This is a genomic window from Arthrobacter sp. 179 (genome assembly GCF_052379645.1).
GTDB lineage: Bacteria > Actinomycetota > Actinomycetes > Actinomycetales > Micrococcaceae > Arthrobacter_H.
Window position 1 is genome coordinate 1 of the sequence record NZ_JBQSYU010000014.1, and the last position, 89,613, is coordinate 89,613.

Genomic DNA, 89,613 nt, shown 5'->3' on the forward strand with positions numbered 1-89,613 from the left:
TCGGGGCAGTACCCGGGACGGGCCTCCTAGCGCTGGTACCGCTGGACGAAGTTGCGCAGGATCAGGCCCGGCCAGGGGACGTCGGCCGCATGGGCGAGTTCGGTCAACGGGCCGGCCTCCGCGGGATCGAAATAGCCTGCGTCACGGTAGATCCCAATACGCGTGGCCAGCCCGTCTCCGTCGAGCTCCGGATGGAACTGGGTGGCATAGAGATTCGTGCCGATCCGGAACATCTGCACCGGGCAGGGCCCGGAGGTCGCCAACAGGACGGCGTGCCGAGGCAGCGTGGAGACCGCCTCCTTATGTCCGACGAAGGCGTCGAAGGCCGGGGGCATCCCGGCGGTGATCGGATCGCGGGCCCCGGCCCTGGTCAGCTCGATCCGGGAGAGGCCGACGGGTTCGGCATGGGTCCGGTCCACGGTGCCGCCCTGGTGGGTCCCCAGGGTCCCGATGCCGTAGCAGGCGCCAAGGAACGGGAAGTCATGGGCCAGGAGCTGGTCCAGCAATCCCGAGATCTCGGCTTCGACCCGCCGCTGGGTCGGGGATTTGCCGGCCGGGTCATCGGAGGAGTTGAAGGGTCCGCCGCCGAGCAGGATGCCCGAATACGCCCCCAGGTCCAGTGGGGCCGGCAGCGGGGAGGCGCCCAGGGCCACGACCTCCAACAGCGCGGCCGGAAGGTCCGCGGCGGCCAGGAACCCACGGACCTCGTCCGCGGCGGCCACGGGGTCCTCCCGGGTGGAAAGCAGCAGGAAGGGGCGGGGGCCGGATACGGGGCTCATGAGCGAATCCTACGACGTCCGCAGGGGTGGAGTGTCCGCGCGACAGACGCTACAGTTGGATTTGAGTTAACAACCATTAACCGGGCGGGTCGATCCGCCCTTTCGGGAGGAACCATGGACATCGCCGGGGCCTCGGCCCTCATCACCGGTGGCGCATCCGGCCTGGGTGCCGCCACCGCCAAGAAGCTCTACGACGCCGGGGCCCATGTGGTCCTGCTCGACCTGCCCGGATCGGCCGGCGAGGACGCCGCCATCGGACTGGGCGAACGGGCCCGGTTCGTCGCCGCGGACGTGACCAACGAACAGGAGGTCCGGCGCGCCGTCGAAGTGGCCAGCGACATGGCGCCGCTGCGTGTGCTGGTCAACTGTGCCGGGGTAGCCACCCCGGGCAAGGTCCTCGGCCGGGACGGAGTCCTTCCGCTGGCCTCCTTCGAGAAGGTCGTGGCCGTGAACCTGATCGGCACCTTCAATGTCGTCCGGCTGGCCGCCGAAGCCATGGCCGGGACCGAACCGATCCTCGACGACGAGACCGGGACCGAGGAACGCGGTGTCATCGTGAACACGGCCTCCGTCGCGGCCTTCGACGGGCAGATCGGCCAGCCGGCCTATGCCGCCTCCAAGGGAGGGGTCGCGGCGATGACCCTCCCGCTGGCCCGCGAATTGGCCCGTCAGCACATCCGGGTCATGTCCATCGCCCCGGGGATCTTCGAAACGCCGATGCTCGCCGGTCTGCCGCAGGAGGCCCAGGACTCCCTCGGCGCCCAGGTGCCCCACCCCTCACGGTTGGGAAAGCCCGCCGAATACGCCGCGCTGGTGGAGCACATCCTGGCCAACCAGATGCTCAACGGTGAGACCATCCGACTCGACGGAGCCATCCGCATGGCCCCGAAATAAGGAGCGGGATGACCGTGAAGAACGAGGGCGGCCCTCCTGCCCGCACCACCCGGGAACTAGCCGGGGCCGATTTCCTGGACATCGAGTCGCAACTCGACGAGAGGGAGCGGGCCAAGCTGGCCGAAGTGCGCGCCTTCGTGGCCGAATACGTCACCGAACATGCCGGGGCGTGGTGGACCGCCGAGGAGTTCCCCTTCGATCTGCTGCCGAGGCTCGGGGCGTTGGGGGTGAGCACGCCGACCCGGCACGGCTATTCGACGTTGTTCCACGGACTGCTCATCGCCGAGCTGGCCCGGGCCGATGCGTCGTTGGCGACGTTCTTCATGATCCACCACGACCTCTTCGTCGAGTCCCTGCATGACTTCGGCACCGAGGGCCAGCGTGAACGCTATCTGGCCGATGCGGCGGCCCTGCGCACCACCGGGGCCTTCGCGTTGACCGAACCGGAGCACGGTTCCGACGTCGCCAAGGGCATGGAAACCCGGGCCCGCCGGGAGGGCGATGCCTGGATCATCAACGGGGCCAAACGCTGGATCGGCAACGGGACGTTCTGTGAGCACCTGCTGCTGTGGGCCCTGGACGAGGACACCGGTGCGGTGCGCGGATTCGTCCTGGACACCTCCCTGCCCGGGGTGACCACCTCCAAGATCGAGAACAAGATCTCGCTGCGCACCGTGCAGAACGCCGATATCGTGTTGCGGGACGTCCGCGTGATGGAGGAGGACCGGTTCCCCGGAATCGATTCCTTCGCCGATATCAACCAGTTGCTGCGGTCCAGCCGCATCATGGTCGGCTGGCTCGCCGTCGGACAACAACTGGCGGCCTTCGACGTGCTGCGGGCCTATGTGTTGGAGCGTGAACAATTCGGCCGGCCGCTGGCCTCCTTCCAGCTCATCCAGCAGAAACTGGCCACCATGCTGGGAAATGCCACGGCGTCGATGGCGTTGATGACCCAGATCGCCCGGGCGCAGTCCCAGGGGACCGAGAAGATGGAGCAGGCGGCGCTGGCCAAGGCGTTCGCGACCGAGAGGATGCGCGAATCGGTGGCCCTGGGCCGGGCCGCGATGGGCGGTAACGGGATCGTCACCGATCACCGGATGGCCAGGATCTTCGCCGATGCCGAAGCGATCTACACCTATGAGGGCACCCATGACATCAACCTGTTGATCGTCGGCCGGGCCGCCACCGGGATCTCCGCGATCGCCTGAGGCCTGGTTCGAAGGAGGGCATCGCCGGGCACTACGCTGGGGTGGTGCCCTCGTTTCGTGCCCAGCTGAACATCCTGTCCCTGCGTCCGGGCCACCGCCCCGAAGCGGTGATGGACGCGGCGGTTGCTTCCCTGGCCGAATCCCACCATGTGGAAGCAAACCAGCTCGACATCGTCGCCGGAGTCCCTCGGATCACTGTGCGCTTCACGGTCGAGGAGGAGGAGTACGACGCCGATCTGCGCGCCGCCCGCTCGGCCGCCGCGCGGATGCGTGCCGCCGTCGAGGGCGTGGCCGCCACCCAACGACTTCTCGTGCTGCGCCGGGTCCGGGGCCGGTGGACCGCGCTCTAGAACTCGGTGCGCTGTCCGCGGGCGGCACGGCGCTCGGCATGGCCGATCTGGTATCGGCGGTTCTCCGTGGCCAGGAGCACGATGAACGCGCACAACCCGCAGACGATCGCCACCGGGGCCGAGGACTGCAGGGTCAGCAGCCGGTCCAGCATGACCCAGAACAGCCCCCAGGCGAAGCCCAATGCCACCACGATGCGGCCCCGCTCGGACATGGAGAAGCTGGCGGCGGCCCACGTGCACCCGACGATGGTCAGGACGGCCCACAACGAGGCCGGCAGGAGCAAGGTGAATCCGGCGCGGGTCAGCGCGATGGACAGCGTCGCCGGCAGCAGGACCAGCATCCAGCCCAGGAACAAGGCGGCCGGACCGTCCACGAACACCCGCTCCACATTCGACCGGGCAGTGCGCTGGTTCATCCGGCGGACCGCATAGACCAGGACGGTGGTCAGCGCCAGGGCCACGACCACCGACAGGAACACCAGCGAGGACCGGGCACACAGCAGCCACAACGCCCCCAGCAGCCCGGCCCCGGCCGTGAGGTAGCCGATGTCGCGTTGGCGGTAGGAGGACCGCTGGCTCGGATGCCATTGGAAGATCGCATACAGGGCGATCCAGACGAACAGCACGCCCCAGATCATGAACGAATTGCTGTTGGGTGCCAGCAAGGCATTTTCGGGGCCGTAGGCCGAGTGGGCGGCCGAATGGGCCGTGGGGCCCCCGAACCAGCCCAGGCCCATGAACCCCAGGACCAGGGTGGCGGCGGCAACCACCGTCACGACGAGGCGACGGATCAGATCCGAGCGCTGCTCCGGCGGATCCGGGTCTCTGGAGGGCAGGTTGTAGGGCGGGACGTAGATGGGGCCCTCGTCGTCGACCCAGAAGGGGCTGGTGTTGCGCAGCTGTTCGGCGGTCCGGGGGACCTCCGCGGCGTCGACGATGGCCTCGCGGGCGTTTTCCACCAACGATTCGAGGTCGTTGGTGGAGGCCGCCGCCCGGGCCGCGGCCTCTTCGGCGGCCTGCTGGGCCGCTTCGGCCTCGGCGGCCAGTCGGGCTGCTTCCTCCGCCGCGCGTTTGCGCTCCGCGGAGGCTTCGGCTTCGGCGGCTTCGGCGGCTTCGCGTTCGGCCCGCTGGCGGGACTTCTCCTCGCGGGCCTTGGCCCGGGCGTCGGCCCGGCGGCGGGAGGCCGCGCGTTGGGCGGCGATGGTCCGTACGGTGCCGGTCTTCGTCCTGCGGGCCAGTTCCTGCCAGTCGGGGGAGTTGATTCCGTCGAGCCAGGTGTTCAACCGGGTCTTGGCGTTCTCGTCAGGCAGCCTCCCGCGCGTTCCTGCCGCGGCCATATGCCGTGAGGGTGCGTCGGATTCGTTCAGCACGCCCTCGGGGTCGCGCGTGGGTTTGGGCGGCAGCGAGGTGGAATGGTTCGTGGGGGAGGCGCCGTCGTGGTGCGGGGGCCGGGGGGAGGACGATTCGGGGCCCTCGGCACGGGGGGAGGCGGGGGGCTGATGGGCACGCAGACGCTCCAGCGCCTTGGAGGCCGCCGAAGTCTCCTGGCGTGTTTCTGTCATGACGTGGAATCCCCTTTACCCGCTGTTTTCATGGCAATGATTCCTCCCCATACCACCGCTCATAGCCTACCTAATACCGGGGGGCCGTTTGGGGACGTCGGCGCGGATTCGGGCCCAGCTGTGGCCGGATCGTGATCCCACTGGCCTCTTTAGCTCCGACGATTGGACGTAACAGCTCCGACATGGTCCTGCCGCTAGTGGACGGGACCGGGAAATTCGCCCAGGTTCCGTTGCGAGGTGTAGGTGACCGGAGCCCCGGAGAGCGGGTCGGTGAAGGAGATCGAATGCGCCAACAGCTGCAACGGCCGGGTGAAGTCATCAGGGGCCTTCTCCCACAGGTCCGGGTAGAACGCATCGTTGAGGATGCCCAGCCCCAGGGCCGCCATATGCACCCGCAATTGGTGCGTCTTGCCCGAATGCGGGCGCAGGCGGAAGAGTCCGACGGCGGTGCCCGCATGGGCTCCGGTGCCCAGGCCGGTGCGCAACAGGTCAATCCGGGTTTCCGCGTTCGGTTCCCCGGGCTGGGTCAGGGCCAGCAGATGGCCTTTTTCCTTGACCATCCGGTTGCGGTACTCCGCCGGGAAATCGGCGGCGGTCGCCCGGTGGTTTCCGCTGATCTGCCTCACGGGTTGGCCATGCCGGCCCGGGGCGGAATCCGGGTCCGGTTCCGCCATGGCTGCGGCGGCATCCCAGCCGGGGGGAAGGGCTGCGACGCAGCGGTATTCCTTCTGGATTCGGCGACGCTCGAAGAGGACCTGGTAGGCACCGCGGGTGGCCGGATTCGTGGAGAAGAGGATGATGCCCGCCGTGGCCCGGTCGAGCCGGTGCATCGGCACCAGATCCGGTAGGTCCAGCCGGTTGCGCAGACGGACCAGCGCCGATTCCTGGATGAACCGGCCGCCGGGGGTGCTGGGCAGAAAATGCGGTTTGTCCACGACCAGCAGGTCCTCGTCCTGGAACAGGATCGTTTCGGTGACCGGCAGCACCGGCTCATCGGGGAGGTTGCGGTAGTACCAGAGGAAATCGTGGTGGCCCAACGGGGTGCTGGTGCTCAACGGTTCGGCGCCCAGGCCCACGACTTCGCCCTCCCGGAAGCGGCGGACGATGCCTTCGGGGTCGACATGGCCGAAGCGTTCGAGCATGTAGTCCATGACCGTCGCCCAGGGCCCTTCCCGGGGGATGCGCAACCGGGTGGCGTTGACGCCGTTGCGGACGGGGAGGGGGGATTGCATGGCCATGGAATAAGTTTCCCACGTCGGGGCGACGGCAGGATTCAGGCGAAGGGATCCACCTGGCAGCTGGGGCAGAAATAGAGGTCGCGTTCGTTCAGGTCGATGCCGCGTTCGCACGGTTCGGCCCCGGGGGCCCGCTGGTGCTCGTCGGTCTTGACCTGTCCGGTGCCGTCGGCGGGCCGGGGTCCTCCGGCCTCGGGGCCCCGGCGTCCCGCCGGGACCCGGTCCGCCCCGCGCCGTGCCCCGGCGGGCGGGCGTGGCTGGCCGAGCTTGCGGTGTTCGACGGTGTCCCCGCAGCGCAGGCACGGCTTGCCGGCCCGCCCATAGACCCAGTACTGGTCGCGCATCGGCGGCGTCGTGGTGACCCGGCGCGAGCGGTCCTTATTGGCATGCATGAGCTGATGGGCCAGATCGACCAGATACACCGGATCGGGCAGCTGCCCCGTGGGGGTGCGGGGGTGCAGGCCCAGCAGGAAGAGCAGTTCCGAACGGTAGATGTTCCCCAGACCGGCGATGACCCGCTGGTCCAGCAGGGTCAGGGCGATGGGCCGCTCGGGCATCATGGCCAGACGGCGGTGCACCTCCTCGGCATCCCAGGAGGCCCCCAGCGGATCGGGTCCGAGGTGGCCGACGGCGTCGGGCTCGTCGACGGTGCGGATCACCCGCAGGAAACCCAGGTCGAAACCGACCGCCTGGAAGTCCGGGTTGCGCAGCACGCACCGTGCCTTGAAGGCCGGGGCCCGCCAGCGCTCGCCGGTGGCGTAGACATCCCAATGCCCGTCCATGGACAGGTGGGTGTGGATCGATAGATCGGCCACCCGGATCAGCAGGTGCTTGCCCCGGGAGATCACGGAGGAGACCGTTTGCGAGGCCAGGTTCAAGGTGGCGTAGGACGGGAGCCGGAAATCGCTGGACTGCAGGGACCTGTTGCTCAGTGCCGCATCGAGCCGACGGGCTGCCCGGTAGATGCTGTCACCCTCTGGCACTGCTGGTCACGTCCTTCGTTGCTGGCCTCATCGCTAGCCCACTAAGTGGAATGGATCACACTATACCGGTCTCCGCAAAACGACTCACGGGCGGAAGCGCAATCCGTTGGGGGAGGAATGGAATCCCGCGGCCAATAAGGCCCTGGCCAGCGGCGTATCGGGGACGGGGGCCCCATTGGCCTTGTCCAGGGCGATCCGCTCCACCCGGGCCGTGCGCAGGGCCGCCACGAGCGCCCGGGCGGCGGCCTCGAGTTCGGCCGGCTCCTCGGTGAAGACCAGCGCCGTCCGGCCGCCGCGTTCCAGGTACAGGCCCAACCGGCCATCGAGCAGGACGACGACGGCGCCGGCCTTGCGTCCCGGGCGTTGCCCGGTGGGGGAGGACCCGTCCTCTGACGAGCCCACGGTCGGCCAGGGCAGGGCCGCCCCGTAGGGGTTGGCCGGGTCGGTCGCCGCGAGGGCTACCGCTAACGGAACCCTCCCGGGGCCGGCGGCGGGGGAGACCGCGGACTCCAGATCGGTATCCCGGGTATGCCCGCGCAGCCGGTCCACCGTCGCCGGGACGGAGAACTGGGCGGCCCCGAGGTGTTCGATGAAATAGCCTCTGCGGGTCCTGCCCGCTTCCTCCAGCCGGGCCAGGACCCGGTAGAGCCGGCCGAACCCGCCGGGGACGTTCTCCACCATGACCGAACCGCGGGTCAGCACGCCGTAGCGGTCGAGCAGGAATTCGGCACCGGCATGGGCCCGGAGGGTGGGATCGGCTTCCGGGGCCGGCAGCAGGGACCAGCGTCCGGCGGCCTGTGGTTGGGCCGGGGCGATGGGCGCGGTGGCCCCGGCAGCGCCGGGACGCAGCCCGGAGGCATGCATCCCCGGTCCCCGCGGTGAGCGCATCCGACCCAGCCGGGGCGCCCGGGCCCGGGGTGGGGCCCCGCGGGGTTTATGGGCGGTTCGTCCACCGCCGAGCAGTCCGCGCACCGGGGCGAAGGTGTCGTTGCCGATCCGACCGGCCCACACCAGCTCCCAGAGGGCGCTCAGCACCGATTCGTCCTGGCCGGTGACCCCCAGGGCCTCGGTGATCTGGCGGAAGAAGTAGCCGCCGCCGCTGGCCAGGATCTCCAGGAGGCGCACCTGAACCCCGGAAGGCTCGAAATCGGCGTCGGGGTTCAGCGTCAGTGCCGCCTCCTGGGCGGGATGCAGGCTGATCCAGCCGTCGTTTCCCGCCAACGTCCCGGCACCGGACCACAACACCTCCCCGGTGGCCATCAGTTCGTCGAGCATCCCCGGCTGGTAATCCGCCACCCGGGCCGGGAGCACGAACGCCTCCCAGGCGCTCGCCGGAACCGGCACCCCGGCCAACTGGTCGATCACCGTGGCGACCCCGTCGAGCCCGCGCAGCTCCTGCCCCACGAACTGCCAGTCGGGAAGGAACCGCCCGAACGTGGCGTCGTCGACCGGTTCGACCTCGGCGCGCAGCGCGGCCAGCGAGCGTCGGCGGATCCGGCGCAGCACCTCGGCGTCGCACCACTCGCTCGCCGCCGGGGAGCCAGCCGCCGACTCACCGGTGGTGGGACGGAATTCTCCTTCGACCACCCTCGATTCGGTGCCCAGACGCTTGAGGACCGACAGGACGACGGCGCTGCCCAAGCCCAGCGCGGCGGCGGCCTCGGCCACGGTGAAGGGCCCATGGGTGCGCCCGTAGCGTCCCACGAGGTCACCCAACGGGTCCGCGACCGGCTCGATGAAGGCCAGCGGGATCCCCATCGGCAACGGGACGCCGAGCCCGTCACGCAACCGGGCGGCATCCTCGATCGCCGCCAGCACCGGCCGGCCCGCGAGATTGACCCGTAGGGCACGGTTGCTGCGCACCAGGGCCTCGGCATACCCGGAGGCCTCGTCCACGGTGGCTGCCGGGCGGGTTGGTCCGGCGTCGGATCCGGTGCCCGCGTCCGCAGCTGCCTCGCCGTCGTCCTGGGCAGGCTCGTCTGCGGATTCGTCGGCCGGGCGCAGCCGGGCCGCCAGCTCCTCGATCCCCAAGGGCCCGAGCAGACGCAGCAGATCGGCGGCCCCCTCCAGACCCTTGAGCCGGCGGTTGGGGGATAGCCGTTGGAGTTCGGCTTCGGTGGCCGCGATGACCTCGGGGTCCAGCAGTTCGCGCAATTCGGTGCGGCCCAGCAGGTCGCCCAAGAGTGACGGGTCGATCGACAGGGCGGCGGCCCGGCGTTCGGCCAGCGGGGAGTCGCCCTCGTAGAGGAATTGGGCGACATAGCCGAAGAGCAGGGTCTGGGCGAAGGGTGAGGGTTGGCGCGTGGTCGTTTCCACGATCCGCAGCCCCCGGCCCTGCAGTTCGGCGGCGATCGAGCGTAGCGAGGGCAGGTCGTAGACGTCCTGCAGGCATTCGCGGACCGTCTCGAGGATGATCGGGAAGGAGGGGTATTTCCTGGCCACGTCCAGCAGCTGGGCCGAGCGTTGGCGTTGTTGCCACAGCGGGCTGCGTTTGGCCGGGTTCTGCCGAGGCAGCAGCAAGGCCCGGGCCGCACATTCGCGGAAACGCGAAGCGAACAGGGCCGAGCCACCCACCTCGTTCGTCACGATGGCATCCAGCTCCTCGGGATCGAAGAGGAAGAGCTCGGCCCCGGGCGGCTCGTCGTCCATCATCGGCACACGCAGGACGATCCCGTCGTCGGCGGCCATCGCCGACCCGTCCATCCCGAAGCGTTCGTGCAGCCGGGCCCCCACGGCCAACGCCCAGGGGGCGTGCACCGGCATGCCAAACGGGGAGTGCAGGACCACCCGCCAGTCGCCGAGCTCGTCCTGGAAGCGTTCAACCACCAAGGTGGTGTCGCTGGGGATGATGCTGGTGGCTTCCTGCTGTTCGGCCAGGTAACCGGTGAGGTTGGCCGCGGCCCAGCCGTCCAGGCCGATCGCTGCCAGCCGGGCCCCGGCATCGTCGTCGCCGGCTCCGCCAATTTCGCGGCGGAACCTGCCCAACGCCCGGCCCAGCTCGGCGGGACGACCCAGCGAGTCGCCCTTCCAGAAGGGGAGTTTGCCGGGCTGGCCGAAGGCGGGGGAGACCAGGACCCGGTCGTGGGTGATGTCCTCGATCTTCCAGCTCGTCGCCCCCAAGGCAAAGACGTCGCCGACCCGGGATTCGTAGACCATCTCCTCGTCGAGTTCGCCCACCCGGCGCCCGCCGCCACTCTGGTCCTCGGTGCCGATCAAAAAGACCCCGAACATGCCCCGGTCCGGGATGGTGCCCCCGGAGGTCACGGCCAGGCGTTGGGCCCCGGGGCGACCGGACAGGGTGCCGGCATCGCGGTCCCAGATGATGCGTGGACGTAGTTCGGCGAACTCATCGGAGGGGTATTTGCCGGCCAAGAGGTCAAGGGTCGCGTCGAAGGCCGAACGGGGCAGCGCGGCAAAGGGCGCCGACCGGCGGACGACGTCGAACCATTCCTCCGCATCGACCTCACCCAACGCTGCGGCGGCGACGGTCTGCTGGGCCAGGATATCCAGCGGGTTCGCCGGAATGGATAACGCCTCGATGGCCCCGGAGCGCATGCGTTCGACGGTGATCGCCGTATTGACCAGATCCGAGCGCTGCTTGGGGAAGAAGACCCCGGTGGAGACTTCCCCGACCTGGTGTCCGGCCCGGCCCACGCGTTGCAGTCCGGAGGCCACCGAATGGGGGGATTCGACCTGGATGACCAGATCGACCAGGCCCATGTCGATGCCCAGTTCCAACGAGGAGGTGGCCACGACGCAGCGCAAGCGCCCGGACTTCAGGTCATCCTCGATGTCGGCGCGTTGGTCCTTGGAGACCGACCCGTGGTGGGCCCGGGCCAGCACGGCCTCGGCGCCTGAGCTGGCCCCGGCCTGCGCCATGACCTGCGCGGGCGGATGCTGCGGTTCGGGGGCGATGGTCGGTCCGGTGGCCGGTTCGCTGGCCGATGCGGCCCACGGATCTGAGCCGGTCAGTTCCTGCCGGGCCGCGTGGATCTCGTTCAGGTTCGCCGTCAGCCGTTCGGCCAGGCGCCGGGAGTTCGCGAAGACGATCGTGGAACGGTTGGCCTCGATGAGGTCCACGATCTTCTCCTCCACATGCGGCCAGATGCTTGCCTGCGGTTGGAAGCCGGCCAGTTCGTCGAGCTCGCTGGCTTCGGCGGCTGCGGGCAGGTTCGTCATGTCCTCCACGGGGACGGTGACCGTCAGGTCCCAGGTCTTCTGAGAGGGCGGAGCCACGATGTCCACCGGCCGGGACCCGCCCAGGAACCGGGCGACCTCGGCCCGGGGTTCGACGGTGGCCGAGAGCCCGATGCGCTGGGCCGGGGTTGTCAGCAGGGCATCGAGCCGTTCGAGCGAGACCGCCAGATGGGCCCCGCGTTTGGTGCCGGCGACGGCGTGAACCTCGTCGATGATGACCGTGTCGATGCCGGTCAGTGTCTCCCGGGCCTTGGAAGTCAGCATCAGGAACAGTGACTCGGGGGTGGTGATGAGGATATCCGGCGGACTCGTCAGCAGTTTGCGGCGGTCATTGGCCGGGGTGTCTCCCGAACGCACGCCAACACTGACCTCGGGGGCCGGCAGGCCGAGTCGTTGGGCCATCCGGGTGATCCCGATCAGCGGTGCGCGCAGGTTGCGTTCGACGTCGACGCCAAGCGCCTTCAGCGGAGAGATGTACAGGACCCGGGTCTTGCGTTTCGGGGCCTTCGCCTTCTTCCCGGGTGCAGCGACTGCATCGTCGGCATCGAGGGTGGGCAGTGCCGGTGGTTCGGTGCTGTTTCGGATGAACCCGTCCAGGGCCCAGAGGAAGGCGGAGAGGGTTTTGCCCGAACCGGTCGGGGCGACGACCAGGGCGTTGCTGCCCGCGGAAACGGCGTCCCAGGCGCCGAGCTGGGCGGCCGTCGGCGCGGCAAAGGCACCCGTGAACCACTCGCGGGTCGCGGGCGTGAACTTCTGGAGCACTGCGGCTGCTGCGGGCTTTTCTGCCATCGCTGAAAGCCTACGCCGAAGCACCGACGAGTTGGCGCGGGGGCGGTCGGGGCACCTCGGCACCATTATTGGTGGTGGTACGGCCGCCCTCCGGCGATTTCCTGGGCACGGTAGAGCTGTTCGGCCACCACGAGCCGGACCAGTTGGTGGGGGAAGACCAGCTTGGACAGGCTCCAGGTGAAGTCGGCCCGCTGGTGCACCGACCTGTCCACCCCGTAGGCGCCGCCGATGACCAGCACCACCGGGCGTGCGGTATCCAGCGGCTGTTGCAGGGCACGGGCCAGGGCCGGGGAATCGATGTTCTTCCCGCGTTCGTCCAGCAGGACCACATGGTCCCGTGGCTGGACCTTGGCCAGGATGCGGGCGGATTCCTCAGTGCGTGCGGCATCGCCTTCCCGGGACGAATGCGGCAGCAGGGCCCAGGACACGTCGAAGGGTTTCTTCATCCGCTTCGAATAGCGCTCGATGCCCTCGGCCACCCACGACTCGTGCTTCTTCCCGATGGCCAGTATGCGCAGCGTCATGGCATTAGTCTGACAGGCATGCCCACTTCCTGTTCACCCGAGCCTCCCCCACGGGGGCATCCGGTCGCCGACGCCGCGGCACGCAGGCTGCCCTCGCGACTCGGGGCCTATGGTGCCTTGTGGATCACGCTGGTCATCGGCGCCTCCTTCGTCACCCTAATGACCCTCTTTGCCGCCAATATCTACGAATCCCTGGCGGAGAAGGACAACCTGGCCGCAGTGGACCGGCCGTTACTGGCCTGGGTGATGACGTGGCGCAGCCCGCTGGCCGACACAGCGGTCACCTGGTTCACCAACACCGGCTCGGTCATCGGGATGTCGATTATTGCCCTGGCAGCGATCGCCGTGCTGACGCGGATCCGTCGGTCCTGGCGGCCGCTGCTGCTTATCGGTGCGGCGGGGGCCGGCTCCGTGGTGATGACCATTGCAGGCAAGGATCTGATCGGGCGGACCCGGCCACCGATGGCCGACGCCGTCCCGCCCTATGAAACCTCGCCGTCGTTCCCCTCCGGGCATACGCTCAACGCGACGGCGATCATCATGGTCATCGCCTATTTGTGGTTCCTGCAGCTCGAACGCCGCTGGACCCGGGCGCTGAAGGTCGCCGGCTGTGTGGCCTATGTGGTCCTCATCGGCGGCAGCCGCATCTATCTGGGCCACCATTGGTTCACGGATGTCGCCGTGGCCTGGGCACTCGGGCTGGGCTGGGCGGCGTTGGTGGTGTTGGCGCACCACGTCTTCCACACCGTCCGCCGCGTCAGGCGCGAGCAGGGATCAGCCCAGACGTAGGCCTTGCCGGGGGACAGATCATTGTCCCGACTGGTGCTTCAACCCGGACAGCACGTCATGGTTCAGCTGGGAGATCATGTCCAAGGGGATGCCCGCCGGGCAGACCGCGGTGCATTCACCGATCTGCGTGCAGCCGCCGAAGCCCTCGGCATCGTGCTGTTCGACCATCGCCAGGGCCCGCTCGTCCCGTTCGGGCTGGCCCTGGGGCAGCGAACCGAGGTGGGTGATCTTGGCGCCGAGGAACAACGACGCCGAACCGTTGGGGCAGGCGGCCACGCAGGCCCCGCAGCCGATGCATGCCGCGGCGTCGAAGGCCCGGTCGGCATCCTTCTTCGGCACGGTGACGGCGTTGGCGTCCGCCGCGGCGCCGGTGGGGGCGCTGACGTAACCGCCGGCTTCGATGATCCGGTCCAGGGCGCTGCGGTCCACCACCAGATCCCGGATCACCGGGAACGCCGTCGAACGCCAGGGTTCGACGTCGATGACCTGGCCGTCCTCGAAGTGGCGCATGTAGAGCTGGCAGGTGGTGGTCAACGCCTCGGGGCCGTGGGCCAGCCCGTTGATCACCAGGGAGCACATCCCGCAGATCCCCTCGCGGCAGTCGTGGTCGAAGGCCACCGGTTCCCCGCCGTTGAGCGTGAGGTCCTCGTTGAGCAGATCGAGGACCTCCAAAAACGACATGTCGGGGGAGATCTCGTCGACCTCGTAGGCCTCCATGGCCCCGGGCTGGTCCTGATGGTGTTGGCGCCAGATCCGCAATGTGATCTTCATTTGTAGCTCCTTTGCTGGACCTTGATGTTCTCGAATTCGAGGTGTTCACGGTGCAGTACCGGCTCGTCTCCATCGCCGCCGAATTCCCAGGCGGCCACGTAGCTGAAGTCCTCGTCCTGCCGCAGGGCCTCGCCGCCCTCGGTCTGGCTTTCGGAACGGAAATGCGCCCCGCAGGACTCCTCGCGGTGCAGTGCGTCGATGCACATCAGCTCCGCGAGCCCGAAGAAGTCGGCGACCCGGCCCGCCCGCTCCAGGGACTGGTTCAATTCCTCGTTGACCCCGGTGACCTTCACATCCGTCCAGAACTCGTCACGCAGCCGGCGGATCTCTTCGATGGCGTGGCTGAGTCCTTCGGCATTGCGTTCCATGCCGCAGTACTCCCAGACGATGGACCCGAGCTCTTTGTGGAAGGAATCCACCGAACGGCTCCCGTTGATGGACAGCAGCCGTTCGGTGCGTTCACGGACGCCCTCGGCGGCCTCGACGACGGCTGGATGGTTGGCGTCGACGTCGGCGGGCAACGGGTTGCGGGCCAGATAGTCGTTGATGGTCCCGGGCAGCACGAAGTAGCCGTCGGCCAACCCCTGCATCAGGGCGCTGGCGCCGAGCCGGTTGGCGCCGTGGTCGGAGAAGTTCGCCTCGCCGATGACGAAGAGACCGGGGATGGAGCTTTGCAGGTCGTAATCCACCCACAGCCCGCCCATCGTGTAGTGGATGGCCGGATAGATGCGCATGGGCGCCTGATAGGGGTCCTCGTCGGTGATCTTGGCGTACATGTCGAAGAGGTTGCCGTATTTCTCCTCGATGACGTGCCGGCCCAACCGCTTGATGGCGTGGGTGAGATCCAGATAGACCCCCAGGCCTCCCGGGCCCACGCCGCGGCCCTCGTCGCATTGCTTCTTCGCCGCCCGCGAGGCCACGTCCCGGGGGACCAGGTTGCCGAAGGCCGGGTAGACCCGTTCCAGGTAGTAGTCGCGTTCGTCCTCGGGGATGTCCGCCGGGGCCCGGTCGTCGCCGGCCTTGACCGGCACCCAGATCCGTCCGTCGTTGCGCAACGATTCGCTCATCAGGGTCAGCTTCGACTGGTGGTCCCCGCTGACCGGGATGCAGGTGGGGTGGATCTGCGTATAGCAGGGGTTGGCGAAATAGGCGCCCTTGCGGTGGGCCCGCCAGCTGGCGGTGACATTGCAGCCCATCGCATTGGTGGAGAGGTAGTAGACGTTGCCGTAGCCGCCGCTGGCCAGTACGACCGCGTCGGCCAGATGCGTCTCGAATTCGCCGGTGACCATGTCCCGGACCACCACCCCGCGGGCCTTGCCGTCGATGACGATCAGGTCCAGCATCTCGTGCCGGGTGTTCAACTCCACGGTCCCGGCCCCCACCTGGCGCTCCAGCGCCTGGTAGGCGCCCAGCAGCAGCTGCTGACCGGTCTGCCCGCGGGCGTAGAACGTCCGGGAGACCTGGACGCCACCGAAGGAACGGGTATCCAGCAGGCCGCCGTATTCGCGGGCGAAGGGGACCCCCTGGGCCACTGCCTGGTCGATGATCGCCGCACTGACCTGGGCCAGGCGGTAGACGTTGGATTCGCGTGAACGGTAGTCCCCGCCCTTGACCGTGTCGTAGAACAGCCGGTGGATGCTGTCCCCGTCGTTGCGGTAGTCCTTCGCCGCGTTGATCCCGCCCTGGGCGGCGATGCTGTGGGCCCGGCGGGCGCTGTCCTGATAGCAGAAGACCTTCACGTTGTAGCCGGCCTCACCCAGGGTCGCCGCCGCGGACCCACCGGCGAGCCCGGTGCCGATGACGATGATGGAGACCTTGCGCCGGTTGGCCGGACTGATCAGCTTGGCCTCGAAACGTCGTTTGTCCCAGCGGTCCTTCAGCGGCCCGCCGGGGTCCTGAGTGTCCTGCAGCGGGTCGCCTTCGGTGAAGTAATCGTTCATCATGCTCCTACCCATCCGATCAAGATGCTCAGTGGTGGTACGAGGAAGCCGACGATGATCACGAAGGTGACCACGTAGGCCAGCCCATTGAGCCGGCGTCGTACCGCGATGCTGGTGTTTGCGCCCAGGGAGGCGAAGGCGCTCCAGATGCCGTGGCGCAGGTGGAAGCCCAGGGCGATGAGCGCGATGACATAGGAGAGCACCACCCACCAGATGGAGAAGCCGTTGACCATCCGCTCATAGGCGCTGTCCGAGGCTCCGCCGGGGTGGATGACGTTCCCGGTCAGATGCAGCAGGTGGTAGACGACGAACAGGGCGATCGTCACCCCGCCCCAGCGCATCGTGAAGGAGGCATAGCTGCGTTGCACGCCGCGGCGGTTCTGCGTGGTCTGGTACCGCCAGCCGCCCCCGCCGGCGGTGGCCGCCCGGGACCGGTGCCAGAGCACGAAGGCCGCCCAGATGTGGGCGCCGACGCTGATCAGCAGGATCACGCGCAGGATCCACAGGGCCCCGGCATAGGGAAGCAGGGGCTCGAGGATCGTGCGCAGGTACGCCGAGTAGCCGTCGAAGGCCTCCTGGCCCGCGAAGACCTTCAGGTTCCCGTACATATGCGCGATCAGGAACAGCACCATGATTAGCCCGCCCACGGCCATGACCGCATGCAGGACGGCCGAGGAGCGCAGCACCGGGACCCGCCCGCGCTTGGTGTCGGTGGCACTCATGACGAAAGCAACTGACGCAGGACGTAGGGCAGGATGCCCCCGTGGACGAAATACCCTTCCTCGGCGGGGGTGTCGATCCTGACCTTCGCAGTGATCTCCCGGGTCTTCTCGCCGTCGTCGACGCGCACGGTGACTTCCTTCGGCAGCGGGGACGCACCTTCGATGCCGACGACGGAATAGGTCTCCTCCCCGGTCAACCCATGGGTATCGGCCCTTTCGCCGTCCAGGAACTGCAACGGCAGCACGCCCATGCCGATCAGGTTCGACCGGTGGATCCGCTCGTAGGAGACGGCCAGCACCGCCTTGACGCCCAGCAGCGTGGTGCCCTTGGCCGCCCAGTCGCGGGAAGACCCCGACCCGTAGTCCGAACCCGCCAGCACGACCAGCGGGACCTGGTCGCCGATGTAGCGGGTGGAGGCGTCGAAGATGCTCATGCGCTCGCCGTCGGGCAGATGCCTGGTGACGCCGCCTTCGACCCCGGGGACGAGCCGGTTGCGCAGCCTCACGTTGGCGAAGGTGCCGCGGATCATCACGTGGTGGTTCCCGCGCCGTGATCCGTAGGAGTTGAAGTCCTTCGGCTCGATTCCCAGGTCCTGCAGGTATTTGCCGGCGGGGGAATCGGCCTTGATGGCGCCAGCCGGGGAGATGTGGTCGGTGGTCACCGAATCCCCGAGGTAGGCCAGTACACGGGCGTCGTGGATGTCCGTGAGCGGCGGTGGGTCCAGCGTCATGCCGTCGAAGTAGGGTGGACGCTGGATGTAGCTGGAATCGGGCTGCCAGGCGAACTGGTCGCCTTTGGGGATCGTCATGCCGCGCCAGTTCTCGTCACCGTGGTAGACGTCGAGATAGCCTTCGGTGAACATCTTCGCTTCGAGGTTCGCGTCGACGACGTCCTTGATCTCGTCGGTGCTGGGCCAGATATCGCGCAGGTAGACCGGCTTGCCCTCGGGGTCGTGGCCGAGTGGATCCTTGAGCATGTCGGTGCGCATGGTCCCGGCCAGGGCGTAGGCGATGACCAACGGTGGTGAGGCCAGGAAGTTCATCTGGACCTCGGAATGGATCCGGCCCTCGAAGTTGCGGTTGCCCGACAGGACCGAGGCGACCGTGAGGTTCTTCTCCGAGGCCGCGGCGCTGACTTCGGGGATCAACGGCCCCGAGTTGCCGATGCAGGTGGTGCAGCCGTAGCCGACCAGGTTGAAACCCAGCTTCTCCAGATACGGTGTCAGCCCCGAACGGTCGTAGTAGTCGGTGACCACGCGTGAACCGGGGGCCAGGGTGGTCTTCACCCACGGCTGGCTGGACAGGCCGCGTTCCACGGCCTTCTTGGCCAGCAGGGCCGCCCCGATCATCACCGAGGGGTTGGAGGTGTTGGTGCAGGAGGTGATGGCGGCGATGACCACGGCACCGTTGTCGATGCTGGTCTTCCGGCCGCCCAGCAGCAGTTCGGAGGGGTCCGAGGGCCAGGCGTCCTGGACATTGCCGTCGTCGTCGTAGGTCCGCGGCGGGTCGTCGCGCTGGATGCGGGTGCTGATGGCGACCGGATCGCTGGCGGGGAAGGAGTCCTCGACGGCGGAGTCGAGCCCTCCGGCGATGGCGTCGGCGTGGGTCTGCCCGGCCAGCAGCCGGCGGATGACCTGCGGCGACTTCGCCAGCGGGATGCGGTCCTGGGGACGCTTCGGGCCAGCGATCGAGGGGGAGACCGTCGAAAGGTCCAGCTCGACGATCTGGCTGTATTCCGGGACGTGGTCGGGATCGTGCCACAGTCCTTGTTCCTTGGCATAGGCCTCGACCAGCCGGATCTGGTGCTCTTCGCGTCCGGTGAGGCGCAGGTAGTTCAGTGTTTCGTCGTCGATCGGGAAGATGGAGGCGGTCGAACCGTATTCGGGGCTCATGTTGCCCAACGTCGCCCGTGTGGCCAACGGGACGTTGCCGACACCGGGGCCGAAGAAATCGACGAACTTCCCCACCACCCTGACCTTGCGCAGCAGCTCGGCCACGGTGAGGACCAGGTCGGTGGCGGTGGTGCCCTCGGGCAGCTCCCCGGATAGCTTGAGTCCGACGACCTGCGGGATCAACATGCTCATCGGCTGGCCCAGCATGGATGCTTCGGCTTCGATCCCGCCGACACCCCAGCCCAGCACGCCGAGGCCGTTGACCATGGGGGTATGCGAATCCGTGCCGACCAGGGTGTCCGGATAGGCCTGGGGGCCGCGGGGTCCTTCCCGGGTGAAGACGACCCGGGCCAGGTATTCGAGGTTGACCTGGTGGCAGATGCCGGTGTCCGGGGGAACCACCAGGAAGTCGTCAAAGGACTGCTGGCCCCACCGCAATAGCTGGTAGCGCTCCTGGTTGCGGCCGAATTCCAGTTCGGCGTTCACCCCGAAGGCGTCGGGGCGGGCGAACACATCGGCAATCACCGAGTGGTCGATCACCAGTTCCGCGGGGATCAGTGGGTTGATCTTCCTCGGATCGCCACCGAGATCGGTCATGGCGTCGCGCATGGCGACCAGGTCCACCACGCAGGGGACCCCGGTGAAGTCCTGCATCAGGACCCGGGCCGGGGTGTATTGGATCTCCGAGTTGGTTTCGGAGTTGGCATCCCAGTTGGCCATCGCGTTGATTTGTTCGTCCGTGACCAGATGCCCGTCTTCGTTACGCAGCAGGTTCTCCAGCAGGACCTTGAGGCTGTAGGGCAGACGGTCGGAGCCCTTGATGCGATCCAGCCGGTAGATCTCGTATCTCGTGTCATCGACCTGCAGTTCAGAGCGGGTGTCGAAACTGTTCTGCATTTTGGGGGCACCTGGCTTTTCGTGTCGAAGCGAACTCCACCGGGCCGGTGGTCCCCAACGTACGCCGAGATGACGCAAGAGACCATGACATTAGTCGTCCAATCTAGGGGAGCCCCGGACGCCCATCCAATAAAAACGTGATCGGGGGCACATCAGCTGTGTTTGGCCGTAGGATGGAACCACAGTGCGCCGCAGGTGGAAAGGGCAGCCCGCGGCTTCGAGCCGCAGGAACGCGGATGCAGTGCCCTGTGGTGTTGCCGGGAGGCTGACGATGAAGAAGTTTTCCCTGACGGCGCTGGGACGCCGCCACCTGGAAACGGCCAGCTGCGCCGGTAGCGGGCGCAGCGCCAGCACGGTATACGGCGGACACGAGCACGTCCTGCGCCAAACCGTCATTGCACTGAAGGCCGGACAGGAACTGAACGAACACGTGAACCCGGGCGAGGCCACCGTCCTGGTCATGAGCGGGAAGGTGTCGCTGTCCTCGCGCGGTGAGAGCTGGGAAGGCAGCGCAGTGGACCTGTTGGTCGTGCCCCAGGGTTTCTACGCCGTGGAGGCCCTGGAGGATTCGGTGTTGGTCCTCACCGTGGCGAAAACCGACCGGGGGCCCATGGCCACCGATCAGTCCTGGCAGGACAAGGCGCGTGGCAAGGCGGGCAGGGGCCCGGCTTCGACGCCACGCACCGATCGGCATGCCGACCCCGTCGGGGCCGAGGCGCTGGCCCACGAATAGAACTGGTGCTTCAGTGTCCGGCGGCGGCAGCCAATCGCCGCCGGTCGAGGATCATGGTCCAGCAACGACCGGAATCCACGATGCGATCGGCCCGCAGCCGGCTCATGACCCTGCTGGCCGTTTCCGGGGTCACCCCGGTCAGCGCAGCAAGGTCGGCACGGGTCAGCGGGATGGGCAGATCGATGCATCCCTTCCGCGGCTCACCGAAGGTATCGGCAAGTTCCAGGAGCCGGGCCGCGATCCGCACCCCGGCTTCTTCACTGGAGAGCCGGCGGATGCGTTGTTGTGCTCTTTCGTGTCGGTGGGCCAGTTCGTCCAACACCCCGAGGGCCAGATCCGCACGGGTCTCCAGCATGGCCCTGAATGCAGCGGCCGGTATGGCCAGCAGCTGGCTGTGGGTCAGTGCCGTCGCGGTGTCGGGGTATCCGGTTCCCCTGGACCCGCTGACGGCTCCGAAGACCGCCGGTGGGCCGAAGATATCGAATACGACGTCCTGACCTCGGCGTGAGGGCCGACTGATCTTGACGGCTCCGGTGGCCAGGATGAACAAGTAGTCCGCATCGTCTCCATGGCCGTGGACCAGATCCCCGGGCCACCGCTGCAGCATTTGTGTATGGATTTCAAGGGCCAGCAGGTCCGCATCGGAGAAGCTGCCCACCAGGGGAGTACGGCGCAGTAGCCGCAAACTCGTTCGTTGTCGGTCGTCGGTGACCGCCGTCGCGGTCGGGAACGACGGCGGCGCCTGTTCCTTGAACATATGACTCAACCTTCCCCCACCGAAGCGCACGGCGGACTGGTTGGCCCCGCCAGCGGTCGACTCCCACGGATCGGACGTTTTCAGCCTAGATGGACTTCGGGAATCAGACCATGGGGTGGGCATGAAAAAGGCGTTTGCATCGTTGTTTTCCAACGATGCAAACGCCTTCCCACTGGCGGTGACGGTGGGATTTGAAACCTCTCACAAGGCAAATGCTTACGCAGAAGCTGCATGATCTAGGGAATTTTTATCACTCAACGTCATGCTCAATCATCACGAATTGCGGTCAGATGTTGCCAAAATGTTGCCAGGGATCGTTAGCCCAAGGGAGGATTTCCCTCTAGCGGGTCGTCTCCATTGTTCGGAGGTTGCGTCTCCGCACCCTCTAGACTCTGCTCGGCGAGCAGGAGAGAGGCCATAGCATTCGGTGGCACTTGCCGAAAGGTGTCCTTGGGTGATTCAGGGAGATAGAGGCGAAAGGGCCAACGGTCGTCTTGGTGGCAAGCGTGGCAGACATCAATTATCTGGCTGGCCTCCATCGACTCGCCATTGAGCGCTGACACGGCTGTATTGACTGCATCGTTCGATTCGCGGTCGATAGCGAAGACTGGATACGCACGGGCGTGCCAAACCCCTTTCAGGATATGGGAACCCCTGAAAGCAAAGTCATTGACATTGTGGGTCGTGGTGTCGACTTTGGAAGCTGTTGCGTCGTGAGCTGCCAAGGCCATCGCCCAAGCTACTTCGACTGACAAGGTGAAAAAGCGTCGCTCCGCCTGCCCTATGATTCTGAAGCCAGTGTCGATGCTTGGGCCGAAATAGTCGAAGAAATATTTTGTAAGCGCACGACTCTTTAGGGCTGCACTGTTTAGCCGCACAACAGAGTCGTCTGAACCTTCGTTGCCCGGATGTCGAGGAATTGTAGATTCGCTATCCGGGCCTGGGAAGGTTGCGATGAATGCTCCGCCTTTGAGCGCGAGACTACGATCAGCAAGGACTTCCTGTTCGTACTGGTCTACAGCGTCAAGCCAAACGCGAACGGCTCTGCTCACCGACGTTTCACTGGAGACGGAAACCTCAAAAATCAGCTCGTCACCAACACCTTTCCAAAGGACGAAGTCGGTTTTCCCATCGTCAAATTTCGTTTGGCGCCGATCCGCCCCCGCAAGGAATTGCGGAAATTCCCAATAGAAGCTGAGGAATATCTTTTGCCATCCCTGTTCTGACTGTTTGTAGTGCGTTGAACCAACCAAATCACACGAAAGGAAGAGCTTAGATTCTGCGTCGGCAGTTTTTTTGGCCAATGCCTATATCCCTAGTACCTGTGCGCGTACCTCCGCAGCCTTCGGCGATACGCCGAAAACCTCGGCTAGTGCGTTCCAATCCTGCCCGAGGCGTTCTTGGGCTGCACGGAATTCCCGCGCGGGCATGAGTAGCGACGCGGCGAAAATATTTGCTTGAGTCTCGACACGATTCTGCTGTCCGCGCTTAAAGGGTCTGGGGCCGGTCATTCCTGGCTCCAAGTAGTGGAGAAAGTAGTGGCCAAGTTCGTGAGCAATTGTGAAGCGGTCTCTGCGGTCAGAGGTCATTGGCGGCAGATGCACGACGAAGTCCCCCTGCTTATTGACTGTAAGAGCCTCTACCGCATAAAAGGACTCGGATATATCGACCTTGCCGCCTAGTTCTTTCAGCAACAGATCGATATCCACACGCCCACTTGGCTCATATGCGCGGTGATGTGCCCCTACCCTTTCCGCATAGTCGGAGATGGCCCTATTAGACAGCCTTGACGCTTCAGTTTGGGTAGCTGCGAGAGTCGACGGTTCCATGCTTCTATCTTACTCGGAGGGGGTGGATGCGCCTATTAGCCCCGCCTCATTTTTGGGTTCGTTGTATGAGGGGGCGCAAAGCGAGGCCAGCCGGGCAGGAGATCATAGCGGTGGGCAGGCGGCTACGTTTTCCCTGCGGGAAAGCCTAACTGCCAGCAGAGAAGCGTCACGGTAGCGTCACACCCTCAAGGACCTCTGACTAGGCCAAACGTGGGAGCTGTGACGCTCCGACGCTTGTGACGCTCCTACGGGCAAAGTATATGTTTGGTCCTTGAGCTGCTGGCCACGATGCCGCCGGCTACTGCTGCCACGTCGAGCTGTCGCGCTGTTGGCCGTTGCCTTGTGCTGCTGGCCATCTGGGTCTGGAGTGTTCCGCTGGCGTCGGCCGGCCGTGCTGGTAGGCGCCACTTTCTTTTCTTCCCAGAGAAGCGTCACGAGCGTCGGAGCGTCACAATCATGCTCTGACTAGGCTGTTCACTGTGACGCTTCGAAAATCAGTAGCGTCACAAGTGTCGGGAGTAGCGTCACAGCCAGCAGAGAAGCGTCACGGTAGCGTCACACCCTCAAGGACCTCTGACTAGGCCAAACGTGGGAGCTGTGACGCTCCGACGCTTGTGACGCTACTACGGGCAAAGTATATGTTTGGTCCTTGAGCTGCTGGCCACGATGCCGCCGGCTACTGCTGCCACGTCGAGCTGATGACCACGATCCCGAGGTGCCGCCCTGGTGCCGGCCTCTGCCACGTCGAGCGATGCCGCCGGCTACTGCTGCCACGGTGGTCTGATCCGTCCCGCTGGCATCCTCCACGCCTCAAGGCGCCATGAACAATGGCGGGTTGGCAGTCAGTGATGCTGCCAAGGCTGGATGCGGAAACGCGGCACCTGGTGACAGTGTGCGAAATCGGCAGTGAGTGCGCTAAGGTGAGAAACGAAAGAGGCCCGAGGGGCCTCATTCTTGCTATGCCTAAAAATGAAGTAAAGAACCCGAATCGGTTTGTTTCTGTGGACTCTCGTACTAATAGGGAACGAAACGTTCAGAATGGTTCTATTTTTCCGCATATTCTTCTGTTTTTCGTTTGTTTATCGAATATCCCGTTTTGTTTGGACCGGGGAAAAATGGAAATGGGGCGCGGGGCTTCCGAGGGGTCCTGAATTAAAAAACTCTCGCCCGCTTTTACGCATCGACTACAAAGCACTCGGTTTCCCCGGCGGAAATTCTCGCGCTGAGAATCTGGCCGAAAATTGTGCAGCGACTCCGCGCTGCCTCGACGGCGCAGGTTCAGATGCTCGACGGTGAACGCATCGAGCGGGAGTCGCCGGCTGTACTCGTGCCAGCCCTTGCCATCATGAGCTGCTGCGATCCAACGGCGCCGCCGGCTGGTGATGCCACGTCGAGCTGGCATGCAGTTCTGGCACCGACAATGCCTGGTGCATGGTCGGGATGCTGGGGCTGGCGCTGGCGTGGCAGGGGGTGCCCTATCGCAGGGGGCATACCCTGCGCCTGTGGGGGGTGCCCTTGCCGACAGGGGTGCCCTGCTTCGTTATATGTATCGGGCGGCCCTATGTTCATGGTCCAGGCTGGCCTCGGTCAAGGTGTCGCCGTGTTGAGCGGGGGTGCTATTGTCCTGCTGCTGGCCTCTGCCATGTCGAGCTGCTGGCCACGATGCCGCCGGCTACTGATTCCGCGACGAGCTGCTGCGATCCCGAGGCGCCGCCCTGGTGCTGCCGGCCGTTGCCTTGTGCTGCCGGCCACCTGGGTCTGGAGTGTTCCGCTGGCGTCGGCCGACCATGCTAGTAGGCGCCACTTTCTTTTCTTGCCAGAGAAGCGTCACAAGCGTCGGAGCGTCACAGCCATGCTCTGACTAGGCCATTCACCGTGACGCTTCGAAAATCAGTAGCGTCACAAGAGTCGGGAGTAGCGTCACAGCCAGCAGAGAAGCGTCACGGTAGCGTCACACCCTCAAAGACATCTGACTAGGCCAAACGTGGGAGCTGTGACGCTCCGACGCTTGTGACGCTCCTATGGGCAAAGTATATGTTTGGTCCACGAGCTGCTGGCCAGCTCTGCGAAATGGCAATTCATCAGTGACCGAACGATCTATGACTATGCCAGGGGCGGGGGCCTCAGCCGGGCGCCACGCACAGCACAATGGGGCCGTCTCAGTAGCATTGCAACGACGACGGCCCCACTGCCTAATTCACTTGTTCAGAATACGATTCACGCCTTGTTCTTGAGGTAGTCCACAGCCACCTGTCGGGCGTCGCGCCCGTCCATCGTCTCGGGCTTGGCCAGATGCTCGGGGTAAGCCAGCTCCAGATTGAACAGGCAGTTCCAGCACGCGAGCACATCCATCTTTCTGCCGTGCTTCCCGCCGATGGTGTCCACGTGCACGTTGCCGTTGACGTCACCGCACACACTGCAGGTGTGTTGTGTCGTCCAGAACTTTCTCAGTTGCTGGTCCTCCAACGCGCGGCCGGCCGCCCTCAAGCGTGCATTGTGAACTACCCGCCCAAAGTCCCGGGCCGTCTTGATCGGGTCGGTGTGATCGTCAACCAGTCGGGCAGCCGCCTCGGGGTCACGCTCTATGTACGACTCGCTCATTCGGAACGGGCTGCGGCGTCCGACTCGTTCGGCATGCAGCTCCAATCCAACGTCAGCCGTTGCATCGCTTTCGTCCTGCTCGGTCGGTTCGGCGTCCACATACAGTTCTCGGAGCTGCTGCGGCACGTAGTACGTGCTGGCCTTGTCGTCGTGGCCGGCGGGGAGGTTGACGGTTTCAGTGCTCATGTTGGCTTCCTGTTCTTGCTGCATTGCTGGTGCGTGGTCGGTGGTGGTCATGATGGCTTCGGGTTGGTCGGAGTAGCGCGGGCGGCGCCGGCTTCTTCTGGCTTTCATGCTGTATTCCTTTCGTTGGTAAGCCGTAGCTCTTTGATCTGTTGCGGTGCCTTGCCGCCCCACACGCCGTGCTGTTGGTGTGGGGAGTCGGTGGCCAACTTCAGGCAGGGCGCCCGGACCGGGCAGGAATGGCACAGTGCGGCGGCTGCTTGGTTTGTGTAGGAGTCCGTGGCGAACCATTCATCTGCATTTCCTTGCTGGCACGGCGTGAGCTGCTGGCCGGCTGGCTGGACTGCTGCCCATGGGTTGGGCCATCTTTTCGTCATGGTTTTTCCTAGCGCTACGGGGAGCAGGTGATATGTCGTGTGTGGCCTTGGCTGGCCATATCAGGGTGAATCTCGCCGTGGCACACGTCGCAGAATGTCGAGCTGTCCAGGCTGAGGAAAAGGCGCCGGCTTCCGGTGCCGGAGTCTCTGACTGGTTCGGCTACGGTGATGCCGGTTGCCGCCAGTGCCGGCGTGATCCGTTTGAGTCGTCCGCTGGCAGTGTGCGCGGCCTTGGGCCAAGTCCTTGGGGGTTTCTCTGGCGTTATCTCAGCCAGTAACTCACTCGCGGTGCCGCCCCACGAGTGCCGTTGAATCACGAGGTCACGCACGGCGCTGGCGAAAGCGTCACCCTCAATCACGTCGGCGGCTGCCGTCGTCGTCGCGGTCAAGTAGTCGGCTAGCGTGGTCCAGCCGGTCACTTGGTCAAGTGCTGCCAAGACTCGGGCAAAGTCAGCCATTCGCGGCATCTCGTCCAAGTGCACGCTAGGTAGTACCTCCAGCACCTGGGCAAGCAGGTCAAGAATTGCACCGTGGGTTTCCTGCCGCACTGCTTCGAATTGCTCGGACACTTGGCGTTCGGTGCGTCGGTCGGCCGCCGGGATGGGATCCAGCTCTACCTGTAGTAGTCGGTCGGCCACGTCGCCCTGGAGTGAGCCGGGGTCAATGCTGGTCATGCCCACGACGCGTTGGAAGTGCAGAACTGTCACGTCAAGGTCTGAGTACTTCTCGCGCTTCTTGTATCCGTCGCCGGTTACCGCTTTGCACAGTGCGTCTTGGAACCACGGCGGCAGATGTGAGACGTTATCGAGTCCAATGACGGGTTCCTGGTAGGCCGTGACTGCCCAATCGTCTGCGCTGACCGGTGCGGAACCAACGGGCGCCGGGGATGGGCTGACCAACGTAATCAGCATTTTTAGTGCCGTTGTCTTGGCAGTTCCTTGTTGGCCAATGAGTGCTAGGAAAGGGTGGGGAATGTCGGGGATGCACGCGGCCACGAGCCAGCCGGCCAAGAGTCGAAAGCTGCTTTCTGACGCGTTCACTAGGTGTTGGAATCCGTCGAGGTTGCCGCCCATTTTGGGGGCTGGCATTGGTGAAATGAGGGATGACCGGCGAAACAGAATAGGGGACTGGTCCAGTAGATCGACGCGGCCGGGGGCAACGGCGACGGCGTTACCCTCTGGAGTTCCCGCATCGATGATGATGGTTGGGCCTGTGCGACCGAACCGGAGAAAGACCGGAACCTCATCGGCCGTCAGCGCGTCACCCTCAAGTACGTTCAGCATTTCCTTTAGTGCCGTATCGCTGGGGGTGCGCTTCTTTTCGTCGTAGTACAGCTTCGCCAAGCGCTGCCGTAGGCCTGCTTTTCCGCGCAGGTCGAGAGCGATGCTCGGCCGCTTGTGCTCCACGGCGTAGACCTTGCCCTCTGTACTCTTGACGACGCTATAGAGCGAACGGGCCATTTCAACGAGAATGGCGCTCTGTGATGGGGCCTCTCGTTTCGGGGCAACAGTCTTGCCGGCCGCCCGTTCCTTGGCGCTCGGTTCGGTATATGTGGAGCCGTCGTCATGGTCTTGGGCGCCGTCGCTGTAGCGATCGTCCGGTGGAACCGGGTGGTCAATCCCAGCATCAAAGGGCGGCGGGATTGGCGACCAGGCAGAAGACGCGAAAGGGTCTACGGGAGGGTGTCCGTAGTCGTATTCAGTCATGGCTTCTTTCGTCTCCTTTCGTGTTAGGTATTCAGTTGGCGTCTGAGGCGCACTATTTCGGGGTCATATTTGCGAACGAGCGACATGGTGCCGGCGTCGTACCTGTTGAGGGCGACGCGTGCCCTAGCGCGGTCCTCTCCGGTTTCGGCCGTGGCCAGTTCCTCGGCCAGTTCGTCGCGGCGCTTCGTGCGTCTCCGCTCGGCCATGGGTGGCAAGCGTGAATATGCTGCCTTGCATTCAAGCTCGTTCACAGCTCACCGCCGGTGGACTGTTCTAGAGAGAGTGCGGCCGTGCAAAAGGCGGGCCTGGGTACGCGGGTCGGCCTGTGTTCCATCGTCAGTTCTTCTTTCGGTTCGGGGTTCGCTGTTGCTGTGCGAAATACAGCGGCATGATTACGAGCTGTGCCAGTGCGGAGCCAATGAGCAGGAAGCCTGCTACCTCGTCGGGGTTCACTGCTGGCCACTCGGGTACGGTGCCGCTGCTGTCATGGCCTGGAGCGTTGAGAGCACCTGTGGCAGATGCTCGACGGGAAACCTCAAGTGCTCCTTGCCATAGCCGCTGAACAGAACGACGTGCTGCGTTTCGGCCAGGATTCCCGGCACGACCTCGGCGCCGTACCAAATCGTCCCTAGCTCGTCTGCTGCCCAAGCGCTGGCATGTGTAGTCGCGTCTGGGGATGGCCGCCACTCGTTCACTGCGCCACTCGCTTATCTGTGCGCTCGAACGTTTGGCCGTTGAGAAATTCCTCTACGTCATCCCAGCGGTAGCGAACCGTGCGGGTATTCACGCGCACGAATTTCGGGCCTGTTCCCAAGTAGCGCTGCTGTGCAAGGCTCGCCGTGCTGACGCCCAAGTACTCGGCTACAGCGTCGGGCCTGACCAATCCTCGGGGCTTTTCTGTTTCTGCTGACATGGCTAGTTCCTCATTTAGATGCGTTGGATATCTGCTGACATCAAATAGACTAGGTGTTGAGTTGGATATCTGCAAGTTATTCAATTGAAACGTTTGCAAGATGCGGCAAGAATGCAGCTATGCCCTATTCCTGGAGCGCGGAAATTGCGCCAAATACCGAAGTTGAATGCGACGAACGCGGCGCCATTGTGCACGCGGCGGTGGTGATCAGGATTGACGACGGGCCGTGTTGCACGGTGGCGGCCGTCAACGATGGGAGGGGCGGGTATTTTGCTCGGTCTATGGCCGTCGAAAATGCCGACGGTTCACCTGTGACCGGGACGACGCTACGTAGCGTCAGGGTCTCCGAGATGCTCCAGAGGGTCGCAAGTTACCTGCTCCATTGGGCAGAAAAAATGCGACTCGAGGGGATCAGCAAGCCGGAGCCGGATGGCGGCCGGCAGCACACCTTAGACGATGGTGACGAGTGGTTTCTCCGACAGATTGGCGCCGCTTCGGGCAACGGGCCGGCCGATGCCGATTGGATATCGGAGCTTCGGGCGGCGGGACCATCGAGCCGCAAAGGTATGTATGCAATCGCCAAGCTGTACCGGATCGCAGAACGTCGGGCCGTAGCTCCAAATAAATTCATTCAGGAAGTACTGGCTATGAGTCCCGCGACGGCAAGTCATTGGGTCAAGCTCACCAGGGCAGCCGGCCATTTGCCTCCGAGTGCACGAAAGCCGAGGGCGTCAAGTGGCCTCGATTGAGCCATATACAAACAACGGTGGCAAGCGCTACCGGGTGCTCTATCGGACGCCTGAGCGCAAGCAGACGCAAAAGCGCGGATTCAAGACCAAGCGTGATGCTGAGCTGTTCCTAGCGTCTGTGGAAGTGAGCAAGGCAAAGGGCGAGTACATAGACCCGGCGGCGGCTCGTGTGACCATTGCGGAGCTGGGGCCGGCGTGGCTTGGCCGGCAAACACACTTGAAGCCGTCCGCGTTCCGGCCGGTGGAGAGTGCGTGGCGTATATACGTGTTGGCGCGGTGGGGGAGCGTTGCTGTATCGGATATACGCAAGACGGCGGTGCAGCAGTGGGTGTCTGAACTATCGAGCGGGGACGAAACGACAAAGCCGCCACGCAGGCCCAAGGGCGCAACGACGGTAATCAGGGCCTATGGCGTCTTGGCCGCCATTCTTGATGAAGCAGTGGACGACCGGCGAATACTGACCAATCCCTCGCGTGGCGTGAACCTGCCGCGCAAGGTAAAGAAAGCGCACGTGTACTTGTCCCACGAGCAGGTGCACGAGCTGGCCGCCGTATCAAAGTATCCGCTGCTCGTTCGCACCCTGGCCTACTGCGGTCTGCGTTGGGGCGAGGCGACCGGCCTCCGCGTGTGCGACGTGGACACGGGCCGAGGACGGCTGAATATTGAGCAGAATGCCGTAGCCGTCGGCGGCAAAATCATAGTAGGCACTCCGAAGAACCATCGGCGCCGTTCCGTGCCATTTCCGCGCTTCCTAGCTGATGGGCTGGCTGCTGAATGTGCCGGCCGGCATCGTGAGGACCTGGTGTTTCCTGGCCCTGATGGTAGTTACCTTAAAACGGCGCGGGTTCACGATGACAATTTCTCTTGGTTTGCGTCGGCCGTTCGCAAAGCCGACGTTCCGCGCATCACGCCGCACGACTTGAGGCATACCGCGGCCAGCTTCGCTGTGAGCGCCGGGGCCAACGTCAAGGCCGTGCAGCGAATACTTGGGCACAGCTCGGCCGCGATGACGCTGGACGTTTACGCTGACCTCTTTGACGACGACCTAGACGCCGTGAGCGTGGCTCTAGATAACGCCTATTCACGCTCAGGTGTTGCCAAAATGTTGCCAAACGCTTAGGTCGGAACAAAGATAAAGGCCCTACTTCCCCGGAATCTCGGGGGAGTAGGGCCTTTATATCTGGCGGTGACGGTGGGATTTGAACCCACGTTGGCTCTCACCAAACAACATTTCGAGTGTTGCACCATCGGCCGCTCGGACACGTCACCAGACTGGACTACTCTAGCGGACGGTTCGCGGCAGTCCCAAACCGGCAGCTCGGCTCAGCGCATGGAGCGGAAGAAGCCGGTCAGGAGGGACGCGCATTCATCCTCCATCACCCCGGGGAAGACCTCGACCCAGTGGTTCAACCGTGGTTCGCGCAGCACCTCGAACACGGAACCCGAGGCCCCGGCCTTCTCATCCCAGGCGCCGAAGACGACCCGCGGTATCCGGGCCAGCACGATCGCCCCGGCACACATGGCACAGGGCTCCAAGGTCACGACCAACGTGCAGTGCGCCAGCCGCCAGCCGTCGTCGTGCCCCGAATCCTTCAGGGCCGCGGCCGCGGCACGGATGGCCAGGACCTCGGCATGGGCGGTGGGATCCCCGCTGGCCTCGCGTTCGTTGCGGCCGGTGGCCACGATGGATCCGTCGGGACCGATGACGACGGCACCGATGGGCACGTCGGCGGTCGCAAGCGCCGCCCGGGCCTGATCCAGCGCCAGCTCCATCCACCGTGCGTGGTGCGCGTCATCCCGGATCACCCTCCAACCCTAGCCGAGCAGGCGGTTCGTGCTGGTAGTTTTATTCCATGCGCGTACAGGTAGTCGACCACCCGTTGGTGGCCCATAAGGTCTCGGTGCTCCGGGATAAGAACACCCCGTCCCCGGTCTTCCGGCAGCTCACCGATGAACTGGTGACCCTGCTGGCCTACGAGGCGACCCGTGAGGTCAGGACGACGCAGATCGAAGTCCAGACCCCGGTCGCCACGACCACCGGCACCGCCTTCGCCAAACCCACCCCCCTGGTGGTCCCGATCCTGCGGGCGGGCCTGGGCATGCTCGAAGGCATGACCCGGCTGGTTCCCACCGCGGAGGTCGGATTCCTGGGCATGGCCCGCAATGACACGACGCTGGACATCGTCACCTATGCGGAACGACTTCCCGATGACCTCACGGGCCGGCAGGTCTTCGTGCTGGACCCGATGCTCGCCACCGGGGGCACCCTGGTGGAATCCATCAAGTTCCTGTTCGAGCGCGGTGCCTCTGATGTCACCTGCATCTGCCTGATCGCCGCCCCCGAGGGGCTGGACCGGCTCGAAGAGATCTATGGGGATGACCCGAGGGTCCACCTGGTGTTGGGGGCCTTGGACGAGAAGCTGGATGAGAACGCCTACATCGTCCCGGGCCTCGGCGACGCCGGCGACCGGCTCTACGGGTTGGCCCACTAGCGGCTCCGTCGCGAACGGACCCGGCTCAGGGCCCGACGGTCGGTGGCTGTTCCGGCCGCGGAGGCACCTCCACGATCAGGGGCAGACTGACCTCGAAGACCGTGGCCCCCGGTTCGCTGGCCACCGAGATGGTGCCGCCATGGGATTCGACGATGCCGCGCACGATCGACAGGCCCAGCCCCACGGTTCCCTCGGCGCCGGAGCGGGCCCCGTCGCCCCGGGTGAACCGGGAGAAGACATGGGGCAGGAACTCCTGATCGATGCCCTGTCCGTCATCGGTGACGGTGAGGACCGCGTGGTGTCCGTCGGCGGAACGGAAGACCCCGGTTTCGATGGTGGTGCCCTCGACGGTGTGCTTGCGGGCGTTCGAAAGCAGGTTGTTCAGCACCCGGGCCAGCTGCCCAGCATCACCGCGCACGAGCACCGGTGCGTCCGGCAGGGAGAGCCGCCACTGGTGGCTCGGCGCCGCCACCTGGAAGTCCCTGGAGGTTTCCGCCGCCAACCGGGTCAGGTCCACCTCGGCCAGGGTTGGTTTCTGCCCTTCATCGAGCCGGGCCAGCAGGAGCAGGTTCTCCACCAGCGAGCCCATCCGGTGGCTTTGCGCGACCACGCGGTTCAGTGAGGTGCGTCCGTCGTCGCTGAGGTGTTCGGTGGCGGCGACGAGTTCCGAGTATCCGCGGATGGACGCCAGCGGGGTGCGCAGCTCATGGGAGGCGTCGGCGACGAAGCGGCGCATCCTGGCTTCGGATCGGCGTCGTACCTCGAGCGCCGACTCCACGTTGTCCAGCAGGGCATTCAGCGCGTGGCCCATGTTCCCCGCCTCGGTGCCGGGGTCGGCATCGGGAGTGGCGACACGTTGGGCGAGCCGGACTTCTCCGGCGTCCAGGGGAAGTGCGGCGACCGCACCGGCAACTTTCGATACGCGTTCGAACTGCAGCAGTGACCGGCGCACGATCACCGAGCCGATCAGCCCGATGGCCACGAGCCCGGAGGAGGCGACCAGCAGGATCGTCATGTCCAGGGCGAAGAGCGTGTCCCGGGTGCTCTCCACGGGCAGGCCGGTGATGAGGATGGCGCTCTTGCCATCGGCATCGGCCGTGGAGGGGGCGGCTGTGACGGCCATGAGCCGGTATTTGCCCACGGAGAGGTCCTCGGTCACCGGGGCCGCATCGGGGGTGACCGCGGCCAACTGCTGGGCGTCGTCCTTGTTCAACTGCTGGCCCTCGCCCGTGCGCTGGTCCAGGACACCGCCAATGAGGATGGTGGTCCCGACGATCCGGGCGTTGAGCGTCCCCGAACCTTGGCCGGGGGTGTTCAGCGGGTCGGGCATCTCGCTGCCCTGGCTGCCCTTGCCGCCCTGGCTTCCCTGGCTGCCATCGAAGCTCGCCGCCCGGTTGGAGGCCTGGTGGAGTTGTTCGTCCAGCTGGCTGTAGAGGCTGTTGCTCATCACCGTATGGGTGAAGACACCGATGACCAGGCAGATCAGTGCCAGCAGGCCGATCAAGGAGGCGGAGATGCGCGAGCGCAGGGTCCATCCGTGGGTCGTCGGCGGGGTGGGAACCGGATGGTCCGGTCGTGCCGGGGGAGTCGGGCGCGCCTGGTCGGCGGGGTGGGTCACGGTGCGGGCTTCAGGACATATCCGGCGCCACGCACGGTGTGGATCATGGGCTCCCGCCCGGCATCGATCTTCTTGCGCAGGTAGGAGATGTACAGCTCGACGATGTTGGCCTGGCCACCGAAGTCGTATTGCCAGACGCTGTCCAGGATCTGGTTCTTGGACATGACCCGGCGGGCGTTCTCCATCAGGTAGCGCAGCAGGTCGAATTCGGTGGCGGTCAGGTTCACGACCTGGCCGCTTCGGCTGACTTCACGCATGTCCATGTTCATGCTCAGGTCCCCGACGACGAGCTCGGCGGCATCGGCCTTCGCCGCACCGGAGCGTTCGACCAGCCGGTGCAGACGCAGGAGCACCTCCTCGAGGCTGAAGGGTTTGGTGACGTAGTCGTCCCCACCCAGGGACAACCCCTCGATCCGGTTCTCCACCGCATCCTTGGCCGTCAGGAACAGGGCCGGGACCTCGGGTTGGAAAGCCCGGATCTTCCGGAGGACCTCGGGGCCCTCGAAACCCGGAAGCATCCAATCCAGGACCAGGATGTCGGGGGAGAACGAACGGGCCTCCTGGACGGCCGAGGGGCCGTCCCCGGCCACCTTGACCTCCCACCCCAGCATGCGTGCCCCCATGCTGACCAGTTCGGCCAGCGACGGCTCGTCATCGACGACCAGGGCCCTGATGGGGGTGCCATCGGGGTGTTCCAGCCGCGGAAGCTGGTTGGGGGAGAACTGCGAGTTCGTCATATGTCGATACTCCTCTGCACCTATAGGGCCAAGCTGGGATTCCGCTGTGACCGAGCTGTGAAGCGCTGGTTCCTACAGTACCGGCGGAAGCGGCGGCTGTCCGCACGCCGGCAGCTTCCGCCGGTGGGCGGATAGTCAAGCGTGTGACCCGGGTTCGGCCCTGTCACGCATAAGTATGCGTTGCATGTTTTAGGATCATCAATCGAGTGGCCCATTGATCAGATCGAACAGTCGAATGACGGGTGCATGCCCAGACCGCATGATCCAAAGCGCTCACTTCAGAGAAGTGCATAATGTGAATCACCTCACAAATTCATGAATTTGTCTCAGTATGTGGACAAGTGCGATGAATATTACTTGCGGGTTCGAATTATTACGGCAACACTAGGTCTCGTGAACATCGATCCAGCAGCACTTGCGGCCCCCGGCCCCCGTTGGGGCCATGGTGTCGGACGTGCGCGCAGCTGTTGTCGAATGTCGGCCTAGTTTCTTCCCACCTCCAGAAGATCCGAAGCACGGATGAACCGCACGCCACGACCATGGCGTCGGCCAGCCGAACCAGACAGTTCACCGACTTTTCGCACAGTTAGAGGTTCCACCAATGTCCGTTACGTCCGGATACGTCCACATCTCCATCCGCAACGCCCAGAACCGCGCCGCTGCTGCCCAGCGCCAGGGCGCCGGCCACGGTGAATACGGGGCGCCCCAGGGATATCGCCAGCTGCACGCCGTCCCCTCCCCGCAGGACCACCCGCCGATGACCGCCCCGACCCCGGTCGTTGCCGGCAACGGAACCCCCGGACCGCAGTCGGTGGACCGGGACACCGAGGCCCGTGGATTCGTCCTCTATGTCGGTCTCGACGAGGCGACGGCCCAGGAACAGGGCACGTCGCTGGGCAAGCTGGCCACCCAGGTCCGTGCCTTCCTGCAGACCCTCTCGCCCAACGCCCAGACCCATGCCGCCGTCGCGCTGGCTCCGGCAAACGCCCCCGGGGAGAGCATCGACGTCGTGCGCCAGGCGCTGGGGGACCCCACGGTCGCCCGCCGGCCGCGCGGTGAGGTCATCCGCCACCAGCCGGCCGCCTCGCGTCCCTCGGGCGTGTTGATCGACCTCTCGCGCCGAGAGGTCCACCTGGACGGGGAAACGCTGAACCTCACGTTCAAGGAATTCGAGCTGCTCAACTATCTGGTGGAGAACGGGGCGCGCACCGTCGGCCGCGACGAGCTGCTGAGCAGCCTCTGGCGCAATGCCGAGGAGGTGCCGAATGAACGCACCATCGACGTGCACATCCGTCGCCTGCGCTCCAAGCTGGGACGTCTGGCCAATACGGTACGTACCGTCCGTGGCCAGGGCTACCGCTTCTACGAGCACCCCGAGGTCATCGTCTGGGCCGCACCGGAATACAGCATCTGATTCCTGCTCCATCCACGACGGCGGCGCCTGCTAGAGGGGCGCCGCCGTCGTCGTTCCTGCGTGGCCCCTAAGCTGGAGGCATGAGCCAGCACCACCTGAAACGCCTGATGCTCCTGCGCCACGCCAAATCCGATTTCCCCTTCGGCATCGAGGACCATGATCGGCCCCTGGCCACCCGGGGCAACCGCCAAGCCCCGTTCGCCGGGGCCTGGATGGTGAAGAACGGCTGGGTTCCGGATTCCATCCTGTGCTCGGATGCACTCCGTGCCCGGTCGACCTGCGCCTGGGTGTCCAGTGAGCTGGGGGAGAAGGGCCCGACGCCGTATCTGGATTCACGGGTCTACGGCGCCTCCGCCACGCAGCTGGTATCGGTGATCAACGAAACGCCGGAGACGGTGGGCACCTTGCTGGTGATCGGGCATCTGCCCACGGTCCAGGAGGTGGCCATGGCCCTGGCCTCGGTGGATTCCGAGGAGGAACCGGTCATGGAGCTGGCCACGCGGTACCCGACGCTGGGGCTGACCCTGCTGGAGACGGTCACACCCTGGGCCGAGCTCGATGGCCGTGATGCCCGGGTGAGTGGGTTCGTCGTTCCCCGGGAGTGAGGCCCGCTGCTCAGGCCACGCCGGTGAAGGCGCTGACGGCCTGCACGCAGGTGGCGATGCTCCGTTCGGGGTGGAATACATGGCGGTCGCGTCCGATGATCAGGACCGCCCCGAAGACGGCGGTGGCCATCGCCTCCCGGTCGGTGGCCCCCAGTCCCGGGTGGTTCCCCGTGGAGTACAGGCGGTCCAGTGCCTCCCGGATGACCCCGATGATCTCCCCGCGCAAGGTGGCCAGCGTCTCGCCCCAATCGCTGGGGGACTGCCACTGCTCGCTGATCCACAGTTGGGCGAAGGAGGGGTATTCGTCCATGAATTCCAGGGAGGCGGCCACCATGTCCCGGAAGCCCGAGGCCGGGTCCGGGTCGGCCGTGCCCTTCTCCAGCCGTTCGAAGAGCACATCGGCGCCGAAGCGCATCAGCTGGCCGATCAATTGGGCCTTCGACCCGAAATTATAGTAGACCGTTCCCTTGGAGACCCCGGCGGCGGCGGCGATCTCGTCGACCGTCACCCGGTGGTGTCCCCGGTCGCCGATCAGGTTCATCGAGGCTTCGAAGAGCCGGTGCTTGGAATCGGTGGCCCGCACCCGCCGGCGAGTGGTTTCGGCGAAGTCCGCGGCCTCCTGCAGGGGCTCGCTGAAGGCGGCGCTCATGCCGAGAGCTCCGGATGCAAGGTCTTCAGCGTCCACGTCTTGCCCCGGTGGACCGCGAGGAAGCTCATGAGCAGTCCGATGGCCGCGTAGCCCAGCAGGGCCAGCACCAGCGGGGCGAGTCCCTCGAGCGAGGCCCCGTACATCAGGTGGCGCAGCCCGGTGATCACATGTCCCATGGGCAGCAGGTTATGGGCCACATGCAGTGGCTCGGGGGTGGTCTCCCAGGGGAAGGTGCCTCCCGCGGAGACCAGTTGGAGGACCAGCAGCACGAGCACCACGAGCTTGCCGGGGGTGCCCAGCAGGGCACAGATGCCCTGGACGATGGCGGTGAAGGCGATGCTCGCCATCAGGAACAACCCCCAGGTCAGCCAGGGGTGGGCCGTTTGCAGGCCGAGTCCGAAGAGCACCACGCCGTAGAGCACCGTCGCCTGCAGCATCGACAGGAACACGAAGGGGAGCCACCCGCCGATCGCGATCTTCCAGGACGCCGCATTGGAGGCCAGGGCGCGTTGGGTGACCGGGCGCATGATCTGGACCAGGATGAAGGCGCCGATCCAGACGGCGAGCGTCATGAAGAAGGGGGCCAGGCCCTCGCCGTAGGTTCCTGCGCTGGCCTGGTCCGCCCGATCCACCGAGACCGGGTCGCCGATGACGTTGGAGACCTGCGTCTTTTGCTCGTCGGTGGGGTTGGGGACCTCCTTCGTCCCGTCGCTCAGCTTCCCGGCCAGGGTCCCGGAACCGTCGACCAGTTGGTCGGCACCGGATCCCAGATCGTTGACGCCCTCGCGCAGATCCGCGGTGCCACCGGTCAGGGTCCCGGTCCCCTCCACGAGCGAGGCCGCACCGCCGTCGAGCTTCTGGGCCCCGGCCAGGGCGTCCCGCTGCCCGTCCAGCAGGGTGTTGGCCCCGCTGGCGAGCTTCCCGGAAGCGGCGGAGAGCTGCTGGGCGCCGTCCGCGGCGTCGGAGACCCCGTTGGCCAGGGCCTGTGAGGAGTCCGCGAGGGTATCGGTGCCCGAGGCCAGGGAGCCCAGTCCGCCACTGAGTTTCTTGGCGCCGTCGGCGACCTGGCGGGAGCCGGTGCCCAGTTTGTCGATATTTGCCTTGGCGTTGGCCAGATCCTTCCTGGTCTTCTCCGCCTCCGCGGTCACTCCGGTATCGGCGCCCAGTTTCTTCACGGATTTGCGGGCCTCCGCGGCGTCTTCCTTCGTGATGACGTCGTCCTTGATCAGCTGGTCCACGGTGCCGTCCAGGCGGGACTGGGCGTCCTTCTCCAGGGCGGTGATGGTATCCGCAGCGTTGTCGACCTTGGCGCTGAGCTGTTCATTGCCGTCGGCGACCTGTTCCGCGCCGGCCGCCAGTTCCTTGCCGGCACTATTGGCCGAGGCGGCACCATCGGCGAGTTGGCGGGTCTTCTGTGGCAATTGGGCGGTCTTGGACTTCATGGTGCCCAGCCCCGAGGCAAGCTCGTCGGCGCCTCCCTGGAGCTGGCCCGCCCCGTTGGCCAGCTTCCCGGTCCCGGCGACCAGCTTCTGCTGCCCGTCGATCAGGGAGGAGGTCCCGCTCTTGAGCTGACGGGCCCCGTCGTCGAGCTTATTCGCGCCGGAATCCAACTGCTTGGCCCCGTCGGCGAGGGTTCCCACGCCCTCGTCGAGCTTGACGGTGCCATCGTGGAGTTCATCCGCCCCGTCGGCCGCCTTGGCCATCTGGGAGTGGATGCGCCCGAAGCCGGTCAGCAGGGTGTCCGCGGTTTCGGTGCCGACCTCCTGGGCGACCGTGTTGTGGACCTCCCCGGCGAGCTTATCGGCGAAGGTGCCGACCATGTAGTTGTTGGCGTCGTTGGTGGTGACCTCCAGGATCGCCTGTTTCGCGGCGTCGAAGTCCTCGGGGGAGGCGAGGTTCTTGGAGAAGTCGGCGGGGATGGTCATGGCGAAGGCGTATTCGCCGGTCCGCACCCCTTCTTCGGCGGCTTCCTCGGAGTCCACGACGTTCCATCCGAAGGTCGCGTCCTCCAGCAGGGACTCCACGACCTCGTCCCCGACGTGCAGGTCCTTGCCGTCCTGCTGGGAGCCCTGGTCCTCGTTGACCAGTGCCACCTTGACGTTGTCCAGGTTGGAGTACGGATCCCAGTTCGCGTACAGGTACAGGGCGCCATAGAGCAGGGGGACCAGGGTCATGGCGATGATCGCCATCCACGGCAGGACGCCGCTGGTCATGCGCTTGAGCTCGGACAGGGCCAGGCGAAGGGTGGTCATTCGGGGGACTCCGTGGGGTGGGGGAGGTTGTTGGCGCCGGCTTCGGCCACCGGTCCGGTCCATTCATCGGGGACGGTGCGGACGACGGCGACGATCGCCGGTTGGCGGCGGCCGGCTGCGGTCTGTTCCAGATGGGCGACCCATTCACCGTCGTTGATGCCATGGCGATCGGGGGTGTCGAAGATCAGCAAGGAGATGTCGTGCCCCTCCAGGGCCAGATGCGTGAGGATCCTCTGGCGGTCCAGGGGATCGATGGCGTCGACGAATTCACCGGCCAGGTGGGTGATGCGGTGGCGTTCGAGCCATGAATCGATGCTGCTGCGGCGCCAAAAGGGTCCGGGGTGCAGGGCCAGGTCCTCGGAGACCAGATCCCTGACCTTCAGGTGGGCCTCGGGTTCGTTGATCTCGGGGGAGTCGACGAGCATGCTGATGCCACGGACCGTGTCCAGGGCGGGGTCGCCTTCCCAGGCCACCGTGCCGGCGTCGGGGCGCATGCGGGCGCTGAGGGCCAGGGCCAGGGCGGTGCGGGTGGTCTGTGGTTCGGCGTGGACCAGCAGCAGTTCGCCGGAGGCGACCTTGAGGCTGGTGGGGTCCAGGAGCGGCGCGTGGCGGCCCTTGATGGATAGTTCGTCGGCGATGAGCACTTCACCATGCTAATCGAACTGACCGGTCAGTTCAATTAGAGGCGTCGTGGTTCTCGTCGCATGAGGGGGCGGGCACAAAAAAACCCCGTCGAAACGGGGTTTTTTCGTATGGTGCGCCCAAAGGGATTCGAACCCCTGACCTTCTGTTCCGTAGACAGACGCTCTATCCAGCTGAGCTATGGGCGCTTGGTCTGCGACACCGCCGCTGACCTCGAATAACTATACAGACAGTTGGCGGCGTCGCAAAATCGGGGCCGGCCTCGACCGGGTGGCCCCCGGGGAGCCTCAAGCCAACTATACCGGTCTACGTGACCTTAGTCACAATAGGGTATGGTGAAACCCCGAGAATCCGCGGATGGACGGCGGTCGAGTCCCCGACCGGGGAGGGAAGCGATCCGCGTCACCTCCGGAGCGGAGCGGCCCCGTCCTAGCATCGAGGGACCAGTACAAGCCCAATGGAGGGAATGGACATGAGCGAGCGCTCCGATCAAACGGTCCTCGACGCAGAGCGTCAGACCGCACCGACGACCCACGCAAAGCTACTGGCCTGGGTCGGCGACATTGTGGAGCTCACGCAGCCGGAGAGTGTCCACTGGGTCGACGGGAGCCAAGGGGAGGTCGACCGCCTCACTGGCGAGCTGGTCGACGCCGGGACTCTCGTACGACTGGATGAGGCGAAGTTCCCCAATTCCTTCGCCGCCTTCTCGGACCCCAAGGATGTGGCCCGGGTCGAAGAGCGGACCTTCATCTGTTCCCAGGACGAGCAGGATGCGGGGTTCACCAACAACTGGATGGACCCGCAGGAGATGAAGTCGATCCTCAATGACCGCTTCAGCGGTTCGATGCGGGGACGGACCATGTATGTCATCCCCTTCGTCATGGGTCCCCTTGATGCCGAGCACCCGCAATTCGGCGTGGAGATCACCGACTCCGCCTATGTGGTGGCCTCGATGCGGGTCATGGCACGCATCGGTGATGACGTGCTGGCCAAGATGGAAGCCACCGATGCCTTCTTCGTCCCGGCCGTGCACTCCGTCGGAGCCCCGCTGGCAGCCGGAGAGGCCGATGTCGCCTGGCCGTGCAACCCGGAGAAGTGGATCGTGCACTTCCCCGAGGAGCGGGCCATCTGGTCCTACGGCTCCGGGTACGGCGGCAACGCCCTGCTGGGCAAGAAGTGCTTTTCGCTGCGTATCGCCTCGGTCATGGGGCGGGACGAGGGGTGGCTGGCCGAGCATATGCTCATCCTCAAGCTCACCAGCCCCGAGGGCAGGAGCTACAACGTGGCGGGGGCATTCCCCTCCGCCTGCGGCAAGACGAACCTCGCCCTGCTGGAGCCGAGCATCGAAGGCTGGACCGCCGAGACCCTGGGCGATGACATCAACTGGATGCGCATCGGCAAGGAAGGCGAATTGCGCGGGGTCAATCCCGAATACGGGCTGTTCGGCGTCGCACCGGGGACCGGGTGGAGCACCAACCCCAACGCCATGCGCGCGATCACCAAGGGCAACTCCATCTTCACCAACGTCGCATTGACCGATGACGGCGGGGTCTGGTGGGAAGGGATGACCGACGAGGTGCCCGAGCACCTGACCGATTGGCTCGGCAACGACTGGACCCCGGGCTCCGGGACGAAGGCGGCGCACCCGAACTCGCGGTTCTGCACCCCGATCGACCAGCTCGATATGCTCTCGAAGGAGTTCTACAACCCCGAGGGCGTGGAGATCCACGCCATCCTCTTCGGTGGACGGCGCAAGACCACCATTCCCCTGGTGACCGAGGCCAGCTCGTGGACCAATGGCGTCTTCATGGGCTCCACGCTCTCCTCGGAGACCACGGCGGCCGCGGCCGGTGCCGTGGGCCGGGTGCGTCGGGACCCGATGGCGATGCTGCCCTTCATCGGGTACGACGCCGGTGACTACCTCAAGCACTGGGACTCCATTGAATCCAAGGCCGATCCGGCGCGTTTGCCGCGGATCTTCCTGGTCAACTGGTTCCGCCGCACCCCCGAGGGCGGATTCGCCTGGCCCGGGTTCAGCGACAACTCCCGCGTGCTGAAGTGGATCGTCGAGCGCATCGAAGGCACTGCGGACGCCCAGGAGACGCCGATCGGCATGGTGCCCACCGGCGACTCGATGGATCTCAGCGGCCTGGACTCGTTCACCGCCGAGGACCTCGAGGTGGCCGTGACGGTCGACCCGGAGGAGTGGAAGCGCGAACTGGCGGATATCGAGGAGTGGTACGCCAAATTCGGGCCCTCCCTGCCGCAGTCCCTGCAGGATGAGCTGGACGGGCTGAAGCAGCGCCTGGGCGCCTAGCCGGTTCCACCGCGAGGAGCACCAGGGGCGGGAACGTCCAGCGGACCATCAAGGATGGCCCGCTGGACGTTCCCGCCCCATATCCCTCAGCGGGACCGCCCGGTGGCGCGGAGGCACACGCTGGGCCGATAGGCGATAGTTCACCTAGCAGGCTGGCATGATGGACACATGATCCTCGCACGTTTGATCCTCGGGCTCCTGAGCTTGTCGCCGATGACCGGCTACGACCTGAAGAAGCATTTCGACTCGAGCATCAACCACTTCTGGAATGCCGATAAGGCACAGATCTACCGCACCCTGGCCCAACTGGTGGACCAGGGCCTGGCCACGGTCCGGACCGTTCCGCAGGAGAACTACCCGGCGCGCCAGGAGCACCACATCACCGAGGCGGGGCGGGCGGCTTTGCAGGACTGGCTGACCGGAACGCTGGACCGGCAGCCCGCCCGTGAGCCCTTCCTGGGCCGGATCTTCTTCTCCGGGGAGCTCGAGCGCCACGAGGTCCTGGAACTGCTTGCGGCACGTCGCACCGAGGCCGAGGACCTGCAGCGGTCCTACCGGGCCCTGCGCGCGGAATTGGACGAGGCCGCCCTGGCCGACCGACGCGGCTACCTGATGGCCGCCACGCTGGACCACGGCATCGCCCACGTCGGTGCCGAACTGAACTGGCTCGACTCCGTCGAAGGGAATCTGCCATGAACGAAAAGCCCACGGTGCCTCCCTCCGTCGGGGAACGCCCCGATCCGGCCGGCTACCCGGAGATCCACCCCCCGGTGCGTCCCCGCACGGACGGCAAACCAGCCCAGACGCTGGTCTTTCTCCATGGCGGCAACGTGGCCAACTGGATGTGGGATCCCCAGGTCAAGGCCTTCCCTGCCTATCGGATCTTCACCCCGCATCTGCCCGGGTTCGGCGGCCGGGCCGATGAGGACTGGCGCGGGCTCGATAGCGCCGCGGATGACGTCGCGGCCTTCATCGCCGAAGAGATCGAGGACGGCCGGGTCCACCTGGTTGGCCAGTCCCTGGGCGGCGTCGTGGGCCTGCGTGTACTGGCCCGGCATCCCGAGCTCTTCGCCAGTGCCCTGTTCACCGGGGCAGGGATCCGGCCGGTGGGGGCGGGAACGCGGTTATCCACGGCGGCGCAACTGCGATTAGGGGACGCCGAATGGTTCTGGAAGGTCCAGGCCGGGGCCTTCGGGATTCCCGCGAACTCCCGCAGGCTCTACTCCGAACATGGGCTGACCCTGCGTCCGGACAACATGAAGGCGATGCTGGACGAGGTCCAGGCGGGCGGCCTGCCCGACGGGCTGGGGGACTACACCGAACGCCTGATGATGGTCGCCGGGGCCCGTGAACCGGCCCTGGTGCGCAAGGGATTCGCCGATGTGGCCGCGGTTCGCCGGGACACGGTCTTCCGTCTGGCCCCGGGGCTGCACCATCAATGGAGCGTCGAGGATCCGTTGTTCTTCAACGCGATGGTCCGCGCCTGGATCGAACGCGGTGAGGTCCACCCCCGGCTCGGGCGGGTTCCCGGGCTCCACCAGGCAGACCCGGATCCCGCTGGAGACTGATTGGTCTGGATCGCGGTCTCCGCAAGGCTTCGCTGCGTCAGGTGCGGACGCGCCGTATCACCTCCGGGCCGTGGACGGCTACATGACATAGTCCATATACCGACGACCGCTCCGGGCAACCGCCTGCGTTCCTGCCAGGGGAGCAGCTGCAGAAGTTGCCCGGAACGTTGGAGGCGCCCGTTGCCTCCCGTGCGGACGCCGTCGTCGTACCCGGTGGATCAGTCGGTGCCGTTGCCGACGGGGATCGTCGCCTGGAGGTAGATGCTGGACCCCGAATCCGCGAATTCACGGCTCTTCGCCTGCAAACCGGCTTCGATGTCATCGGCCAGTGCCCGTTGGCGTTCGGTTCCCCCGAACTCCTCGCGGATGTCCTGGGAGATCCGCATCGAACAGAACTTCGGCCCGCACATGGAACAGAAGTGCGCGGTCTTGGCCGGCTCCGCAGGCAGCGTCTGGTCGTGGAACCGCTGGGCCGTGGCCGGATCCAGACCCAGGGCGAACTGGTCGTTCCAGCGGAACTCGAAGCGCGCGGCCGACAGGGCATCGTCGCGGGCCGTCGCCCCGGGATGCCCCTTGGCCACATCGGCGGCATGCGCGGCGATCTTATAGGTGATCACCCCGGTCTTCACGTCGTCCTTATCCGGCAGCCCCAGATGCTCCTTCGGGGTCACATAGCAGAGCATCGCCGTGCCGTAACGGGCGATCTCGGTGGCCCCGATGGCGCTGGTGATGTGGTCGTAGCCGGGGGCCGTATCGGTCACCAGCGGACCCAGGGTGTAGAACGGCGCCCCGTCGCAGAGCTCCTGCTGACGCTCGACGTTCTCGCGGACCAGATGCAGCGGGATATGTCCGGGTCCTTCCACCATCACCTGCACGTCGAACTGCCAGGCCCTGCGGGTCAACTCGGCCAGGGTATCGAGCTCAGCGAACTGGGCGGCGTCGTTGGCATCGGCCAGGGAGCCGGGGCGCAGCCCGTCACCGAGGGAGAAGGCGACGTCGTAGCGGGCGAAAATGGCGCAGAGCTCGTCGTAATGGGTGTAGAGGAAGTTCTCCTGGTGGTGGGCCAGGCACCACCCGGCCATGATCGATCCACCGCGGGAGACGATGCCGGTGACCCGGTCGGCGCTCAAGGGCACATGGCGCAGCAGCACCCCGGCATGAATGGTCATGTAGTCCACGCCCTGTTCGCATTGCTCGATGACGGTGTCGCGGAAGATCTCCCAGGTCAGTTTCGATGCATCCCCATCGACCTTCTCCAGCGCCTGGTAGATCGGCACGGTGCCGATGGGCACCGGGGAATTGCGGATCAGCCATTCGCGGGTGGTGTGGATGTCATCGCCGGTGGACAGGTCCATCACCGTATCGGCGCCCCATTGGGTGGCCCAGGTGAGCTTGTCGACCTCCTGGGCGATCGAGGAGGTGATGGCCGAGTTGCCGATGTTGGCGTTGATCTTGACCAGGAAGGCCTTGCCGATGATCATCGGCTCGGATTCGGGATGGTTGATGTTCACCGGGATGATCGCCCGTCCGGCGGCGACTTCGCGGCGGACCAATTCGACGTCGCAGTTCTCGCGCAGCGCCACATAGCGCATCTCGTCGGTGAGGGTGCCCTGTCGGGCGTAATGCATCTGCGTGACGGTACGCCCCTGGTGCGAGCGCCTCGGTACCGGGGTCGTGCCGCTCCATTCTGCCGAGGCGGCCCCGCGACGCACGGCGGACCGGCCGTCGTCGTGCAGGGTGCGTTGGCGACCGGCGTATTCGGCGGTGTCACCCCGGGCGGTGATCCATCGGGTGCGCGGACGCGGGAGGCCGACGGTCGGTTCGGAGCCCGGACCGGCGGTCCGATACGCCAGATGGGGCTCGTTGGCGCTGCCGTCGGGGGAATCCGCCAGGCAGATCGCGGTGACCGGGACCCGCAGGCCGTGTTCCGGATCCTCGATCCACTGCAACCGGTGCTGTGGGTGCTGTTCCCACGCGGTGGCGGACGGGGTGGTGGGTTTTACTGTGGAATCGCTCATTTGAGCCCTCAACTTCCTACGCCGGCATGACCCGGACAGGTTCGACGGTCGCGAGCGGTGGCAGCTCGATCTCAGCCCCTCCTGGGGCACCCGTGTGGACGTTGCGAGCGTAACGGAGCGGCCCGCGATCTGGCTAATCCAGTTCGCGGGCCGCTCCGGTGTGGCGCCCCTCCGGGGCAGCGGGCTCGTGCCTAGGCGGCAAGCCAGAGGTCGGGACCGAAGACCTCGTAGTGGATGTTCCGCGGGGCCACGCCGGCGGCGATGGCCTGGCTGCGCACCGCACGCATGAATGGCAGCGGACCGCAGAGGTACATCCGGGCATCCTCGGGCAGCTCGACGCCGGTCAGGTTCATGAACCCCTCGACGGCCTGCAGGTCCGCGGTGGTGCCGGTGGTGTCCTCGAGCCACAGGCGCATCTCGACGTTGGGCAGCTGCTCCACGGCGGCGAGCATCTGGTCCTTCAGCGCCCAGTTCGATTCCATGGCCTCGGCGTGGAGCACCAGCACCTGGCGGTCCGACCCGGTGGAGACCAGCGACTGCAGGGCCGAGGCGCTCGGGGTGCACCCGATGCCGGCGGTGGCGATGATGATCGGCCCGCCCTCCATGTCCAGGGTGATGTCACCGTAGGGGTTGGACAGTTCCACGACGTCGCCGACCTCGAGATTGCGGTGCATGAAGGGGGAGACCTCCCCGCCTTCATCCAGCTTGGTGGTCAACACCCGCTCGGTGGTGGATTCGACGTTGTCGGAGAGGGAGTACTGGCGGCACTGGCGCAGCCCGTCGGCCAGCGGCACGCGGATGCTCACGAACTGGCCGGGCTTGGCCACCGTGACGGCGGTGTCATCGGCCGGCTCGAAGCGGAACGTCATGCAATCCTGGCCGGAAGCCTCCGTGGAGGTGACCTTCCATGGGGCGTAGATCCGGTCGTTGGCCTGTTCGGCGTAGAGGCCCTTTTCGATCTTGACCAGGGCGTCGGCCATCAGCCAGTAGACCTCGGACCAGGCGGCGACGACCTCTTCGGTGGCTGCTTCGCCCAGATCCTCGGCGATGGCCGCGAACAGGTGGTCGAAGACGATCTGGTACTGGTCGGGCTGGATGCCCAGCGACGTGTGCTTATGGGCGATGCGGGACAGCACTGATTCGGGCAGCGATTCGGGGTGTTCGATCAGGTGGGAGGCGAAGGCGGCAATGCTGCCGGCCAGGGCCTGTTGCTGGGCTTCGTTCTTCTGGTTGGCGCGACTGAACAAGCCGTCCAGGAGTTCAGGACGTGCCGCAAACATCCCGGCATAGAACTTCTTGGTGATCTCACCGATCCGTTCGCCAATCACGGGAAGTGTCGCCTGGACGACGGGGCGGGACGTTTCTGAGAGCATCGAATCTCCTCGAGGTCGAATTACTTGCGTCTGATCCGCAAGTATTATGATACATTTCTACACCTTGTAGAAAACTGGGGCAAATCGGCTATCGCGAAATGGGAAAAGGAAGGGGGACCAGCGCCGGGGAGGACGCCAGATCGCGGATCGACCAGTGGTCCAGCTCCTGGTAGAAGGCCTCCTGGGCGCGCGCCAGGGCTGTGCGGAGCCGGCAACCGGCGATCAATGGGCAGGCGGCCGTGCCGTCGTCGGTGGTGCACTGGGCGAGATCGCCCTGCCCCTCGAGGCTGCGCAGCAACGTGCCGGCGCCGAGGGACAGCCCCGATTCGTTGATCTGCACGCCACCGGTGCGCCCGCGTTTGACGTCGATGTGTTTCAACTGGCCGAGCTTGTGCACGGCCTTGGAGACCTGGTTGTAGGGGATGTCGATTGCCTCGGCGATCTCCCGGGTCCTCAGCAGGGGATCGGACCGGGCGGCGAGCAGCATCAGGATGCGCAGGCACACATCGGAAAAGGCGTTGATCTTCATGATGTCGACGCCCGGTCCCCACGGATCAGGCCCAGATCCTCAAATCAGCTGGTTCGGGGGTGGGCTCCTGGAAGGTCCACTCGCTGCCTTCGGCGGCGGGGGAGGCATAGGGCTGGATGATGGCCACTGCCCCGCCGAGGCTGTGCTCCGCCAGGGCATGGACGGCGTCGACATCCTCCTGCAGCAGGGTCACATCGGAGACCAGGGCCACGGCCACGAAGTTCTCACGCTGACCGATCAGCAAGGTGACCAGGTCATCCATCATGACTTCGGCATCGATATCCGCTTCGGGATCCTCGTCGTCCTCATCGGGTTGGACCGCCAGCAGGCGCAGTTCCCCTTCGGCCTCGCCGTCGGGCTCCAGGCCGATGGCGAAGGGCAGGAAGACCCCGTTGGTTTCAAGCTGTTCGCGGGCGACGCCCAAGGCGGTGCCGAGCACCTTGTTCAAGTCCTGGTGGGCGGCCTCACCGAGTTCGGCCAGCCGGTTTTCCGTGGGGTTTTCGCTCATGCATTGCTCCTGACAAGGGTGAGGACCGCGTCGCGGACGCGTTCCATGGTCGGGGTGTCTACGGCTTCCCCGTTATAACGGAGGAAGGGTTCGGTGTTGGAGGGGCGGAGGTTGAACCAGAAGGATCCGTCCGTGGCCTTCACCGTGGTGCCGTCCAGCCTATCGACCACCGTCTCCGGGGTCGAAAAGCTCTCCAGCACCCGGGCCACGGCCGCGTCCTTGTCCTCGACCTCGGAGTTGATCTCGCCCGAGGAGAAATACGGTTCGTATTCGGCGGCCAGATCTCCCAGGGCACGGTCCTGGGAGCCGAGGGCGGCCAGCACATGCATCGCGGCGAGCATGCCGGTGTCCGCGTTGTAGAAATCGCGGAAGTAGTAGTGGGCGCTGTGTTCGCCACCGAAGACGGCCCCCTCGGCGGCCATGACCGCCTTGATGAAGGAGTGGCCCACCCGGGTGACCACCGGCCGTCCGCCGTCGTGTTCCACCAGTTCGGGGACCGCGCGGGAGGTGATGAGGTTGTGGATGATCACCGGGGTCTGCTCGCCGGCGGCCTGCGCCCGGGCGATTTCACGTCGGGCCACCAATGCGGTCACCGCCGAGGGGGACACCGGCAGACCTGCTTCGTCGATGACGAAGCAGCGATCCGCGTCGCCGTCGAAGGCCAGACCGATATCGGCGCCGTGTTCGAGGACGGCGGCCTGCAGGTCCTTGAGGTTCTCCGGTTCCAGCGGGTTCGCCGGGTGGTTGGGGAAGGTCCCGTCCAATTCGAAATACAGCGGCACGATCTCCAGTGGAAGGGCCGGCAACAGGTCATCGCCCAGGACCGCGGGAGTGGTCATGCCGGCCATCCCGTTGGCGGCGTCGACGACGACCTTCAGCGGGCGGATGCCCGAGAGGTCGACCAGGGAGCGCAGGTAGGCGGCGTAGTCCTCCAGCACGTCCCGGGTGCTGATGTCCCCCTGGGGCGCGTCCCCGGAGACCGGCAGGCCTTCGGCGAGGTAGGTCTGGGCCAGATCGCGGATCTCATACAGGCCCGTATCCGAGGAGACCGGCACGGCACCGGCCTGGGCCATCTTCATGCCGTTATAGGCCGCGGGGTTGTGGCTGGCGGTGAACACGACGCCGGCGGCATCGAGTTGGCCGCAGGCGAAGTAGAGCTCATCGGTGGAGATCAACCCGAGCAGGCAGACCTCGGCCCCGCGGTAGGAGGCCCCGCGGGCGAAGGCGGCGCTGAAGGCGGGGGAGGAGGGGCGCATGTCACCGCCGACGAGGACCTGTTTGCCGGCCAGGGACAGGACGTCGACGAAGGCGGCGCCCACGGCCTCGACGATCTCCTCATTGATGGTTTCGCCGACGATGCCGCGGACGTCGTAGGCCTTGAAGGAAAGGGAAAGATCAATCTCGCTGCTCACGGGGTCGAGCTTAGCCGTTCGGGGCGTATCCACGCGATCATCCAACCACTCCACCGGGTCGGTGCCCATGCGTGGGTGGTCGCTGGGATACTGGGTCCATGGTTGAAACGCGGAACTCACAATTGCATGACGACGCCACTGCGGTCCTGCGCCGGCTGGTCGGAAACGACGGGGCCCGATTCCACGAGGGGCAGTTCGAAGCGATCGAGGCCCTCGTCGAGGGCGGCCGTCGGGCCCTGGTGGTCCAGCGCACCGGCTGGGGCAAATCCGCGGTGTATTTCGTGGCCAGCCTGCTGCTGCGTGCCCGCGGCGCGGGGCCGACGCTGATCGTCTCCCCGCTGCTGGCCCTGATGCGCGACCAGGTCGCCGCCGCGGCGCGGGCCGGGGTGCGGGCCGAAGCGATCAACTCGGCCAACGCGGTCCAATGGCAGGAGGTCATCGCCAAGCTCGAAGCCGATGAAGTCGACGTCCTGCTGGTCTCGCCCGAACGGCTGAACAACCCTTCCTTCCGCGAACAGCAGCTCCCCGAACTGATCCGCCGGATGGGCCTGCTGGTGATCGACGAAGCCCACTGCATCTCCGACTGGGGCCATGACTTCCGGCCCGACTACCGGCGGATCCGCGATCTCATCGCCGCCCTTCCGGGAAACGTGCCGGTGCTGGCCACCACCGCGACGGCCAACGAACGGGTGGTCCACGACGTGCAGGAACAGCTGGCCGTCGGAGGCGCGGAGGTCTTCACCCTGCGCGGACCGTTGGCCCGCAAATCGCTGCGGCTCGGGGTCCTGCGGTTGCCGAGCCCGCGTTCGCAACTGGCCTGGTTGCTGACCCATCTGGCCGATCTGCCCGGCAGCGGCATCATCTACACCCTGACCGTCTCGGCGGCCGAGGACATCACCCGACTGCTCCGGGAGGCGGGGCACGACGTGCGCTCCTATACCGGGCGGACCGACCCGGAGGAACGCGCCGCCTCCGAACAGGCGCTGAAGGAGAACCAGGTCAAGGCGCTGATCGCCACCAGTGCGCTGGGGATGGGCTTCGACAAACCCGACCTCGGATTCGTCGTCCACGTGGGCGCCCCCAGTTCCCCGGTCGCCTACTACCAGCAGGTCGGTCGTGCCGGCCGTGGAACCGACAACGCCGATGTGCTGTTGCTGCCGGGGCCGGAGGACCGGGAGATCTGGCGGTACTTCGCCACCTCCTCCATGCCGGACGAGGAACGGGCCCATGCCGTGTTGTCCGAATTGGAGGCGGCCGGAACGGCGGTCTCGGTCCCGGCCCTGGAGGCCCGGGTGAACCTGCGCCGTTCCCCGCTGGAACTGCTGCTCAAGGTCCTGGCCGTGGACGGGGCCGTCGAACGGGTCGCCGGGGGATGGGCGCGCACCCGCGAACCCTGGGCGTACGACGCCGCCCGGTATGCCCGGGTCGCCGCCGCCCGCGTGGACGAACAGAATTCGATGTTGGAGTACGAACGCACCACCGGGTGCCGGATGGAGTTCCTCTCCCGCGTCCTGGACGACCCTGCGGCGGCACCCTGCGGCCGCTGCGACAACTGCGCGGGCCCCTGGTACCAGGACTCGATCGGTGACGAGGCCCGGGACCGCTCCCAGGCGGCCCTGGGCCGGGTGGGGGTCCAGGTCGATCCCCGGGCGATGTGGCCCGGCGGCATGGACCGCCTCGGGGTCCCGCTGAAGGGAAAGATCAAGCCCGCGGACCAGGCCCGTCCCGGCCGGGCCCTGGCCCGGCTGACCGATCTGGGCTGGGGGGCCAAATTGCGGACCCTGCTCTCGACCCCCGTCGACGAGGCCCCCGACGCAGCCATCGAGGACGCGATGCTGCGCGCCTGCGTGCAGGTGCTCTCCGAATGGGATTGGGCCGAACGGCCGGTGGCGGTGGTCAGCCTGCCCTCACGCACCCGCGCTGAACTCGTCGGCTCCTTCGCCCGCGGGATCGCCGGAATCGGCAGGCTTCCCTATCTCGGGGCCCTGGATTATCCGCACGGCGGACCTCGGGGGGCTTCGGGAGGCAACAGTGCCTTCCGGCTCGCCGCCGTCTGGGGGCAGTTTGCCGTCGGGGACGAACTCGCCGGGGAACTGGCGGCACTGGACGGCCCGGTCCTGCTCATCGACGACTACGTCGATAGCCGGTGGACCATCACCGAGGCCACCCGGGTGTTGCGCGCGGCAGGGGCCGACGCCGTCCTGCCCTTCGTCCTGGCGGTCTCCGCCTAGGGATTGGACCCACGCCCTAGACTTGGGGCATGGAGTTGTTGTTATGGGTTCTGGTCCCCTTGCTGGTCCTTGCCGCCGGTTGGTGGTGGGTCACTCGACTGCGTCGGAAGACCTCTGCGGAGGTCAACGGCTCCGTCGGGCCCGAATCGGCACGCGAGGCCGCCGGGCAGCTGGGGGCTGAAGCCCATCGCGATGTGTACCGCCAACTCGCCCAGGGCAACTTCATGGGCGCCGTGCAGGCCTACCGTGCCGCCACAGGTGTTGGGGTCAAGGCCAGCATCATCGCCGTGCGCAGCCTCGAAGCCCACCCGCAGGTCCATCAGGAGGGCGGCCCGCGGATCGCCCCGCAGGGGCCGGGGCCCCAGACCGAGCCCCCGGAGGGGAACGGCGAGAGCGAACCATCCGGCGGTCCGGCCACCGAGCCGGCCACCGATCCGGTGGCCGGAGAAGCGGTCGACGCCGAGGCACCGGTACCGGAGCCCGCGGCGGATGCCGCTGCCGCCCCGCTGGCGGATCCCGCCCCGGGCCAGGACCTCGACGATTTCACCATCCCGGAGGAATGGACCGAGAAATTCGGTAGCGGGGCCAGCCGCAAGACCTCCAACTTCCGGATCTCCGCTGAAGAAGACGGCGTCAAACGCGAATTCGGCACCGATGAGCTTCCCCCGGCGGAATTCGACCAGTTCCAGTCGCTGCTGCGGGACCATGACCTCGACGGTGCCGCCGACCTGTTGGCCAAGTTCTCGGGCCTGGACCGGGATTCCATCAGGGAACTGTTGGACACGGCCCCCGTCGATGGGGATCCGGCATCGATGGGTGAGGATATCGCGGACTTCAGCTTCGAGGGGGACGGCCCCGAAGGCCACGTGCAATTCAGTGCCAGCGACCTCCCGGGGGAGGACAAGGACCGTTTCCTGGGTTTCGTCCGGGCCGGGGAACTGGGGCAGGCCGCGGAGATCGTCCACCGGCATACGGGTCTTCCCGCCGAGATGGTCGAACAACTGCTGACGGCCTTCGGAAAGAAGTAGGCACAAAAAAACCCCTACCTGGGTAGGGGTTTTTCAGCGGAGACGGGGGGATTTGAACCCCCGGTCGAGTTTAACCCCGACCCTTCATTAGCAGTGAAGTCCATTCGGCCGCTCTGGCACGTCTCCAGCGCTGCCGTGGCAGCCCCCCAAGACTACCGAACAGTGGCCCCCAAATTCAAAATGCCTCCCGGTTCACCGACCGCCACAGGAATTCGTAGCTGGTCGCCAGCATCCGGGCGCTCTGACGGTTGTCCGAGGCCCCGGCATGGCCGCCCTCCAGCGACTCGCTGTACCAGATCCGAGGAACCTTCGCCTCGAGCATCTTCGCGGCCATCTTGCGCGCCTGCACCGGTCCCACCCGGTCGTCACTGGTGGCACTCCAGAAAAGCGTGGCGGGGAAGGTCTTCCCGGCCTCCAGGGCCTCATCGAGCAGATGGTAGGGGGAGAACCCGCGGATGAATTCCCACTCCTCGGGGAGATCCGGGTCCCCGTATTCGGCGATCCACGAATGCCCGGCCGAGAGCCGGGTGTAGCGGCGCATGTCCAACAGCGGAACGCCGCAGGAGATCGCCCCGAAGAGTTCGGGATGAACGGTGAGCATGTTCCCCACCAGCAGGCCGCCGTTGCTGCGTCCGGTGGCCGCCAGATGGTCGGGGCGGGTGATCCCGCGGCGCACCAGGTCCCGGGCGATGGCCGCGAAGTCCTCGTATGCCCGCGGCCGGTTCTCCCGCAGTGCCGCCCGATGCCAGGCGGGACCGTATTCGCCGCCGCCGCGGATGTTGGCCAGCACGTAGACCCCGTCCCGGCCGGGGGCGGAACCGCGGCGGAGCCAGGCACGGCCCACCACCCCGGAGTACGACGGCGTCAGGCTGGTTTCGAATCCGCCGTAGCCGTTCATCAACACCGGGTTGGCCCCGTCGTGGACCAGATCCGCCGGGCCGACCTGGAAGTAGGGGACCGCCGTTCCGTCGTCGCTGGTTGCGAAGTGCTGCTGGACCTCCAGACCGGTCGCGTCGAAGCGGGCCGGGGAGGACTTGACCGTTTGCGGGAGCCCCGCACCGATGGTCCCGCGCGACAGGGTGGCCGGGGTCAGGAACCCGGTGGAGACCAACCAGTAGTCGTTCGCCGTCTCCGGGTCCTCGTCGTCGACCGGCCCGATGGACAGGTCCTGGTGTTCCTCCCCGCCGACCTCGAGGGGACGCAACCGCCAGCCATCGGCCGGATCCGCCACCAGGATCTTCGAGGAGACGTGATGCAGCACGGTCAGCAACAGGTGGTCGGCGGTGAAGGAGGAGGACTGCAACGAGGTGTCGGCATCCGGGGTGAAGACCCGGGTCACGGTGCGGTCCCCGGACAGGAAGGCGTCCAGATCGGCCACGGCCAGGCAACCGGAGGGAAGGGCCTGGCCGTCGAGCTCCCAATCCTGCTGTGGGCTGAACATCACCCATTGGCGGTGCAGTCCGATCCGCACATGGGTGGGGGCCTCGATCGGCACCCAGTGCCCCTCGCGCAGGATCGAGGTGGAGGTGTTGAAGAAATCGATGACGTCGGTGGCGGTGACATGCCGGTAGCCGGGGGTCTGGTCCACCGAGACATGGGCCATCACATGGGAGGCCTCGACGGCGAAGACCTCCAGGGCCTGCGCGGGGTCCATGCCGCGTTCGACCCGGCGGACGGTGCGAGCATAGCCCGAACGGGTCAGCGAATCCGCGCCGAACCCGGTGGCCACGTACCAGGCGTCGGGGCCGTCCCAGCTGACCTGGGTCTTCCCGACCGGCAGCGAGAACCCGTCGGGGACGAACCGGGCGGCCTGCAGATCGAATTCACGCACTTCCACGGCATCCCCGCCATCGGGGGACAGGCGCAGCAGGGCGCGGTGGTAGTCCCCGCCGGTCTCGGGACGCAGCAGCGCCGCGCCGGCGAAGACCCAGTCGGTGCCTTCCGCAGCGGCCAGGGCATCGACGTCGAGCAGGATCTGCCAGTCGGGGTCTTCACTGGCGTAGGACTGCCAGGTGGTCCGCCGCCACAGGCCCTTCGGGTGGGAGGCATCGCGCCAGAAGTTGTAGTAGTAGCTCCCGCGTTTGGTGGCCATCGGGATCCGATCCTGCGCATCCAGGACCTCCAGCACCGAGGATTCCAGCCTCTGGTAGGCCTGATCGTGCAGCATGCTCCCGGTCGCGGCATTGCGGGCCCTCACCCAGTCCAGGGCCGTTTCCCCGTGGATCTCCTCCAGCCAGGCAAAGCGGTCGTCGGTCTCGGAATCAGTGGTCGGCCCCGCCATCGGGGCTGCTGAGGTGCTGTCCATGGCCCCCAGTCTACGAGTGGCCGCCCGGCCGGGCGGTACGCTGGGAACCCCGGCCTCCTGCGGATCGGCGGGGAAGCAGGCGGGGCATCCGCACGGCCGAAGCGAAGGAGCAGCACGTGGCAGCACCCCCGTTCACCCTGGTGATCGTCGGTTCCGGACCCCGCGGGACCTCGACCCTGGAACGGGTGTTGGCCCGGCTTGAAGCCGCCGACCAGCGGCGCGGAGCCGAGGACACGCCTCCGGCCCGGAGCCTGGAGATCACGGTCGTGGACCCTTGCGAACCCGGGCCCGGGCACGTCTGGGCCCCCGAACAGCCGCGCTACTACTTGATGAACACCCCGGCGCTCTACCCCACGGTCGCCCCGCCACGCGGGACCGGGAACGCGGCGGGACTGACGTTCGAGGAATTCCGGGTCGGGGGCGGCGACGGCGCCGACCTGGATCCGGCGGAACGGGCCGAACTGGCTGGACTGTCCGCCAGCGGATTCCCGAGCCGGGCGATCTACGGGAGGTACCTGCGCCATGTGTTCTGCCGGGTACGGGCCCGGCTCCAGGCCCATCCGGCCGTCGCCTCATTCACCGTGATCCGTGCCGAAGCCACCTGCCTCCGCCGCGAAGCCAACGGCTACCGCCTGACCCTGGACGGGGGAGCGGGGTCGGGGCCCGCAGTGACCGAGCTGGTGGCCGAAGCCGTTGTGCTCGCCGTCGGACATGTTCCGGCGCACCCGAACCCGCTGCAGCGCACCGCCGGGGAACGCGCCACCGCCGTGGGTTTGCACTACCAAGGCCCGAATGTGCCTGCCGACGTGGATTGGGGGCTCTACCCGGCCGGGGAACCGGTGCTGGTGCGTGGGCTCGGGCTGAACTTCTTCGATGCGATGACCGCGATGACCGTCGGCCGCGGCGGATCCTATGTTTCCACCGGTGACGGCCCGGGCCATGCCCTCGAATACCGGGGCAGCGGCAGCGAACCAATCCTGCATGCCGCCTCGCGACGCGGGGCCCCCTACCGCGCGAAGGCGTGCATCGACTCCTATCTTCCGGCCTCGGTGTCCCTGCGCCATCTGAGCTTCGAGGCCGTCCATGCCCTCGCCGCCGACGGGGCGCCGGGCGAACCGAGGGGCAAGGTCGGTTTCAACGCCCATGTCTGGCCGCTGCTGCACCGCGACGTGCTGCATACCTACTATGCGACGCTGGCCCGCGTCTCACCCGAACTGTTCGAGGAGCCCGGCCCCTTCCTTGCCGAACTCGACGAGATCCTCGACGCCCCGCATGTGAACGGCCAGGAAGTCTGGCGCACGGTGGCCCGCGAACTCGTCGAACGGGCGGCCCCCGGGGTCCGCTGGCTCGACGTCGCCGGACTGGGGCACCCCTTCGCCGACCGGGGATTCGTGGGCCACTCCGCCTACCAGGGGGCGGTGCTGGCCTATCTGGAACACGACGCCGAAACCTCGGCCCGCGGGGAGGAGGACCCGTTGAAGATGGCGATCGGTGCGTTGAATGCCGGCCGTGGGATCATCAAACGACTCGTCGCCGAGGGGATGGTCGATGATGCCAGCCGGCTCGACGAGCTCGGCCGCTGGTTCGAACCCCTGGTCGAAGGACTGGCCAGTGGTCCGCCCCTGCAACGGATCGAGGAACTGGCGGCGTTGGCGCGTGCCGGCATCGTGCAGTTCATCGGCCCCGACCCGGTGTTCTCGTTGGACGAGGAGGCCGCCTGCTTTGCCGCCTCCTCACCGTGGGTGCAGGACGAACCGATCACCGCCCGGTACATGGTCGAGGCGATGATGCCCGCCAACCGGGTCGCCCAGAGCGCCTCGCCCCTGCTGGAACAGTTGTGGGCCGAGGGGATGGCCCGGCCCCGCCTGATGCTCAACCCCGAAGGCGAGGGGGTGTACGGGTCGGGGCTCGACGTCGTCGGACAGCCCTACCGGCTCGTCGACCAGGCAGGGATCGCCCACCGCGGGATCTTCGTGTTGGGGCTGCAACTGTCCAGCGTGCAATGGGGGACCGCGATCGCCGCGGAAGCCGGCGCCGGTTTCACCGAAGGGGCCCGGACGCTGGGGGATGCGGATGCCGTGGCTTCCGAGGTGCTGAGGATGGCCGCCCGGATCTGAGTTCCGGGCGTCAACGACGGCAGGGAAGCCGGTCCATGATGGACCGGCTTCCCTGCCTCGACGCGGAAGGTAAGGGATTTGAACCCTTGGTGCGGGGTTGCCGCACACTGGTTTTCAAGACCAGCTCCATAGGCCGCTCGGACAACCTTCCAGACATGAGAACTATACGCGAGCGGCCCCGGGCAGGAAAACCGTGGGCGATAGGCTCGGGGTGGACACCGATTTCCATGTTGAAGGGATCCAGCCATTGAGCCCGAACACCGCAGCCGATCTGCCCACCACCATGCGCGCCGTGGAGTATTCCGGACCCGGGGGCAGCGAGGTCATCCGCCTGGCCGAACGCCCGGTCCCGACCCCGGGGGCCGGGGAAGTGCTGATCCGGGTCGCCGCGGCCGGCCTGAACCGCGCCGATGTCGCCCAACGGCAGGGAAACTACCCGCCGCCGGAGGGGGCCTCCGACGTCCCTGGCCTGGAGGTTTCGGGAACCATCGCCGCCAGCGGCCCCGATGTGGAGGGGTACGACGCCGGTGACCGTGTCTGTGCGCTGCTGGCCGGCGGCGGGTACGCCGAGTACGTCGCGGTCCCGGCCGTCCAGGTCCTGCCGGTCCCGCAGGGCATCGGTCTGGTCGAAGCCGCCGGGCTGCCGGAGGTGGCGTCGACCGTGTGGTCGAACCTGTTCATGGAGGCCGGGCTGTCCGCGGGGCAGTGGGCCCTGATCCACGGTGGGGCCGGGGGCATCGGCACCATGGCCACCCAGCTCGCCACCGCCTACGGCGCCCAGGTGGTGGTCACCGCCGGCAGTGCCGGGAAGATCGACTACTGCCGGGGGTTCGGTGCCGTGGACGGGATCAACTACCGCGAGGAGGACTTCGTCGAACGGATGCGCACGATCAGCGATGGCCACGGGGCCGACGTCGTCCTGGACATCATGGGAGCGAAGTACCTCGCACGGAATCTGGAGGTCCTCGCCCCCGACGGCCGGCTGGTGGTCATCGCCCTGCAGGGCGGGGCCAAGGCCGAGCTCAACCTGGCCCGGCTGATGACCCGACGCCTGCGCGTCATCGGCACCACCCTGCGGGCCCGCAGCCTTCAGGCCAAGGGCCGGGTCGTGGAGGGGGTGCGGACCGGGGTCTGGCCGCTGGTCGAGGAGGGTACGGTCCGTCCGGTGGTGGAGAAGACCTTCCCGTTGGCCGAAGCAGCCGCCGCCCACGAATACTTCGACTCCGGGGAACACCGGGGCAAGATCCTGCTGACCGTCTAGGGGCGCCCGGGGGACCGGGACGGGCCCGAGCGCGTCGTGGCAAGATGGAAGCATGAACGAACACGAGAAGCCGCAGTCTCCGCCCGCCCCGGCCGACGGGGCCGGGACGGACGCCGCCCCGTCTTCCTTCAGGGTCCAGGGGCTGGTGGAGGAACCAGCGAAGGTCATGCGCATCGGTTCGATGATCAAGCAGCTCCTCGAAGAGGTCAGGACCGCCCCGCTCGACGACGGCGCCAGGGCCACCCTGGCGGATATCCATGAACGCTCGGTCGCCGAACTCGAATCCGGGCTCTCCGCCGAACTGGTCGGGGAACTCCACCGGATCCGCCTGCCCTTCACCGAGGACCAGACCCCCACCGAAGCCGAATTGCGCATCGCCCAGGCGCAACTGGTGGGCTGGCTCGAGGGGGTCTTCCACGGGATCCAGACCGCTCTGGCCGCCCAACAGGTCGCCAGCGAACAGCTGGCCCGGCGCATCCAGCTGCGCGAGCTGCCGCCGGGGACCCCGGTGGCCCCCGGCATCGTCATCAACGAACGCGGGGAACCCGAACGGGTGGCCCCGGGCCGGCCGGGCGCCGGGGAGGCGCCGGACGAGGACACCGACGGCGGACCGGGACAGTACCTCTGAGCATGGGATGGGTTGCTCGGATGCGCGGTGCCCGCCGCGATGACCAGGAGCTCGGCGATGGTGTCTGGCGTCGGGCCAACGACCGTTTCGGGCGGGGACTGGACCGTTTCCACCAGGTCCTCGAAGGCATCGAAGCCGATGACCTGCACAATGCCCTGGTGATGATCGCCAACCACCTGGCGGACCTGCAACCGAGGGTCCGCGCCGTATGCATGGCAGCCCAGACCCAGCGGCCCAGCACCGGACAGGACATCCCGGGAAGCCATGCCTCGGTCCACCGGGCCCTGTCCAAGGCGGCCAACGACCTGGCGGCGGCAGCCCAAGCCGCCGCCATGTCGCGACTGGATGGGGAACGGTGGGGATACAACTCCGCGGGTCTGGAGAACGTGGCCTTCCGTGCCGATCTGGTGGTCGAGGGGGTCCGCCTCGCCGAAGAGGCGCTCGCCGACGCCGGTTGAGGCCGGGCGTTCGCCGAACGCGGAGAGCCGAGGCACGCTTCCCTCCCCCGCGGATGGCGGTGGCAGGATGGGCCGATGACCACCTACGAATCACCGAAACTCACGTTCAACGATGGCAGGACCATCCCCCAGCTCGGCTACGGGGTCTGGAAGGTGAAGGACGACGTCGCGGAGAAGGTCGTCTCCCTGGCCTTCGACGCCGGATACCGCCATGTGGATACCGCCCGCATCTACGGCAACGAGGCAGGGGTGGGCCGCGCCGTTGCCGCCTCCGGCCTGGACCGGTCCGAGCTGTTCGTCACCACCAAGGTCTGGAACGCCGACCAGGGCTACCAGCAGACCCTCGACGCCTTCGACGCGTCGTTGGAGCGCATGGGGATGGACTTCGTCGACCTCTTCCTCATCCACTGGCTGCAGCCGAAGCAGGGCAAGCACGTCGACACGTGGAAGGCCCTGATCGAGTTGCAGAAGTCAGGTCGCGTGGGGTCCATCGGCGTCTGCAACTTCACCGCCGAGGCGTTGCAGGAGCTCGAGGATGCCACCGGGGTGGTCCCGGCCGTCCACCAGGTGGAGACCCACCCGTTCTTCCCCCAGACCGCACTGCGTCAGTACGAGGCCTCTCGGGGCATCCTCCACCAGTCGTGGTCCCCGCTGGGCCTGGGCTCGGAACTGCTCGGGCACCAGGTGCTGACCGATATCGCCGTCAAGCACGACGCCACCCCCGCCCAGATCGTGATCGCCTGGCATCTGGCGCTCGGACTCGTGGTGATCCCCAAGTCGGAGACCCCGTCACGGATCGTGGAGAACTGGGAGTCCCTGGGCGTGACGCTGGACGAGGAGGACATCGCCGCGATCAACGGACTGGATCGGGGCGAGGAAGGGCGTATCGGCCCGGACCCCGCAGAGAGCGATTTCGAGTAACCGCTCGGATCCACCCCTGAAACAGGAAAGGCCCGTCACCGTGGGGTGACGGGCCTTTCCTGTGCAAGGCGACGATGGGTCGGGGCTGATCAGCCGTCGCATTCGCGGCAGATCTTCACGCCGTTCTTTTCGCGGGACAGCTGCGAGCGGTAGCGCACCAGGAAGCACTCGCCGCACGTGAACTCGTCCTGGCCCTGCGGCCGGACCTGGACGACCAACTCGTCATCAATGATGGCTCCGGGCAGTTCACCGCCATCAAGCGGCTCGTCCTCGTCCAATTGCTGGACGGCAGTCTTCTGGTTCGGCGCGTCCATCGCCTTGACCTGCTTGAGGGTTTCTTCGCTTCGTTCAGCGACATCGGGGCGGACTTCGTCGTAGTCGACAGCCATGCGGTACTCCTGGTATTTCGTGTGGTAGGAAGCGACATATTAGGCCAACATCGGCCTCAAAGCCAATCGATTTTTTGAAAGGTGTTTCAACTCACAGCCTTCGATGCCAGGGGCGTCGATACCGGCCAATGAACAACCCCCCAGGGCCGCGGTGCCCCGCTGAACCCAGTGGGCAGGACCAACCGATCGCAGAGCTGCCACTGGCCCGTGCCGGACGCACCGTATCGGGGGGCCGAACTGGAAGACCGTGCTTCCCGCGGCCGGCCCGGATGGAGGTTTCCGGAAGAAATCTCGAAGTCTACGGTATTGCGGAGGAGCCACAACCTGCCAAGATGTAGGGATGACGACGATTAGCATCCGCTGGGTCGGCGACCCACCAACAGAATCATCGGGCTGGTTGGCAGCCTTCACCGAAGACGGCACGAACGTCGGGGAAGCCGCCTACCGGAGTTGGGAAGAGGATTCCCGGCTGACCTATCTGGGCGACTTCATCGTCGCCCCCGAATACCGCAAGCACGGTATCGCCAAGGACATGATGAGCACCGTGTTCGACCATCTGGGGCGGGACCGGCAGTACATCGTCTCGCTCACGGGCAACCTGGGCCGGATGTTCATGGAGGCCGTGGCCGGGGAGGAGGGGGCGCCGAAAATCTTCGAACTCCACGAAGACGACACCACCTACCGGCCCATGAACTAGGGACGCCTGCGAGTGCTCGGCGCCCACCCTCACCGCCCGTGCCGGGGGCGTGAACACTGTCACGGGATGCTCCGTAGGGATCCATGATGTGGAGTGATTCGGGGTAACTGCCCAGGTCAGGGCGTTTCCCTGCCATGCTGGGGTGCATGAAGGCGACTCGAAACGGAATCATGGTCGCGTTGACCGCGGTGGGATCCAACATCATTGTGGACGTCTACACGGATCTGTCGACGGCACACCGTCTGCTCGTTTCCATCGGTATTTCCGTGCTGCTCAGCATCGTTCTGGCGATCCGCACCACGCGCCGGAACGAGCAGGAGCCCGAATGGGAAACATTCGGCGGGCCAGGCCCCGGCAGCAACTTTCGGTAGAAGCAGGCCCGGGTGGGCCCATCGATCAGGGCCCGGGAGGTTCGCGCGGTCAACCAGCGCATGAAAAAACGCCATTTCCTTGGGTGGTCAAGGCATATGGCGTTCTTCGTGGTGGAGCCCCCTGCCAGAATCGAACTGGCGACCTTTTCATTACGAGTGAAACGCTCTACCGACTGAGCTAAGGAGGCACGGTGGCCTGGAGGGCCACCAGCCGATAGTTTATAGGAGCATTTCGCCAGCGGTCAAAACGGGCGCTGCCGCCGGCCTCTTCGTCAGCACTTCAAACCATCCTCGGGGACGGTGGAGTCCAGGAAATAGTCGTCGACGGCGTCGCCGATGCACTCGTTGCTGCGACCGTAGGCGGTGTGCCCGCGGCCAGCGAAGGTCACCAGCACGGAGGAGTCGAGTTGCTGGTTCAGCGCCTTGGACCACTGGTAGGGGGTGGCCGGGTCGCCGGTGGTGCCGATGACGACGATCGGGGCGGCGTCGGGCGCCGAGACCGGGGCGGCCTCCCCGGTGGGTTCGAACTTCCAGTCCTTGCAGGCCAAACCGCCGAAGGCCAGGTATTTGCCGATCGTCGGGGAGGCCTCGATGAGGTCCTTCTCGTCCTGGCGCTGTCCGTCGATGCTCGTGTCCACCTGGTAGTCCAGGCAGTTGATCGCGGTGAATGCGGCTTCGGCATTGCCGGTGTAGGAGCCGTCCTCGTTGCGGCTGGCACTCATATCCGCCAACTCGAGCATCGCGGTGGGGTTCCCCGCCACCGCGGAGTTCAGCGCGTCGGTCAGTTGCGGCCAGTACGCGTCCTCGTAGAAGGCCACCAGGAAGCCGCTGACGAAGTCGTTGATGCCGACCTCCCGCCCGTCCTCGGCGGTCAACGGATACTCCTCGACGGAATCGAAGAGGTCCCGGAGCTGGTCGCGGGCCTGGTCGACATCCCCGTCGAAGGGGCAGTCCTGCGTGCGGAGGCACTCCTCGAGGTAGCTGGTGATCGCCTTCTCGAAGGCTTCAGCCTGGCCCAGGGTGACTTCCTCGTTGGTCAGCGAAGGGTCCATCGCCCCATCCAGGACCATGTGCCCGACGTGGGAGGGGAAGAGATCGGCGTAGGTGGCACCGAGCTTCGTTCCGTAGGAGAAGCCCAGGTAGTCCAACTTCGGGGCATCGCTGATGGCCCGCAGGATGTCCAGGTCCTTCGCGGAGCTGATCGTGTCGACATGGCCCAAGGACGCACCGGAGCGTTCGGCACAATCCCGGGCGTACTCCTTGCTTTCCTCCTCGAGCTCCTTCAACCCGGCCTTGGTGTCGGGGTCGATCTCCAGGGTGCGATCGGCATCGCGCTGGGCATCGGTCCGGCAGCTCACCGGCGCCGACCGGCTGACCCCGCGGGGGTCGAAGCCCACCAGGTCGTAGCCGGAGCGCAGATCCGCGGAGAAGATCAACGTCCCGGCATCCTCGACCAGATCCACCCCGGAGCCGCCGGGGCCGCCGGGGTTCACCAGCAGGGTCCCCTGCTTCTTCCCGCTGGCCTTGAGCTTGATGACGGAGAGGTCGATGGACTTCTGATCCGGCTGCTCGTAGTCCAGGGGCACTTCCACCTCGGCGCATTCGAACTGTGTTGAACAACTCGTCCAGTCCACGTCCTGGGAGTAGTACTTCCCCAGGTCCGCCGGAGCCGAAGGCATGGCCGCCTCGGACTGCTGCGCGGCGTCGTCGGCGGGTTGGCTGCTGCAGGCGGTCAGGAGCAACAACGAGGCGGCCGCAGCGGCCGCCCAGCGCAGCCGTCGTCGGGTGGGAATCATGCGGTGGTGTCTCCTTGGTTCCTGGCCGGCAGCAGCCCGGCCATCATGGCCTCCATGGCCAGCAGCGGTTGGACGTTGGCGGTGATGCGACGGCGGGCCTCGGAGATGTAGTCGATGCGCGCCAGTGTTTCTTCGGCGGTGGTGCGGTGGGCCACCGTCGTGAGTTCGCGGGACAGGTAGTCATTGACCAGTTCGCTCCCGCTGGCCAGCTGCAGGGTCAGCACATCGCGGTAGACGGTGGTCAGGTCGATCAGCGCGCGGTCCAGGGAGTCGTTGACCCCCCGTTTGGCCCGACGCTTATTGAGCTCTTCGAGGGCCTTGAATTGGCTACGGAGCTGCGGGGGGACGGGGGAGTCGGCCTCCAGGCCCAGGGTTTCGCGCAGGGCGGCGGTGTCCGCGAGGGCCCGGGCCTCCGCCGAGGCGGTGGACTCCTCGGTGGAGAGCTTCACCAGCTCCCCGGCGGCGACCACCGCATCGGAAACCGAATTCAACCGCAGGGGCATGCGGACGGTCTGATCGCGGCGCCGTCGTGCGCCGTCATCGCGGGCGAGCCGGCGGGCGATGCCGATATGGCTTTGGGACACCCGGGCCGCGAAATCGGCGTCGTGGGCAGAGAGTCCGTCGCGGCGGACCAGCAGTTCGGCCACCGCCTGGCGGGAGGGGACGCCGAGGGTGATGGGCCGGCAGCGTGAACGGATGGTCACCAGCACGTCGGCCGGGCTCGGGGCGCACAGGATCCACACGGTCTGCGGTGGGGGCTCCTCGATGGACTTGAGCAGGACGTTGGTGGTCCGCTCGGTCATCCGGTCGGCGTCCTCGACGATGATGACCCGCCATTTACCCGCCGAGGGCCGGTCCTGGGCCCGGGTGATCAGCTCACGGACATCCACGATCTGGTAATTGACCTTCTCCGTGGCGATCAGCGAGACGTCGGGGTGGGTGCCCGCCATGACGGTGCGGCAGGCGTGGCACTGCCCGCACCCCCGGTCGTGCGGATCGGGGGCATCGCATTGCAGGGCAGCGGCAAAGGCCCGGGCGGCATTCGAACGACCCGACCCCGGAGGGCCCGTGAACAGCCACGCATGGGAGGGGGCGCCCAGGGCCGCGGCCCGCTGCAGGGCGCCGATGGCCGCATCCTGTCCCGGCAGGTCGGCCCAGACCCCGGTCAGTTCGGCGGGGGCGCTCACGACGAGGCCCCGGCAGCCTGGAGCGCGGTGTCCACGGCCGTGGCGATGCGGGCGGCCAGGTCCTCGACCTCCAAGGAGGCATCGAGGACCACGTAGGCGCCGTCGTCGTTCCGGGCCCGCTCCAGGAAGGCTCGACGGATGCGGGTATGGAAGTCGTCGGGCTCGGATTCGAGCCGGTCCTCGGCCCCGTGGCCCTGCGTGCGGCGTTGCCGGCCGGCCAACGGATCGACGTCGAGCAGGATGGTCAGATCCGGGCGGAGCCCGTCGGTGGCCCAACGGTTCAGCCGCAGCACCTCGTCGGCCCCCAACCCGCGTCCGACCCCCTGATAGGCGACCGATGAGTCGATGAAGCGATCGCAAATGATCGTGGCCCCGCGCCCCAGGGCAGGAAGGATGAGCTGCTGGACATGGGCGGCGCGGGCGGCGGCGAACATCAGGGCCTCGGTGCGGGCATCGACCTCGCCGCGGTCGTGTTCGAGCACGAGGGAACGCAGTTCCTCGCCGATGACGGTGCCTCCCGGCTCACGGGTACGGACGACTTCGCGGCCGCCGTCCTGGAGCCTGCGGGCCAGCAGGGCGGCCTGGGTGGATTTGCCGGCACCATCGCCGCCTTCGAGGACGACGAACAGGGCTCCGGGCGCGCGCTGCATTTCATTCACCCGTTCAGCCTATCGGCCCGGGCCGGTAATACGCGGTCGCGACTTCGAAGGGGCCCGATCCGGCGGTCTACGATGCTGACATGCCCACTTCACACCCGCAGGATCTTGCCCCGGATACCGTCGTCGTCGCCGCAGGACGGCCCCCGCGCGAACCCGATGCGCCGGTGAATCCACCGATCGTGCTCTCCTCCACCTTCGTGGGCACCGGGACCCCGGGCCAGGGGGAGCGGACGTACGCGCGGTTCTCCAACCCCACCTGGGACCCGCTGGAAGAGGCCCTGGCCCAACTGGAATCCTGCCCGCTGCCCGGGCTGGTCTACGCCTCCGGCATGGCCGCCGTCGCCTCGGCCATGTCGCTGCTGCCCCGCAACGGCACCATCGTCATCCCCCGGCACAGCTACAACGGGTCGCTGTCATTGGTGGCCGATCTGCAGGCCCGCATCGGACTGCAGGTCCGGTTGGCCGATGTCGAGGACACCGAAGCCACCCTGGCCCTGCTCGAGGGCGCCGACATGCTCTGGCTCGAAAGCCCGACCAACCCGATGCTCGAGGTCGCCGACGTCGCCGCACTGGCTGCCGGGGCCCGCGCCGCCTCGGTGCTCTGCGTCGTGGACAACACCTTCTCCACGCCGTTGTTGCAGCGTCCGCTGGAGCTCGGCGCCGACGTCGTGGTGCATTCGGCGACCAAGTACATGGGCGGGCATTCCGACGTCGTCCTCGGGGCCGTCATCACCGGCAATGCCGAGCTGCGCAGCACGCTCCATGCCTACCGTTCGCTGCACGGGGCGGTCCCGGGACCCTTCGAAACCTGGCTGACCCTGCGCGGCTTGCGGACCATGGCTCTGCGGGTCGAACGCGCCCAGGCCAACGCCGGGGAGCTGGCCCGCCGCCTCGACGCCCATCCGGCGGTGGAGGCCGTGCGCTACCCCGGGTTGGAAGCGGACCCCGGGCACACCCGGGCCGCGGCCCAGATGGAGGGATTCGGCTCGATCCTGTGCCTCACCGTCGCCGGGGGAGAAGCGGCCGCCGAGGCGGTCCTGGCCGCCCTGCGGTTGTGGACCCCGGCCACGAGCCTGGGCGGGGTCGAGTCCCTGGCCGAACGCCGGCGGCGCCACCCGGGGGAGCCGGATACCGTGCCGGCGAACCTGATCCGGCTCAGCGCGGGCATCGAGAACGTCGAGGACTTGTGGAACGATCTGAGCGCCGCGCTGGAGAGCACGCGCTAAAGACGGATCGGCTGCGGTTCCCCTAGACTGGCAGACGTGGAAACCGCATTGTTGTTCGAGATCTATCTCTTCAAGGCCCTGAGCCTGGTGGCCCTGGTCCTGGGGCTGTGGGCCTTCATCGATGCCCTGCGCCACCCGGCGCAGAACTACGAACGCGAAAACAAGCGCACCAAGGGCTTCTGGATGGGCATGACCGGCGTGGCCGCCGTGGTCTGCGTCTTCAGCTTCCTCGGCCCCGGTGGCGCCGGTTTCCTGCAATTGATCGCCGCCTGTATCAGCTGCGTCTACCTCGCCGACGTGCGGCCTGCCGTGGGCGGCAGGGGCGCCCCGGGATACTACAACTACTAGAGCCCCGGCTCCTGGAGCGCCAACGACCCCGTCCGCGGGGCCACACACGCCCAGTCCACGGTCAATTCGCCCAATCGCCACCGTGAGGGGCCATCACGGACCGGCCAGCCCGCCGCCCGCAGGGCCCGGCACATGGCCATCCAGCGTTGCCGCTGCCCGAACGTGGACCAAGGCGCCGTAGCCAGCCAGGCGGCATCGGCCGCGGCCAGGAAATCGTGGACCCGCTCGCCGGGATGGTTGCGGTGGATCAGCGCCTTCGGCAGGCGTTCGGCCACCTCGCTGGGGCGTTGGACGGCACCGAAACGAATCGAGATGCTCAAGGTCAGCGGACCCTCGGGGGAGATGCCCACCCAGGTGCTCACCCGACCGATCTCGTCGCAGGTCCCCTCGATGAGCAGCCCCGCAGGATCCAGCCGGGCGGCCAGCGAAGACCAGATGGCCGCCACATCGTCCTCGGTGTATTGACGCAGGACATTGAAGGCCCGGATGAGCAGGGGGTTGCGGTCCGTGGGGATCTCGAAACCACCGACGGCGAAGGAAAGCCCCTCGACCTCCAACAGCTTCGCCGCCAGCACCCGGCCGGGATCGATTTCCAGTCCGACGACGCAGACCAGGGGGTTCACCGCACGCAGACGTTGAAAATATTCGACGGCGGTGCGCGGGGAGGCCCCGTAGCCCAGATCCACGCAGATCGGGGGTGCGCCGGTGACATCGGGGCGGAGCCGGAAGTTCTGCGTGCCGGTCATCCAGCGGTCCACCCGACGCATCCTGTTCGGATTCGTCGTCCCGCGGGTGGGGTTGCCCACAGGGCGTCCGGCCTGATGCCGGCCGCCGAGTCTTCGAGACTTTTGCACCACGAAAAAAATATAGACCCGCCCCGGGCCCCGTCATGACCAGAAGCCGGTGAAAGTAACCGACTTCACGCCCGATAGGATGAAGTCATGACGCACACCCTGATCCTGCTCCGCCACGGGCAGAGCGAATGGAACGAAAAGAACCTCTTCACCGGCTGGTACGACGTGCCGCTGACCGAGAAGGGACGCGCGGAGGCCATCCGCGGCGGTGAGTTGCTCACCGAGGCCGGCCTCGTCCCCGACGTGCTGCACACCTCGCTGCTCAAACGCGCGACCATCACGGCCAACCTCGCCCTGGAAGCCGCGGATCTCTCATGGATCCCGGTCCGGCGTGACTGGCGGCTGAACGAGCGCCACTACGGGGCCCTGCAGGGCAAGGACAAGGCCCAGACCCTGGCCGAGTTCGGAGAGGAGCAGTTCATGGAATGGCGTCGCTCCTATGACACCCCGCCGCCGCCGCTGGACGACGACTCCGAGTTCTCCCAGATCGGGGACCGCCGCTACGCGGACCTGGGCGATGACGCGCCGCGCACCGAATGCCTCAAGGACGTGCTCGAGCGGATGCTGCCCTACTGGAACAGTGCCATCCGCCCCGATCTGGAGGCCGGCAAAACGGTCCTGGTCACCGCGCACGGCAACTCGTTGCGGGCCATGGTCAAGCATCTCGACGGCATTTCGGACGAGGACATCGCCTCGCTGAACATCCCCACGGGCATCCCGCTGGTCTACGAACTGGACGAGGACTTCACCCCCGTCACCCCCGGCGGACGCTACCTCGACGCGGACGCGGCGGCCGACGCCATCCAGGCCGTTGCCAACCAGGGACGCAAATAGCCCGTTCCCGGGAGGAATCCAGACCACACAGCCGGGGCCGGCCCGCGTATCGACGCGGACCGGCCCCGGCTGTGTCAGAGGTGGATCAGAGTGCCGCGCTCCCGGGCTCCCATTCCCCGGTGACCAGGTAGTTGACCTTGCGGGCCACGGAGACCCCGTGGTCGCCGTAGCGTTCCAGATAGCGGCTGGTCAGGGTCACATCGGCGGTGCGGGGCCCCGACTCGTTCCACTCGGGGCCGGCGACGGTCTTGAAGACGCTGGCGTGCAGGTCGTCGATCCGGGCGTTGAGCGCCACGATCTCCCGGGCGATCTCCAGATCCCGTGTTTCGAGCAGGGTGATCAGCTTCCGGGCGATCTGCACATCGAGTCCGGCCATCTCCGCGAAGACGGGGGTCACCGAGGCCGGGGCCACGGGGACCGGGAAACGGAGCCGGGTGAGCTGGGCGACGTGGCGGGCCAGATCGCCCATACGCTCGAGCGAGGCGCTCATGCGCAGCGAACCGACGATCATGCGCAGATCCGAGGCCACCGGTCCCTGCAGGGCCAGGACGTCGATGGCCCGCTCATCGAGCTGGGTCTGCATGAAGTCCACCCGGGCGTCCGCGGCGATGACCTCCTGGGCGATCTCGGTATCGGCCTCGGCATACGCCGTGTAGGCGCGTTCCATGGCATCGGCCACGAGTCCGGCCATCTGGGTCAGTTCCTCACCGATCGTCAGGAGTTCCGCCTGGAAGACCTTGCGCATGGGGTGTCCTTTCATCATGGTGTTCCCCCACGGTCAGGCAGGGGACGGGCACTGTAGTCATCAACACTGCCACCCCAACGTTAACCTCCGGGCCCTCGCGCATGAACATTCGGTGAATGGGCGCCGGGGCCCGTCCCGAGGGGCAGGAGCCGGACAGCGGCCCGGTTAGGGTGGGATCGTGGATGATGCACTGATCATAGTGATCGCCGGGCTCGTGGGGCTGGCGCTGGGCGTCGTGGGTCTGTTGGCCTACCGTTACAGCCGCCTGCAGCGCGAGGCGGTGACCGACGTCGGAGAGCCGACACTGCCCGACGGCGCCGCGGAGATCCTCTCCGTCGTCGGACGGGCCTTCGTCGTGGTCGATGACATCGACGGGGTCGTCCGGGCCAATCCGGCCGCCTATGCCTACGGGCTGGTCCGCGGGCACACCGTGGTCCATGCGGAACTGCTGGCCCTGGCCCGCAGGGTGCGTTCGGACGGGGTCATCGAGGAACGCCAGTTCGAACTGCCCCTGGGCCCGCTGGGCCAGGGGACGATCGTGGTGCATGTGCGCGTGGCTCCGCTGGGCGAGGAATACATCCTGTTGCTGGCCGACGACCGGACCGAGATCACCCGCACCGAGGCCATCCGCAATGACTTCGTCGCCAACGTCTCCCACGAGTTGAAGACGCCGGTGGGGGCCATCCAGCTGCTCTCCGAGGCCATCGACGGGGCCGCGGATGACGAAGTGGCGGTCAAACGCTTTTCCACCCGGCTGTATAAGGAAGCCCATCGGCTCGCGGCCCTGGTGCAGGACATCATCGAACTGTCCCGCCTGCAGGGCACCGACGTCGTCCTGCAGGGCCAACCGGTGGATGTGAACCGGATCGTGGCCGAAGCCGTGGACCGCAACCGGCTCACCGCCGAGGGCAAGGCCATCACGATCACCGTCGGCGGGGAGACCCGGGACCGGATCTTCGGGGAGCGTGATCTGCTGATGACCGCCTTCCGCAACCTCATCGACAACGCCATCCGCTATTCGCCCGAGGGCACCAACGTCGGGGTGGGCGTGCGCTCCCGCGACGGGCTGGTGCAGGTTTCGGTGACCGACCAGGGCCCCGGCATCGCCCCCGAGGAACAGGAACGCATCTTTGAGCGCTTCTACCGCGTCGATGCCGCCCGCTCGCGCCAGACCGGCGGCACCGGCCTGGGACTGAGCATCGTCAAGCACGTCATTTCCAACCACGGCGGCGAAGTCACGCTGTGGTCCCGCCCGGGGCAGGGCTCCACCTTCACGGTGCGCATGCCCCGGCACGAAGACGCCCACGGGGCGGCACACGACCAGGGGCCGACCCCGGGCGTGGAGACCGCCACCGACCATCCGACCGGCGACGCCGAGGCGCGCCGGGCGATTGCAGAAGGAGACCGAACTTGACCCGCATCCTGGTGGTCGAAGACGAGGAGTCGCTCAGCGACCCGCTGGAATACCTGCTGACCAAGGAGGGATTCGAGATCCAGGTCGTCGACAACGGCCTCGATGCCGTCACCGAATTCGACCGCAACGGGGCCGATCTGGTCCTGCTGGACCTCATGCTCCCGGGCCAATCCGGCACCGAGGTCTGCCGGCAGCTGCGCCAGCGCTCATCGGTCCCGGTGATCATGCTGACGGCCAAGGACGCGGAAATCGACAAGGTCGTGGGTCTGGAGATCGGCGCCGACGACTACGTGACCAAACCCTATTCGGCGCGGGAGCTGATTGCGCGGATCCGGGCCGTGCTGCGCCGGCAGGGCGAACCGGAGGAACTGGTGGCCTCCACCATCCAGGCCGGGCCGGTGCGGATGGATGTGGAACGGCATACCGTCAGCGTGCACGGCGAGGCGGTGTCGTTCCCGTTGAAGGAGTTCGAGCTCTTGGAGATGCTGCTGCGCAATGCCGGGCGCGTGCTCACCCGGGGCCAGCTGATCGACCGGGTCTGGGGCTCGGACTACGTCGGGGACACCAAGACGCTCGATGTGCACGTCAAACGGCTGCGCTCAAAGATCGAACCCGACTCCGCGGCCCCGGTGCATCTGGTGACGGTGCGCGGGCTGGGCTATAAGTTCGAGTCCTGAGCAGCTGCCGGGGCGCCCCGGCAGCAGGACCAGAGAGCAATGGCCGGGGCCCGTGGAAGAACTTCCACGGGCCCCGGCCATCTCCAGCCGTGGTGGAGGATTACTCGCTGTCGAGAATCGGCTTGGTGGGCTCCAGATGCTTGACCGTGTCCTTGTTGTAGCCCTCCGGAAGGAACGGGCGGTACTCGGGCAGGGCACCGTTGACCACGGGGATCGATTCCTGGACGCTGTTGGAGCCGACCTTCAGGGTGGCGTCCACATGGGATCCGGGTTCGGCGCCGGCCTGGGGGATGACGGTCTTGTTCTCGTCGTCCTCGAGCTTGAGCGAAGTCTTCGCCGGAACCTTGATCTTGGTGGAGGTACCGTCGACCACCAGCTCAACCGAAGCGGGCTCGGAGGTGTCGTTGATCAGGCTGCCGATGGCGCGGGCCGGCTCATCGGCGGTGTTGGTGACCAGCAGCAGGTTGCGCACCTCGACATCGGCGACGTCGAAGACGATGCCATCCGAGGCCGCGTAGTGCATCGTGGTGGCTTGCTGGTTCACTGCGCCACAACCGGTCAGGCCGACCGCCAGCAGGGCGGCGGCAGCAACGGATGCGGTTCGGCGGCCGCGGAACTTCTGTGCGGTGATCACGGCACAAACTCCTCTATAAGGTTCATCTCTGGTGTTGTCGCACCCCTGCGGACGAGTGATCCCGCGTCAGGGCGTGAATAAGCGTTGGCCCCAGCCTAATCGGTATCGCAGCAAAAGTATGACTCGGCCGCACCCCGGATGAAGCAACCCTGTTTTAAAGCGGACCGCGGCCGACCGCGCGCACATAACATCAATCCCCGAAATGACAAGGGCTGATTATGGTCCCCTTTCCCGAGGAAGACCGGCAACTCGCCGAGGGCAGGGGTATTTCATGGTAAACTTGATGGTGGGAAAGGGGTTTATCCAGATGGTTTTTGAGGTTGGCGAGACGGTTGTTTACCCTCACCACGGTGCGGCGAAGATCGAAGAGATCAAAATGCGCACCATCAAGGGCGAAGAGAAGATGTATCTCAAGCTCAAGGTGGCGCAAGGCGATCTGACAATCGAGGTTCCGGCAGAGAATGTAGACCTGGTCGGCGTGAGGGACGTCGTTGATCAGGAAGGCCTGGATCACGTATTTGATGTCCTACGTGCCGAATTCACGGAGGAACCGACGAACTGGTCCCGCCGTTATAAGGCCAACTTGGAGAAGTTGGCCTCCGGGGACGTCGTCAAGGTGGCGGAGGTCGTACGCGACCTGTGGCGCCGGGACAACGACCGCGGACTTTCGGCCGGCGAAAAGCGCATGCTCGCGAAGGCGCGCCAGATCCTGATCAGCGAATTGGCCCTGGCCAAGAAGCTCGATGAGGAGAAGGCGGAAATCGTCCTCGACGAGGTGCTGGCCTCCTAAGGGAAGGCCGTCCAGCACGGCCGTCCACGTACGTCGAAAGGCCCGTCCACCCACCCGGGTGGACGGGCCTTTCTGCTGCCCGCCGCTAAGCTGGACCCGTGACTGCAACCACCTCCACCGGGCCCCGTGTCGGCATCATCCTCGTGGCCGCCGGCTCCGGCACCCGGCTGGGCCACGGGATCCCCAAGGCCCTGGTCGAAGTGGCCGGGACGACCTTGCTCGAACACGCCCTCCGGGCCGCCCTGACCTCCCGGACCGCCCACGAAATGGTCGTGGTGCTCCCGCCGGGGGAGGAGCGGCTGCTCGAGCTCTGCGCGGAGGCCGCCCGGAAGGCGGCTATTCCGCTGTCCACGGCGACGGGCGGCTCCTCACGCAACGACTCCGTCCGGGCCGGCCTGGCGGAACTGGGCGACGTCGACCACGTGCTGGTCCACGACGCCGCCCGCTGCCTGACCCCTGCCGACGTCTTCGTCCGGGTCGCCGCGGCCCTCGCCGCGGGGGCCACCGCCGTCGTCCCCGGTGTCGCCGTATCCGACACCATCAAATCGATCGACCCGAAGGCCCCGGCAACCGCCGGGATCCCCGGGGCCCACCGGGTCACCGGAACCCCCGACCGCTCGGGGCTGCGCGCCATCCAGACCCCCCAGGGCTTCGACGCCAGGGCCCTGGACGCCGCCCATGCCGGGGCCGCGACGCTGGGCGCGGCCGAAGCCGAAGCGATCACCGATGATGCCCGGTTGATGGAAGCCACTGGATCGGAGGTGCTCGTGGTCCCCGGGGCCGCCGACGCCTTCAAGATCACCACCGGGCTGGACCTCCTACTGGCCGAGGCCCTGCTGGCCAGCCGCACCCCGTCGACCCCCTCCCAGGAGCAGCCATGACCCCCCGCCCCCTCATCCCGCGCACCGGCATCGGTGTGGATGTGCACGCCTTCGACGAGACCGGGACGCGCGAACTCCGGCTGGCCGGGCTCCACTGGCCCGGCGAACGCGGGCTCAGCGGCCACTCGGACGGCGACGCCGTGGCCCACGCCGCCTGCGATGCCCTGTTCTCCGCCGCAGGGATCGGGGACCTGGGCACCCATTTCGGGACCGACCGGCCGGAATTCGCCGGCGCCTCAGGCCCCCGACTGCTGGCCGAAGCGGCCCGGCTGGTGCGTCAGGCGGGCTGGGAGATCGGCAACGTCTCCATCCAGTTCGTCTCCCGGCGACCCAAATTCGCCGCACGCCGCGAAGAGGCCAACGCGGTGCTCTCCGCGGCGGCAGGGGCCAGCATCACCGTCACCGCCACCACCTCGGACGGGCTCGGCTACGAGGGGGCCGGTGAGGGGCTGACCGTCTACGCCACGGCATTGGTCCACCCGCCCGTCAGCTAATCTGGTGCGGTGAGCATCCGTTTTTATGACACCAGGCAAGCACAGGTCCGCGACTTCGTCCCGCTGACACCGGGACGGGTGGGCCTCTACTACTGCGGTGCCACGGTCCAGGGCGTCCCGCATGTCGGGCACGTCCGGTCGGCCATCGCCTTCGACATCCTCGTGCGCTGGCTCGAATACCGCGGCCTGCGGGTCGATGTGGTCCGCAACGTCACCGACATCGACGACAAGATCCTCGACAAGTCAGCCGCCTCCTTCGCCGGGGACTTCGAGGGAGACGACCACTACCTCCCCGAGGAGGAATGGTTCGCCCTGGCCTACCGGTTCGAGCAGGCCTTCACCCGGGCCTACGACGGACTCGGTGTCCGCAGGCCCACCTACGAACCGCGGGCCACCGGCCATGTGACCGAAATGCATGAACTCATCACCCGCCTCATCGACGCCGGGCACGCCTACCCCGCGGACGACGATTCCGGCGACGTCTACTTCGACGTGAGGTCCTTCCCCGACTACGGGGCCCTGACCCGGCAACGGCTCGAGGACCTGCAGGACGCCGCCGATGCCGACCCGCGCGGTAAACGCGACCCCCGCGACTTCGCGTTGTGGAAAGGCAGCAAATCCACCGACCCGGCCAGCGCCTCCTGGCCCGGCCCGTGGGGTCGCGGACGCCCCGGCTGGCACCTGGAATGCTCGGCCATGGCCCGCAAATACCTGGGGGCCTCCTTCGACATCCATGGCGGCGGCCTGGACCTGCGCTTCCCGCACCACGAAAACGAACTGGCCCAGTCCACGGCGGCCGGCGACGGTTTCGCGAACTTCTGGATGCACAACGGGATGGTCACCTACGAGGGGGAGAAGATGTCGAAATCGATCGGCAACACCATCTCCCCCGAGGAGATGCTCGAGCAGGCTCCGGCCCGCGTGGTCCGCTACTTCCTGGGCCAGGCCCACTACCGTTCCCAGCTGGACTACAAGCCCAGCTCGCTGCAGGAAGCCGGTGCGGCCCTGGAACGCATCGACAGCTTCGTCTCCCACGCGCTGCACCGTCTCTACGCGGTCGACGCCGGGGCCGACTTCGACCTGGAGCTGGAGCATTTCGCGGTCACCGACGATTTCGCCGCGGCCATGGACGAGGACCTCAACGTCCCGCAGGCCCTCGCCGCACTGCACGAGGTGGTCCGGGCGGGGAACACGGCGTTGGCCGATAGTGATCTGCCCGCCGCCGACCGGGCGCTGCAACAGGTCATGGCCATGACCTCCACGCTCGGGCTCGACGACGCCGTCGGCGCCGGCGACGGGGCCGTCCCCGGCAATGCCGTCCTGGACGATCTGGTGCGGGCCCAACTGGCCGAACGCGACCAGGCCCGCGCCTCCAAGGACTGGGCGAGGGCGGACACCATCCGCGATACGTTGTCCGCCGCCGGCGTCGTGGTCGAGGACTCCGCGGACGGGGCCCGGTGGACGCTGAAATAGGGTTCGTCAAAAACCTGCCGTTCCACCTGTAAAATGGAAGGTTGGCGGGTATTGCGACCGCGCGGACCCCGACCCCACCAACATCGAGGATTTCATCCCATGGCAACACCCAAGCGTCACGGCGGCGCACCGAAGAAGAAGAAGGGCCCCACCGTGGGCACCGGCGGCCACGGCCGCAAGTCACTCGAAGGCAAGGGCCCCACGCCCAAGGCCGAGGAGCGGACCTACCATCAGGCCTACCGCAGCCGCCAGCTCGCCGAGCGGGCGGCCGCCAAGCCCGGCGCGACCCGCCAACGCCCCGCCGGCCGCGGCGGTGGCCGCAGCAGGAACGCCGAGGAAATGGTCAGCGGACGCAACTCGGTGCTCGAGGCGCTGCGCGCCGACATCCCGGCCAAGGCGCTCTACCTGGCCATCCGCATCGATGTGGACGACCGGGTGCGGGAGATCCTGAAGCTGGCCGCCGACCGGGGACTGGCCGTCATGGAAACCGGCAAACCCGAGCTGGACCGGATGACCGACGAATCCATCCACCAGGGCCTGGCCCTGCAGGTGCCTCCCTACGACTACCCGGACGCACTGGAAACGGTGAAGGCGACACTGGCGAAGGTGGCCAAGGGCCATCTGGCCAACACCCCGCTGTTCATCGCCCTGGACGGGATCACCGATCCGCGCAACCTCGGGGCCATCATCCGGTCGGCCTCGGCCTTCGGCGCCCACGCGGTCATCGTCCCGGAACGCCGTTCCGCCGGACTGACCGCCTCGGCATGGAAGACCAGCGCCGGGGCAGCGGCCCGGGTCCCCGTGGCCCGCGCCACCAACCTGACGAACACGCTCAAGGCCATGAAGCAGGCCGGGGTGTATGTCGTCGGACTCGACGGGGACGGGGACGTGGACCTGACCGGCCTGCCGTTGGCCACCGAACCGCTGTGCATCGTCGTCGGATCCGAGGGCAAGGGCCTGTCGCGTCTGGTGAAGGAGAACTGCGACCAGATCGTTTCGATCCCCATCGAATCCGCGATGGAATCGCTGAACGCCTCCATGGCGGTGGGTATCACGCTCTACGAGATCGCGCGCCTGCGCAACGACTGAGCTGGACGAGCAGATGAAGCACAATCCCGAGGCCGGAAGCACACGCCTGGACCCCCCGACGGGTGGATCCACGGCCGTGATCTCCGGGATCTCCGCGGCGGTTCCGGGCCCGGGGGGCGAAACGGTGGACGACGCCGTGAACGTCGCCGTCTTCGCCCCGGACCTGGATTCCGTGGACGTCCATTACACGGACCCCTCGGGGCAACCGGTCCTCACCGTGCTGACCGGGCATACCGGACAGACGCATCATGGTCTGGTCAAGGGCCTGCGCCCCGGCGCCAGCTATGCCTTCTGGGCCCACGGGGCCGAGCTGCCGCAGGACGGGCAGCTCCTGCTGGATCCCTACGCCCGCGCCATCACCGAGGACGACGACGGGGTCCTGTGGGGGGTCCATGTCAGCGAAGACTTCGACTGGGGCGGGGACGCCCCGCCGATGGTTCCCTGGCGCAACACCGTCATCTACGAAGCCCATGTGCGCGGGCAGTCCATGCTGCACCCCGAGGTGCCGGAGGAACTGCGCGGCACCTATGCCGGGATGGCCCACCCTTCCGTCATCGACCACCTGTTGTCCCTGGGCGTCACGGCGGTGGAACTGCTGCCGATCCACTTCCACCTGGACGAACCCCACCTCCAGGAGCTCGGGCTGCCCAACTACTGGGGATACAACACCCTGGGCTTCTTCGCCCCGCACCCCGACTATGCCAGCGCCGCCGCCCGTGAGGCAGGACCGGCGGCGGTCCGTGACGAGCTCAAGGGCATGATCCGGCTGCTGCACCAGGCGGGGCTGGAAGTCATCCTGGACGTCGTCTACAACCACACCGCCGAAGGCGGGGCCGACCAGAAGACGTATTCGTGGCGGGGGCTCGGGAACCTGGCCTACTACCGGCACGACGACGCAGGCAACTATGTGGACACCACCGGGTGCGGGAACACCCTGGACTTCTCCACTCTGCCGGTGATCGAGATGGCCCTGGCCTCGCTGCGGCACTGGGTGGCCGACTACCATATCGACGGTTTCCGCTTCGATCTGGCGGTCACCCTGGGCCGTGACGAGGAGAACCGTTTCACCCCGCACCACCCGTTCCTGGAGGCCCTGTCCACCGATCCGTTGCTTTCGCGCGTGAAGCTGATCGCCGAACCGTGGGATGTGGGCTACGACGGCTGGCAGACCGGCCGCTTCAACGCGGACTTCGCCGACTGGAACGACGGATACCGCGACACGGTCAGGGAATTCTGGGTCGCCGGCCGCGGGGCCCTCGACGGCGGCGGACAGGCGCCGAACGTCGCCCGGCTGGCCAGCGTGCTGGCGGGCTCCCGGGAGACCTTTGCCGCCTCGGGGAGGGGCCCGCTGGCGTCGATCAACCTGGTCACCGCCCACGACGGTTTCACACTGCGGGACCTGGTCAGCCACGACCGCAAACATAATGAGGCCAACGGCGAATCCAACCGGGACGGGTCCGACGATAACCGCAGCTACAACCACGGCATCGAGGGCATGAGCGCCGACGAAACCATCGACGAGGCCCGCCTGCAGACGGCCTCGAATGTCATGGGTACGCTGCTGCTCTCGCTGGGGGTCCCGATGATCACCGCGGGTGACGAGTTCGGCAAGACGCAGCGGGGCAACAACAACGCCTACTGCCAGGACAACGAACTGTCCTGGTTGGACTGGGACCCGGATGACTTCGGCGAGAAGATCCTGCGCCGCACCAAGGCCTTCTCCAGGATCCGCAAGGAATTCCTGCAGCATCAGCCGTTCGTCTATCCGACCATCGCCGAGAGCTCCTACCTGCTGTGGCTCAACGCCGAGGGCGTGCCCATGCGCCAGGAGGAGTGGACCGACGGCGGCACCCGGCTGGTGCAACTGCTGATGGGTTCCGCCTCGGGCAGCATCGACGGGCTGGTCGTGTTCAACGGGCATCTGGACGATCAGGGGATCCGCCTTCCCGCCGCGGACTCCCTGAAGGATTTCCGCCCCTCCGAAGCCGCCGAAACGACCTTCGAACTGCGCTACGGCACCGGGACGGGCCTGCGGTCACGCCAGGGCACCGTCTTCACCGCCGGGGACCAGGACACCGTGGAAGCCAATACGATCAGCATCTATCGCTGTGAGGCGCCCCGGAGCCGGGGGACCACTACCCCGTAGTGGCCACCAGCCCCAGTTCGGCGGACGAGGCCAGCAACGGGTGTCCCGGAACCACCCGGACCGCGTACCCGAATTCACCGGCGCGCTCCAGGGACCAGCTGCCCCGGAAGCGGAACCGGCCGTGGCCCAGATCCCCGGCCACCTCCAAGGGGTGCCTCGTGGACTCGGTCAGCTGGCCGTCGGCGTCGATTCGACCCTGGACGGCCTCGACCTGCACCGCCGCGGGAGAGAGCCCGCCGAGCCGCAGGTAGGCCTCGAGCCGGAAGACATCCCCCAGGGAGGGGTCGGGTCCCAGCCCCGGAGCCTCGACGTGTTCGATGACAACCTCCGGCCAGGCGGCGGTGACCTCCCGGATGAAGGAAGCCACCGAACGGGCCCCGGCGAAGTCCTCGGCCCCGGCAACGCGCCCCGAACGGGCCGCCGGCAGGTACAGGGTCTCCACATAGTCCCGGACCATGCGTTCGGCCGAGACCTGCGGTCCCAGGCTCGCCAGGGTATGGCGGATCATCGCCAACCACTTCCGCGGCACCGGCCCCCGCCCCGGCAATGCCTGCTGCTCGGGGTCCTGCCCGGGCTGGTGGGCGTAGAAGCGCGGGGCCACGATGGCCTCGATCAGCTCGTACAGTGCGGTGGCCTCGAAATCGTCGCGGTCCTCGGCGGCGGACCCCTCGGGCGCCGTGGGAATGGCCCAGCCGTTGTCGCCGTCGTACATCTCGTCCCACCAGCCGTCCAGGACCGAGAGGTTCAGCCCGCCGTTCAGCGCGGCCTTCATCCCCGAGGTGCCGCACGCTTCGAGCGGGCGCAACGGGTTGTTCAACCAGACATCGCAGCCGGGGAAGAGCGTCCCGGCCATGGCCATGTCGTAGTTGGGCAAAAAGACGATCCGGTGGCGGACCTCGGGATCGTCGGTGAACTGCACGAGTTCCTGGATCATCTGCTTTCCGGCCTCGTCGGCCGGATGCGATTTGCCGGCGATGACCAGTTGGATGGGCCGGGTCGGATGCAGCAGGGCAGCCTTCAGGCGGGCCGGATCGCGCAACATGAGGGTCAGGCGCTTATAGGTCGGCACCCGGCGGGCGAAGCCCAGGGTCAGCACGTCGGGATCCAGCACCGCATCGGTCCATCCCAGCTCTGCGGCACCGGCACCACGGTCGAGCCAGGAGGCCTTCAGCCGGGCCCGGACCTCCTCGATGAGTTGGACGCGCAGTTCCCGGCGCACCGCCCACAGCTCCTCGTCGGTGAACTGCCGGGCTGCGGTGAGCCGGGTGATCCGCGGATCGACCCAGGTGGATTCGTGGACGCCGTTGGTGATCGACCCGATCGGTGTCTCTTCCGCCTCGAATCCGGGGTACAGACCCGAGAACATGTCGCGGGAGACCTGCCCATGCAACTTCGAGACCCCATTGGCCCGTTGGGCCAACCGCAAACCCATGGCGGCCATGTTGAAGACGTCCTGCCCACCGCCCAACGCCGTATCTGAGCCGAGGGCCAGCACCGAAGCCGTCGGCACCCCGGGGGCCAGGCCCGCGTCCAGGAAACGGGCGACCCGGTCGGCCTCGAACCGGTCGATCCCCGCCGGGACCGGGGTATGGGTGGTGAACAGGGTGCTGGCCCGCACCGCGGCCAAGGCCGTCTCGAAATCGAGGCCGTCACCCATCAGTTCGCGGAGGCGTTCGATGCCCAGGAATCCCGCATGGCCTTCATTGGTGTGGAAGACTTCGGGGGCGGCCGTCCCGGACAGACGCGCATGGGCGCGCAGGGCCTTGACCCCGCCCATGCCCAGGAGCAGTTCCTGCTGCAACCGATAGTCCCCGCCTCCGCCGTACAGCCGGTCGGTGATGGCCCGGGCCGCCTCGTCGTTGGCCGGGACGTTCGAATCCAACAGGAGCAACGGCACGCGGCCGACATCGGCCCGCCAGATCCGGGCGTGCAACTGCCGGCCGTCGGGCAAGGGCAGGGTCACCGTCACCTCGGAGCCGTCGGCCTCACGCACGACGGACAGGGGCAGCCCCGCCGGTTCCAGGACCGGGTAGGTTTCCTGCTGCCAGGCTTCGCGGGAGAGTGATTGCCTGAAATAGCCGGCCTGGTAGAGCAGCCCGACGGCCACCAGCGGAACCCCCAGATCGCTGGCCGCCTTGAGATGGTCGCCGGCCAGGATCCCCAGGCCGCCCGAATACTGCGGCAACATGGCACTGATCCCGTACTCGGGGGAGAAATAGGCGATGGCCGCCGGCGGTGGGGATTCCAGGGCCTGATACCAGCGCGGGGCCCGAAGATACTCTTCGAGTTCCCCGGCCTGCTCCCGGATCCGGGCCACCAGCGGGGCATCGTCGGCCAGGCGAGCCAGTCCGGCCCGATCGAAACGCCTCAACAGGGCCCGCGGATTCTGCCCCACGGCCTCCCAGCCGAGCGGGTCGAGATCACGGAACAGCTCGGCGGTGGGTCGGTGCCACGACCACCGAAGATTCGCAGCAAGGCGTTCCAGCCCGGAAATCTTCTCCGGCAGGACGGTATGGACGGTAAAACCTCGAATGGCCTTCACGTGCTGAACGCTAGCCTAGAAAGTCGCCAATGTGGACGGCCGGCCGTCATATTGCGCCGCGGCAGCCACCACAGGACGGCGGGCGGCACAGAGTCCTTGGCTTTACCGCCCGGACTGACTAGCGTCTATGACGTGAGCACCAGGCGCAGGTCCAGATTCGGCCGCATACCCGTTACCGACGTCTTCCCGGTCATCGAGGGCGGACGGTTCCCTGCGAAGGCCATCACCGGCCAGGATGTCCTGATCCGGTCGACGGCCTTCCGCGAAGGCCATGACGCCCTCGCCGTGGAGGCGGTCCTCTACGACCCTCAGGACCGCGAAGCCCACCGCGTGAGGATGCGTCCCGGGGCCCCCGGGCTCGATGAATGGCTCGGCAGCCTGCGCCCCACCACCGAGGGCGACTGGACTTTCGAGGTCGAAGCCTGGGACGACCCGCTGGGCACCTGGTGGCACGACGCCGGAATCAAGGTCGCCGCGGGCCTCGACACCGAACTGATGTTCGCCGAAGGGGTGTTGCTGTTGCGCGAGGCCGCCGCCGCATCCCCGAACGCCCGGATACTGGAAACCGCCGCGGCCACCGCGGCCGATACCTCGTTGCCCGACGCCACCCGGATGGCCGCCGCCTCCAGCGGGGAGGTCCGCGCCGAACTGTTCCAGCGTCCGCTGCGGCGCATGGTCACCGGCAGCGGCCGGTTCCCGTTGCTGGTCGAACGCGTCCTGGCCGGCCGGGGCGCCTGGTACGAATTCTTCCCCCGCTCCGAGGGGGCCCGCTTCGACCCTGCCACGGGGACCTACACCTCGGGGACCTTCGCCACGGCCGCCGACCGGCTGGAAGCGGTGGCCGGGATGGGCTTCGACGTCATCTACCTGCCGCCGATCCACCCGATCGGCAGGACCTTCAGGAAGGGCCCGAACAACACGTTGACCGCAGGGGACCACGACCCCGGTTCACCCTGGGCCATCGGTTCCGCCGCCGGCGGCCACGACGCCATCCACCCGGATCTGGGCACGGAAGCCGATTTCGCCGCGTTCGTGGAACGCGCCGAGGCACTGGGGCTGGAAGTGGCCCTGGATCTGGCCCTGCAGGCCTCTCCCGATCATCCCTGGGTGGCTGAGCACCCCGAATGGTTCACCACCCGGGCCGACGGGAGCATCGCCTACGCCGAGAACCCGCCGAAGAAATACCAGGACATCTACCCGCTGAACTTCGACAACGACCCGCAGGGTCTCAGCGCCGAGGTGCTGCGCATCGTCACCGTGTGGATCGAACGCGGGGTGCGGATCTTCCGGGTGGACAACCCCCATACCAAACCCGTCGGGTTCTGGGAGTGGCTCATCGCCGAGGTCACCGAGGATCACCCAGGCACCGTGTTCCTGGCCGAGGCGTTCACCCGGCCGGCCATGATGCATGCGTTGGGGCGGGCCGGGTTCCAGCAGTCCTACACGTATTTCACCTGGCGGAACACGAAGGAGGAGCTGGAGGAGTACCTCCCGCAGGTCTCCACCGGGACCTCGGCGTTCTTCCGTCCGAACTTCTTCGTGAACACCCCCGACATCCTCACCGAGTACCTGCAGTTCGGGGGACCTGCGGCCTTCAGGATCCGGGCCGCCCTCGCCGCGACGGCGTCCCCGCTCTGGGGGGTCTACGCGGGATACGAACTCTATGAACACGTCGCCCGGCCCGGAGCCGAGGAGTACATCGACAATGAGAAGTTCCAATACAAGATCCGCGACTTCGACAGCGCCGAGGTCGAGGGCCGTTCCCTGGCCCCTTACCTGCGTCGGCTCAACGCCATCCGCGCCGACCACCCGGCCTTGGGCGAATTGCAGAACCTCGTGATCCACCCCACCAGCGACGACGCCACCATCGCCTATTCCAAATCCCGACGGACCCACCCCGTGGGCCTGCCCGCCCCGGGGACCTCCGCGGCAGCGCCGGTCGAGCCCCCACAGGAAGAGGGCCAGGAGATCGACACCCTCATCATCGTGGTCAATACGGACCCCCATGGCGCCCGCGAATGCACCGTGAGCCTGGACCTGGAGGCGCTGGACCTGCGAGAGCAGGACCTGGACGAGGACGGTAGGTTCACCGTGGACGACCTGCTCACCGGGGGAAGCTGGAAGTGGTCGGCCCATAACTACGTCCGGCTGGATCCGCACCAGGAACCGGCCCATATCCTGCACATCCGCCGGGGCACCTGATGGCCAACCCGTACCAGCTCAACGTTCCGGGTCTGACCCATGATCCGCAATGGCATCGCAAGTCGGTGTTCTACGAGGTGCTGGTCCGGGCCTTCTCCGACGCCAACGGCGACGGGAGCGGGGATTTCGCCGGGTTGATCGACAAGCTCGACTACCTGCAATGGTTGGGGGTGGATTGCCTCTGGGTTCCCCCGTTCTACGAATCCCCGCTGCGTGACGGCGGCTACGACATCTCCGACTACTACGACGTGCTTGACGAATTCGGCACCATCGGCGATTTCCGCCGCCTGGTCGCCGAAGCGCACGAGCGCGGGCTGCGCATCATCATCGACCTGCCGATGAACCACACCTCCGATGAACACCCGTGGTTCCAGGCCTCCCGCCGGGACCCGGAAGGCGAATACGGGGATTTCTACGTCTGGTCCGATACCGACGAGAAGTACTCCGAGGCCCGCATCATCTTCGTGGACACCGAGGAATCGAACTGGGCCTTCGACCCGGTGCGCCGCCAGTTCTACTGGCACCGCTTCTTCGACCACCAGCCGGACCTGAACTTCGAGAACCCCCGGGTGCACGAGGCCATGTTCGACGTCGTGAGGTTCTGGCTTGATCTGGGGGTGGACGGATTCCGTGCCGACGCGATCCCCTACCTGTTCGAGGAGGAGGGGACCAACTGCGAGAACCTGCCGGCGACGCACGACTTCCTGCGCCGGCTCAGACAGCTCGTGGATTCCGAATACCCCGGGCGCATCATCATCGCCGAGGCGAACCAGGCACCGCAGGAAGTGGTCGAATACTTCGGCACCACCGAGGAACCGGAATGCCATATGTGCTTCCACTTCCCGATCATGCCGCGGCTGTTCTATGCCCTCCGCGACCAGGTCGCCGCCCCGATCATCGAGGCCCTGGGCCAGACCCCCGACATCCCGTCCGGCACCCAATGGGGGACCTTCCTGCGCAACCACGACGAGTTGACGCTCGAAATGGTGACCCCCACCGAACGCGAAGCCATGCTCGGCTGGTATGCCCCGGACCCGCGGATGCGCGCCAACGTGGGCATCCGCCGCCGACTGACCCCGTTGCTGGATAATTCGCGGTCCGAACTCGAACTGATCCATGCCCTGCTCTTTGGTCTGCCCGGCAGCCCGTTCCTGTACTACGGGGACGAAATCGGGATGGGGGACAACATCTGGCTCGATGACCGCGACGCCTCGCGCACCCCCATGCAATGGAACCCCGACCGCAATGCCGGGTTCTCCGTCGCCGACCCCGGCCAGCTCTATCTTCCGGTGGTCCAATCCCTGGTCTACGGGTACACGAGCATCAACGTCGAACAGCAACTCGAGCACAGCGGGTCCTTCCTGCACTGGGTGCGGCAGATCCTGGGGGTGCGCCGCGAACATCCGGTCTTCGGCCTGGGGGACTACCGCAACGTCCCGGCCTCCAGCCCCAGCGTGCTGGCCTTCCTGCGCTTCCCCGAGGACCTGGGGGGCCACAAATCCACCCCCGAGGAGACCGATCAGGAGATGGAGACGCTGCTCTGCGTCTACAACCTGTCCCAACACCCGGTGGCCACCGAACTGGAACTGCCCGACTATGCGGGGCGCGGCCTGCGGGACATCTTCGGCGGCTCCCCCTTCCCTCCGGTGTCCCCCGAAGGGCGGTTGTCACTGGCCTTGGGCTCGCAGGGGTTCTACTGGTTGCGGTTGCGCTCGGTGCGCTCGGACGTCAATGCCACCTCGACCTCGACGCTTCCGGTCATCGACCCGGGGCGGCGGCGATGAGGTCCGACGCCGAGATCACCGGTGCGCTGGCCGGTTGGGTGGGGGAGCAACGGTGGTGTCCGGCACCCCGGGGGACGTTCACGCTGTCGGTGGTCGGGGTGCAGCCGGTCCCGCAGCCGGATCCCGACGCCCTGATGCTCAGCCTCCTGTTGGCCATCCACCCCAGCAGAATCTCCGATGAGGAGACCGGGCAACCAGGAGATAAATCAACTACTCATAATGTTTCGGTCGTGCAGGTCCCCGTGGTGTTGCGGCGATCTCCCGCCCAGGAACCGCCGCCCGTCCTGGGGGTCCTGGACGATCACGCCGTCCGGTTGCTGGCCCCGGAAACGACCGGCCTGCGGGCCGGGGGCAGCTGGCTGGTCCACGATGGAACCCAGGATCAGGGCTTCGTCAACGCCTGGGCCGCCCTGATGCTCCAGAGCCCGCCCGGCCAGGGGCCGGAGCTGGCCCCGATGCGGGTCCTGGACGGGGAGCAATCCAACACCTCGGTGGTGCTTGAGGGGCCCCGCGGCCCGGTCATCATCAAGTTCTTCCGGGTCCCGTCGCCGGGGACCAACCCCGATGTGGAACTGGGCTCCTTGCTCTCGGAGGCCGGATCGCAGGACGTGCCCCGGACCGTGGCCACGCTGGACGGGCGGTGGACGGCCGGCGGGGCCGAGGTCGGCGGAACCCTGTCCGTCATGCGTGAATTCTTCGACGCGGCCCGCGACGCCTGGCGGCTGGCCAGCCTCGCGGCCCTCGACGACCGGGATTTCACCACCGAGGCCGCCGAACTCGGGCGGGCCGTGGCCCGTCTGCACCACCAACTGACCGAGGTCGCCCCCACCGCCGTGGCCAGCGCGGCGGAAACCGCGGCGTTCATCGCGGCCCTGCGGGCCCGGCTCGTCTGGGGGTGGGAACGGGCGGCCCCTGCCGACGGGGCCCTGGCCGATGCGTTCGGCGAGGTCCTGGAATCACTGGGCGCCCTGGGCCGGCTGCCGTTGCTGCAGCGGATCCACGGGGACCTCCATCTGGGCCAGATCCTGGCCACCGAAGACCACGGATGGGTGGTCCTGGACTTCGAAGGCGAACCCCTGCGCAGTGCAGGGGAGCGGCGGGCGCCGGATGTGGCGCTGCGCGACGTGGTGGGCATGCTGCGGTCCTTCGATTACGCGGCGGGACGGGCCACCCACCCCGAGGTGTCCTCCTCAACCGCTGCCCCGGCTCCCGAGGCGGCCCACCAGGCGGCCCGCCAATGGTCGGCGCGGACCCGCAAGGCGTTCCTGAGGGGGTACCGTGAGGAAACGGGCGAGGCCGTCGACATCCAGTCGCCGCTCTTTCTGGCCCTCTGGCTGGACAAGGCCCTCTATGAAGTCGTGTACGAACGGCAAAACAGGCCGACCTGGGAACAGGTACCGGCCTCGGCGGTCCAGGAGGTCCTCTCAGCCATGCAGCACCCAGCGGATTCACCCCGGCGGGCCGAAACAGGCGCCGCAGCAACCCCCGGTGCCGCGGAGGGCGCCTCGACACCCCGCCCGATCACGGCCGAGGTGTTGGAAGCCGTCGCCGAAGGCCGCTTCCATGCACCCCACGGAGTCCTCGGGGCCCATCTGGGCAACGACGGCTCGATCACCGTGCGCACCCTACGCAAACTGGCGAGCACCGTCACCCTGGTCACCGACAACGACCGCCGGGAGATGACCCATGAGTACGACGGCGTCTGGGTGGCGGTGTTGGCTCCTCCGACGGGACGCGAAGGGACCGTGCCCGACTACCGGCTCGAGGTCGGCTATCCGGGGTCTGCCCCGGTGTTGGTCGACGATGCCTACCACTACCTGCCCACGCTGGGGGAGATCGACCTGCATCTCATCGGGGAGGGGCGCCATGAGCGCCTCTGGCAGGTCCTCGGGGCCCGGGTGCGCAGATACCACACGGTGATGGGCAACTGCGAGGGCACGGGGTTCGCCCTCTGGGCCCCCAACGCCCAGGCGGTCCGGGTGGTCGGGGACTTCAATGACTGGGACGGAACCGGCAACGCCATGCGTTCGCTGGGACGGTCCGGGGTCTGGGAGCTCTACATCCCCGGGGTCGTCGCCGGGGCGATCTACAAATTCGAGATCCTCGGCCAGGACGGCCACTGGAGGCAGAAGGCCGACCCGATGGCCCGGCACACCGAGATCCCTCCGTTGACCGGATCCGTCGTCGTGGAATCCTCCTATGGCTTCCAGGACGCCGAATGGATGGCGTCCCGGGCCCAGACCGACCCGCATGCCGGCCCGATGAGCGTCTATGAAGTGCATCTGGGCTCCTGGCGCCCCGGACTGGACTACCGCGAAATGGCCGAGCAGCTCAGCGAATACGTGACCTGGCAGGGATTCACCCATGTGGAGCTGATGCCCGTGGCCGAACACCCGTTCGGAGGATCCTGGGGCTATCAGGTGACCTCCTACTATGCCCCGACCTCGCGCTTCGGCCACCCCGACGATTTCCGATACTTCGTGGACCGGCTGCACCAGGCGGGTATCGGGGTCATCATGGATTGGGTTCCCGCCCATTTCCCCAAGGATGAATGGGCCCTGGCCCGGATGGATGGGCAGCCTCTCTACGAGCACCCCGATCCGCGCCGCGGGGAGCATCCCGACTGGGGGACCCTGGTCTTCGACTTCGGACGCAACGAGGTCCGCAACTTCCTGGTGGCCAACGCGCTGTACTGGATGGACGAGTTCCATATCGACGGGCTGCGCGTGGATGCCGTGGCATCCATGCTCTATCTGGACTATTCACGCGAAGACGGAGGATGGGAACCCAACATCCATGGCGGGCGGGAGAACCTGGAAGCGATCGCCTTCCTGCAGGAGCTCAACGCCACGGCGTACCGGCTGAATCCCGGCATTGCGATGATCGCCGAGGAATCCACGGCCTTCCCCGGGGTCACCGGCGACACCAGCGGAGGTGGGCTCGGCTTCGGGCTGAAGTGGAACATGGGCTGGATGCACGACTCGCTGGAGTACATGTCGGAGGACCCGATCCATCGCTCCTACCACCACAACAAGATCACCTTCTCCATGGCCTACGCCTATACGGAGAACTTCCTGCTGCCGATCAGCCACGATGAAGTGGTCCATGGGAAGGGCTCGCTGCTGCGCCGCATGCCCGGTGACCGCTGGCGCCAGCTCGCCCAGGTCAGGGCCTACCTGGCCTTCCAATGGGCCCACCCGGGCAAGCAACTGATCTTCATGGGCACCGAATTCGCCCAGGAGGGGGAGTGGAGCGAACAGCACGGGCTCGACTGGTGGGTGGCCGATACCCACCAGCACCGCGGGGTCCAGCTGACCGTGAAGGCGCTGAACGGAATCTACCGGGAACTGCCGGCACTGTGGGAACTGGATCACGACCCGGCGGGCTTCGCCTGGATCAATGACCACGAGGCAGCGGGCAACACCCTGAGCTTCATCCGGCGGGACGAGCAGGGCGAGGCGATGGTCTGCGTCGCGAACTTCTCGGGCGAACCCCACAGCGGCTATCGACTCGGCCTGCCGGCTGCCGGGGCCTGGACCGAGGCGCTCAATACAGATGCCGAGGAGTTTGGTGGTTCCGGGGTCGCCAACCCCGGAACGCTCGAGGCGGATGGCCCCGCCCACGACGGCCAGCCGGTTTCGGCCACCGTGGACCTGCCCCCGTTGGGCGTGATCTACCTGGTCCCCGGCAGCATCAGCTGACCCGGCCCCAAGAACCCCGGAAACACGGGGTTCTTGGGGCGGCCAGTCGGGGAGGAAGCCTCCGATTAGGTGAACCAGCAGGATATGGGTATAGTTATTTCCCGCGCCGGTCGCCAATAAAACTTCTCCACGGAGAGGCCCACGGGACGGTGCAGACTTCCGAAAAGTTGGAGAAACGGTCGATTTGACCGGGATCCAGCCACCGGGTAAGTTAGAT

Annotated in this window: 74 protein-coding genes, 5 tRNA genes and 1 riboswitch; of the genes, 36 read left to right on the forward strand and 43 right to left on the reverse strand. The window is 66.8% G+C overall.

Annotated features, from left to right (window positions below):
• Positions 1-26: 26 nt before the first annotated feature.
• A complete protein-coding gene (locus ACT3UE_RS09740; RefSeq protein ID WP_443382949.1) occupies positions 27-779 on the reverse strand; it encodes a glutamine amidotransferase in 753 nt (250 codons plus the stop codon).
• 114 nt (positions 780-893) lie between these two features.
• Here ACT3UE_RS09740 and ACT3UE_RS09745 point away from each other — a divergent pair, with 114 nt between their 5' ends.
• From ACT3UE_RS09745 to ACT3UE_RS09755, 3 genes are read left to right on the forward strand one after another with little or no spacing between them, the layout of a single operon-like run.
• Complete coding sequence (locus ACT3UE_RS09745) at positions 894-1,673, forward strand: 3-hydroxyacyl-CoA dehydrogenase (protein WP_443382952.1); 780 nt, start codon at positions 894-896, stop codon at positions 1,671-1,673.
• A gap of 8 nt (positions 1,674-1,681) precedes the next feature.
• Positions 1,682-2,881 (forward strand): acyl-CoA dehydrogenase family protein, encoded by a 1,200-nt coding sequence (locus ACT3UE_RS09750; RefSeq protein ID WP_443382954.1) that lies wholly within the window; start codon positions 1,682-1,684, stop codon positions 2,879-2,881.
• Between the two features lie 44 nt (positions 2,882-2,925).
• Complete coding sequence (locus ACT3UE_RS09755) at positions 2,926-3,231, forward strand: hypothetical protein (RefSeq protein ID WP_443382957.1); 306 nt, start codon at positions 2,926-2,928, stop codon at positions 3,229-3,231.
• Here the strand turns inward: ACT3UE_RS09755 and ACT3UE_RS09760 are convergent.
• The 5 genes from ACT3UE_RS09760 to rlmH all read right to left on the reverse strand — a co-directional run bounded on the left by ACT3UE_RS09760 (position 3,228) and on the right by rlmH (position 12,521).
• Positions 3,228-4,793 carry a hypothetical protein gene (locus ACT3UE_RS09760; protein ID WP_444566633.1) on the reverse strand — a complete coding sequence of 522 codons (1,566 nt, stop codon included), beginning with the start codon at positions 4,791-4,793 and terminating at the stop codon, positions 3,228-3,230. The genes ACT3UE_RS09755 and ACT3UE_RS09760 overlap by 4 nt on opposite strands.
• Before the next feature lie 194 nt (positions 4,794-4,987).
• Positions 4,988-6,025 (reverse strand): pseudouridine synthase, encoded by a 1,038-nt coding sequence (locus ACT3UE_RS09765; protein ID WP_444561356.1) that lies wholly within the window; start codon positions 6,023-6,025, stop codon positions 4,988-4,990.
• A gap of 41 nt (positions 6,026-6,066) precedes the next feature.
• Positions 6,067-7,011, reverse strand: coding sequence for a DNA-formamidopyrimidine glycosylase family protein (locus ACT3UE_RS09770; RefSeq protein WP_444566634.1), 945 nt, complete (start codon positions 7,009-7,011; stop codon positions 6,067-6,069).
• Between the two features lie 84 nt (positions 7,012-7,095).
• Positions 7,096-11,997, reverse strand: a complete 4,902-nt coding sequence (locus tag ACT3UE_RS09775) for a DNA glycosylase AlkZ-like family protein (protein WP_444554191.1) — start codon at positions 11,995-11,997, stop codon at positions 7,096-7,098.
• Between the two features lie 65 nt (positions 11,998-12,062).
• Positions 12,063-12,521, reverse strand: coding sequence for a 23S rRNA (pseudouridine(1915)-N(3))-methyltransferase RlmH (gene rlmH, locus ACT3UE_RS09780; protein ID WP_444554190.1), 459 nt, complete (start codon positions 12,519-12,521; stop codon positions 12,063-12,065).
• Positions 12,522-12,539: 18 nt separating this feature from the next.
• Here rlmH and ACT3UE_RS09785 point away from each other — a divergent pair, with 18 nt between their 5' ends.
• A complete protein-coding gene (locus ACT3UE_RS09785) occupies positions 12,540-13,310 on the forward strand; it encodes a phosphatase PAP2 family protein (RefSeq protein WP_444561338.1) in 771 nt (256 codons plus the stop codon).
• A gap of 18 nt (positions 13,311-13,328) precedes the next feature.
• On the opposite strand, the gene ACT3UE_RS09790 is transcribed toward ACT3UE_RS09785, so the two are convergent.
• Genes ACT3UE_RS09790 through ACT3UE_RS09805 form a run of 4 tightly spaced genes read right to left on the reverse strand, consistent with a single transcriptional unit; the run spans position 13,329 to position 19,532 of the window.
• Positions 13,329-14,081 (reverse strand): succinate dehydrogenase/fumarate reductase iron-sulfur subunit, encoded by a 753-nt coding sequence (locus ACT3UE_RS09790; RefSeq protein WP_444554188.1) that lies wholly within the window; start codon positions 14,079-14,081, stop codon positions 13,329-13,331.
• Positions 14,078-16,024, reverse strand: a complete 1,947-nt coding sequence (locus tag ACT3UE_RS09795; protein WP_444554187.1) for a fumarate reductase/succinate dehydrogenase flavoprotein subunit — start codon at positions 16,022-16,024, stop codon at positions 14,078-14,080. The genes ACT3UE_RS09790 and ACT3UE_RS09795 overlap by 4 nt, the downstream gene beginning before the upstream one ends.
• Positions 16,021-16,743 (reverse strand): succinate dehydrogenase cytochrome b subunit, encoded by a 723-nt coding sequence (locus ACT3UE_RS09800; RefSeq protein WP_444561339.1) that lies wholly within the window; start codon positions 16,741-16,743, stop codon positions 16,021-16,023. Before ACT3UE_RS09800 ends, ACT3UE_RS09795 begins: the two co-directional genes overlap by 4 nt.
• The gene (locus tag ACT3UE_RS09805; protein WP_444566635.1) at positions 16,740-19,532 is read right to left on the reverse strand and encodes an aconitate hydratase; all 2,793 of its coding nucleotides are present in this window, start codon (positions 19,530-19,532) and stop codon (positions 16,740-16,742) included. Before ACT3UE_RS09805 ends, ACT3UE_RS09800 begins: the two co-directional genes overlap by 4 nt.
• Positions 19,533-19,803: 271 nt before the next feature.
• Between ACT3UE_RS09805 and ACT3UE_RS09810 the strand changes: the two genes are divergently transcribed.
• Positions 19,804-20,265 (forward strand): LuxR family transcriptional regulator, encoded by a 462-nt coding sequence (locus tag ACT3UE_RS09810; protein WP_444554184.1) that lies wholly within the window; start codon positions 19,804-19,806, stop codon positions 20,263-20,265.
• Positions 20,266-20,275: 10 nt separating this feature from the next.
• Here ACT3UE_RS09810 and ACT3UE_RS09815 read toward each other — a convergent pair whose 3' ends face one another.
• From ACT3UE_RS09815 to ACT3UE_RS09850, 8 genes are all read right to left on the reverse strand, one after another.
• On the reverse strand, positions 20,276-21,022 hold the full coding sequence (locus ACT3UE_RS09815; protein WP_444554183.1) for a Crp/Fnr family transcriptional regulator: 747 nt from the start codon (positions 21,020-21,022) through the stop codon (positions 20,276-20,278).
• A 317-nt stretch (positions 21,023-21,339) separates the two neighbouring features.
• Positions 21,340-22,326 carry a hypothetical protein gene (locus ACT3UE_RS09820; RefSeq protein WP_444566636.1) on the reverse strand — a complete coding sequence of 329 codons (987 nt, stop codon included), beginning with the start codon at positions 22,324-22,326 and terminating at the stop codon, positions 21,340-21,342.
• 3 nt (positions 22,327-22,329) lie between these two features.
• On the reverse strand, positions 22,330-22,731 hold the full coding sequence (locus ACT3UE_RS09825) for an ImmA/IrrE family metallo-endopeptidase (protein WP_444566637.1): 402 nt from the start codon (positions 22,729-22,731) through the stop codon (positions 22,330-22,332).
• Between the two features lie 2,337 nt (positions 22,732-25,068).
• Complete coding sequence (locus ACT3UE_RS09830; RefSeq protein WP_444566638.1) at positions 25,069-25,746, reverse strand: hypothetical protein; 678 nt, start codon at positions 25,744-25,746, stop codon at positions 25,069-25,071.
• Positions 25,743-26,012 (reverse strand): WhiB family transcriptional regulator, encoded by a 270-nt coding sequence (locus ACT3UE_RS09835; protein WP_444566639.1) that lies wholly within the window; start codon positions 26,010-26,012, stop codon positions 25,743-25,745. The genes ACT3UE_RS09830 and ACT3UE_RS09835 overlap by 4 nt, the downstream gene beginning before the upstream one ends.
• Positions 26,013-26,026: 14 nt before the next feature.
• The gene (locus ACT3UE_RS09840) at positions 26,027-27,718 is read right to left on the reverse strand and encodes a hypothetical protein (RefSeq protein ID WP_444566640.1); all 1,692 of its coding nucleotides are present in this window, start codon (positions 27,716-27,718) and stop codon (positions 26,027-26,029) included.
• Between the two features lie 23 nt (positions 27,719-27,741).
• A complete protein-coding gene (locus ACT3UE_RS09845) occupies positions 27,742-27,924 on the reverse strand; it encodes a hypothetical protein (protein ID WP_444566641.1) in 183 nt (60 codons plus the stop codon).
• Positions 27,925-28,409: 485 nt separating this feature from the next.
• Positions 28,410-28,631 carry a helix-turn-helix transcriptional regulator gene (locus tag ACT3UE_RS09850; RefSeq protein WP_444566642.1) on the reverse strand — a complete coding sequence of 74 codons (222 nt, stop codon included), beginning with the start codon at positions 28,629-28,631 and terminating at the stop codon, positions 28,410-28,412.
• A gap of 119 nt (positions 28,632-28,750) precedes the next feature.
• Between ACT3UE_RS09850 and ACT3UE_RS09855 the strand changes: the two genes are divergently transcribed.
• Together ACT3UE_RS09855 and ACT3UE_RS09860 are read left to right on the forward strand one after the other, a co-directional pair.
• Positions 28,751-29,380, forward strand: coding sequence for a hypothetical protein (locus ACT3UE_RS09855; protein WP_444566643.1), 630 nt, complete (start codon positions 28,751-28,753; stop codon positions 29,378-29,380).
• Positions 29,367-30,500 carry a site-specific integrase gene (locus ACT3UE_RS09860; RefSeq protein WP_444566644.1) on the forward strand — a complete coding sequence of 378 codons (1,134 nt, stop codon included), beginning with the start codon at positions 29,367-29,369 and terminating at the stop codon, positions 30,498-30,500. The genes ACT3UE_RS09855 and ACT3UE_RS09860 overlap by 14 nt, the downstream gene beginning before the upstream one ends.
• 61 nt (positions 30,501-30,561) lie before the next feature.
• Here ACT3UE_RS09860 and ACT3UE_RS09865 read toward each other — a convergent pair.
• Both ACT3UE_RS09865 and tadA read right to left on the reverse strand, forming a co-directional pair.
• Positions 30,562-30,649: transfer RNA gene (locus ACT3UE_RS09865), tRNA-Ser, on the reverse strand.
• A 54-nt stretch (positions 30,650-30,703) separates the two neighbouring features.
• Positions 30,704-31,186, reverse strand: coding sequence for a tRNA adenosine(34) deaminase TadA (gene tadA / locus ACT3UE_RS09870; protein ID WP_444561343.1), 483 nt, complete (start codon positions 31,184-31,186; stop codon positions 30,704-30,706).
• Positions 31,187-31,233: 47 nt separating this feature from the next.
• Here tadA and upp point away from each other — a divergent pair, with 47 nt between their 5' ends.
• A complete protein-coding gene (upp, locus tag ACT3UE_RS09875; RefSeq protein ID WP_444554181.1) occupies positions 31,234-31,872 on the forward strand; it encodes a uracil phosphoribosyltransferase in 639 nt (212 codons plus the stop codon).
• Positions 31,873-31,897: 25 nt separating this feature from the next.
• On the opposite strand, the gene ACT3UE_RS09880 is transcribed toward upp, so the two are convergent.
• Together ACT3UE_RS09880 and ACT3UE_RS09885 are read right to left on the reverse strand one after the other, a co-directional pair.
• Positions 31,898-33,490 carry a sensor histidine kinase gene (locus tag ACT3UE_RS09880; RefSeq protein ID WP_444561344.1) on the reverse strand — a complete coding sequence of 531 codons (1,593 nt, stop codon included), beginning with the start codon at positions 33,488-33,490 and terminating at the stop codon, positions 31,898-31,900.
• Complete coding sequence (locus ACT3UE_RS09885) at positions 33,487-34,227, reverse strand: response regulator transcription factor (protein WP_444554179.1); 741 nt, start codon at positions 34,225-34,227, stop codon at positions 33,487-33,489. Before ACT3UE_RS09885 ends, ACT3UE_RS09880 begins: the two co-directional genes overlap by 4 nt.
• Positions 34,228-34,828: 601 nt before the next feature.
• Here ACT3UE_RS09885 and ACT3UE_RS09890 point away from each other — a divergent pair.
• Both ACT3UE_RS09890 and ACT3UE_RS09895 read left to right on the forward strand, forming a co-directional pair.
• Positions 34,829-35,641, forward strand: a complete 813-nt coding sequence (locus ACT3UE_RS09890; protein ID WP_444554178.1) for a winged helix-turn-helix domain-containing protein — start codon at positions 34,829-34,831, stop codon at positions 35,639-35,641.
• 80 nt (positions 35,642-35,721) lie between these two features.
• Positions 35,722-36,246, forward strand: a complete 525-nt coding sequence (locus ACT3UE_RS09895) for a SixA phosphatase family protein (protein ID WP_444554177.1) — start codon at positions 35,722-35,724, stop codon at positions 36,244-36,246.
• Between the two features lie 10 nt (positions 36,247-36,256).
• Here ACT3UE_RS09895 and ACT3UE_RS09900 read toward each other — a convergent pair whose 3' ends face one another.
• From ACT3UE_RS09900 to ACT3UE_RS09915, 4 genes are all read right to left on the reverse strand, one after another.
• Positions 36,257-36,895: a TetR/AcrR family transcriptional regulator gene (locus ACT3UE_RS09900; RefSeq protein ID WP_444554176.1), complete on the reverse strand. Its 639-nt coding sequence runs from the start codon at positions 36,893-36,895 to the stop codon at positions 36,257-36,259.
• Positions 36,892-39,147, reverse strand: a complete 2,256-nt coding sequence (locus ACT3UE_RS09905) for a YhgE/Pip family protein (protein WP_444554175.1) — start codon at positions 39,145-39,147, stop codon at positions 36,892-36,894. Before ACT3UE_RS09905 ends, ACT3UE_RS09900 begins: the two co-directional genes overlap by 4 nt.
• Complete coding sequence (locus ACT3UE_RS09910; protein ID WP_444561346.1) at positions 39,144-39,791, reverse strand: ABC transporter ATP-binding protein; 648 nt, start codon at positions 39,789-39,791, stop codon at positions 39,144-39,146. Before ACT3UE_RS09910 ends, ACT3UE_RS09905 begins: the two co-directional genes overlap by 4 nt.
• A 109-nt stretch (positions 39,792-39,900) precedes the next feature.
• Positions 39,901-39,977, reverse strand: a tRNA-Arg gene (locus ACT3UE_RS09915).
• Positions 39,978-40,261: 284 nt separating this feature from the next.
• Here ACT3UE_RS09915 and ACT3UE_RS09920 point away from each other — a divergent pair.
• The 3 genes from ACT3UE_RS09920 (at position 40,262) to ACT3UE_RS09930 (ending at position 43,674) form a co-directional block, all read left to right on the forward strand.
• Positions 40,262-42,106 carry a phosphoenolpyruvate carboxykinase (GTP) gene (locus ACT3UE_RS09920; RefSeq protein ID WP_444554173.1) on the forward strand — a complete coding sequence of 615 codons (1,845 nt, stop codon included), beginning with the start codon at positions 40,262-40,264 and terminating at the stop codon, positions 42,104-42,106.
• A 168-nt stretch (positions 42,107-42,274) separates the two neighbouring features.
• Positions 42,275-42,802 (forward strand): PadR family transcriptional regulator, encoded by a 528-nt coding sequence (locus ACT3UE_RS09925; RefSeq protein ID WP_444566645.1) that lies wholly within the window; start codon positions 42,275-42,277, stop codon positions 42,800-42,802.
• A complete protein-coding gene (locus ACT3UE_RS09930; protein ID WP_444554171.1) occupies positions 42,799-43,674 on the forward strand; it encodes an alpha/beta fold hydrolase in 876 nt (291 codons plus the stop codon). The genes ACT3UE_RS09925 and ACT3UE_RS09930 overlap by 4 nt, the downstream gene beginning before the upstream one ends.
• A 218-nt stretch (positions 43,675-43,892) precedes the next feature.
• Here ACT3UE_RS09930 and thiC read toward each other — a convergent pair whose 3' ends face one another.
• From thiC to ACT3UE_RS09955, 5 genes are all read right to left on the reverse strand, one after another.
• Positions 43,893-45,692, reverse strand: coding sequence for a phosphomethylpyrimidine synthase ThiC (thiC, locus tag ACT3UE_RS09935; RefSeq protein ID WP_444554170.1), 1,800 nt, complete (start codon positions 45,690-45,692; stop codon positions 43,893-43,895).
• Positions 45,689-45,796: riboswitch (TPP riboswitch) on the reverse strand. (Overlaps the previous gene by 4 nt.)
• Before the next feature lie 87 nt (positions 45,797-45,883).
• Positions 45,884-47,065 (reverse strand): globin domain-containing protein, encoded by a 1,182-nt coding sequence (locus tag ACT3UE_RS09940; protein WP_444566646.1) that lies wholly within the window; start codon positions 47,063-47,065, stop codon positions 45,884-45,886.
• 88 nt (positions 47,066-47,153) lie between these two features.
• Entirely contained in the window at positions 47,154-47,594 is a 441-nt protein-coding gene (locus ACT3UE_RS09945) for an RrF2 family transcriptional regulator (RefSeq protein WP_444554168.1), read from the reverse strand.
• A 25-nt stretch (positions 47,595-47,619) separates the two neighbouring features.
• Positions 47,620-48,102, reverse strand: coding sequence for a hypothetical protein (locus ACT3UE_RS09950; protein ID WP_444554167.1), 483 nt, complete (start codon positions 48,100-48,102; stop codon positions 47,620-47,622).
• A complete protein-coding gene (locus ACT3UE_RS09955; protein ID WP_444554166.1) occupies positions 48,099-49,514 on the reverse strand; it encodes a phosphomannomutase/phosphoglucomutase in 1,416 nt (471 codons plus the stop codon). The genes ACT3UE_RS09950 and ACT3UE_RS09955 overlap by 4 nt, the downstream gene beginning before the upstream one ends.
• A gap of 98 nt (positions 49,515-49,612) precedes the next feature.
• Here ACT3UE_RS09955 and ACT3UE_RS09960 point away from each other — a divergent pair, with 98 nt between their 5' ends.
• Positions 49,613-51,745: a RecQ family ATP-dependent DNA helicase gene (locus tag ACT3UE_RS09960; RefSeq protein ID WP_444566647.1), complete on the forward strand. Its 2,133-nt coding sequence runs from the start codon at positions 49,613-49,615 to the stop codon at positions 51,743-51,745.
• A 29-nt stretch (positions 51,746-51,774) separates the two neighbouring features.
• Complete coding sequence (locus tag ACT3UE_RS09965; protein WP_444554164.1) at positions 51,775-52,773, forward strand: hypothetical protein; 999 nt, start codon at positions 51,775-51,777, stop codon at positions 52,771-52,773.
• 37 nt (positions 52,774-52,810) lie between these two features.
• Here ACT3UE_RS09965 and ACT3UE_RS09970 read toward each other — a convergent pair.
• Together ACT3UE_RS09970 and ACT3UE_RS09975 are read right to left on the reverse strand one after the other, a co-directional pair.
• A tRNA-Ser gene (locus tag ACT3UE_RS09970) sits at positions 52,811-52,899 on the reverse strand.
• Between the two features lie 49 nt (positions 52,900-52,948).
• Entirely contained in the window at positions 52,949-55,078 is a 2,130-nt protein-coding gene (locus ACT3UE_RS09975) for a prolyl oligopeptidase family serine peptidase (protein ID WP_444554163.1), read from the reverse strand.
• A gap of 116 nt (positions 55,079-55,194) precedes the next feature.
• Here ACT3UE_RS09975 and ACT3UE_RS09980 point away from each other — a divergent pair, with 116 nt between their 5' ends.
• A complete protein-coding gene (locus ACT3UE_RS09980; RefSeq protein WP_444554162.1) occupies positions 55,195-57,195 on the forward strand; it encodes an FAD/NAD(P)-binding protein in 2,001 nt (666 codons plus the stop codon).
• A 63-nt stretch (positions 57,196-57,258) separates the two neighbouring features.
• Here the strand turns inward: ACT3UE_RS09980 and ACT3UE_RS09985 are convergent.
• Positions 57,259-57,346 (reverse strand) — tRNA-Ser (locus ACT3UE_RS09985).
• Positions 57,347-57,478: 132 nt separating this feature from the next.
• Between ACT3UE_RS09985 and ACT3UE_RS09990 the strand changes: the two genes are divergently transcribed.
• The 4 genes from ACT3UE_RS09990 to ACT3UE_RS10005 all read left to right on the forward strand — a co-directional run bounded on the left by ACT3UE_RS09990 (position 57,479) and on the right by ACT3UE_RS10005 (position 60,463).
• Positions 57,479-58,456: an NAD(P)H-quinone oxidoreductase gene (locus ACT3UE_RS09990; RefSeq protein ID WP_444561357.1), complete on the forward strand. Its 978-nt coding sequence runs from the start codon at positions 57,479-57,481 to the stop codon at positions 58,454-58,456.
• A 52-nt stretch (positions 58,457-58,508) separates the two neighbouring features.
• The gene (locus ACT3UE_RS09995; RefSeq protein WP_444554161.1) at positions 58,509-59,084 is read left to right on the forward strand and encodes a bacterial proteasome activator family protein; all 576 of its coding nucleotides are present in this window, start codon (positions 58,509-58,511) and stop codon (positions 59,082-59,084) included.
• A gap of 2 nt (positions 59,085-59,086) precedes the next feature.
• Positions 59,087-59,542, forward strand: coding sequence for a hypothetical protein (locus ACT3UE_RS10000; RefSeq protein WP_444554160.1), 456 nt, complete (start codon positions 59,087-59,089; stop codon positions 59,540-59,542).
• A 75-nt stretch (positions 59,543-59,617) separates the two neighbouring features.
• A complete protein-coding gene (locus ACT3UE_RS10005) occupies positions 59,618-60,463 on the forward strand; it encodes an aldo/keto reductase (RefSeq protein WP_444561352.1) in 846 nt (281 codons plus the stop codon).
• Between the two features lie 89 nt (positions 60,464-60,552).
• Here the strand turns inward: ACT3UE_RS10005 and ACT3UE_RS10010 are convergent, their stop codons facing one another.
• Positions 60,553-60,852 carry a DUF4193 family protein gene (locus ACT3UE_RS10010; RefSeq protein ID WP_444554158.1) on the reverse strand — a complete coding sequence of 100 codons (300 nt, stop codon included), beginning with the start codon at positions 60,850-60,852 and terminating at the stop codon, positions 60,553-60,555.
• Between the two features lie 340 nt (positions 60,853-61,192).
• Here ACT3UE_RS10010 and ACT3UE_RS10015 point away from each other — a divergent pair, with 340 nt between their 5' ends.
• Both ACT3UE_RS10015 and ACT3UE_RS10020 read left to right on the forward strand, forming a co-directional pair.
• Positions 61,193-61,549: a GNAT family N-acetyltransferase gene (locus ACT3UE_RS10015; RefSeq protein WP_444554157.1), complete on the forward strand. Its 357-nt coding sequence runs from the start codon at positions 61,193-61,195 to the stop codon at positions 61,547-61,549.
• A gap of 170 nt (positions 61,550-61,719) precedes the next feature.
• A complete protein-coding gene (locus tag ACT3UE_RS10020) occupies positions 61,720-61,920 on the forward strand; it encodes a hypothetical protein (protein ID WP_444566648.1) in 201 nt (66 codons plus the stop codon).
• A 112-nt stretch (positions 61,921-62,032) separates the two neighbouring features.
• On the opposite strand, the gene ACT3UE_RS10025 is transcribed toward ACT3UE_RS10020, so the two are convergent.
• The 4 genes from ACT3UE_RS10025 to tmk form a co-directional block, all read right to left on the reverse strand.
• Positions 62,033-62,108: transfer RNA gene (locus tag ACT3UE_RS10025), tRNA-Thr, on the reverse strand.
• Between the two features lie 84 nt (positions 62,109-62,192).
• Positions 62,193-63,716 carry an alpha/beta hydrolase gene (locus ACT3UE_RS10030; RefSeq protein ID WP_444561354.1) on the reverse strand — a complete coding sequence of 508 codons (1,524 nt, stop codon included), beginning with the start codon at positions 63,714-63,716 and terminating at the stop codon, positions 62,193-62,195.
• Positions 63,713-64,903 (reverse strand): DNA polymerase III subunit delta', encoded by a 1,191-nt coding sequence (locus ACT3UE_RS10035; RefSeq protein ID WP_444566649.1) that lies wholly within the window; start codon positions 64,901-64,903, stop codon positions 63,713-63,715. Before ACT3UE_RS10035 ends, ACT3UE_RS10030 begins: the two co-directional genes overlap by 4 nt.
• Entirely contained in the window at positions 64,900-65,553 is a 654-nt protein-coding gene (gene tmk / locus ACT3UE_RS10040; RefSeq protein WP_444566654.1) for a dTMP kinase, read from the reverse strand. The genes ACT3UE_RS10035 and tmk overlap by 4 nt, the downstream gene beginning before the upstream one ends.
• Before the next feature lie 89 nt (positions 65,554-65,642).
• Between tmk and ACT3UE_RS10045 the strand changes: the two genes are divergently transcribed.
• Both ACT3UE_RS10045 and ACT3UE_RS10050 read left to right on the forward strand, forming a co-directional pair.
• The gene (locus ACT3UE_RS10045; RefSeq protein WP_444554153.1) at positions 65,643-66,788 is read left to right on the forward strand and encodes a trans-sulfuration enzyme family protein; all 1,146 of its coding nucleotides are present in this window, start codon (positions 65,643-65,645) and stop codon (positions 66,786-66,788) included.
• A 36-nt stretch (positions 66,789-66,824) separates the two neighbouring features.
• The gene (locus ACT3UE_RS10050; protein ID WP_444554152.1) at positions 66,825-67,136 is read left to right on the forward strand and encodes a DUF2516 family protein; all 312 of its coding nucleotides are present in this window, start codon (positions 66,825-66,827) and stop codon (positions 67,134-67,136) included.
• Here the strand turns inward: ACT3UE_RS10050 and ACT3UE_RS10055 are convergent.
• Positions 67,133-67,882, reverse strand: a complete 750-nt coding sequence (locus ACT3UE_RS10055) for a class I SAM-dependent methyltransferase (RefSeq protein ID WP_444554151.1) — start codon at positions 67,880-67,882, stop codon at positions 67,133-67,135. The two genes, ACT3UE_RS10050 and ACT3UE_RS10055, sit on opposite strands and share 4 nt — an antisense overlap.
• 195 nt (positions 67,883-68,077) lie before the next feature.
• Here ACT3UE_RS10055 and ACT3UE_RS10060 point away from each other — a divergent pair, with 195 nt between their 5' ends.
• Positions 68,078-68,824, forward strand: coding sequence for a phosphoglyceromutase (locus tag ACT3UE_RS10060; protein WP_444554150.1), 747 nt, complete (start codon positions 68,078-68,080; stop codon positions 68,822-68,824).
• A gap of 85 nt (positions 68,825-68,909) precedes the next feature.
• Here ACT3UE_RS10060 and phoU read toward each other — a convergent pair whose 3' ends face one another.
• On the reverse strand, positions 68,910-69,569 hold the full coding sequence (gene phoU, locus ACT3UE_RS10065) for a phosphate signaling complex protein PhoU (protein ID WP_444554149.1): 660 nt from the start codon (positions 69,567-69,569) through the stop codon (positions 68,910-68,912).
• Positions 69,570-69,747: 178 nt separating this feature from the next.
• On the opposite strand from phoU, the gene ACT3UE_RS10070 reads away from it, so the two are divergent.
• Positions 69,748-70,983, forward strand: coding sequence for a sensor histidine kinase (locus ACT3UE_RS10070; protein ID WP_444566650.1), 1,236 nt, complete (start codon positions 69,748-69,750; stop codon positions 70,981-70,983).
• Positions 70,980-71,660 carry a response regulator gene (locus ACT3UE_RS10075; protein ID WP_444554147.1) on the forward strand — a complete coding sequence of 227 codons (681 nt, stop codon included), beginning with the start codon at positions 70,980-70,982 and terminating at the stop codon, positions 71,658-71,660. The genes ACT3UE_RS10070 and ACT3UE_RS10075 overlap by 4 nt, the downstream gene beginning before the upstream one ends.
• 100 nt (positions 71,661-71,760) lie before the next feature.
• Here ACT3UE_RS10075 and ACT3UE_RS10080 read toward each other — a convergent pair whose 3' ends face one another.
• The gene (locus ACT3UE_RS10080) at positions 71,761-72,294 is read right to left on the reverse strand and encodes a hypothetical protein (protein WP_444554146.1); all 534 of its coding nucleotides are present in this window, start codon (positions 72,292-72,294) and stop codon (positions 71,761-71,763) included.
• Between the two features lie 307 nt (positions 72,295-72,601).
• Between ACT3UE_RS10080 and ACT3UE_RS10085 the strand changes: the two genes are divergently transcribed.
• The 6 genes from ACT3UE_RS10085 to glgX all read left to right on the forward strand — a co-directional run bounded on the left by ACT3UE_RS10085 (position 72,602) and on the right by glgX (position 79,167).
• Positions 72,602-73,084 (forward strand): CarD family transcriptional regulator, encoded by a 483-nt coding sequence (locus ACT3UE_RS10085; protein ID WP_086995109.1) that lies wholly within the window; start codon positions 72,602-72,604, stop codon positions 73,082-73,084.
• A 98-nt stretch (positions 73,085-73,182) separates the two neighbouring features.
• The gene (gene ispD, locus ACT3UE_RS10090) at positions 73,183-73,965 is read left to right on the forward strand and encodes a 2-C-methyl-D-erythritol 4-phosphate cytidylyltransferase (protein WP_444554145.1); all 783 of its coding nucleotides are present in this window, start codon (positions 73,183-73,185) and stop codon (positions 73,963-73,965) included.
• On the forward strand, positions 73,962-74,459 hold the full coding sequence (gene ispF / locus ACT3UE_RS10095; RefSeq protein WP_444554144.1) for a 2-C-methyl-D-erythritol 2,4-cyclodiphosphate synthase: 498 nt from the start codon (positions 73,962-73,964) through the stop codon (positions 74,457-74,459). The genes ispD and ispF overlap by 4 nt, the downstream gene beginning before the upstream one ends.
• A gap of 9 nt (positions 74,460-74,468) precedes the next feature.
• Entirely contained in the window at positions 74,469-75,932 is a 1,464-nt protein-coding gene (gene cysS, locus ACT3UE_RS10100) for a cysteine--tRNA ligase (protein ID WP_444566651.1), read from the forward strand.
• 99 nt (positions 75,933-76,031) lie between these two features.
• A complete protein-coding gene (gene rlmB / locus ACT3UE_RS10105; RefSeq protein WP_444554142.1) occupies positions 76,032-77,021 on the forward strand; it encodes a 23S rRNA (guanosine(2251)-2'-O)-methyltransferase RlmB in 990 nt (329 codons plus the stop codon).
• A gap of 13 nt (positions 77,022-77,034) precedes the next feature.
• Positions 77,035-79,167, forward strand: coding sequence for a glycogen debranching protein GlgX (glgX, locus tag ACT3UE_RS10110; RefSeq protein ID WP_444554141.1), 2,133 nt, complete (start codon positions 77,035-77,037; stop codon positions 79,165-79,167).
• Here the strand turns inward: glgX and glgP are convergent.
• On the reverse strand, positions 79,157-81,709 hold the full coding sequence (gene glgP, locus ACT3UE_RS10115) for an alpha-glucan family phosphorylase (RefSeq protein ID WP_444566652.1): 2,553 nt from the start codon (positions 81,707-81,709) through the stop codon (positions 79,157-79,159). The two genes, glgX and glgP, sit on opposite strands and share 11 nt — an antisense overlap.
• 132 nt (positions 81,710-81,841) lie before the next feature.
• Here glgP and ACT3UE_RS10120 point away from each other — a divergent pair, with 132 nt between their 5' ends.
• The 3 genes from ACT3UE_RS10120 to glgB are packed head-to-tail and all read left to right on the forward strand — an operon-like array spanning position 81,842 to position 89,396.
• Positions 81,842-83,911 carry an alpha-1,4-glucan--maltose-1-phosphate maltosyltransferase gene (locus ACT3UE_RS10120; protein ID WP_444566653.1) on the forward strand — a complete coding sequence of 690 codons (2,070 nt, stop codon included), beginning with the start codon at positions 81,842-81,844 and terminating at the stop codon, positions 83,909-83,911.
• A complete protein-coding gene (gene treS / locus ACT3UE_RS10125) occupies positions 83,911-85,695 on the forward strand; it encodes a maltose alpha-D-glucosyltransferase (RefSeq protein WP_444554138.1) in 1,785 nt (594 codons plus the stop codon). The genes ACT3UE_RS10120 and treS overlap by 1 nt, the downstream gene beginning before the upstream one ends.
• Positions 85,692-89,396, forward strand: coding sequence for a 1,4-alpha-glucan branching protein GlgB (gene glgB / locus ACT3UE_RS10130; protein WP_444561355.1), 3,705 nt, complete (start codon positions 85,692-85,694; stop codon positions 89,394-89,396). The genes treS and glgB overlap by 4 nt, the downstream gene beginning before the upstream one ends.
• Positions 89,397-89,613: the final 217 nt, after the last annotated feature.

What these genes read in the sequence shown, in the direction of transcription:
- ACT3UE_RS09995 (WP_444554161.1), top strand. Translation starts at nt 58,509, where the DNA reads ATGAACGAACACGAGAAGCCGCAGTCTCCGCCCGCCCCGGCCGACGGG.
- ACT3UE_RS09765 (WP_444561356.1), bottom strand. Translation starts at nt 6,025, where the DNA reads ATGCAATCCCCCCTCCCCGTCCGCAACGGCGTCAACGCCACCCGGTTG.
- ACT3UE_RS09895 (WP_444554177.1), top strand. Translation starts at nt 35,722, where the DNA reads ATGAGCCAGCACCACCTGAAACGCCTGATGCTCCTGCGCCACGCCAAA.
- ACT3UE_RS09845 (WP_444566641.1), bottom strand. Translation starts at nt 27,924, where the DNA reads ATGGCCGAGCGGAGACGCACGAAGCGCCGCGACGAACTGGCCGAGGAA.
- ACT3UE_RS09975 (WP_444554163.1), bottom strand. Translation starts at nt 55,078, where the DNA reads ATGGACAGCACCTCAGCAGCCCCGATGGCGGGGCCGACCACTGATTCC.
- ACT3UE_RS09950 (WP_444554167.1), bottom strand. Translation starts at nt 48,102, where the DNA reads ATGAGCGAAAACCCCACGGAAAACCGGCTGGCCGAACTCGGTGAGGCC.
- ACT3UE_RS09750 (WP_443382954.1), top strand. Translation starts at nt 1,682, where the DNA reads ATGACCGTGAAGAACGAGGGCGGCCCTCCTGCCCGCACCACCCGGGAA.
- ACT3UE_RS09775 (WP_444554191.1), bottom strand. Translation starts at nt 11,997, where the DNA reads ATGGCAGAAAAGCCCGCAGCAGCCGCAGTGCTCCAGAAGTTCACGCCC.
- ACT3UE_RS09925 (WP_444566645.1), top strand. Translation starts at nt 42,275, where the DNA reads ATGATCCTCGCACGTTTGATCCTCGGGCTCCTGAGCTTGTCGCCGATG.
- ACT3UE_RS09830 (WP_444566638.1), bottom strand. Translation starts at nt 25,746, where the DNA reads ATGAAAGCCAGAAGAAGCCGGCGCCGCCCGCGCTACTCCGACCAACCC.
- ACT3UE_RS09930 (WP_444554171.1), top strand. Translation starts at nt 42,799, where the DNA reads ATGAACGAAAAGCCCACGGTGCCTCCCTCCGTCGGGGAACGCCCCGAT.
- thiC (WP_444554170.1), bottom strand. Translation starts at nt 45,692, where the DNA reads ATGAGCGATTCCACAGTAAAACCCACCACCCCGTCCGCCACCGCGTGG.
- ACT3UE_RS10010 (WP_444554158.1), bottom strand. Translation starts at nt 60,852, where the DNA reads ATGGCTGTCGACTACGACGAAGTCCGCCCCGATGTCGCTGAACGAAGC.
- ACT3UE_RS10055 (WP_444554151.1), bottom strand. Translation starts at nt 67,882, where the DNA reads ATGACCGGCACGCAGAACTTCCGGCTCCGCCCCGATGTCACCGGCGCA.
- ACT3UE_RS09920 (WP_444554173.1), top strand. Translation starts at nt 40,262, where the DNA reads ATGAGCGAGCGCTCCGATCAAACGGTCCTCGACGCAGAGCGTCAGACC.
- ACT3UE_RS10030 (WP_444561354.1), bottom strand. Translation starts at nt 63,716, where the DNA reads ATGATTCCCACCCGACGACGGCTGCGCTGGGCGGCCGCTGCGGCCGCC.
- ACT3UE_RS09810 (WP_444554184.1), top strand. Translation starts at nt 19,804, where the DNA reads ATGAAGAAGTTTTCCCTGACGGCGCTGGGACGCCGCCACCTGGAAACG.
- upp (WP_444554181.1), top strand. Translation starts at nt 31,234, where the DNA reads ATGCGCGTACAGGTAGTCGACCACCCGTTGGTGGCCCATAAGGTCTCG.
- glgX (WP_444554141.1), top strand. Translation starts at nt 77,035, where the DNA reads ATGAAGCACAATCCCGAGGCCGGAAGCACACGCCTGGACCCCCCGACG.
- ACT3UE_RS09885 (WP_444554179.1), bottom strand. Translation starts at nt 34,227, where the DNA reads ATGACGAACTCGCAGTTCTCCCCCAACCAGCTTCCGCGGCTGGAACAC.
- ACT3UE_RS09990 (WP_444561357.1), top strand. Translation starts at nt 57,479, where the DNA reads ATGCGCGCCGTGGAGTATTCCGGACCCGGGGGCAGCGAGGTCATCCGC.
- ACT3UE_RS09760 (WP_444566633.1), bottom strand. Translation starts at nt 4,793, where the DNA reads ATGACAGAAACACGCCAGGAGACTTCGGCGGCCTCCAAGGCGCTGGAG.
- ACT3UE_RS09800 (WP_444561339.1), bottom strand. Translation starts at nt 16,743, where the DNA reads ATGAGTGCCACCGACACCAAGCGCGGGCGGGTCCCGGTGCTGCGCTCC.
- ACT3UE_RS10060 (WP_444554150.1), top strand. Translation starts at nt 68,078, where the DNA reads ATGACGCACACCCTGATCCTGCTCCGCCACGGGCAGAGCGAATGGAAC.
- ACT3UE_RS09850 (WP_444566642.1), bottom strand. Translation starts at nt 28,631, where the DNA reads ATGTCAGCAGAAACAGAAAAGCCCCGAGGATTGGTCAGGCCCGACGCT.
- ACT3UE_RS10085 (WP_086995109.1), top strand. Translation starts at nt 72,602, where the DNA reads ATGGTTTTTGAGGTTGGCGAGACGGTTGTTTACCCTCACCACGGTGCG.
- ACT3UE_RS09745 (WP_443382952.1), top strand. Translation starts at nt 894, where the DNA reads ATGGACATCGCCGGGGCCTCGGCCCTCATCACCGGTGGCGCATCCGGC.
- ACT3UE_RS10020 (WP_444566648.1), top strand. Translation starts at nt 61,720, where the DNA reads ATGGTCGCGTTGACCGCGGTGGGATCCAACATCATTGTGGACGTCTAC.
- ACT3UE_RS09890 (WP_444554178.1), top strand. Translation starts at nt 34,829, where the DNA reads ATGTCCGTTACGTCCGGATACGTCCACATCTCCATCCGCAACGCCCAG.
- ACT3UE_RS10045 (WP_444554153.1), top strand. Translation starts at nt 65,643, where the DNA reads ATGCCCACTTCACACCCGCAGGATCTTGCCCCGGATACCGTCGTCGTC.
- ACT3UE_RS09965 (WP_444554164.1), top strand. Translation starts at nt 51,775, where the DNA reads ATGGAGTTGTTGTTATGGGTTCTGGTCCCCTTGCTGGTCCTTGCCGCC.
- ACT3UE_RS09840 (WP_444566640.1), bottom strand. Translation starts at nt 27,718, where the DNA reads ATGACTGAATACGACTACGGACACCCTCCCGTAGACCCTTTCGCGTCT.
- ACT3UE_RS09740 (WP_443382949.1), bottom strand. Translation starts at nt 779, where the DNA reads ATGAGCCCCGTATCCGGCCCCCGCCCCTTCCTGCTGCTTTCCACCCGG.
- ACT3UE_RS09795 (WP_444554187.1), bottom strand. Translation starts at nt 16,024, where the DNA reads ATGATGAACGATTACTTCACCGAAGGCGACCCGCTGCAGGACACTCAG.
- ACT3UE_RS09805 (WP_444566635.1), bottom strand. Translation starts at nt 19,532, where the DNA reads ATGCAGAACAGTTTCGACACCCGCTCTGAACTGCAGGTCGATGACACG.
- phoU (WP_444554149.1), bottom strand. Translation starts at nt 69,569, where the DNA reads ATGCGCAAGGTCTTCCAGGCGGAACTCCTGACGATCGGTGAGGAACTG.
- ispF (WP_444554144.1), top strand. Translation starts at nt 73,962, where the DNA reads ATGACCCCCCGCCCCCTCATCCCGCGCACCGGCATCGGTGTGGATGTG.
- treS (WP_444554138.1), top strand. Translation starts at nt 83,911, where the DNA reads ATGGCCAACCCGTACCAGCTCAACGTTCCGGGTCTGACCCATGATCCG.
- rlmH (WP_444554190.1), bottom strand. Translation starts at nt 12,521, where the DNA reads ATGACGCTGCGCATACTGGCCATCGGGAAGAAGCACGAGTCGTGGGTG.
- ACT3UE_RS09790 (WP_444554188.1), bottom strand. Translation starts at nt 14,081, where the DNA reads ATGAAGATCACATTGCGGATCTGGCGCCAACACCATCAGGACCAGCCC.
- ACT3UE_RS09835 (WP_444566639.1), bottom strand. Translation starts at nt 26,012, where the DNA reads ATGACGAAAAGATGGCCCAACCCATGGGCAGCAGTCCAGCCAGCCGGC.
- ACT3UE_RS09815 (WP_444554183.1), bottom strand. Translation starts at nt 21,022, where the DNA reads ATGTTCAAGGAACAGGCGCCGCCGTCGTTCCCGACCGCGACGGCGGTC.
- rlmB (WP_444554142.1), top strand. Translation starts at nt 76,032, where the DNA reads ATGGCAACACCCAAGCGTCACGGCGGCGCACCGAAGAAGAAGAAGGGC.
- ACT3UE_RS10015 (WP_444554157.1), top strand. Translation starts at nt 61,193, where the DNA reads ATGACGACGATTAGCATCCGCTGGGTCGGCGACCCACCAACAGAATCA.
- ACT3UE_RS09900 (WP_444554176.1), bottom strand. Translation starts at nt 36,895, where the DNA reads ATGAGCGCCGCCTTCAGCGAGCCCCTGCAGGAGGCCGCGGACTTCGCC.
- ACT3UE_RS09855 (WP_444566643.1), top strand. Translation starts at nt 28,751, where the DNA reads ATGCCCTATTCCTGGAGCGCGGAAATTGCGCCAAATACCGAAGTTGAA.
- ACT3UE_RS09945 (WP_444554168.1), bottom strand. Translation starts at nt 47,594, where the DNA reads ATGAAGATCAACGCCTTTTCCGATGTGTGCCTGCGCATCCTGATGCTG.
- ACT3UE_RS09960 (WP_444566647.1), top strand. Translation starts at nt 49,613, where the DNA reads ATGGTTGAAACGCGGAACTCACAATTGCATGACGACGCCACTGCGGTC.
- glgB (WP_444561355.1), top strand. Translation starts at nt 85,692, where the DNA reads ATGAGGTCCGACGCCGAGATCACCGGTGCGCTGGCCGGTTGGGTGGGG.
- ACT3UE_RS09905 (WP_444554175.1), bottom strand. Translation starts at nt 39,147, where the DNA reads ATGACCACCCTTCGCCTGGCCCTGTCCGAGCTCAAGCGCATGACCAGC.
- tmk (WP_444566654.1), bottom strand. Translation starts at nt 65,553, where the DNA reads ATGCAGCGCGCGCCCGGAGCCCTGTTCGTCGTCCTCGAAGGCGGCGAT.
- ACT3UE_RS09785 (WP_444561338.1), top strand. Translation starts at nt 12,540, where the DNA reads ATGCCCACTTCCTGTTCACCCGAGCCTCCCCCACGGGGGCATCCGGTC.
- ACT3UE_RS10000 (WP_444554160.1), top strand. Translation starts at nt 59,087, where the DNA reads ATGGGATGGGTTGCTCGGATGCGCGGTGCCCGCCGCGATGACCAGGAG.
- ACT3UE_RS10005 (WP_444561352.1), top strand. Translation starts at nt 59,618, where the DNA reads ATGACCACCTACGAATCACCGAAACTCACGTTCAACGATGGCAGGACC.
- ACT3UE_RS09940 (WP_444566646.1), bottom strand. Translation starts at nt 47,065, where the DNA reads ATGCTCTCAGAAACGTCCCGCCCCGTCGTCCAGGCGACACTTCCCGTG.